The sequence below is a fragment of the uncultured Tenacibaculum sp. genome (genome assembly GCF_947502995.1).
In the GTDB taxonomy this organism is placed as follows: Bacteria; Bacteroidota; Bacteroidia; order Flavobacteriales; family Flavobacteriaceae; genus Polaribacter.
In genome coordinates this window covers 1-115,343 of the sequence record NZ_CANNBW010000008.1, presented here as the reverse complement: position 1 = coordinate 115,343, position 115,343 = coordinate 1, and the positions used below count along the sequence as shown (strand labels likewise).

98 protein-coding genes, 3 tRNA genes, 1 other RNA gene and 1 pseudogene (1 of these 103 running past the window's edge) are annotated in these 115,343 nt (G+C 29.1%); 54 read left to right on the top strand and 49 right to left on the bottom strand.

From position 1 onward, the window contains the following. The 3 genes from Q1A46_RS08245 to Q1A46_RS08235 all read left to right on the top strand — a co-directional run. Positions 1 to 1,485, top strand: partial view of an efflux RND transporter periplasmic adaptor subunit gene (locus Q1A46_RS08245; protein WP_132723728.1) — the 3' portion only. The gene continues 222 nt to the left of window position 1, outside the view; 1,485 of the gene's 1,707 nt are visible here — the last part of the coding sequence; the start codon falls outside the window, past its left edge; the stop codon is at positions 1,483 to 1,485. A gap of 11 nt (positions 1,486 to 1,496) precedes the next feature. Then, positions 1,497 to 1,898 carry a heavy-metal-associated domain-containing protein gene (locus tag Q1A46_RS08240; protein WP_132723727.1) on the top strand — a complete coding sequence of 134 codons (402 nt, stop codon included), beginning with the start codon at positions 1,497 to 1,499 and terminating at the stop codon, positions 1,896 to 1,898. A gap of 217 nt (positions 1,899 to 2,115) precedes the next feature. Next, positions 2,116 to 2,739, top strand: coding sequence for a JAB domain-containing protein (locus Q1A46_RS08235; RefSeq protein WP_132723726.1), 624 nt, complete (start codon positions 2,116 to 2,118; stop codon positions 2,737 to 2,739). Between the two features lie 2 nt (positions 2,740 to 2,741). Here the strand turns inward: Q1A46_RS08235 and mobB are convergent, their stop codons facing one another. Beyond that, entirely contained in the window at positions 2,742 to 3,995 is a 1,254-nt protein-coding gene (gene mobB / locus Q1A46_RS08230; protein WP_132723725.1) for a conjugal transfer protein MobB, read from the bottom strand. 1,139 nt (positions 3,996 to 5,134) lie between these two features. Here mobB and Q1A46_RS08225 point away from each other — a divergent pair. Continuing rightward, positions 5,135 to 5,332 carry a hypothetical protein gene (locus Q1A46_RS08225; RefSeq protein WP_132723724.1) on the top strand — a complete coding sequence of 66 codons (198 nt, stop codon included), beginning with the start codon at positions 5,135 to 5,137 and terminating at the stop codon, positions 5,330 to 5,332. A gap of 66 nt (positions 5,333 to 5,398) precedes the next feature. Next, positions 5,399 to 7,027 (top strand): recombinase family protein, encoded by a 1,629-nt coding sequence (locus tag Q1A46_RS08220; RefSeq protein WP_299676535.1) that lies wholly within the window; start codon positions 5,399 to 5,401, stop codon positions 7,025 to 7,027. Positions 7,028 to 7,058: 31 nt separating this feature from the next. Here Q1A46_RS08220 and Q1A46_RS08215 read toward each other — a convergent pair whose 3' ends face one another. The 19 genes from Q1A46_RS08215 to Q1A46_RS08125 all read right to left on the bottom strand — a co-directional run bounded on the left by Q1A46_RS08215 (position 7,059) and on the right by Q1A46_RS08125 (position 24,451). After that, a complete protein-coding gene (locus Q1A46_RS08215; RefSeq protein ID WP_299676532.1) occupies positions 7,059 to 8,036 on the bottom strand; it encodes a hypothetical protein in 978 nt (325 codons plus the stop codon). Between the two features lie 2 nt (positions 8,037 to 8,038). Beyond that, complete coding sequence (locus Q1A46_RS08210; RefSeq protein ID WP_299676529.1) at positions 8,039 to 9,904, bottom strand: hypothetical protein; 1,866 nt, start codon at positions 9,902 to 9,904, stop codon at positions 8,039 to 8,041. Between the two features lie 3 nt (positions 9,905 to 9,907). Beyond that, complete coding sequence (locus tag Q1A46_RS08205) at positions 9,908 to 11,041, bottom strand: metallophosphoesterase (protein ID WP_299676526.1); 1,134 nt, start codon at positions 11,039 to 11,041, stop codon at positions 9,908 to 9,910. An 8-nt stretch (positions 11,042 to 11,049) separates the two neighbouring features. After that, positions 11,050 to 11,871, bottom strand: coding sequence for a Dam family site-specific DNA-(adenine-N6)-methyltransferase (locus Q1A46_RS08200; protein ID WP_299676523.1), 822 nt, complete (start codon positions 11,869 to 11,871; stop codon positions 11,050 to 11,052). Between the two features lie 238 nt (positions 11,872 to 12,109). Next, a complete protein-coding gene (locus tag Q1A46_RS08195; RefSeq protein ID WP_299676520.1) occupies positions 12,110 to 12,754 on the bottom strand; it encodes an NUMOD1 domain-containing DNA-binding protein in 645 nt (214 codons plus the stop codon). A gap of 112 nt (positions 12,755 to 12,866) precedes the next feature. Next, on the bottom strand, positions 12,867 to 13,979 hold the full coding sequence (locus Q1A46_RS08190; protein ID WP_299676516.1) for a VapE domain-containing protein: 1,113 nt from the start codon (positions 13,977 to 13,979) through the stop codon (positions 12,867 to 12,869). A 494-nt stretch (positions 13,980 to 14,473) separates the two neighbouring features. Then, positions 14,474 to 14,725 carry a hypothetical protein gene (locus Q1A46_RS08185; RefSeq protein ID WP_299676513.1) on the bottom strand — a complete coding sequence of 84 codons (252 nt, stop codon included), beginning with the start codon at positions 14,723 to 14,725 and terminating at the stop codon, positions 14,474 to 14,476. 20 nt (positions 14,726 to 14,745) lie between these two features. Further along, positions 14,746 to 15,732 (bottom strand): DUF3871 family protein, encoded by a 987-nt coding sequence (locus Q1A46_RS08180; protein WP_299676510.1) that lies wholly within the window; start codon positions 15,730 to 15,732, stop codon positions 14,746 to 14,748. Beyond that, positions 15,716 to 16,597, bottom strand: coding sequence for an AAA family ATPase (locus tag Q1A46_RS08175; RefSeq protein ID WP_299676507.1), 882 nt, complete (start codon positions 16,595 to 16,597; stop codon positions 15,716 to 15,718). Before Q1A46_RS08175 ends, Q1A46_RS08180 begins: the two co-directional genes overlap by 17 nt. 112 nt (positions 16,598 to 16,709) lie before the next feature. Then, positions 16,710 to 17,027, bottom strand: a complete 318-nt coding sequence (locus Q1A46_RS08170; RefSeq protein ID WP_299676504.1) for a hypothetical protein — start codon at positions 17,025 to 17,027, stop codon at positions 16,710 to 16,712. A gap of 194 nt (positions 17,028 to 17,221) precedes the next feature. Beyond that, on the bottom strand, positions 17,222 to 17,479 hold the full coding sequence (locus tag Q1A46_RS08165; RefSeq protein ID WP_299676502.1) for a hypothetical protein: 258 nt from the start codon (positions 17,477 to 17,479) through the stop codon (positions 17,222 to 17,224). A gap of 5 nt (positions 17,480 to 17,484) precedes the next feature. Continuing rightward, positions 17,485 to 18,303 carry a hypothetical protein gene (locus Q1A46_RS08160; protein ID WP_299676499.1) on the bottom strand — a complete coding sequence of 273 codons (819 nt, stop codon included), beginning with the start codon at positions 18,301 to 18,303 and terminating at the stop codon, positions 17,485 to 17,487. Positions 18,304 to 18,975: 672 nt separating this feature from the next. Further along, positions 18,976 to 20,115 carry a hypothetical protein gene (locus Q1A46_RS08155; protein WP_299676496.1) on the bottom strand — a complete coding sequence of 380 codons (1,140 nt, stop codon included), beginning with the start codon at positions 20,113 to 20,115 and terminating at the stop codon, positions 18,976 to 18,978. A gap of 3 nt (positions 20,116 to 20,118) precedes the next feature. After that, positions 20,119 to 20,520 carry a hypothetical protein gene (locus tag Q1A46_RS08150; protein ID WP_299676493.1) on the bottom strand — a complete coding sequence of 134 codons (402 nt, stop codon included), beginning with the start codon at positions 20,518 to 20,520 and terminating at the stop codon, positions 20,119 to 20,121. Positions 20,521 to 20,660: 140 nt separating this feature from the next. After that, positions 20,661 to 21,851, bottom strand: coding sequence for a site-specific integrase (locus Q1A46_RS08145; RefSeq protein WP_299676490.1), 1,191 nt, complete (start codon positions 21,849 to 21,851; stop codon positions 20,661 to 20,663). A 189-nt stretch (positions 21,852 to 22,040) separates the two neighbouring features. Further along, a tRNA-Arg gene (locus Q1A46_RS08140) sits at positions 22,041 to 22,114 on the bottom strand. Between the two features lie 14 nt (positions 22,115 to 22,128). Then, positions 22,129 to 22,203: transfer RNA gene (locus Q1A46_RS08135), tRNA-Pro, on the bottom strand. A 21-nt stretch (positions 22,204 to 22,224) separates the two neighbouring features. Further along, positions 22,225 to 22,306: transfer RNA gene (locus tag Q1A46_RS08130), tRNA-Ser, on the bottom strand. Between the two features lie 84 nt (positions 22,307 to 22,390). Next, entirely contained in the window at positions 22,391 to 24,451 is a 2,061-nt protein-coding gene (locus Q1A46_RS08125; protein ID WP_299676487.1) for an HD family phosphohydrolase, read from the bottom strand. Positions 24,452 to 24,549: 98 nt separating this feature from the next. Here Q1A46_RS08125 and Q1A46_RS08120 point away from each other — a divergent pair, with 98 nt between their 5' ends. Both Q1A46_RS08120 and Q1A46_RS08115 read left to right on the top strand, forming a co-directional pair. Continuing rightward, positions 24,550 to 25,725 carry an acetyl-CoA C-acyltransferase gene (locus tag Q1A46_RS08120; protein WP_299676484.1) on the top strand — a complete coding sequence of 392 codons (1,176 nt, stop codon included), beginning with the start codon at positions 24,550 to 24,552 and terminating at the stop codon, positions 25,723 to 25,725. Positions 25,726 to 25,743: 18 nt separating this feature from the next. Further along, a complete protein-coding gene (locus Q1A46_RS08115; protein ID WP_299676481.1) occupies positions 25,744 to 26,511 on the top strand; it encodes a C40 family peptidase in 768 nt (255 codons plus the stop codon). Between the two features lie 57 nt (positions 26,512 to 26,568). Here the strand turns inward: Q1A46_RS08115 and Q1A46_RS08110 are convergent, their stop codons facing one another. Next, complete coding sequence (locus Q1A46_RS08110; protein WP_299676479.1) at positions 26,569 to 27,813, bottom strand: tetratricopeptide repeat protein; 1,245 nt, start codon at positions 27,811 to 27,813, stop codon at positions 26,569 to 26,571. A gap of 32 nt (positions 27,814 to 27,845) precedes the next feature. Next, positions 27,846 to 30,335 (bottom strand): DNA gyrase subunit A, encoded by a 2,490-nt coding sequence (gene gyrA, locus Q1A46_RS08105; protein WP_299676476.1) that lies wholly within the window; start codon positions 30,333 to 30,335, stop codon positions 27,846 to 27,848. 299 nt (positions 30,336 to 30,634) lie between these two features. On the opposite strand from gyrA, the gene Q1A46_RS08100 reads away from it, so the two are divergent. The 4 genes from Q1A46_RS08100 to Q1A46_RS08085 all read left to right on the top strand — a co-directional run bounded on the left by Q1A46_RS08100 (position 30,635) and on the right by Q1A46_RS08085 (position 36,408). Further along, positions 30,635 to 33,190, top strand: a complete 2,556-nt coding sequence (locus tag Q1A46_RS08100) for an ATP-dependent Clp protease ATP-binding subunit (protein ID WP_299676473.1) — start codon at positions 30,635 to 30,637, stop codon at positions 33,188 to 33,190. A 55-nt stretch (positions 33,191 to 33,245) separates the two neighbouring features. Continuing rightward, on the top strand, positions 33,246 to 34,172 hold the full coding sequence (locus tag Q1A46_RS08095; RefSeq protein WP_299676470.1) for a septum formation inhibitor Maf: 927 nt from the start codon (positions 33,246 to 33,248) through the stop codon (positions 34,170 to 34,172). A 63-nt stretch (positions 34,173 to 34,235) separates the two neighbouring features. After that, positions 34,236 to 35,366, top strand: a complete 1,131-nt coding sequence (locus tag Q1A46_RS08090; RefSeq protein WP_299676467.1) for a hypothetical protein — start codon at positions 34,236 to 34,238, stop codon at positions 35,364 to 35,366. After that, positions 35,356 to 36,408, top strand: a complete 1,053-nt coding sequence (locus Q1A46_RS08085; RefSeq protein WP_299676464.1) for a nucleotidyltransferase family protein — start codon at positions 35,356 to 35,358, stop codon at positions 36,406 to 36,408. The genes Q1A46_RS08090 and Q1A46_RS08085 overlap by 11 nt, the downstream gene beginning before the upstream one ends. Here the strand turns inward: Q1A46_RS08085 and murC are convergent. Further along, the gene (murC, locus tag Q1A46_RS08080; protein ID WP_299676461.1) at positions 36,392 to 37,744 is read right to left on the bottom strand and encodes a UDP-N-acetylmuramate--L-alanine ligase; all 1,353 of its coding nucleotides are present in this window, start codon (positions 37,742 to 37,744) and stop codon (positions 36,392 to 36,394) included. The genes Q1A46_RS08085 and murC overlap by 17 nt on opposite strands. A gap of 114 nt (positions 37,745 to 37,858) precedes the next feature. Here murC and Q1A46_RS08075 point away from each other — a divergent pair, with 114 nt between their 5' ends. The 7 genes from Q1A46_RS08075 (at position 37,859) to Q1A46_RS08045 (ending at position 52,744) form a co-directional block, all read left to right on the top strand. Continuing rightward, complete coding sequence (locus Q1A46_RS08075) at positions 37,859 to 40,762, top strand: gliding motility-associated C-terminal domain-containing protein (RefSeq protein ID WP_299676458.1); 2,904 nt, start codon at positions 37,859 to 37,861, stop codon at positions 40,760 to 40,762. Positions 40,763 to 40,771: 9 nt separating this feature from the next. Next, complete coding sequence (locus tag Q1A46_RS08070; protein ID WP_299676455.1) at positions 40,772 to 41,722, top strand: type IX secretion system membrane protein PorP/SprF; 951 nt, start codon at positions 40,772 to 40,774, stop codon at positions 41,720 to 41,722. Between the two features lie 10 nt (positions 41,723 to 41,732). After that, positions 41,733 to 43,793 carry an OmpA family protein gene (locus Q1A46_RS08065; protein WP_299676452.1) on the top strand — a complete coding sequence of 687 codons (2,061 nt, stop codon included), beginning with the start codon at positions 41,733 to 41,735 and terminating at the stop codon, positions 43,791 to 43,793. 159 nt (positions 43,794 to 43,952) lie between these two features. After that, a complete protein-coding gene (locus Q1A46_RS08060) occupies positions 43,953 to 50,360 on the top strand; it encodes an alpha-2-macroglobulin (protein ID WP_299676449.1) in 6,408 nt (2,135 codons plus the stop codon). A gap of 5 nt (positions 50,361 to 50,365) precedes the next feature. After that, the gene (locus Q1A46_RS08055) at positions 50,366 to 50,824 is read left to right on the top strand and encodes a DUF4174 domain-containing protein (protein WP_299676447.1); all 459 of its coding nucleotides are present in this window, start codon (positions 50,366 to 50,368) and stop codon (positions 50,822 to 50,824) included. Positions 50,825 to 50,863: 39 nt separating this feature from the next. Beyond that, complete coding sequence (locus Q1A46_RS08050; RefSeq protein ID WP_299676444.1) at positions 50,864 to 51,736, top strand: helix-turn-helix domain-containing protein; 873 nt, start codon at positions 50,864 to 50,866, stop codon at positions 51,734 to 51,736. 99 nt (positions 51,737 to 51,835) lie between these two features. Beyond that, the gene (locus tag Q1A46_RS08045) at positions 51,836 to 52,744 is read left to right on the top strand and encodes a nuclear transport factor 2 family protein (protein WP_299676441.1); all 909 of its coding nucleotides are present in this window, start codon (positions 51,836 to 51,838) and stop codon (positions 52,742 to 52,744) included. Positions 52,745 to 52,938: 194 nt separating this feature from the next. On the opposite strand, the gene Q1A46_RS08040 is transcribed toward Q1A46_RS08045, so the two are convergent. Both Q1A46_RS08040 and Q1A46_RS08035 read right to left on the bottom strand, forming a co-directional pair. Next, positions 52,939 to 53,097, bottom strand: coding sequence for a hypothetical protein (locus Q1A46_RS08040; RefSeq protein ID WP_299676438.1), 159 nt, complete (start codon positions 53,095 to 53,097; stop codon positions 52,939 to 52,941). 143 nt (positions 53,098 to 53,240) lie between these two features. Then, the gene (locus Q1A46_RS08035; RefSeq protein WP_299676435.1) at positions 53,241 to 54,110 is read right to left on the bottom strand and encodes a hypothetical protein; all 870 of its coding nucleotides are present in this window, start codon (positions 54,108 to 54,110) and stop codon (positions 53,241 to 53,243) included. A gap of 169 nt (positions 54,111 to 54,279) precedes the next feature. On the opposite strand from Q1A46_RS08035, the gene Q1A46_RS08030 reads away from it, so the two are divergent. From Q1A46_RS08030 to Q1A46_RS08015, 4 genes are all read left to right on the top strand, one after another. After that, the gene (locus Q1A46_RS08030; protein WP_299676432.1) at positions 54,280 to 56,550 is read left to right on the top strand and encodes a fibronectin type III domain-containing protein; all 2,271 of its coding nucleotides are present in this window, start codon (positions 54,280 to 54,282) and stop codon (positions 56,548 to 56,550) included. 125 nt (positions 56,551 to 56,675) lie between these two features. Next, complete coding sequence (locus Q1A46_RS08025; RefSeq protein ID WP_299676429.1) at positions 56,676 to 57,221, top strand: TetR/AcrR family transcriptional regulator; 546 nt, start codon at positions 56,676 to 56,678, stop codon at positions 57,219 to 57,221. A gap of 52 nt (positions 57,222 to 57,273) precedes the next feature. Further along, positions 57,274 to 58,137, top strand: a complete 864-nt coding sequence (locus Q1A46_RS08020; protein WP_299676426.1) for an SDR family oxidoreductase — start codon at positions 57,274 to 57,276, stop codon at positions 58,135 to 58,137. Positions 58,138 to 58,139: 2 nt separating this feature from the next. After that, positions 58,140 to 58,487, top strand: a complete 348-nt coding sequence (locus Q1A46_RS08015) for a DoxX family protein (RefSeq protein ID WP_299676424.1) — start codon at positions 58,140 to 58,142, stop codon at positions 58,485 to 58,487. Positions 58,488 to 58,574: 87 nt separating this feature from the next. On the opposite strand, the gene Q1A46_RS08010 is transcribed toward Q1A46_RS08015, so the two are convergent. After that, positions 58,575 to 59,411 carry a hypothetical protein gene (locus Q1A46_RS08010; RefSeq protein WP_299676421.1) on the bottom strand — a complete coding sequence of 279 codons (837 nt, stop codon included), beginning with the start codon at positions 59,409 to 59,411 and terminating at the stop codon, positions 58,575 to 58,577. Between the two features lie 399 nt (positions 59,412 to 59,810). Here Q1A46_RS08010 and Q1A46_RS08005 point away from each other — a divergent pair, with 399 nt between their 5' ends. The 13 genes from Q1A46_RS08005 (at position 59,811) to Q1A46_RS07945 (ending at position 71,029) form a co-directional block, all read left to right on the top strand. After that, positions 59,811 to 61,211: an arginine decarboxylase gene (locus tag Q1A46_RS08005; RefSeq protein ID WP_299676418.1), complete on the top strand. Its 1,401-nt coding sequence runs from the start codon at positions 59,811 to 59,813 to the stop codon at positions 61,209 to 61,211. Continuing rightward, positions 61,198 to 62,145, top strand: coding sequence for an agmatinase (speB, locus tag Q1A46_RS08000; protein ID WP_299676415.1), 948 nt, complete (start codon positions 61,198 to 61,200; stop codon positions 62,143 to 62,145). The genes Q1A46_RS08005 and speB overlap by 14 nt, the downstream gene beginning before the upstream one ends. Then, on the top strand, positions 62,132 to 63,112 hold the full coding sequence (locus tag Q1A46_RS07995; protein ID WP_373456507.1) for a deoxyhypusine synthase family protein: 981 nt from the start codon (positions 62,132 to 62,134) through the stop codon (positions 63,110 to 63,112). Before speB ends, Q1A46_RS07995 begins: the two co-directional genes overlap by 14 nt. Before the next feature lie 5 nt (positions 63,113 to 63,117). Then, positions 63,118 to 63,390 (top strand): hypothetical protein, encoded by a 273-nt coding sequence (locus Q1A46_RS07990; protein ID WP_299676412.1) that lies wholly within the window; start codon positions 63,118 to 63,120, stop codon positions 63,388 to 63,390. A 15-nt stretch (positions 63,391 to 63,405) separates the two neighbouring features. Next, positions 63,406 to 63,666: a hypothetical protein gene (locus Q1A46_RS07985; RefSeq protein ID WP_299676409.1), complete on the top strand. Its 261-nt coding sequence runs from the start codon at positions 63,406 to 63,408 to the stop codon at positions 63,664 to 63,666. Between the two features lie 2 nt (positions 63,667 to 63,668). Continuing rightward, entirely contained in the window at positions 63,669 to 64,082 is a 414-nt protein-coding gene (locus Q1A46_RS07980) for a VOC family protein (RefSeq protein ID WP_299676406.1), read from the top strand. Positions 64,083 to 64,210: 128 nt separating this feature from the next. Next, a complete protein-coding gene (locus Q1A46_RS07975) occupies positions 64,211 to 65,635 on the top strand; it encodes a hypothetical protein (protein ID WP_299676403.1) in 1,425 nt (474 codons plus the stop codon). Beyond that, positions 65,635 to 66,603 (top strand): succinylglutamate desuccinylase/aspartoacylase family protein, encoded by a 969-nt coding sequence (locus Q1A46_RS07970; RefSeq protein ID WP_299676400.1) that lies wholly within the window; start codon positions 65,635 to 65,637, stop codon positions 66,601 to 66,603. The genes Q1A46_RS07975 and Q1A46_RS07970 overlap by 1 nt, the downstream gene beginning before the upstream one ends. A 220-nt stretch (positions 66,604 to 66,823) precedes the next feature. After that, positions 66,824 to 68,068 (top strand): tyrosine-type recombinase/integrase, encoded by a 1,245-nt coding sequence (locus Q1A46_RS07965; protein ID WP_299676397.1) that lies wholly within the window; start codon positions 66,824 to 66,826, stop codon positions 68,066 to 68,068. A gap of 5 nt (positions 68,069 to 68,073) precedes the next feature. Next, positions 68,074 to 68,970, top strand: coding sequence for a hypothetical protein (locus Q1A46_RS07960; protein WP_299676394.1), 897 nt, complete (start codon positions 68,074 to 68,076; stop codon positions 68,968 to 68,970). A gap of 229 nt (positions 68,971 to 69,199) precedes the next feature. After that, positions 69,200 to 69,493, top strand: coding sequence for a helix-turn-helix domain-containing protein (locus tag Q1A46_RS07955; protein WP_299676391.1), 294 nt, complete (start codon positions 69,200 to 69,202; stop codon positions 69,491 to 69,493). Position 69,494: 1 nt separating this feature from the next. Next, positions 69,495 to 69,815, top strand: a complete 321-nt coding sequence (locus Q1A46_RS07950; protein ID WP_299676389.1) for a hypothetical protein — start codon at positions 69,495 to 69,497, stop codon at positions 69,813 to 69,815. Between the two features lie 5 nt (positions 69,816 to 69,820). Continuing rightward, positions 69,821 to 71,029, top strand: a complete 1,209-nt coding sequence (locus tag Q1A46_RS07945) for a primase-helicase family protein (protein ID WP_299676387.1) — start codon at positions 69,821 to 69,823, stop codon at positions 71,027 to 71,029. A gap of 288 nt (positions 71,030 to 71,317) precedes the next feature. Here the strand turns inward: Q1A46_RS07945 and Q1A46_RS07940 are convergent, their stop codons facing one another. Further along, entirely contained in the window at positions 71,318 to 72,178 is an 861-nt protein-coding gene (locus tag Q1A46_RS07940) for a viperin family antiviral radical SAM protein (RefSeq protein WP_299676384.1), read from the bottom strand. Between the two features lie 69 nt (positions 72,179 to 72,247). Further along, complete coding sequence (locus Q1A46_RS07935) at positions 72,248 to 74,152, bottom strand: hypothetical protein (protein ID WP_299676382.1); 1,905 nt, start codon at positions 74,150 to 74,152, stop codon at positions 72,248 to 72,250. A 548-nt stretch (positions 74,153 to 74,700) separates the two neighbouring features. Between Q1A46_RS07935 and Q1A46_RS07930 the strand changes: the two genes are divergently transcribed. After that, a complete protein-coding gene (locus Q1A46_RS07930; protein WP_299676380.1) occupies positions 74,701 to 77,877 on the top strand; it encodes a DEAD/DEAH box helicase in 3,177 nt (1,058 codons plus the stop codon). Between the two features lie 100 nt (positions 77,878 to 77,977). Beyond that, the gene (gene cas2, locus Q1A46_RS20950; protein WP_373456506.1) at positions 77,978 to 78,094 is read left to right on the top strand and encodes a CRISPR-associated endonuclease Cas2; all 117 of its coding nucleotides are present in this window, start codon (positions 77,978 to 77,980) and stop codon (positions 78,092 to 78,094) included. Between the two features lie 136 nt (positions 78,095 to 78,230). Here cas2 and Q1A46_RS07925 read toward each other — a convergent pair whose 3' ends face one another. The 3 genes from Q1A46_RS07925 to Q1A46_RS07915 all read right to left on the bottom strand — a co-directional run bounded on the left by Q1A46_RS07925 (position 78,231) and on the right by Q1A46_RS07915 (position 82,983). After that, entirely contained in the window at positions 78,231 to 78,998 is a 768-nt protein-coding gene (locus Q1A46_RS07925; protein WP_299676378.1) for a hypothetical protein, read from the bottom strand. A gap of 563 nt (positions 78,999 to 79,561) precedes the next feature. Continuing rightward, a complete protein-coding gene (locus tag Q1A46_RS07920) occupies positions 79,562 to 81,553 on the bottom strand; it encodes a hypothetical protein (RefSeq protein ID WP_299676376.1) in 1,992 nt (663 codons plus the stop codon). Positions 81,554 to 81,561: 8 nt separating this feature from the next. Next, positions 81,562 to 82,983: a T9SS type A sorting domain-containing protein gene (locus tag Q1A46_RS07915; RefSeq protein ID WP_299676374.1), complete on the bottom strand. Its 1,422-nt coding sequence runs from the start codon at positions 82,981 to 82,983 to the stop codon at positions 81,562 to 81,564. A gap of 664 nt (positions 82,984 to 83,647) precedes the next feature. Between Q1A46_RS07915 and Q1A46_RS07910 the strand changes: the two genes are divergently transcribed. Further along, positions 83,648 to 84,055, top strand: a complete 408-nt coding sequence (locus Q1A46_RS07910) for a hypothetical protein (protein WP_299676372.1) — start codon at positions 83,648 to 83,650, stop codon at positions 84,053 to 84,055. On the opposite strand, the gene Q1A46_RS07905 is transcribed toward Q1A46_RS07910, so the two are convergent. The 4 genes from Q1A46_RS07905 to ssrA all read right to left on the bottom strand — a co-directional run bounded on the left by Q1A46_RS07905 (position 84,048) and on the right by ssrA (position 85,712). After that, positions 84,048 to 84,329: a hypothetical protein gene (locus tag Q1A46_RS07905; protein WP_299676370.1), complete on the bottom strand. Its 282-nt coding sequence runs from the start codon at positions 84,327 to 84,329 to the stop codon at positions 84,048 to 84,050. The two genes, Q1A46_RS07910 and Q1A46_RS07905, sit on opposite strands and share 8 nt — an antisense overlap. Continuing rightward, positions 84,330 to 84,824: a hypothetical protein gene (locus Q1A46_RS07900; protein ID WP_299676368.1), complete on the bottom strand. Its 495-nt coding sequence runs from the start codon at positions 84,822 to 84,824 to the stop codon at positions 84,330 to 84,332. A gap of 16 nt (positions 84,825 to 84,840) precedes the next feature. Next, positions 84,841 to 85,029: a hypothetical protein gene (locus Q1A46_RS07895; protein WP_299676365.1), complete on the bottom strand. Its 189-nt coding sequence runs from the start codon at positions 85,027 to 85,029 to the stop codon at positions 84,841 to 84,843. 285 nt (positions 85,030 to 85,314) lie between these two features. Beyond that, positions 85,315 to 85,712, bottom strand: a transfer-messenger RNA (tmRNA) gene (gene ssrA, locus Q1A46_RS07890). Between the two features lie 401 nt (positions 85,713 to 86,113). On the opposite strand from ssrA, the gene Q1A46_RS07885 reads away from it, so the two are divergent. Beyond that, positions 86,114 to 87,646, top strand: coding sequence for an AraC family transcriptional regulator (locus Q1A46_RS07885; protein ID WP_299676362.1), 1,533 nt, complete (start codon positions 86,114 to 86,116; stop codon positions 87,644 to 87,646). A gap of 22 nt (positions 87,647 to 87,668) precedes the next feature. Here the strand turns inward: Q1A46_RS07885 and Q1A46_RS07880 are convergent, their stop codons facing one another. Next, the gene (locus Q1A46_RS07880) at positions 87,669 to 87,830 is read right to left on the bottom strand and encodes a hypothetical protein (protein WP_299676359.1); all 162 of its coding nucleotides are present in this window, start codon (positions 87,828 to 87,830) and stop codon (positions 87,669 to 87,671) included. Between the two features lie 283 nt (positions 87,831 to 88,113). Between Q1A46_RS07880 and Q1A46_RS07875 the strand changes: the two genes are divergently transcribed. The 5 genes from Q1A46_RS07875 to Q1A46_RS07855 all read left to right on the top strand — a co-directional run bounded on the left by Q1A46_RS07875 (position 88,114) and on the right by Q1A46_RS07855 (position 90,767). Then, complete coding sequence (locus Q1A46_RS07875; RefSeq protein ID WP_299676356.1) at positions 88,114 to 88,326, top strand: hypothetical protein; 213 nt, start codon at positions 88,114 to 88,116, stop codon at positions 88,324 to 88,326. Between the two features lie 23 nt (positions 88,327 to 88,349). After that, positions 88,350 to 88,517 (top strand): hypothetical protein, encoded by a 168-nt coding sequence (locus Q1A46_RS07870; RefSeq protein WP_299676353.1) that lies wholly within the window; start codon positions 88,350 to 88,352, stop codon positions 88,515 to 88,517. 181 nt (positions 88,518 to 88,698) lie between these two features. Further along, positions 88,699 to 89,907 carry an NAD(P)-dependent oxidoreductase gene (locus tag Q1A46_RS07865; protein WP_299676350.1) on the top strand — a complete coding sequence of 403 codons (1,209 nt, stop codon included), beginning with the start codon at positions 88,699 to 88,701 and terminating at the stop codon, positions 89,905 to 89,907. A gap of 45 nt (positions 89,908 to 89,952) precedes the next feature. After that, complete coding sequence (locus tag Q1A46_RS07860) at positions 89,953 to 90,552, top strand: DUF2459 domain-containing protein (RefSeq protein WP_299676347.1); 600 nt, start codon at positions 89,953 to 89,955, stop codon at positions 90,550 to 90,552. Then, positions 90,552 to 90,767 (top strand): DUF3820 family protein, encoded by a 216-nt coding sequence (locus tag Q1A46_RS07855; RefSeq protein ID WP_095073421.1) that lies wholly within the window; start codon positions 90,552 to 90,554, stop codon positions 90,765 to 90,767. The genes Q1A46_RS07860 and Q1A46_RS07855 overlap by 1 nt, the downstream gene beginning before the upstream one ends. A 45-nt stretch (positions 90,768 to 90,812) precedes the next feature. Here Q1A46_RS07855 and Q1A46_RS07850 read toward each other — a convergent pair whose 3' ends face one another. From Q1A46_RS07850 to Q1A46_RS07820, 7 genes are all read right to left on the bottom strand, one after another. Beyond that, positions 90,813 to 91,715 (bottom strand): transporter, encoded by a 903-nt coding sequence (locus Q1A46_RS07850; protein WP_299676342.1) that lies wholly within the window; start codon positions 91,713 to 91,715, stop codon positions 90,813 to 90,815. 140 nt (positions 91,716 to 91,855) lie between these two features. Next, positions 91,856 to 92,506 carry a DUF1361 domain-containing protein gene (locus Q1A46_RS07845; protein WP_299676339.1) on the bottom strand — a complete coding sequence of 217 codons (651 nt, stop codon included), beginning with the start codon at positions 92,504 to 92,506 and terminating at the stop codon, positions 91,856 to 91,858. A gap of 11 nt (positions 92,507 to 92,517) precedes the next feature. Further along, complete coding sequence (locus tag Q1A46_RS07840) at positions 92,518 to 93,069, bottom strand: hypothetical protein (RefSeq protein ID WP_299676336.1); 552 nt, start codon at positions 93,067 to 93,069, stop codon at positions 92,518 to 92,520. Further along, positions 93,069 to 93,476, bottom strand: coding sequence for a DUF2809 domain-containing protein (locus Q1A46_RS07835; protein WP_299676333.1), 408 nt, complete (start codon positions 93,474 to 93,476; stop codon positions 93,069 to 93,071). The genes Q1A46_RS07840 and Q1A46_RS07835 overlap by 1 nt, the downstream gene beginning before the upstream one ends. Then, positions 93,469 to 94,878 carry a cell envelope integrity protein CreD gene (gene creD / locus Q1A46_RS07830; RefSeq protein ID WP_299676330.1) on the bottom strand — a complete coding sequence of 470 codons (1,410 nt, stop codon included), beginning with the start codon at positions 94,876 to 94,878 and terminating at the stop codon, positions 93,469 to 93,471. Before creD ends, Q1A46_RS07835 begins: the two co-directional genes overlap by 8 nt. A gap of 146 nt (positions 94,879 to 95,024) precedes the next feature. Continuing rightward, positions 95,025 to 95,321: a transcriptional regulator gene (locus Q1A46_RS07825; protein ID WP_095073434.1), complete on the bottom strand. Its 297-nt coding sequence runs from the start codon at positions 95,319 to 95,321 to the stop codon at positions 95,025 to 95,027. A 14-nt stretch (positions 95,322 to 95,335) separates the two neighbouring features. Further along, on the bottom strand, positions 95,336 to 95,950 hold the full coding sequence (locus tag Q1A46_RS07820; RefSeq protein WP_299676318.1) for a hypothetical protein: 615 nt from the start codon (positions 95,948 to 95,950) through the stop codon (positions 95,336 to 95,338). A 70-nt stretch (positions 95,951 to 96,020) separates the two neighbouring features. On the opposite strand from Q1A46_RS07820, the gene Q1A46_RS07815 reads away from it, so the two are divergent. Then, the gene (locus Q1A46_RS07815) at positions 96,021 to 96,392 is read left to right on the top strand and encodes a DUF1801 domain-containing protein (RefSeq protein WP_299676315.1); all 372 of its coding nucleotides are present in this window, start codon (positions 96,021 to 96,023) and stop codon (positions 96,390 to 96,392) included. On the opposite strand, the gene Q1A46_RS07810 is transcribed toward Q1A46_RS07815, so the two are convergent. Next, positions 96,389 to 97,348, bottom strand: a complete 960-nt coding sequence (locus Q1A46_RS07810) for a transglutaminase domain-containing protein (RefSeq protein WP_299676312.1) — start codon at positions 97,346 to 97,348, stop codon at positions 96,389 to 96,391. The genes Q1A46_RS07815 and Q1A46_RS07810 overlap by 4 nt on opposite strands. Before the next feature lie 197 nt (positions 97,349 to 97,545). Here Q1A46_RS07810 and Q1A46_RS07805 point away from each other — a divergent pair, with 197 nt between their 5' ends. Together Q1A46_RS07805 and Q1A46_RS07800 are read left to right on the top strand one after the other, a co-directional pair. Then, positions 97,546 to 98,283: an outer membrane lipoprotein-sorting protein gene (locus Q1A46_RS07805; RefSeq protein ID WP_299676309.1), complete on the top strand. Its 738-nt coding sequence runs from the start codon at positions 97,546 to 97,548 to the stop codon at positions 98,281 to 98,283. A 67-nt stretch (positions 98,284 to 98,350) separates the two neighbouring features. Next, positions 98,351 to 101,425, top strand: coding sequence for a hypothetical protein (locus Q1A46_RS07800; protein ID WP_299676307.1), 3,075 nt, complete (start codon positions 98,351 to 98,353; stop codon positions 101,423 to 101,425). Between the two features lie 37 nt (positions 101,426 to 101,462). On the opposite strand, the gene Q1A46_RS07795 is transcribed toward Q1A46_RS07800, so the two are convergent. Genes Q1A46_RS07795 through Q1A46_RS07785 form a run of 3 tightly spaced genes read right to left on the bottom strand, consistent with a single transcriptional unit; the run spans position 101,463 to position 105,131 of the window. Continuing rightward, positions 101,463 to 102,407 carry a transglutaminase domain-containing protein gene (locus tag Q1A46_RS07795; protein WP_299676304.1) on the bottom strand — a complete coding sequence of 315 codons (945 nt, stop codon included), beginning with the start codon at positions 102,405 to 102,407 and terminating at the stop codon, positions 101,463 to 101,465. Between the two features lie 44 nt (positions 102,408 to 102,451). Further along, complete coding sequence (locus Q1A46_RS07790; RefSeq protein ID WP_299676301.1) at positions 102,452 to 103,729, bottom strand: PAS domain-containing sensor histidine kinase; 1,278 nt, start codon at positions 103,727 to 103,729, stop codon at positions 102,452 to 102,454. A gap of 55 nt (positions 103,730 to 103,784) precedes the next feature. Next, positions 103,785 to 105,131 (bottom strand): sigma-54 dependent transcriptional regulator, encoded by a 1,347-nt coding sequence (locus tag Q1A46_RS07785; RefSeq protein WP_299676298.1) that lies wholly within the window; start codon positions 105,129 to 105,131, stop codon positions 103,785 to 103,787. 206 nt (positions 105,132 to 105,337) lie between these two features. Between Q1A46_RS07785 and Q1A46_RS07780 the strand changes: the two genes are divergently transcribed. From Q1A46_RS07780 to Q1A46_RS07770, 3 genes are read left to right on the top strand one after another with little or no spacing between them, the layout of a single operon-like run. Beyond that, a complete protein-coding gene (locus Q1A46_RS07780) occupies positions 105,338 to 106,588 on the top strand; it encodes an efflux RND transporter periplasmic adaptor subunit (RefSeq protein ID WP_299676296.1) in 1,251 nt (416 codons plus the stop codon). A 23-nt stretch (positions 106,589 to 106,611) separates the two neighbouring features. Beyond that, the gene (locus Q1A46_RS07775) at positions 106,612 to 107,289 is read left to right on the top strand and encodes an ABC transporter ATP-binding protein (RefSeq protein ID WP_299676293.1); all 678 of its coding nucleotides are present in this window, start codon (positions 106,612 to 106,614) and stop codon (positions 107,287 to 107,289) included. A gap of 31 nt (positions 107,290 to 107,320) precedes the next feature. Then, positions 107,321 to 109,768, top strand: coding sequence for an ABC transporter permease (locus tag Q1A46_RS07770; protein ID WP_299676290.1), 2,448 nt, complete (start codon positions 107,321 to 107,323; stop codon positions 109,766 to 109,768). Between the two features lie 75 nt (positions 109,769 to 109,843). Here Q1A46_RS07770 and Q1A46_RS07765 read toward each other — a convergent pair whose 3' ends face one another. Continuing rightward, a complete protein-coding gene (locus Q1A46_RS07765) occupies positions 109,844 to 110,419 on the bottom strand; it encodes a hypothetical protein (RefSeq protein ID WP_299676287.1) in 576 nt (191 codons plus the stop codon). 67 nt (positions 110,420 to 110,486) lie between these two features. On the opposite strand from Q1A46_RS07765, the gene Q1A46_RS07760 reads away from it, so the two are divergent. After that, positions 110,487 to 111,362, top strand: coding sequence for a DUF4846 domain-containing protein (locus tag Q1A46_RS07760; RefSeq protein ID WP_299676284.1), 876 nt, complete (start codon positions 110,487 to 110,489; stop codon positions 111,360 to 111,362). Between the two features lie 2 nt (positions 111,363 to 111,364). On the opposite strand, the gene kdsA is transcribed toward Q1A46_RS07760, so the two are convergent. Next, positions 111,365 to 112,183 (bottom strand): 3-deoxy-8-phosphooctulonate synthase, encoded by an 819-nt coding sequence (gene kdsA, locus Q1A46_RS07755; RefSeq protein WP_299676281.1) that lies wholly within the window; start codon positions 112,181 to 112,183, stop codon positions 111,365 to 111,367. A gap of 64 nt (positions 112,184 to 112,247) precedes the next feature. Here kdsA and Q1A46_RS07750 point away from each other — a divergent pair, with 64 nt between their 5' ends. From Q1A46_RS07750 to Q1A46_RS07740, 3 genes and pseudogenes are all read left to right on the top strand, one after another. Continuing rightward, the gene (locus tag Q1A46_RS07750) at positions 112,248 to 113,330 is read left to right on the top strand and encodes a M28 family peptidase (RefSeq protein ID WP_299676278.1); all 1,083 of its coding nucleotides are present in this window, start codon (positions 112,248 to 112,250) and stop codon (positions 113,328 to 113,330) included. A gap of 247 nt (positions 113,331 to 113,577) precedes the next feature. After that, positions 113,578 to 115,074, top strand: a complete 1,497-nt coding sequence (locus tag Q1A46_RS07745; RefSeq protein ID WP_299676275.1) for a S8/S53 family peptidase — start codon at positions 113,578 to 113,580, stop codon at positions 115,072 to 115,074. A gap of 117 nt (positions 115,075 to 115,191) precedes the next feature. Next, positions 115,192 to 115,343 (top strand): annotated as a pseudogene (locus Q1A46_RS07740) (IS3 family transposase); the annotation flags it as partial.

Genomic DNA, 115,343 nt, shown 5'->3' with positions numbered 1-115,343 from the left:
GACGGTTTATCACCTAATCAATTTAAACTTACAAAAAATGCAATGGCATTGTCAAATGTGCAAACCACCATTATTGGTAACGCTACTGCAAATGCGGATAATGGAATAACCTTATCAGGAAAAATTGCCGAAAACGAACAAGCCAACGCAGTACAAGTAAGTTATTTTGCAGGACGAATAGAACGTTTAAATATTAGTTTTACAAGCGAAAGTGTTAGAAAAGGACAACTTTTAGCCACTATTTATTCGCCCGAATTGGTTAAGGCACAACAAGAACTATTAACTGCATCTACCTTAAAAGAAACACAGCCTGCATTGTATAAAGCGGTGCGTAATAAGTTAAAATTATGGAAGCTGTCAGATAACCAAATCAATCAAATTGAAAGTTCAAAAAAAGTAAAAGAAAACTTTCCTGTGTACGCTACTGTATCTGGAACAGTTTCAGAAAAATTAGTAGAACAAGGCGATTATATAAAACAAGGGCAACCCTTATTAAAAATTACCAATTTGAATACGGTTTGGGCAAATTTTGATGTGTACGAAAATCAAATCAGTAATTTTAAAGTTGGACAAGCTATTGCCATTACTACCAATGCCTATCCTAACGAAGTTTTTAATGCGAAAATTTCGTTTATCAATCCAGTTTTAAATCCGCAAACTCGTACTGTAACTATTCGAGCGGTTTTAAACAATCGCAAAGAGCTATTTAAACCCGAAATGTTTGTAACAGGAAAAGTAGATGCCAAAGTAAAAGATGCCAAAGCGCAATTATTGATACCTGCATCGGCTGTACTATGGACAGGAAAACGCTCAATAGTATATGTAAAACCAGATGCCGACAATCCTATTTTTGAAATGAAAGAAATAGTATTAGGTAGCAAATTAGGCGACAATTACGAAGTAAAAAGCGGTTTGCAACAAGGCGATGAAGTGGTAACCAATGGAGTATTTACTATTGATGCATCGGCACAATTACAAGGCAAAAAGTCGATGATGAACCATAAAAAAGAAATGAGCGAACAGTTTGAAGTGAGTAAAAAATTCAAGTCGCAATTACAGACAGCCTACGATGAATACATCAAATTAAAAGACAATTTGATAAAATCAGATGCGGAATTATCAAAAAATAGTGCTTTAAATTTATACAAAGCACTACAAAAAATTGATATGAAACTATTAGCTAATAATGAGGCTCACATACAATGGATGATGCTAAATAAAACTTTAATATCGAGTAGTAATGCTATTGCTAATTCCGAAAATATTAAAATACAACGTAAACAATTTAAGATATTATCAGAGCATTTTATTTTGGCTGTACAATCCTTTGGTATCAATGAAATTAGTTACAAACAATATTGCCCAATGGCAGATAGCGACAAAGGAGCATATTGGTTAAGTAAAGAAAAACAAGTATTAAATCCGTATTTCGGCGAGATGATGTTGAAATGTGGTGAAGTAAAACAAGTAATAAATAACAATTAAAATTTTAAATAATGAAAAAAGTGATGTTAAGCGTAGCCATCATAGCTACAATTGGTTTAGTAAGCTGTAAAAATGAAACTAAAAAAGAAACCACTAAAACAGAGCAAACCACAGCAAACAAATTAGCTTCTACTGAAACAACATTTGGGGTGCGTGGTAATTGTGGTATGTGTAAAAGCACCATTGAAAAAGCAGCAAATAGTATTCAAGGCGTATCTAAAGCAATTTGGGATGTTGACAAAAAGAAAATAGACGTTTCTTTCGATGCATCTAAAACAAATGTAGAAGCTATTCACAATGCAATTTCAGCTTCAGGCTATGATACAGATAAAGTAATGGGCAATGAATCTGCTTATGAGAATTTACCTGCGTGTTGTAAGTATGACCACCAGATGAAAATGGGTTTAAATTAGAACAAAAAGAAAAAAGCTGCTAAATACTATATATAGTCTATAAAAAAGAGTCTTTATTTTAGACTCTTTTTTACTTTTATGAGTAGTTAGGTTTACAGAAATATAGAAGCACATTTTGCATATATATATTTAGATACTTATATCATGGTAAATTTTCTGATTAACCAATCAAAAAAGGAATTTATACTTCTAAACATAAAACCTTATTTTTGTTTTTATGGATATTAAATTAACCGAAGCCGAAAAAATAAAAATTCTAAACTCAGATGACATTTACGGAATCATGCAAAAAATCTTGCTCCGTGAAGATAAAATAGACCAAAACAGAGAACACTTTTGGGTTATTGGTTTAGAGAATAATAACCGTATTCTTTTTATTGAATTAATAAGCTTAGGAACAATAAACAAAACACTTGCCGAACCAATGGAAGTATTTAGTTTGGCATTGCAAAAACGCGCGGTTAAAATCATTTTATGCCATAATCATCCTAGCGGAGAACTGAAACCATCCGAAGGAGATAAAAATATTACAGACCGATTAATACAAGTAGGTATTATTGTTGACACACCTGTATCTGACCATCTAATTATTACTCCTAAAAGTTATTTAAGTTTTAAAAATATAGGTTTATTAGAAGAACTTGAAAAAAGCACAAAATATGTTCCTCAATATGTACTAGAAGAAAGAATAAAAAAAGATGCTGCTAAAATAGCTGAACAAAAAAAAGCAATTGAAGTAGCCAAGCAACTTAAAAGAAAAGGAGTTGATAATGAAACGATTGCTTTTTCTACTGGGTTACCTGTCCAAGAAATTGAGAAACTGAGAGTTAAAAAACTTTAACATCATCTTCGTTTTATACCTCTTTTCTTTCTACGTTTTTTCTTTACGGTATTATCGTCTATTTCTTTAGGAATATCCATTAATACCAAGTTTCCCAAAGCCTCCATAATATTTGCATTAGAAAAGCTTTGCTCTTTTTCTATTGGTTCATTTTCTATACCTTCTATAAAATGTTCCTCTGAGTTTTCTTTGACGAAAGTTGAGATTGGTGGTTCTGCTTCGTTCCACAGGCGGTGAAATACATTTGCAGATACATCTTTACCTAAACGAGAACCATTAAATACCGTTTTAGAAATGTGGTCTATAAAACTGATTCCATAAATTCTGCCTTGCTTGTTTTCTCGAACAAAAGTTGATATTTTATTATCCTGTAAATACTTTTTAAAACCTTCTTGACTCTGATATTTTTGCATTGCATCACGCACCAATTCACGAACTCGCTTTTGGGGTTTATAGGTGTTAATAAAAGCTTTTGATTTTTTAAACTTTCGGTGTAAATCTATTAAACCAACAGGTTGTGAAAAACGAGAAGATTTAAACGGGTTACTTACTTTTTCTCCTGCATCATTCGTAGCGAAATATACCAACCCTCGTTTTTCTTTTCCATGAATAATTCCACGAACTTCTTGTGATGTTATATTGAAAAAAGATAAAAAAGCATTGTATTCCCCAAATGTTTGGTAATGATAATTTTCATTTACAAATGTGAGTACTGAGGTAATCTGTTGCTTTAAATTATTCTTAGTCGCATCTACTTTTTGTATTGGAATATCCTTTTTTTCAATCTTGTCAATTGCCGAAGTAAGCTGAAACTGTTTTTCCAATTTTCGGCAAACCTTCATAGAACGTACTTTTTCAAAACTATCAGCAATACGTTTGCCATATTCATCAACACAAGTTGAAACAATATGAATATGAGCTCTTTCGGTATCAGTGTGTTTAAACACCACATAAGGCTGTTCTCCATATCCCATTTCCTGCATATAATTTTCGGCTAATGTGCTAAAAAGTTCATCTGAAACTGCATCTTTCGGGTTTGGATTTAACGAAATATGAAGTATAGGTTTTTCGGTACGGTTATTTGCAATCAGATAAGGTTCAAAAGAACGTTCCAATAACGGAATGGTAAATTCTCCTGTCAATGGAAGCATCATTCTATTACAATGAATAATGCTTCCTTGTTCCTTTTCAATCTTCTCATAATTGTATAATAACACTCCTTTTAAGTGATTTCCGCGTCCTATTTTTGCTATCATTATTTTCAAATTTTGGAATTAAAACAGATGCTTTTTCATCATTTTAATTCGTTAGTAATACAACTTCCTATTCATTTATTTTCAAAATCCTCGACTTCGGAGGGATTTTAAACTCCGTAGGACAAGTTTGTATTGAGAGGCACAAAAGTATTTTTGAGGCACTCATTACACAACTTGCTCTGTTCCGTTGAACAGTTTTTAGTGTAGTAATGGAATATTACTACTTCTAGAACTGATTATTACAAATTAAAAATGGATAAATAGTAATAACACTATGGTAGTTACGGACAAAACAAGACACCAAAAGCCATTAGACTCCAAAGGGTGAAATTTTAAAACAAAAACAAAGTAAAAGTGCTGTTTCTTTGGTGTATCGCCGTATCGCTGTATGACCGTATCGCTGTTTCGTCGGCTGACTTTACCATTGTAGAGCTAGCTAGTCATCCATCCAAACATTTGTATGACTGGTTGTGTAGAAATATCTATAGTTGATTGTACCATTAGCTAATTAACTAGATAGCTATTTATTCAGCTAATTAATTGTAAATGCAGAAGTAAGTACGATTAGCTAGTACCACAGCCAGCTAGTTAGTTAGTCGGAAATATCATCAATAAAAAAGAAACCATTTATTTTTCAATGAATTTTAAGGGGTATAGGTTTGATGTTCCATTAATAGCAAAATAGATGAAGTGGAATTTGTCAAGACTTTTAGGAAATAATTAGGTGTGTTTGCGACGTAGTAAAATGCTTGCATTTTCAAGGAAGTAGATACCTTAATATTTTCTAAAACTTGTACAGTCTTTACAAATTTCATAAGGATATATAGCAGTTCTTTTGAAAGTGGTTGTGTTTGAGCGTACAGGCAGTTAAGCGAAAAAAGCAACCGCTTTCAAATTAGAACTCCTTATATCCTACTCGTTTTTCGTTGTCCCGAAAAATGGTAAAAGCTTCATCTATTACAAACCCCTTAAAATTTAAAAAAACTAATGGTAAAAATCGAATCCAATAGTAAACGATCATACTTAAATCAGACAAGTAAAGACAAATAGAGCCGATTCTAATTACTTATAGATTACAAGACCTTCAAAGCCATAAGTTTATAAAAAGAAGTAAAAAACATGCTTCTGTTTATCAATCTATGCAACACATCAATGAGGAAAATATAGCACAAGCAACAGAGAGGGTAAAACAACGATTACCTATTGAAAAAATACGCCAAATCCCTAAGTATAAAAACATATCTGTTGAAGCATATCATCAGCTTATTAAAAATGCGGAAACCTTTTCTTTACTCGTATTGCAAACCTTTACTGTACAAGATCAAAATATTTTTTAACAGATATTCTTACACAAAACTTATATAGACCTATATCTTTGTTATTGATCTTCAATACCTAAAATCATGGATAACTTAGCTCTTTTCAAACAATTCGCTCCAGAAGCTCCAAAAAAATTTCAAGATGGTAACAATGCGGTGATTTATACCCGTGTTTCCTCTAGCGACCAAGAAGACAATACTAGTTTAGCTTCTCAAAAAAAACATTGTGATTTATATGCTCAAAGACGAAATTTAAATGTGGTGGGGTATTTTGGAGGCACATATGAATCTGCCAAAACAGATGATAGAAAAGAGTTTAATCGAATGCTCACCTTTGTAAAACGTTCAAAAAACATAAGCTATATTATTGTATATTCCTATGAACGTTTTTCTCGCTCAGGCATCAATGGAGCATCTATTGCAGAGGAATTACTCAAAAAATATGGTGTCATTACATTAGCTATTACACAAGAACTTGACCCAACTACTCCTTCAGGTTCTTTTCAGCAAAAAATCTTTTTCCTTTTTGGGCAAATGGATAATGAACTTAGGAGAGATAAAACCGTTACAGGGATGAAAGAACTCCTTTTAAAAGGGTATTGGGTTTGGGCTGCTCCTAGAGGATACAAAGACTTAAATAAAGGAAAAGCTACAGAACGTAAGTTAGTGATCAATGAAGAAGGAAAACTACTGAAAAAAGCGTTTGAATGGAAAGCTTACAATCAATTACCAAACGTAGAAATTGTAAGACGTTTAAAGAAAATGGGAGTTAACTTATCTGAAAGACGTTTGAATGATTTGTTTTCCAATCCTTTTTATTGTGGGCTGATTACAAGTAAAATGATTCCAGACCAAGTAGTTGAAGGGAATCATGAAGCCATGATTTCAAAAGAACTTTTTTTACAAGTGCATAATATTAGAAAAGAAAAACGTGTACATGGCTTTGTGCATAATAAAGACAATGACAACTTGCCGTTAAAAGTCTTTACAAAGTGTTCTAAATGTGAAAAAGCAATGACGGGCTATTTAGTGAAGAAGAAAAACTTGTATTACTATAAATGCCGTACAAAAGGCTGTAAGGTAAATCGTAGTGCCAAAGCAATGCATGAGTTATTCAGTAACGTACTTACTAATTTTAAAATTGAAAAAGAAGAATTAGACATTATCAAAGTACAATTGGAGGAACAAATGAGTGGATTCTTTAGATCGAAAATAGAGAACGAAACAGCTTTAAAAGCCAACTTAAATGTTTTAAAAAAGAAACTAGAAAATATCGAAGAACGATTTGTTATTGGTGAAATAGATCGACCTCTTTATGATAAATACAGCTCCAAATACAAAAATGAATATTTTGAAATTGAACAAGAAATTGAAAAAACAAGCGGATACAGTTCGAACCTCAAAAAAGTAATCCATTTTGTTACCAAAACAGCCACCAATGTACTGCCGTTGTGGGAATCCTCTACACTAGAGAATAAAAAGCTTTTTCAGAAAATGCTATTTCCTGAAGGAATCTACTATAATCGAGAATTAGACCAAGTTCGAACCACTAGAATAAATTCGTTTTTCTCGCTAATCCCAGAGATGACAAGTAATACGGGAAATAAAAAAAGCGGAAATTCTATCATATCTGATAAAAAATCCGCTTTAGTGATCGCGACAGGATTCGAACCTGTTAGTATATTATTAGTGTTTATAGTATTTTCAGTTTAACTTCAACTTTTTACTACCTTAAATCATACCTTCAACTTATCTCTTGTTCCGCATCTTTAATAAAATCTAATTCTAAAATAGTTACCAAACCTGTTGGTTTTCTATTTATCTTTTCCAAATTATCTCCAGGCGTTATCTGCCAAACCTCTATTATGTCTGAATATTTTAATGATAAAATTAATGATAAAACGGTAAAAGGTTTTGGACCACATGGGGCAATAATAACCCTATGATTTTTAATCAAACTTGAACATAAATTTTCCATCAAATAATATGTATATATCAAATCATTAATTGGATAGGTAAAAATATTTTTAGAAGGTATTCTTGATAAATATGATTCTAATAGATCAGTAGCATCTTTATAATATTCCGAATTATAGGTTTCATCTGAATGAAAAACAAATGGAACCGTATCAAAATACTCTTTTAATCCAATAACTCTATTTGCTTCATTACCCAATCCAATAACAACCGATGTAGGTATATTCGGGACGCTTAAATTACAATATCCAAAAAGAGGTGTAACAATCCTATTATAATTATCTATTAATTTAGAACGTACATGTTCAGCATGTGAATAGCCCAATATTATTTTTAAATTTTCTTTTCTTTCATTATTGAAAATCCCTAACAATATATGTGAATACCAACTTTTGGTCATCGATGAATAATCAATATAAACATTAACAACATCATTACTATTATTTAGTATTTCATTTATCTTTTCATCTATTTTTAATAATGATTCTCTTTCTTTGTTTGGGGTGTCAGTATACAAGAGATTAAAATTATTTTTTTTGAAAAACTCCTCATTGATTTTTCTAAAATGTTCATCTTCATGATTTCCAAATACAATTATTATGTTATCTTTAATATTATCAAAAATTTCCTTAGCTTGATAGATTGCTCTCTCTTCATAACCTAAACAACCTATGAATAAATCTATACTATCAGCAAAATCAATTTCGCTCAGTTTTTCTGTATTTATCTGCTTTAATTTAAACATAACTAAAACAATTTTCTTTGAGTAGGTTCATCTTTTTTATATTTCAAAATAGTACTTAATCTTACTTTTGAATTACTTCTATTAGGGATCTTATATTTTGGAGTTAAAAAACCTGACAATCTAAACCTTTTATTCAAAACCCCCCTATTAGTTAAACTCTCTAATGGTTCTATATATACTATTGCACCAAGATATAGTGCAGTTTCTAATAAACTTATAATATTCGAATTTATATCCTCATCTACTGTAAATGTTGTTGGCGCAGAAAGGTTAAAATCTTCATCCACCAATTTTTCTCTAAAAAAAACTCCTATTTTTTCTATTAAATCAGTTGCTAAATTAAAATCTGAATTTAAGATTTCGATAGTAGAATCAGGATGATTTTTAAGCAACATAAAATATTTTTCAGAAGCCTGAAAAACAACTCTAGACTGAATGTTTTTTGAAATTTTCTGAAGTTCGTCTGTACTCATATTAGTTGCCTGTAATATTTCATCTATAAGTCCAATAACTAATCTAGGGTTTCCATCACAAATATCAAAAATATGGGGTACGCCGTAATGAATAGCAGGTGTAATTCTTTTCCTTTTAGAATATATTAACCTGTAAACTGCATCTACTTTATACTTTAAAAACACACTTTTTTTTAGAACTTCATCATTTGTATAAGGCTCATTAGGATCTATTTTTCTTTTTCTTAAAAATTCACTAAATGATTTGTTATCCTTAGCTAATTTTTTGAACATAAAATACATAGAGCTTCCCTTTTCAAGGCCTGCATAAAACTTTCCAGAAAAACCTATATCTTCTCTCTCTTGTCTGCTTAATTTGCTTAATTCGTCTTTTATAATTCCATCTAACTCTCTATTCCCAAAAATCTGACTTAAATCAGCTAGCTCAAAATCATATTTTGCATTAAATTTCTTTTTTAGCAATTTATCACAAAAGTCCCGCCATTTTTTTAAAGTAACTTCATCATGAACCCATAACTTAATTGGACTGAAATCATTGCCTTGTGTAACATCTATTTCTTCATCTTCTAAATTAAATAATGGAGTAGTTGTTAACTTGAATAAAAATTTTTGATCAACACTCCTTAAATATTTTACTAGTTTAATTTGAATGAATTTTGGAACTATTTCTAATTCATCAAAACACAAAGCCCATTTATGGTCGTTATTTACCTCTAGTACAGTTTCATAAACTTTGATTCCTAGTTTTATAATATCAAAAAAATCATCAAAAATATAATCTGGTAAACTCTCCCTAAATTTTCCATAATCTGTTCGATTAAAAGTTAATCTTTTTAGTGAATTATTCAAATTCCTTATTCTTTCTAGAATTGATAATTCAATACCATCAAATGAAGGAACTGGTTTTCTATCTCCTGAGTTTAGCTTCCAATTTTCAATTAAAGGCAAGCATATTTCATACTCTATATTTAATTTTTCTCTTATATCAATATCTTTAAAATCTATTAAGGATTTAAAAGTTTTACAAATTGCAATTTGTACATTACATAAAAATAAAAAACCTACTATTAGCTCAACTAAATCTGTTTGATCAATATGTTGTTTTAGATAATCAAATTGGTTTTTCCATTGAATATCAGAAGGTATATATATAGCATCAAAATTAATTTTTGACTTTAACTCTTTTGCTTCTTTACCTTTCCAATAATATAAACCTGCAGGAGTTAACATTTTTAATAAAGTTGTTTTACCACATCCTCTAGACCCCATTAGTAAAACACTATTATTTTTAGTTAGATTAATATACTCATCATTAGGCACAAATGATTCAGCAATTTCCTGATATGAAAAATATCTTGCATTAAAAGTGTCATATAATAACAGTTTGTCTAACATAAATTATCTTTTTAATGTTATTAATTGTGGGGTTAAAGGGAATTCTGGTTGAGGAAATAAATTATATTTTGAATTCAAAATTGATCCTAATCTTATTAATCTTTCAGGTATCATGTAATCGAGGTTTGGTATTTGAGCTAAAACATCAGCATATAATAAAGGCCTTTCATTATTTTTTTTAAAAAGCTCATTTATTTTTTCAGCTAATTCATTTGGATTACTGGCTTCTCCAAAACCTATTTCAGGAGGAAAAGTATTATTCAAATTTTGCTTCCATCCGTTATTTATATTAAACTCCCAAGAGGATATTCTTCCTTTTCCCTTTTTCTCTATATCAATTAAATGAAACATCGTTTTAAAAGTCGTGAATTCAATATTTTCTATTGAAGAAAAACTACCTGATGCTAATATTGTTAGTCCATTTATATCTACTACTCTAGGTTGATGTTTATGACCATGTATCATTACATCAAAATTATAACCATTTAATATACTTATTAATTGATCTCCTCTTTCCATAGAATCTGAATCCTTCCAGTTTTCTATATTAGAATGCTTTATTGGATGATGATGTAAAACACATATTTTAATTCTATCCTTTGATTTTTTTTTCAGATAGCTATCAATGTTTTCTAACGTTTCAGTTTCTAAAATAGAATATTTAGCACTTTCTTCGTCAACATGGTCCTTAACAGAATTTATCATTAATATTTCATAACTATCACTTTCTAATAGACAAAACCCTTCATCCCAAAATAAAGAATTCAATGTTTGGTCATTTGTAGGAAAATCATTAGAAAAGTTTTTGATAAAATTAAAAGGATCTATTCCATGTATTTTCCTAGAGTCAATATCGTGATTGCCAGGAATACCAATTCTTAAAGATGTTCCTAACTCTTTATGAATTTTCTCTATTGAATCCCAAGCAATTATTATACCATCATTATAAGCTCTATTACATAAATCTCCTAAACAAATCAACACCTCACTTTCGATCTTTTCTTCTTCACTTATTAAGCTCAAAATTGAACTTAATGGGTTTTGGTTAATAGGTTTCTCAGGCAAACCTGCATAAAACAAGGTTTTATCATCTCTAGACTTACCAAAATGTATATCACTAATAATAGTTAATTTCATTCTTAGGCTTAGTAATTTTTTATAATTAATTCAGAAATTTTTCTTCTTTCTTTTTTACAACTAATACTTCTAAATATATCTAACTTTTCAATATTCCAATTTTTTTCATATTTATCTTTTACAAATTCAATATTTGGATAAGAAATCATGACATAACACCCTGCTTTATCTAATTGAGTAGCGAAATCGAATAAATCCTCATGATCTTCTCTACTAAATTTATTTAATGTATATTGATTCTGTTGATTAGACCAATCATATGGAGGATATGGAGGGTCTAAATAAATAAAATCATTAGGTTTTACCATTGACATTATACTATCATATCCTGAACATTCAATTTCTATATTCTTTAATTTTTGACTTACAATTTCTAAATGTTTTATTCCAGGAATACTAGGATTTAATTTACCTATTGGAACATTATAATGTCCTTTTTTATTTAATCTATACATTCCATTATAATTCGTATGTATAAGAAATATAAATCTAGAAGCCTGAATTATAGTTTTTTTACCTATTTGAGTATTAAAATCTTTTCTAACTTGATAATAAAACTGTTTATCTTCTCTAAATTTCTTAGAAAAAAAAACTAGATTCTTATAAACAGATTTATGATTAATTTTTATTTGATAATAGGAATTAATTAGTTCAGGATTAATATCTGAAATAAAACCTCTATTAAAACCATTTGAAAAAAATAAAGAACCTGCTCCTAAAAAAGGTTCAAAGTAATTATTTATAATATCATGATCAGGTGCATTTTCTAGAAGATTCGAAACAATTTTTTGTTTACCCCCTGCCCACCTCAAAAAAGGTTTTACTTTCATTTAATTTAAATTTGACAATTTAATACTTTTAACCAAAAAAAAAGTAGTTTAATAGTCCTTTTTTAATAAGATTATTTTTTGACCATACCTTAAGTTACCATACTTATTATCCCTCAAAACATTACCAGAAACACAAAAACTCCTTAATTCAATAATTAAAGTTGGTAAAATCAAAATACACTGAGAACAACTGTATAAAAAAAAGAGGAGTCTTAAATTAACTCCCCTTTAATCAATTTTACTTATACATCCATTTGAATCCTCCACATTTATTACGTTCTCCTCTACATACCTTCGCAATACTTGTTTTATTAAATCCAGTTTGTTTAGAAGCTTCCTCTACAGAAATATATTTTGCTATAAATTCACCTTCCATAGAATACTGATATACTGACTTTTTTCTACCATCTTTAATGGGTTTATAAAGCTCTGAATAATTGTAACTCCAATAGTAATTATTATAAGTTCTATTGTTACTTAAACAAGCTCTACTAAGCTTTTGCTTTGACACCATATTTAAATCAGATGCTTCTTTTAAAGAGTTATAAACTTTGACTAAGTTTCCTTTTAAATCATACTGAAATACTTTTTTTTCAATACCTCCACCTCTATCAGAATTATACCCGTTCTCTTTTGAATTATATACTAAAATATAGTAACTTTCCTTCTCAGCTAATTCATTAAAATTGTTGGCAGTGTCAATTTGCTCCCAAGTAAAATTTTCAATCCCAAAAGTTGAAATAGCGTTATAAAATTTAACGTCTACTCCTAAATTTGATTTTTGAATTTGATCTTTCCTTCTCTCTTCAATTGTTTTTGTAGTTGCTCCAATATAAACCTCCTTATTTAAACAATTTGTAACCTTATATATTTTCCCTTTCATCATAAAATCTATAAAAGAGGCAAGGTGGGTAAGTAAAAATCTCAAACTTTAAAAAAATATTTCTCAATTAGAAAAATAAAGTTTAAAAAACTACTTACCCTACCTACCCTTCTTACCTTTTAATTAAAATAAACTTCTTTAGCCCCTTTTTCTTAATAGACTGGAAACCTTTAGCTTTTAAAAGCTTCCCAATTCTAACTGGATTGAAACTTATATTTAAGTTTGTGTTTCTTTGTAGATATTCAATAACTTCAGTAGCATTCATAAATACAGTATTCTCGTCTGTTGTAGACAAGGGAACAGAGAAAAACTTTTCAATATATTCCTCCTCCAGAGAAGTCTGCTTATATTTTTCGTTATTTAATTCTATTCTCTTAATATCATCTAAGTCAAAATAATGCTTAAACCCACTTCTATACAAGCTTACAGCCTGACTGTAAACCTTATCAAGATCTACTTGTATCTTATAGTCTATATCTACTGTTTCAAAAACTAAAAATCTTCTATTCCCTGTAACATCCATTAATATTTCATTATGATTAGAACTTCCAACAAATGAAGCTCTTCTAATAAAATTTTCAGAAAAATATCCATAAGCTCTTCTTTCTGTTATTTTATCCTTCGTAATAAGCTCTTTATAAGCCTCTACTTGGGCTTTGTTATAGGACGCTAACTCATCTATGTTTATAAGGATTTTTTCAGATAATAATAAATTAGAATCTTTATTCCCTGGTTTAATATTTCCTGAATATCCATATGTCTTCAATTTTTTAGGCAATAAATTCATTAACCAAGTTGTTTTACCAGAGCCTTGCTTACCTGTTAAAATAAGTACAGAATGATTGGTAGTTTCTTCATCTATTGCACATCCCACAAAAGAAACTAACCATTTTTTAAAAGCCCATCTAAACAATTCATCATCGGTAGTTTTTATTGTATAGGAAAGCTCTCCTATGTAGTCAAAATCATCCCATTCTGGTAAATTATTAAAGTAATCCTTTATAGGGTTGAATTTTTTCACAAAATCAGATTCTAATAAACTTTTTAATCCTTGGACTGATTCTTTCAAATCATGATTTTTCAATTCCCTAACTATTGAATTAAATTTATAATTTTCCAGTAGTTTTAACTCTTCATTTTTCTCCTTTTCTTTATAAAAAGTTCTACTTAAAATTTCATTATACTTGAATATATATTTTTGATTTAAATACGATTCTATATTCATTTTATTTGTTTTTTTATTTTAAACTCTCTTTTTCTCCAACATTTTTCCTTTTCTAGCCGAGAGTTATTGGCTTACTCCTCTCCTTAAAAGAGTATTGAGCTCTAACATTTTCAACTTCGTTACTGATGTTAGATTTTAGGATTCAAAGCTATTTTTATGTCATCTTTATCAAAAATCTATTGACCTCTACAAACAATAGTTTAAAATGAAGGTTAGGAAGAGTTATATCAATAAAAAAACCATACTCCTTTGAGTATGGTTATATAAATTAATAGAATCGTATTTTTAATTTATTTTTATCTAGTATATTGTTTTTTGTTATTTTTTTGCAGCTATTAATTAATGACATCTAACCATTAATTCTTTCTCAACAATATAACATAATTGACTCCAAAAGTCAAGTAATTTTCTTGAAAGTTTATACTATACAAATATTATAATTCATAATATATACAGTAAAATAGAAGATGTTATAAGAGATTTAATAAAACTTCTTAATCTAACCAGATGTTAAAATGAGAATAATAAAATGCTTGATTATGAATTAGAAAAACTGTTATTAAATCAGGAGTTACCTTTACTTTGTCTACCAGAACCAATTCTCCCTTTCTGATATGCCCTATTTTATCAATTGCCATTACTTTAAAAGGGCACTTTAAAACAATTAACTCATTGTACCACGTTACTACCAACAACTCATTTGAATTAGTGTATTGTAGTTGTTCTATTAATTCATTTTCTCTCATTGCAAATAATCACAAAAGAGCTATAAAATATGTTGCAAGTACCAATTAGCAGACTCGTTTTGGAGTGAACTCCCTATGTTTTGAACAAACTCGTACGTATTGACATTCCGCTCTAAGTTACTGTCTATGTAGGACGATTTATTAGCTTCTGTGAATAGATTGTATAAATTCCATAAATTCAAATCATTATTCTCTGAACACCTAAAGTTAGGATCGTTGTAATATCCTTTGATTACTGAGGTAATTTGTGAATCTGTGAGTCTGATAGGAAACTTCCCTTTTTTATTACTTTTACTCAAAAAGTGGTACAGTTTCATTTTCCCTACAAGATGTGCAAACTCAAATTCATTTAATGAGAACTTATGCATTCTTTCCATATTTCCTAAATGAGCTTCTTGATTATAATTCGTTACAAGCTCATAAATTGCTTGTTGTAACTCTGAAATGCTACTGACTCTAATCTCTGATTTCAAACCATCTGTACTTATACAAAGATTGGTACATACAGTATTTTTAAACCCTATAAAAACCTTGAACTTCTCAATGGTCTTTTTGGAGTATAAATTCTCTTGATTGTAGGCTCTAACACCACCTATTGTTAGATTCAGAACTTGATTATTCACAACAATTTGCTTGTTAGGAATCTCAAACATGAATGCCATCCTCTCATAATATATTGTTTTTTCATGTTCTAGGAGCTCTCTTGCAGGCTTATTTATCGCACTTGGAACTCTACCTTTAATTTGATGAGAAACTCTTATATTGGGCATATTAATAGCTGTAGAGAAAAGAGAATTTGCAACTTCGTGGGTAGCATTTATAAAATCATAGTGAGAAATGGTCGTTTCATTGTCTTTTGCAAAAACAGGAATAATACAATCTCTCTTTATGTGATCTAAGCTAACCGCTGTGGTATTGGCTTCTATAAATTTACTAGGTGTTCCCTGAACTATTTGTGATACATCTTGTATCATTTCTATAGGGTTCGTATTAGTTATTAATTCCACTGTCTAAGGTTTTAACGATTTGATTTTCTGCAATAAGTTGGTTATCTAAATTTTCAATAACTTCTTTACGTTTTACAATTGCTTCGTGCAACTCTTTTTGTAACACATGATACTTTTTATAAAGGTGTTTGAGCCCATCTACAGTTGTACATTTTGCAATCTCTAATAATGCCTCTTCTATAGATATTCCTAGATTGCACCATGTCATCAATTTCTCTCCTGTCGCTGAAGTGATCATAAATTCTGGATGGTCCATAAAAAGTCCTGTCCTATCTTTACTAGCTTTGGCTAAATGCTGATCGTTTATCAGTTCAAAATTTACTGTTAATTCATACTCAAAACCTTCTCTTGTAATTTCTTTAGTACCATGTTTCACCACCTTAGTTCTACCACTTTTCCCTATATCTAACGAGTAATCTATCTTCCTCCTTGCTGTTGTAATTATATGGCATTTTGAGTCGAGGATAGCGTCTATAAAAGCATTATGACGAGGAGTAATTTTTGCCCAATCTTGGAATCTTCCTCCCAATTGTTCGTGTAATTGTAAACATCCTCCTTTTCCGTTCCACTCGTGAGTAATACTGTCGATGATGATAACTTCTATCTCTGAGTTTTCACAGAGTTGAATAGCTTCAATATATCGTTCAGGACTATAAGGTTGTTGCAAATTGATAACGTTATAATCTCCCAAATGAGAGTATAGACTAGCGCTTTTGTTTTCAGTGTCTATCACTGCTATTTTAGTCCAATCTTGTGTCATTCCATAGGCTAATGATAGTGCGGACTTCGTCTTTCCAAATCCGCTTGCTCCAGATATACCTAACTTTAACTTTACTTGATAGCGTTCTGCTTTTTGTATATGCATAATTTTAGTTGTTTAGTTCTTATAATTTTCAGAGAGTATAACGTCTAATCAAAGCATAAAAAAAGAGCTTCAACTTTGAAACTCTTCTTTTGTACTTTTATAAAATAATTAGTTATATCACTTGTTCGTAAACCACGTTTTCCTTTAAAACATGTTCCTGTTCTGTGAGATATTCATACCTGTGAGTTAGATTTAGAACATCTCCTGTTTTTTCATCTATATACTCATAAGGTTCTACTTCAACCTTACTTATAGCACCTTCTAGATCTGTTCCTACTAGACTCTTACATGTTGTTGCGTCAAATGTAGAAGGAACTCTAGCTTGTCTTGCTGTGAGATAAATTTTACCCGTTTCCTTACTTTTTACTGCTTCAACGCCTCCTTGTACAATTAATACGCAAAATTCTGTCTCATCTTCACGCTTATACACCTTAAAATCTACAATTTTAACCATAGTTATTTAAATTTTTAATTTTTACTAGGGGGTATATCCCCAGAATTTAAAAAGGGTGGGGGTGAATTTTAGGTTACTTCGCATTTTCATTTTCAGAAAAAATAAAAAATTTTGGGAAAATTATTTTTTTTTAAATCTCAATGACTGATAAGTTTAAAGCCTTTTTGTATTTACCCATTTAAAGCATCTTGAATTTCACCATGAATCTCACTCAACACCTTTTCCACCTCATATTCATCTCCAAAAACGGCTAAAGCATGTTCACTTTTACTCAAACGCTCCTTAAACTTTTCAATCACATCTCCAAGTATTTTTATTATATAAATCCCCTCAAAAGGAGTATTCTCCATTGGGTTATCAATCACTGAAACAGTTTGAAGTACCTGATCTTTTATACTCTTCTTAAACGCTATTTTAAACTCACTCATTCCAATTAGTTTAAATATTCAAATATTTCTGTTCTAGGCTCTGGGAAAACAGCAATCAAATAATTACTTGAAATAGGATAACCTTCACTATCATAAGTGTATATAGAGCTAAAAATATTTTCATTATTATTACTTGTTCTAATCGATTGAGTAACATTATTTGGTGAAATATAAAACGCTCTCTTATCATCCAAAGAATTCCCCATTTCTATATTGAAAAAACCAAACTTCTTGAACAGCACATACACAGGATTGGCTTTATCATCGTAACTCACTGCATAATTGTAACTATTCTTCTGAGGATTACCATTAGTATCAAAATCACTAAAAGTCACCAAGCCGTTGTCTATTAAACTAATATCTCCTTGTATTTTAGTTGCTCTATCCTCTGAATCGTAATCAATTGTAATCTCTCTACCATCTTCAAAAACTTGTCTTATAAGCTTATTTGAAGCATCATAATAACAGGTTCTATTCTTATAATTTTCTGTAGCAATGGAATTTCCTATCTCATTATAGGGAGTATTATATCTAGAATACACAACTTGTATTTTATCGTTTGATCCATACTCAAATTCATACATTGTTCCTGAAACGCCGTAAAACCATGCTTTTACAAGTCTCCCATTTTGATAAACTAAAGTATCTGGTTTATACGAAGAATGTAAATCCTGATAATAATGATTAGTAATTTTGGAAATCAGCTTTTCTTTACTTGAAATTGGTGGTTCATTGTCACTTTCTGGCTGTTCTTCATTGTTACTACAAGACACTACAAATAAGGTTAAAACCATGAATGATAAGAATACATTTTTCTGTATCATAATTAAATAAATTTGGATTCTGTGGAGATGCTAACAGAATTGTTAGTAAAAAGAAAGGTGTGCTCTCCTACTTATTTAGCTGCACAGAGGCTCCGCCAAGAACCTTAACTATACTAAACAGCACAGAGATAACACACCCAAAATTGAGTGCGTATCTACTTATTGTACTGCTCCTATAGTTACTATTGAAATTTGGCGGATTCCTGTACAAGGAGCTTGTGATAAGTAAACACCTATATTGTATGTTTCAATGGTAAAAATAGTAAACTATTTTACTTACACAGTAAAGCTACTAACCTTTAACATTGTAGTTTTATGAGATTCCGTAAATACTCAAGTTTTAAGCTGTTTTAAATATCATAATATCTTTAGATTAACTTCTTCTCTATACAGTTGTTCTACACAATTAGAAATTACTCTGTACCATAAAAACAAAAAACCACAACACCCTTTAAAATGTTGTGACCTATATTAATTAATATCATAATAAACTCATTTTAGCCATTAATGAGCTTTTTATAGTTTAACTAAGATGAGAACTTAACAAGCTTAATATAATCTTCAATTTATTAATGTGGTTTTATTCATAACTTCAAATATTATTTACAGTAAGTTAATTTATTTCACTAGTTTCTATATATCATTGAACCTTTATAAGTAAAAAAGAAGGAGTTATTTAGCACTTACGGATGATCCAAAATCTAACCCCCACTGGATACCAAGAATAGTAGTTAATGATGAATCACTTTTGAAATTTTTTCCGAATCCCCCATTTAAAGTTAGTGAATTTGAAATTCTATACCTTATAGTTCCAAAAGACCTGGATTCATCTGTGCTATTATCTCTTTTTATATATTCATATCCTAATGAAAGAGCATTAAGTTCAATTTCAAATTTAGCACCATAGTCATAATCACTCTTGGTAAATAAATTATTGTCATCATCTCTATTCAGTCCATCTTCGAGATACCTAAAAACACCATAAATATGAAAATAATGGGATTTATTTATTGAATTCAAATTTAAAGCAAGATCACCTAAAACCCATAATCCAAACCTACCAAAATTATCACTCAAGTTTTGAGATTTATCACCAACAAAATGACTATATGCCATTGCTACATCAATAGCAAAAATTGGCTTTCTTTGAATAGTTTTATTTAGATTTTCAATTACACCATTTTCTATATTTCTAATCTTTTCTTCTCCTTCATCATTAGTTATGTCTCCATCTGCAACTTGTTGCTTGATGTTAATATATTCAATTGATGTAGCAAAATCACGATAAGCTTTATAACTACTTTTAATTCTTTCAATTTGTTTTTGATCTATATAGGAAAACAATCTAGTACGTCCCCCTATCGAAAGATAAGATTGAGGTGAATCAAATATATCAAATGTACCGTTCATGAAAGCTACGGAAAATGATGCTTTTTTCCATATATCTCCAAACGGATTATAACCATTATAGTCGTCAACTTCTTTGTCTTCTTTATCTTTTTCAGAAGTTAAATTATTATACTTAAAAAAATTCATCCCAATACGTTTACCATACCAATATGGTTGAAATTCAATAGCATAATTATTTGGTGAAACTCCATTATTACTATTTCCTGTAAATGAATTTAAAGTTTGAATTGAGAAAGCTTGTATATTTTCAGGTATAGTTATATTTGTAGGTGTAATGTCCATAAGAACAAAAGCTGGAGAATTTGGAGGTGTTAAATTTTTAAGTTGAAGATTAACAGATTCTTGAGATGAAGAAAAATAAGTAAAAAATAAGGAAATAATAAATAGTACTTTCTTTGACATAACTTAATCAAATTTTACTTTTGTTACTAACCAACATATTCTTTTATCATAATTAGAATCAATTGAAAAACTCACTTCAAAATTGGATGTATCTCCGCCCATAAAAATAACTTTATAAGAATTTTTTATCCTTTGAACAGCTAAATTAAATGTCTCTTCATTAGCAATATAATTAACAAATCTACAATCAGTATGAATACTCATGAGTATATTTTTTATAGCTCCACCTTTGTTTATTGTCTTCCATCCTTTTTTTTCAGATGGATTAAAAGGTGTTATATCGCTTTTAAACCCAGAGTCTGTATTAGTTTTACGAATATAGCTATAAGTGAAAGGTATAGATTCAGTATCTATTTCAATTTTTAATTTTATTGGTTTATTATCACCAACTGTATAAGTATCCATTTTTAATAAATTTATTTGAAGAAATTTAGATTTATTCAAGGGATTTTAACTAGGTGTATTTCCTGTTTTTTAAGGAGGATAAACACTTTTTTTTTAAAAAAAACACCTATTAGTTTTAACCAAAATTTGATTTATTCTTTTTAAAGCCTCTTTTTTAGATTTTTAACTTCATTACTTACTCTTCTTTTTATCACTCTCGCATAATGTTCTTGTGTAACTTGTAATCTTGAATGACCTAATAATTCTGACACAACCTCCATAGAAACTCCATTATATAATAATACTGTAGTTGCAAATGTTTTTCTAGCGACGTGGTGAGTTAATTTTTTATCAATTCCAATAATATCAGCTATCTCTTTTAAGTAGGAATTGAATTTTTGATTTGAAATTTTTGGTAAATTATTATTATAATATTCTAAAATCGCTAATGCTTTTGGAAGTAATGGAACTGAAATTGTTGTATTTGTTTTTTGTCTATGCATCTCAATCCAATAATCACCATCAAATCCCTTAATGATATTATCAATTTTAAAAGACGACATCTCTTGATAAGCTAACCCTGTGTAACAACAAAACACAAATAAATCTCTAATCTGTCGTAATCTTAATTGATTAAAACTAAAATCCTCTATCTTCTTCAGCTCATCAATTGTAAGGTAAACTAACTGAGTCTTATGTTTAGTTGTTCTATACATTGAAAAAGGATTATTCTCTAAATAGTTTTCATCAATTCCGTATTGCATAATTTTCTTAACTCTCTGTAAACTTCTATTTATAGTAGCCTGACTTAACTTTAGCTCTACTTTAAAATAGTACTCTAAATCTTTTATGAATTTAAGATCGAGTTTATTAAGTTTTATATCATTCCTTTTATATTTTAATTTTATAAACTTTTCAACCTTTCTCCTATTCTCAACATATCTAGACCAAGAAACTTCTTTAAAGTCAATACCTATTAATTTTTTAGCTTGTTCATTATGCATATCATATAAATCTAACAAAGTCTTCTCCTCCCTGGTATTTTCTCCTTTATATTGACTATATATATCTTCAACATTAAAATCATTTTGTTGAAGTTGTAACAATAAAAAAGCCTCATTAATCTTCTGACTAATAAGGCTTAATTGTGTATTTATAATTTTTGAATTTTCAGCTCTTTTTAAAAGCTTTTGTTTTTTACTATCCCAAATATCAGGGTCAATAAATAATCCTATAGCAAATTGTTTTCGTTTCTTTTTGTATGTGATCCTGCAATACAAAGATGTTTTTCCGTCTTTTCTTACTCTAGTAGAAGCAAGAACAAATAATATTTTTATAATCTGTTTATTCATAATATTTTATAGCATTTTTAATATGCAACCTTTTATTTTATGGAGTGCAACCTTTTTTGCAACCTTTTAAATTCAATTTTTAAGTTATTTTGAAAAATATAATGTGAAGTATAAATAATTAAATTAAGCTACAGACACCATAAACTCTAGAAAACAAAAAAGCCTTACTAAAACTAGTAAGGCTTATTGTGATCGCGACAGGATTCGAACCTGTGACCGTCTGCTTAGAAGGCAGATGCTCTATCCAGCTGAGCTACGCGACCAGTAACTCTTTTTGTCGGGGTGGCAGGATTCGAACCTGCGACCTCCTGCTCCCAAAGCAGGCGCGATGACCGGGCTACGCTACACCCCGAGGTGTTTTTACAATTTTTTGCGGAGAGACCGGGATTCGAACCCGGGCATCCCGAAGGATGACAGCTTAGCAGGCTGCTGCATTACCACTCTGCCACCTCTCCTTAAGTTTTGAAAACTTAAAAATTGCGAGTGCAAATTTAAGATTAGAAAAAGAATCTCACAAGTTTTTTTAAGAAAAAAAATCACTATTCTGGATACTCAACTCGTAAGTGATAGATATTCATTAACTTACTCTTAATAATTTTTTTTATTTTTTCTATTTCTCGAAACGTAATATCTGAATTTATGAACTGATTCATGTTTTTTTGACCTTCCACTACTCTATCGATAAGTTCATCTATCGATTGTGCTGATGGTTTTTTCAAACTCTTAGAAGCTGCCTCTGCAGCATCACAAATCATTAAAATTGCTGTTTCTTTAGAAAATGGTATGGGACCTTGATATCTAAACTTCTTTTCATCAACTTCTACATCTGGATTATTTTCTTGTTCTTTCTTATAAAAATAATACACTAGGCTTGTTCCATGATGCGTTCTAATAAAATCTATAATTCTATCTGGTAAGTTGTTCTTTTTAGCTATTTCAATCCCTTTTATAACGTGATTTAAGATAATTTGAGCACTATCTTTAGGTGATAAATCATTATGTGGATTTACACCCGTAATTTGATTCTCTGTAAAGTATTTCGGATTTACCATCTTACCAATATCATGATACAAGGCTCCCGTTCTCACTAACATTGAATTTGCTCCTATCTCATTTGCTGCTGCTTCAGCTAAATTGGCCACTTGTATTGAATGTTGAAAAGTTCCTGGTGCTTTTTCATTCAATTCTCTCAATAATGGTGAATTTGTATTGGAGAGTTCTAATAATGTTACATCAGAAACTAACCCGAACACTTTTTCATAGAAATAAATAAAGAAAACTGCTAAAAATGATAATAAGCCATTCATAGCAAATAATCCAAAATAAATCCCTTTAATACTACTTACGTTTCCTTCTTTTATAATTGAAAATGCAAAGTAGGTTAGCATATATATTAATGTGATTTGAGCTACTGAAATAAATAAACTAGCTCTTTTATATAACTCTGAAGTTGAAAGTACAGCTACAATTCCTGCGATAATGTGTAAGTAAATAAACTCAAAACTATTCGGCACTATAAAACCTAATAACAACACTGTTAAAATATGCGTAAACAACCCTAAACGCGCATCAAAAAAAGCTTTTAAAACTATTGGTAAAATTGTTAATGGAATTACATATAAATAATCTGGATTGTATTTTACTAATAAAGTTTGAACGAAAATCATCAATAAAATATTCGAGAATATAAATGTGATTTTACTATTATTATCAAAGATTTCTTTTCGGTAACGATGCAAGAATAAAAGAAGCATTAACAATGCTAAAGATACGAGAATTGTATACCCAAAAACCAACCAATTGTAGTTAGATTTTGTCCAAATTTGAGATTTTGAAGCTTCTTTTAAAGAATTTAACTTATTAAAGTTTTCTCCTTCTACTATATCACCTTTTTGAATAATTAATTCATCTTTATTAATCTTTCCTTTTGTGTATGATATTTCTTTTAAAGCTTGATCTAATTCTTTCTGAGAAAACTCTTCATCGAAAGTAACATTAGGCTCTAAAATCTCTGAAAGTTTCTTAATTACAAAATCTCTTCCATAATCTTCTTTTAAAACAGATAATTCATTTACAATAATAGAAAGTATATCTTTAGATTGAATTAACTTAGAAAAAGGAATATTAGATATCTCATTAGATTTTCTTAAAACTATTGTAGGACTCTGATTTACTTTCCCTTTAGAGACTTCATCAACAAAACCAAACTCATAAATTTTATTGATTACAGCTACACCTTTATTTCTTAATTTTTTCACATCTGATTCCGACAAACTGTCTGAAACCTGCAAGGTATTAATTGCTGTTATAAAATCATTTTTCGCAAACTCAGGAACTTCAACATCATATGAAAAGTATTGCTGAACCGAAGATTTGATCTGATTAATTTCTTCAGAAATCTCATCTTTAGTTTTTTGTGTTGCAAAATCAAACGGAGCATATAAATTGTTATAAGACCAAGGTTTACCAGGAGAATAATCGTAACGAAACTTTCCGCCCTTTGGTAATAAATACACAATAAAAAAAGCGGTTATAATGAATAGAAAAACCCTATAAATTGCTGCATTATTCTTGTATAGACTATTAATTATTTTATTCATTATTCTTAATTAAGTATGTAAATATAACCTTTTGATATTATTTGAGAACTTCTCATAAAATAGTTATTTTCGCATAACAAAAAGCAAACAAATTTAACATGAAAGAAGTAGTTATAGCCTCTGTTGCCAGAACTCCAATTGGAAGTTTCTTAGGAACTTTATCAACAACTCCTGCTCCAAAATTAGGTTCGGTAGCGATTAAAGGCGCTTTAGATAAAATTAATTTAAAACCAGAATTGGTTGATGAGGTATTTATGGGGAATGTTGTTTCTGCTGGTTTAGGACAAGCTCCTGCTCGTCAGGCAGCTATTTTAGCTGGAATTCCAGATACAGTTCCTTGTACTACAGTAAATAAAGTTTGTTCTTCTGGAATGAAATCAATTATGCTAGGAGCTCAAGCTATCGCTTTAGGTGATGCTGATATAGTTGTTGCTGGTGGTATGGAAAATATGAGTATGATTCCTCATTATCAACATGCAAGATCTGCAACTAAGTTTGGACCAGTAAAAATGGAAGATGGAATGCAGAAAGATGGATTAGTAGATGCTTACGAACAAGTTGCAATGGGAGTTTGTGCTGATGAATGTGCTGTAGAATATGATTTCTCAAGAGAAGATCAAGATAACTTTGCTATCGAGTCTTACAATAGATCTGCTAAAGCTTGGAACGAAGGAAAATTTGCAGACGAAGTTGTTCCTGTTGAAATTCCTCAAAGAAGAGGTGAACCAGTTATTTTTAGTGAAGACGAAGAATATAAGAATGTAAAAATGGAGAAAATTCCAGCTTTACGTCCTGCTTTCACTAAAGAAGGAACTGTTACTGCTGCTAATGCTTCTACAATTAATGATGGAGGTGCAGCGTTAGTATTAATGTCTGCTGAAAAAGCTCAAGAATTAGGAATTACTCCTTTAGCTAGAATTAAAGGATATGCTGATGCCGCTCATGAACCTAAATGGTTTACTACTGCACCAGCAAAAGCATTACCTAAAGCTTTAGCAAAAGCTGGTGTTGCGATTGAAGATGTAGATTATTTTGAATTAAATGAAGCTTTTTCTGTTGTAGGTTTAGCCAATACAAAAATTTTAGGTTTATCTGCAGATAAAGTAAATGTTAATGGTGGAGCTGTTTCTTTAGGACATCCATTAGGTGTTTCTGGAGCTAGAATTGTTATTGCTTTAACATCTATATTAAAACAAAACGACGCTAAAATTGGTGCTGCTGGTATTTGTAACGGTGGTGGTGGTGCTAGCGCAATGGTTATTGAAAGAATCTAAAATATAAAGATTTTCTATTTGTACGGAATTTGTAATTTAAGTATTGTACCGCTTCGACTGGAACCTACTGATGTATCTGAAATGGTAAATCAATTGGTTTTCGGTGAACATTTTACTGTTCTTGAGAAGTATAAAAAATGGAGCAAAATAAAGCTTTCTTACGATGGTTATGAGGGATATATTGATAATAAACAATATGAAAATATATCCGAAGAACTGTACCATCAGTTAAATAGTCAAGAACAATATTATTCAGGAGAATTAATTGATTTTATCTTTGATAAAGACAATAATTTAACCACTGTTCCTTTGGGCGCTAGACTTCCATTTTATAAGGATAATAGCTTTTCTTTAAACGATAAGAAATTTTCTTATGAAGGAAAAGTTAACCATGGCGTACTAAATAAAAATTCCATCGTTGAAACTGCGTATCACTTTTTAAATGTTCCATATTTATGGGGAGGAAAAACTCCTTTTGGTATCGATTGCTCTGGTTTTACTCAAACCGTATATAAATTATGTGGCTTTAAACTTTTAAGAGATGCAAGTGAACAAGCTACTCAAGGAGATGTTTTAAGCTTTATTGAAGAAAGTGAGCCTGGTGACTTAGCATTTTTCGATAATGAAGAAGGAACTATTACTCACGTAGGTATTGTAATGAATGATTACAACATTATTCACGCACATGGTAAAGTAAGAATTGACAAACTAGATCATAGTGGTATTTATAATATCGATACACAGCAACATACTCATAAATTACGAGTCATAAAGAAAATAGTATAAAAATAAAAAAGGATAGTTTTTCAACTATCCTTTTTTATTTTATTGTCAAACAATGAATTACTTCATTGACTTGTATATAGTTCTAAATTCTTTCGCTTTCGCTCCCATTTCTAAAACTTCGTAAATACTCATTAAAGATTTAACAGTATCTACACTGCGATTTAAGCTATCAGCTTTTTCTAAATATGGCAAAGCTTCTTTATAAACTTCTTTTTGTCTTAAAGCTAACTGATCATACTTTTTAAAGTTTGATAAGTTTTTATTCATGTCTTCAACTATAGTCTTTTCCTCTTCTAAGATCACAGCAGATAAATTCATATAAGCATCAGCATAATCAGGCTTTAACTCGATTGCCTTCTTGTAATACTTAATAGCATCATCTCTTCTTCCTTGATTCGTATTTACAACTCCTAAGTTATAATATAAAGTAGGATTGTTTGGATCTAAACTAACAGCTTCATTCATTAACTCTCCAAACTTATCCATTTGGTTTAAGTCAATATACAATTGAGCTTGATTTAAAAGTAAACTTAAATCCTCAGGTAATGCTTTTCTTGCAGCAGACATTGCAGCAATAGCTTCTTCTGTCTTACCTTGCTCTTTTAAAATTAGCGCAATATTTTTCTTAATAATTGCAAACTTTCCTTCAGAAGTTTTATCTACAGGCTTAATAAAACCACCTGTTTTAACCATAAGATCTCTATTATCTTTAGTCCCTAAGTTTTTTTCTTCACCTGTAGCTTTATCAGTAGCTAAATACATCACTTCTTTACCAGTATATCCAACTTTTTCTAACTCTTTGTAGTATTTTAAAGCTGTGTCATAATCTTTAGCTTGCGTAGCACTAACTGCAGCATTATATGCAAAAGAAGTATCAGTAGGACTCAATTTATATGTTAAATAGAAATACTTAGCAGCTTCTCCAAAGTTTTTATCGTTATTGTAAAAACCAATTGCTTTATCAGAAACCGACTGAATAATCTTATTTAACATTGGTCTAGCTTCAGAAGTATAACGCTCTTTACCTATTTTTTTCTCGTAATCAAATAATTGATTAAAAGAACTAGATGCTTCTTCGTACTTCTTAACTCCTAATAATGCTTGACCAGTTAAAAAGTAATATTTAGTTTTATACTTATCGTCAGCGCTTTCTATCGTACTCTTAAGAGAATTACCTATGGTAAGTGCTCCATTAAAATCATTTTTATTTAGGGCTTTCTCCATAGATTTTAGCTCTTTTTTCTGTCCGAAAGAGGCTATTGTCATTAAACCTAAAGAAAGTGCTAAAACTTGTTTTCTCATTTTTATTGTTTTAGTTATTGTTATACAGTTCTTTAATTCTCATTAATTTGGTTTTCAATTTCCGTGCCATTTTCATCTTCTTCCTCTTCATGCATAACTTTGGCTACTGCTGCAATACTATCATTATTCTTAATATTAATCAGTTTTACACCTTGTGTAGCTCTTCCCATAACTCTTAAATCTTCCACAGCCATTCTAATCGTAATTCCCGACCTATTGATTATCATTAAATCATTAGAATCGTCTACATTTTTAATGGCCACCAAATTACCTGTTTTTTCGGAAATATTCAATGTTTTCACACCTTTTCCTCCCCTATTAGTAATTCTATAATCTTCTAACTTAGAACGCTTACCATAACCTTTTTCAGAAACAACCAGAATATTACTTTCCATGTCATTTACAGACACCATTCCAACAACCTCATCCTCTTCACTTTGTAAAGTTATACCTCGAACACCAGAAGCTGTTCTTCCCATCGGTCTAGTTTTCTCTTCTTCAAATCGAATTGCTTTTCCAGATCGTAATGCCAACATAACTTGACTATCTCCTGTTGTTAATTTAGCTTCTAATAACTCATCGCCTTCTTTAATAGTAATAGCATTAATACCATTAGCTCTAGGCCTTGAATATTGTTCTAAAGGAGTCTTTTTAACTTTACCTTTCTTTGTTGCCATAATTACATAATGACTATTGATGTAATCTTCATCTTTTAAATCATCAGTAACTAAAAATGCTTTTACTTTATCATCTTGTTCAATGTTGATAAGGTTTTGGATAGCTCTTCCTTTAGTATTCTTACCTCCTTCTGGAATTTCATAAACACGCATCCAGAATACTTTACCTTTCTGAGTAAAGAAAAGCATATGTTGATGGTTTGTTCCAACGAAAAGGTGCTCTAAGAAATCTTCATTTCTAGTAGTAACTCCTTTTTGTCCTCTACCACCTCTATTTTGTACTTTATACTCGTCTAGGTTTGTTCTCTTAACATATCCTGCATGAGAAATAGTTACTACAACTTTAGAATTAGGAATCATGTCCTCAATTCTCATATCTCCTCCTGCATATTCAATAGTAGATTTTCTTTCATCACCATATTTATCTCTTATTAAAGTCAATTCATCTTTAATAATCTGATATCTTCTTGGTTCATTTGCAAGAATATCTTTTAAATCAGTAATCGTTTTAATGATTTCGTCATACTCAGCTCTTAACTTATCTTGTTCTAGTCCTGTTAACTGACGTAATCGCATTTCAACGATAGCTTTTGCCTGAATTTCAGTTAATTCAAAACGTTTTATTAAGCTTTCTCTAGCTTCATCAGCATTTGCAGAACCTCTTATAATAGCAATTACTTCGTCTATATTATCAGAAGCTATTATTAAACCTTCTAAAATATGAGCCCTAGCTTCAGCCTTCTTTAATTCGTACTGTGTTCTACGAACAATTACTTCATGTCTATGTTCAACGAAATAATGGATTAACTGCTTTAAGTTTAATTGCTCAGGTCTTCCTTTTACAAGTGCAATGTTATTTACACTAAAAGAAGTTTGTAATTGCGTATACTTAAACAACTTATTAAGAACGATATTAGGGATAGCATCACGTTTTAAAACGTAAACAATTCTCATTCCTTTACGATCCGACTCATCACGAATACTTGCAATTCCTTCTAACTTTTTATCATTTACCAAGTCAGCAGTTTTCTTAATCATGTCTGCTTTGTTAACCTGGTAAGGAATTTCAGTAACTATAATACATTCTCTTCCTTTTACTTCCTCTATAGTAGCTTTCGCACGCATAACAATACGTCCTCTACCTGTATGGAAAGCATCTCTTACACCATCGTAACCATATATAATACCTCCAGTAGGAAAATCAGGAGCTTTTATATGCTGCATTAATTCATCAATCTCTATATCTCTGTTATCTATATATGCTATAGTTCCATTGATTACTTCAGTAAGATTGTGAGGAGCCATGTTAGTTGCCATACCTACAGCAATTCCTGAAGCTCCATTAACTAGTAAATTTGGTATTCTCGTTGGTAATACAGTTGGCTCTTGTAAAGTATCATCAAAGTTTAACTTATGATCTACAGTTTCTTTTTCGATATCTGAAAGCATTTCCTCAGAAATCTTCTGCATTCTTACCTCGGTATAACGCATTGCCGCTGGGCTATCACCATCAACTGAACCAAAGTTCCCTTGTCCATCAACCATCATATAGCGCATACTCCAGTTTTGAGCCATACGTACCATCGAATCATATACTGAAGTATCTCCATGTGGGTGATATTTCCCTAATACTTCTCCTACTACTCTTGCGGACTTTTTATATGCTCCTGTAGATCTAATACCTAATTCATGCATTCCAAACAACACTCTCCTATGTACAGGCTTTAGCCCATCTCTTACGTCAGGTAGAGCCCTAGAAACAATTACCGACATTGAATAATCAATGTAGGCCGACTTCATTTGCTCTTCAATATTGATTGGAATCAACTTTTCACCATCTGCCATATTAATCTTTTTTTAAAAAATTAGTATTTGTTTTATAAAAAAGTGAATTTTACACTCATAAAATTCACTTTTCGTTATAACTTAATCGCCTCGATAAGCAACGCAAGATATTATTTTAACTAAAACTTGCCAAGTTTTCTTATTTTATTTTCATTATATTTATTAACAATTAAAAAGAATTTTTTTAAGACTATTTTATTTACAACAACCTGCCTTTTTGTCTTTTTTTTTTACTGGCACTGTTTTTGTAATTTTTCTACAAAAATTCTTACTAACTTTACAACAAAAGAAATTAATTTATGGACGAAAATTTTTCACCAGGAGTTAGAGATGTTATCACTTTTAGTAAAGAAGAAGCTTTACGATTAGGCCATGATTTCATAGGCACAGAACATCTTTTACTTGGACTTATTAGAAAAGGAGATGGAAAAGCTATAGATATATTATCAACTTTTGATATTGATTTAGATTTAGTTCGCAATAAACTGGAAAGATTAAATCCTGTTTCAGCTAATGAACTTAATCAAAAAAATAACTTACACCTCACTAGACAAGCTGAAAAAGCAATTAAAACTACTTTTTTAGAAGCTAAATTGTACCAAAGTAACGCTATTGATACAGCTCATTTACTATTATGCATTTTACGTAATGAAAATGACCCTACAACTAAGTTACTTCAGAAGTACGATGTAGATTATGATCAAGCAAAAGCCTTATACAAAGGCTTACATGATGACGGAGAGTTACCAATTAATCCAATTGCTGAAACTCCAGGAGATGAATTTGCTGATGACAAATCTGAACCTTATGGACAACAACAAAACCCAAGAAGTAAAGCCAATAAAAAATCTAAAACCCCTGTTTTAGACAATTTTGGTAGAGATCTTACAGCTTTGGCTGAAAACGGAAAATTAGACCCTGTTGTTGGACGATTAAAAGAAATTGAACGCGTATCTCAAATATTAAGTAGACGTAAGAAAAACAACCCTATGTTAATTGGAGAGCCAGGAGTTGGTAAATCTGCAATTGCTGAAGGCTTAGCTTTACGAATTGTAAACAGAAAAGTGTCTCGAATTTTATTTGACAAGAGAATCGTTTCTCTAGATTTAGCTAGTCTTGTAGCAGGAACAAAATACAGAGGGCAATTTGAAGAACGAATGAAAGCCTTAATGAATGAATTAGAAAAGAATGATGACATTATTCTTTTTATTGATGAAATTCATACGATTGTTGGAGCTGGTGGAGCAACAGGTTCTTTAGATGCATCTAATATGCTTAAACCTGCATTAGCACGTGGAGAAATTCAATGTATTGGTGCAACTACACTAGATGAATACCGAACAAACATTGAAAAAGATGGTGCATTAGAACGTCGTTTTCAAAAAGTAATGGTTGACCCTACTACAGTAGAAGAAACTGTTCAAATCCTACACAATATTAAAGGAAAATATGAAGTACACCACAATGTTGAATTTACCGATGAAGCTATTGAAGCCTGCGTAAAATTAACGAATAGGTACATGACAGATCGCTTCTTACCTGACAAAGCTATTGATGCTTTAGATGAAGCTGGATCTCGTATTCACATTACAAACATTGTTGTTCCTCAACAAATCTTAGAATTAGAAGCTAAACTTGAAGAGATCAGACAACGTAAGACTAAAGCTGTTAGCGGACAAAAATATGAGGAAGCTGCAAAATTAAGAGATGATGAAAAGAATATTGAAGCTGCTTTAGATTCTGCTCAGCAACAATGGGAAGAGGATTCTAAATTACATAGAGAAACTGTAACCGAAGATAATGTAGCTGAAGTTGTTTCTATGATGACAGGAATACCTGTAAATAGAGTTGCAGAAGCAGAAAGTAATCGTTTAGCCGAATTACCTTCTTTAATTCAAGGAAAAGTAATTGGTCAAGACGAAGCCGTTACAAAAGTAGTTAAAGCAATTCAACGTAATAGAGTTGGTTTAAAAGACCCTAACAAACCTATTGGTTCATTTATATTCTTAGGTTCTACTGGAGTTGGTAAAACTCAATTAGCAAAAGTTTTAGCTAAAGAACTTTTCGATTCTGAAGAATCATTAATCAGAATTGATATGAGTGAATATATGGAGAAATTTGCTATTTCAAGGTTAATTGGAGCACCTCCAGGTTATGTTGGATACGAAGAAGGTGGACAGTTAACTGAAAAAGTTCGTCGTAAACCTTACTCTGTTGTTCTTTTAGATGAGATTGAAAAAGCACATCCTGATGTATTTAATATGCTTTTACAAATCTTAGATGATGGACATATCACTGATAGTTTAGGAAGAAAAATCGACTTCAGAAACACAATTATTATCATGACTTCTAACATTGGAGTTAGAAAATTAAAAGATTTTGGTGGTGGAGTTGGTTTCGGAACTAAATCTAAGAAAGATCAAGAAGACGAACACGCTAAAAGTATAATTGAAGGAGCACTTAAGAAATCATTCGCTCCTGAATTCTTAAATCGTATTGATGATGTAATTATCTTTAACTCTCTAGAGCGTGAAGATATTCATAAGATCATTGATATCGAATTAAAGAAACTTTTATCTCGTATTTCAGAGTTAGGTTATCATTTAAATCTTTCTGAAAAAGCTAAAGACTACATAGCTAATAAAGGATTTGATAAGCAATACGGAGCAAGACCCTTAAAGAGAGCTATTCAAAAATACATTGAGGATGCTTTAGCTGAAGAAATTGTAAATTCTAAACTAGATGAAGGTGACTCTATTTTTATGGATCTAAGCGAAGAAACTAAACGCTTAACTATAAAAATCGAAAAAGGTGAAAAACCCAAAGAAACTCGAACTGAAATAGACGAAGAATAAAAACACCTAAAACCCAAGTTAATCAACTTGGGTTTTTTATTTATATATTTTAAAAATGAAAAGATTAGCAACTATTATAACTTCAATATTTATAGCTTTTACGATATATTCATGCATAAATTCAAACGCAAGTGAAATTAAACACTCAGCAATAACTATAGAAAAAACAAGAGCTGTATCTCCTGAAACAAAAAAATATTGGTATGATGGTAATGCTGAAATCTCAAGCTACAAGCTTTCACAAGCAAGATATGGAGAAATACATGAAGGAACTGCTACTTTGATTTTTGTCACCGAACCATTTTCTCAAACATCTAACACTAAGGCAGACTATCCTAACTCCAATAATATTCCTATTCTAAAATTAAACATGAACAAGAAGTTTAATACTGGAATTTATCCTTATTCAATGATGAATAGTACATTTTTCCCTTTCGAAAAAGATAATTATTCATTTAAGATAGCTTCATCAATACAAGAATGGTGCGGTATGACTTATGTTGAAATGAAAAACAATAAAGACCATCTTCTTTTAAACTTTAATTCATATTTTGAAGGAGCATCTTTTCTAAATAAAAAAATCAAAAAAGTGCTTTTAGAAGATGATTTATGGTCTTTAATCCGACTAAACCCTGAATTACTTCCTGCTGGAGATTTAGAAATTATACCTTCTTTCTTTTTTTTAAATTCTAAACACAAAGAATTTAAAAGCTATATCGCAAATACTGAATTTAATAAATCAGAAGATATATCAACTTATAAAATTTCATACCCAAAACTCGACAGAACTTTACAAATCAGTTTTGAATCTTCTTTTCCTCATAAAATATTGAGCTGGAAAGAATCACATAATAGTGGTTATGGAAAAAACAAGAAAATATTGACTACCGAAGCTTCCTTAATGAAAACTATTAAAGTTGACTATTGGAATAAAAATCAAAATAAAGATTCTATCTGGAGAAATAAATTAAACTTGAAATAGCTAAATAAATAAAAAACCTCAAGAGTATTCTTGAGGTTTTTAGTTATTTTTACCCCGATGGGAATGAAAACTACATTACTTAGAGAAAACATTGAAAACAAATCAGTTGTTTGGTTTTCTGATACTAATCAATACATCGTATTAGAAAATAAAGTAGCTGAAATAATTTTTAATCTAAATGAAGGAATCTCGATTGAAGAGATAAGTAAAGAGCTTGAACAAGAACTTGAAGTTTCTTTTGATGATGCCATAGATTTCACTGAAAAGATTTATTCAAATGTTTATTTACCCAACATTAAGAATAATGAAGATTTAAGTAAAATAAACAGAGAATACAAAATTCCAACTTTTCTAATTTCCAAATTCTACAAAATAAACAACTTAGTTTTTAAAGTAGATTTTCTTTCTGAATTTGAAGAATATTTAGTCCATCCTAAATTTTCCCATTTAGAAATTGAACACCAAACAGACAATGATTATCATTTTCAAGTTTTTACGGAAGATAATATCACTCATCTGTTAATAGATGATAATCATATTGGTTCTTGGCATAGAAAAGATATTCATTATTTTCAAGGAAAGTTCTCAATGTATATTGTTCAATATATACACAACAAACCAGAAGATGAATGGATGGGAATTTTTCATGCTTCAGGATTAGGTAATAAAAATAAATCTTTACTTCTATTAGGTGATTCCGGTAACGGAAAAAGCACATCTCTAGCAATTTTACAAGCAAACGGTTTAACTTGTTTAGCCGATGACTTTGTTCCTATAGATATTAACAAACAAAATGTTTATACATTTCCTTCTGCGATTTCTATAAAGAAAAATAGTTTGGAAACTTTACTACCTATGTATCCTGAATTAGAAACTTCTGCTGAGTTTCATTTCAAAAGATTAAATAAAATTGTTCGTTTTTTACCTCCAAAAACAAACACCTCTGATTACAACTTGCCTTGCAACGATCTTGTTTTTATTAAATATGAGAAAAATAGTGATTTAGACTTTAATTCTATTTCTAAATTAGAAGCTTTCGAACAGCTAGTCCCAGATTCTTGGATTTCAAGTAAACCTGAAAATGTAAAAGTATTTTTGAAATGGTTCTCGAATACCAAATGTTATCGTTTAACTTACTCTGATAATGAAAAAATGGTAAAAACCATTAAAAATTTACTTAACGATGACATATAAAGAAACATTATTTTTTGTTGGAAAGTGTTTAACTATAAATCATGAAGCTCATAATAAACGTATTGTAGAAGATCATTTAAAAAACAATACTGTTGATTGGAACAATGTTGTTAAGCTTAGTACAGAACATTATGTTTTTCCTGCTTTATATTGTAATTTAAGAAAAGCTGACTTTTTAAAATATTTACCTGAAGATTTGGTCGGATATATGAAACATATTACTGATTTAAATCGAGAACGTAATACACAAATAATTCAGCAAGCCAAAGAGATTAATGAATTGTTACTTTCTCATAATATCACTCCTATTTTTTTAAAAGGAACAGGTAATTTACTTGAAGGTCTGTATAACGATATTGCTGAGAGAATGGTTGGAGATATTGACATTCTCTTTTCTACTAAAGAAGTGTTTGAAGCATACGAAATAATTATTAAAGCTTCATATAAAAAAACGCACAATGATTATTCTGAAATTCACAGACACCTCTCTCCTCTTGTCCATAAAAATAAGATTTCAAGAATTGAAGTTCATAAAGAGATGACTATTCCTAAGTTTGCTAAAGATTTTAATTATAAAACTATAAGCTCTAATTTATTTAAAAAGGATAATTTTCATTTTTTAAACTACATTGATCAAGTAAAACTTACTATAATAGCCAAACAAATAAATGATCATGGACAATACTATAATGACATTTCACTAAGAAATGTATATGATTTATACTTATTATCTCAAAAAGCAGATACACATACAAATACTTTAAGTTCTAATAAAAAACTTTTTCCTCATTTAAATAATTTCCTCGCAGCAACTAAAATAACTACCAACTCTGAGTTTATAACTTTCAAAAAAAACAAAAAAACGAATGACTATACCAAGTTATTCCTAAAATTAATTGACGATAATGAATTTAGAAAAAGATATCGAAGTAAAACAAAAAACAAAATACGCTTTCTATCTATTTCCAATAAATTCCTTAGAGCATTCTATAGAAAAGAATACTTTACTTATATGATAAAAAGAATTAAATCATATTTTTAATCTCTTTAAAATCTAAACCACCATAATTACCAGAACTCATTAACAATAAAACAGAATCTTTTAAATTCTTTTTAAACAAATATTCTTTAAACTGAATTGTATTAGTAAAAATCACTAAATCTTCTCTTTGAAAAGAATCTGCTATTTGTTTTTCTGTTACTTCTTCTAATTGTTTAATTTTAACTGCGTGCGGAGAATAAAACACAATAGCTTCATCTGCTTTATCAAGAGTATTTTTATATTCTGATAAAAAATCTGCATTCAAGCTACTATAGGTGTGTAATTCTAAACAAGCAATAAGTTTCTTATTTCCATATTGATCTTTAACAGCTGAAGTCGTAGCTTTTACCTTAGAAGGTGAATGTGCAAAATCTTTAAAAATAGTAGTAGAATCATTCTCTGCTATTTTTTCTAATCTTTTACTCGCTCCTTTAAAAGACATAATAGCTTCGTAAAAATCTTCTTCATCTACTCCCATATGCTGACAGATCCATTTAGCTCCAGCTATATTTTGCAAATTATGATCCCCAAATACATCTAAAGGCAAATCTCCTTCTAACGTATTTAAATAAGTAATCCCACTATCTATAAAATGTTCAGGCAAACTATATGGATATTTTTTTATAGAATTTGTAGAGTTTTCAACTACTTTTTTCACATTTTCATCTTCTTCATTGTAAACCATAATACCTCCATTTACTAATGAATCTGTAAAAACCTGAAACTGCTCTGTGTAATTTTCAAAAGTTGGAAACACATTGATATGATCCCAAGCAATTCCACTTAACAATGCAATATTTGGCTTGTACAAATGGAACTTTGGTCTTCGATCTATTGGTGAACTTAAATATTCATCTCCTTCTAAAACAATAAAATCATTTTCCTCTGTTAAGTGCACCATTGTTTCAAACCCGTCTAACTGTGCACCAACCATGTAATCAACTTCTCTATCATGGTAGTTTAAAACATGTAAAATCATTGAAGTAATTGTAGTTTTCCCATGAGAACCTCCAATAACTACACGAGTTTTATGCTTCGATTGTTCATATAAAAACTCTGGATAAGAATAAATTTTTAAACCTAATTCTTGGGCTTTTATTAATTCTGGGTTATCAATTTTGGCATGCATTCCCAAGATTATAGCATCAAGATCTTTATTAATCTTATCGGGAAACCAACCAAAATTTTCAGGCAATAAACCTTTGGCTTCTAATCTAGATTTAGAAGGATCGTGAATAGTATCATCGCTTCCAGTTACTTGATATCCTTTTTGATGTAATGCGATAGCTAAATTATGCATTGCACTACCTCCTATTGCTATAAAATGTACTCTCATCAGATCTCTTATAATGATTGGCTAAAATAGTCAAACTTAATCGTAATATTTAAATAATTGTACTCTATAAAATTTATAGTAGTTTTGTGACACACAGCCATTGCTTTTGTAAAAATGAAAATCAAACCAAATATTCTACCTTATCTACTTATAGTAGTTTTTTTAAACGTGTTTTTCTCTTATTCCCAATGTGCAGGAAGTGACGCTTCTGTAACTGTCTGCAATAAAGAAACAGACACTAATTACCAACGTTTTAACCTTTTTAATCAATTAAACGGTTCACCTACTACAGGAGGAACATGGACTAGTGAAAATCCTGTAAATAGATTTGCTTTAAATTCTAGTACGGGAATATTAAACCTATGGAGTATCAATCGTTTTGGTGAGCATAAATTCATTTATACGAATGATGATTGTAGTGAAAGTGCTACTGTAACGGTTTTCTTAGGAGGATATCCTGGTGAAGACAATATAGATGGAGGAGCAAATGCTTGTGAAGATGATACTGCTGTAGATTTATTCTCTTTTTTAGATAACGATTTACTTAGTTTAAGTTCCGATATTAATGGAACCTGGAATGTTGGTACAGGAACTCCGCCCATTGCTTTAAATGGTAATTTCTTTAATGCAACAGTTGCTGGTCGTGGAACACATACACTAACTTACACTGTAGACGCAGTAGATTCGTGTCCCTCTAGAACAGCTACAATCGTATTAGAAGTTCACAGAGCTTCTGATTCAGGAATTGCTTCTGATCTTAATATTTGCGACACTGACGATTTAAGTATCTATAGCAATTTAAATTTATTTGATTATTTAGCGGGTAATGATAGTGATGGTATTTGGTCAGACAATGATACCACTGGACAAATTACTTCTTTAACTGATCACATTATCAATGTTGAGCAAATTTACAACGATTTTGGACCTGGATTTTATTCTTTTACTTATACTGTTTTTCCAATCCATGGAGTTTGTTCTAAAGTTTCAAGTACTGTCAATATTTTTATTCCTGAAGTTTCTGGAAAATTCTCTGTTGAAAAGTTATGTGATATAGAAAACACAACTATTAAAATTATACATGAAGGCTCTGAAGAAGCTCAAATGGTTTATAATATAGACTATGAAATAATAGATAAAAATACTGGAGTAGTAGTATATTCAGGTACACAAAATGATGTTACCTTTTCTGTTTTTGATGATGATCTAGGTACAAGAACGTTATTTGAATACGAATTTGAGCTTAACTCATCTGTTTTATCTTCTGGAAGCTACACCATAAGAACCGTGGCTATAAAAGATATCAGAAATATTATTTGCGACACATATACCGTTGAAGAGTTTGACTTTACAATTTATAACGCAAAAGTTAATGTAGAGGACATTTGTTTCGATACTAATATAATAGATATCGAAATTTCTGAATTAACCAACAATGATGGAACAATCACCAACAGTGAACACACACTTAGCTATATAGTTTCTAATAATGTTAATTCTGATTTAATTGTAGTCAACGATTTAAATGTCTTATTTACTGATGGAAAAGCTACTTTATCTTTAGATTTTTCACCTTTCCCACAACAAATAGCAGAATACACAATCGATATAACTTCTCCAACAGCTATTGGTTTAAACTGTGTTGAAGAAACTTTTACCATCAAAAGAGTTCCTGAAGACATTACTCTCGATCTACAAGTAGATAACGCTTGTAATGCTACAGACATGAAAATCTTAATTGATGCTCCTAATTTAAGTAGTGGTGAATATACTATCACTTATGAGGTTACAGAATTAAATAGTTCTACTAAACTTATAGAAAATACAATTGTTTTCTCAGGAGGAAATGCAAATTTCAATGTAGATATTTCTGGATTAGCTCAAGGAAATTACAATGTACTATTAAAAAGTGTACAAAATGATACTGATCCTTGTAGAACACAATTTGAATTCGAACTCACAGAATCTTTCTCTATAAATGGAATTCCTGATGCTCCCGTTTTAGAAGAGAACCAAACTTTATGTTTGTCAGATTTTTTTCCTAATCAACCAACTCTAAATAATATTACTGTAGATGAAGGAGAAAATCTAACTTGGTATGAAAATTCCAGTACTACAACTCCTTTAGATGTAAATACAGCTTTAGAGGAAGGAAAAACATATTTTGTAACAGCTAGTGATCTTAACAATAGTTGTGAAAGTTCAGATCGTTCTGTAGTAACCATCAAAATTATAACAACGGAAATGGTTAGTTCTACTGATACTAATCCTACTTTTTGTGGTTTAGATAATCCTACTCTAACTGACTTTAATGCATCCGTTTCTACTGGTACTATTATTTGGTATGATGCTAATACTGCAGGATCTATATTAGATTCTTCAACAATTATAGAGAATAATAAAAGTTATTTTGCTGTCTCAAAAATAGATGACTGTGAACATCATGAACGATTAGAATTTATTGCATCTGTTATTACTCCTCCTACTCCCGAATTTACTGGTGATACACAACGTTGTGGATTAAACAATCCTACTTTAACTGATATTGCTTCAGAAATCACAATTGTTAGTGGGTATGATTTATTATGGTATGATGCCAATGAAGGCGGAAATGAATTAAGTGAAAACGATCCTATTGAACAAGATACTACTTACTTTGCTGTTTATGTAGATCCGACAACTGGTTGTGAAGGAGAAAGAACTGCAATAACTATCGATTTATCAGATTGTAACCCGGAAGACTATGACTTCTTTATTCCTGATGGATTTTCTCCAAATAACGACGGAACTAACGATGATTTTTATATTCCTTTTATTGAATTTTTCTATCCGAATTACGAATTAGAAATTTTTAACAGATACGGGCAATCTTTATTTAAAGGAAACATTGATAATCCAAAATGGAATGGACAAAACGCTTCTGGATCGGAAGTTACTAGTGGTGTTTACTTTTATATACTTAACTACAATAAAGACAACTTAAAACCTAAACAAGGAAGAATTTACTTAAGTAAATAAAAATAGCTAATGAAAAAATTAATATATCTTATTTGTATTTGTTCCTTTTTTGAGCTCTTTTCTCAACAAGATCCTCAATACACACAATACATGTATAACCAAAATATTGTAAATCCTGCGTACGTTACAAATGATTTAGGAGTTATAAATTTTGGTGTAATGCATAGAAGACAATGGACTTCTGCAGTTGGAACACCTAAAACCTATAACTTTTTTGTACATGCACCTTTAAATAATAATATAGAAGCTGGTATATCTGTAGTTACAGACGACATTGGTGATGGAGTTTTAAAAGAAAATAATTTTTATGCAGACTTTGCCTATATAATAAACATTGCTGAAGGGCATAAATTATCATTTGGTTTAAAAGCTGGTTTTACTAGTTTCAACACCAACTTCAATAATTTCAGGTTTCCTGATGAAAATATAAGTTCTGGTTTCATCCCTACTGATTTAGCTTTTGAAAACCAAAATAAAACTTTTGTAAACTTTGGAGCAGGTTTATTTTACTTTACTGATACATATTATATCGGAGCTGCTATTCCTAACTTAGTCAAAGGAGAACATTTTGAAGAAAATAATGGATTAAACAGTATTGGTGGCGAAGAAATTCATTTGTTTGTAAATGGTGGTTATGTTTTTCAAGTTTCTGATCTTTTTAAATTAAAGCCATCATTTATGGCCAAAGCTGTAAAAGGATCTCCAATTGTATTAGATACAGCTGTAAATGTTCTGTATAATGACAAATTTGAAGCAGGCTTAGCTTATAGAGTTAATGACGCTGTGAGTCTAATGTTTAACTTTCGTGTATTCGACTCTTTAAGAATGGGATATGCTTTCGATTACACCACAAATAACTTAGGAAGCTTTAATTCTGGAACTCATGAATTCATGCTATTGTTTGATTTTGACACATTGGGATTAAAAAAAGGATACGACAAATCACCAAGATTCTTTTAAAAAGGTTACTATGAAGAAAATAAGTTTTTTACTACTATTCAGTTCTGTTTTTATTTGCTTTTCTCAAAGTCAATCTCTTAAAAGAGCGCATAAATATTTTGAAAGAACATTTTATACCGAAGCTATTCCTTTGTATGAAAAAGCTTTAAAAGAAAGAGAAAGTTTTGAAGCAATAAAAAATCTAGCAGATGCTTACTACTATACATATAACATGGAAAAAGCAACTGTAAATTATCGCTACTTACTTAAAAATTACCATAAAGTTGTTCCTGAAATTTATTATCATCGATTTTCAAATTCATTAAAAGCATTAGGTGAATATAAGAAAGCAAATAATGTTTTACTGAACTACTATAAAACTAAAGATGAAACCAAATACACTCAACTTCAAAAAGAAATTGAATATCTAGAAAATATTGAAGCTTTAGGCAATCGCTTTTCTATAGAAAATTTAGGTATTAATACTCCTGATTCTGAATTTGGTGCAATTCAAACTGGTAATTCTATCATATTTGCTGCTCCAAGAAAAGAAATTTACGGAAAACGTTTTGGATGGAATGGACAACACTATTTAGATATTTATCAAGTTAATACTAATCAAATTTATTTAGGAGACAGTATAGCACAACCTTTTTCAGAGAAAATTAACTCTAAACTACATGAGTCTAATATCATCTTTACCAAAGACGGAAAAACAGCTTACTTCACTAGAAATAATTTAGTAAAAGGAAAAAGAAATACAGACGATAAAAAAGTTACTCACGTTCAACTATACAAAGCAGAATTTATTGATAATGAATGGAAAAACATCACTTCACTATCTTTTAATTCTAACACCTACTCTACCGAACATCCTGCTTTAAGCTCAGATGAAAAAACTTTATATTTTGCTTCTGACATGCCTGGTGGATTTGGTGGATTTGATTTATATGCTGTAACGATTGATTATGACGGAAGTTTTGGAAAACCAAGGAACTTAGGAGAAAAAATAAACACTCCAAACAAAGAGCAATTTCCTTACATAAGCGAAGACAATAAACTCTATTTTTCTTCTAACGGTCACCCTGGTTTTGGATCTTTAGATGTATTTGTTTGCTCAATTTCTGATGGAAAAATATCAAAACCTGATAACATCGGATTTCCTGTAAATTCTGGTTATGATGATTTTTCATTTAATATTAACTCTAAAACTAAAGAAGGTTTCTTTGCTTCTAATAGAAAAGGCGGAAAAGGAAGTGATGACATTTATAAAATAATAGAACAAAAGCCGTTAAAAATTGAACCTTGTTCTCAATTAATTTCTGGATTAATTACTGATGAAGATTCAGGTGTAATTCTTAATGATGTACAATTGATTTTAGTAGATAAAAATCAAAAAGAAATCACGAAGATAAACACTTCTAACAGTGAAAAATTCAAGTTCAAAGTTAATTGCCAAACTACTTATACTGTTAAAGCTTCTAAAGTTGGATACAAAGCCAATCAAAAAACAATACTTCTAAAGAAAGTTAGAAATAAAGACAACGATGCTTCAATGACTTTAAAATCTTTAGCAATTATAGAGAAAGAAAAAAGAGAAGTGCTTGCTTTAAAACTAAAGAAAGAACAAGAATTAAAACTAAAAAATGCTGAGAAGCTAAAATTTGTAAAGGATAAAAAACGAAAAGAAATCGTTGAAAAAGAAAAAGATATAGAAAAGCAAAAAGATAGAATAGTTATTAAGACAGACGAAATCAGTTTCGATTATAATTTATGGTATTTAAGACGAGATAGTAAAAAAGCTATTGATCGAGTTATTAATTTAATGAAAAAATACCCTGATATGATTGTTGAGGTAGGAACACATTCAGATATAAGAGGTAATAATCGTTATAACTTAGAATTATCTCAAAAAAGAGCAACAGCAGTTCGTATGTATTTCATGGAAAGCGGTATTGAACCTGATAGAATTTCTGCAATTGGTTATGGTGAAACACAACCTCTTGTAAAGTGTAAAACCGAAGAATCTTGTACAGAAGAACAACATGAAATAAATAGAAGATGTGAATTTATTGTAAAGAAAATTTTATAATTCTTCTTGTTTTATCAAAAATTGGTATAGCAATTGATTTAATTCATACACTAAATAAAAAGATAGTTTAACTTAAATATCTAACTAGTTTACTTATTTAAACTTTAGTATATTGAACCTATCTGAGTACTTTGTAAAAAAAGTATTAAAAATCAAACCATGAAAAATAAATCGATTGCAATACTAATGCTTACGTTTTTCTCTACCGTATTATCTGCACAAAATAACTATGAAAAGTTATGGAAAGAAGTGCATCATTTTGAATTATTTAATCAGCCTAAGTCTGCATTAAAAGTTGTTGAAAAAATATACAAGCAAGCAAAAAAGAAAAAGAATGCTCCTCAAATTGTAAAAACACTTTTATATAAGAGCAAGTTTTCGTTGACTTTAAATGAGGATGCACAATTAAAAATTATTTCTCAGTTTAAAGAACACATAAACCAAAGCAACACTCCTACAAAAAACGTATTACAAAATATTCTTGCCAATATGTATTGGCAATATTTTCAAAGTAATAGATGGAAGTTTTATCAAAGAACGAAAACAGCTTCTAAAGTTGATGAGTCTGATTTTAGAACTTGGGATTTAGAAACACTTTTTGCCGAAATTCATTTAGAATTTCAAAATTCATTAGCACAGAAAAACGAACTTCAGAATATTGATATTAAAACTTTTCATTCTTTACTTATTAAAGAAAAAAACTCGGAAAAATATCGCCCAACATTATATGATTTTTTAGCACATAATGCTTTAAGTTTTTATGAAACTGATGAAACAAGAATTACTAAACCTACCTATCAATTTAAAGTAGCAGACGAAAAACTAATTTCTGAAGCCGAACAATATGCTTCGTTAAAATTAGACAGTAAAGATAAATTGTCTTTACAATTCAATGCCTTAAAAATTTATCAAGATTTAATTGCTTTCCATTTACTAAAACAAAATACCAATGCTTTAGTAGATGTCGATTTAAAACGTTTAAACTTTGTAAAATCTAAAGCTACTTTTTCAGAAAAAAATGAATTATACTTAAAAACTTTATTAGACTCTGAAAAGAAATTTAATTCACACGAAGCCTCTGGTTTATATACTTTTGAAATTGCGTACAAGCATCATAATGATGCTAATAAATATAGAAACTCAAAGAGCAAAAACAAATCTTTACGTTTTAAAAACCAAGAAGCTTTAAAGCTTTGTAATGCTATTATTCAAAAGTTTCCAAAAAGCTTTGCTGCGGATAAAAGTGAGCTATTAAAATTAAAAATAAAGAAGAAAAACATTTCAATTACTGCTGAAGAATATATTCCTTCTCAAACATTTTCTAGAGTTTTAGTAAACTATAAAAATATCGATCAACTTCATTTTTCTATATATAAAGTTAGCCAAAAAGAATTAGAAGAAATCAAGAGATCATTTCCTAATAAAATACAGATTAGTCGTATTAACGAACTAAAAAAAATAAATACTTGGTCTCAAAAACTTCCTAACGAATTCGATTATCAAAGTCATACCAATGAAGTTATTATTCCTAAACAAGAAAAAGGTACATATATACTTGTTGCCTCAATTAGCGAAGAATTAAATCATAAAAACATTTATGGTTTTGCTTCTTTTCAAGTTTCAGATTTAACTTTAGTAACAAGAATTCAAACTGGAACAACGGTTTATCAAGTTGTTGATAGAAATACTGGTAAACCTATAGAAAAAGCTCTAGTAAACTTCAGCAATAAAAAAAGAAGACATGGAAAAAGTATTAATGTTTCATATTTCACCGATGCAAATGGAGAAATAAAATATAATCCAAAAGATTATTATGGAAATGTTACTGCTAAAATCACATACAAGAATGATGTCGTATTAATAGATAATCTATATTTAAGAAGATTGTATAACGATTTTCATGAATCTACAAGACAAACCGAAACTTTTTTATTTACAGATAGAAGCATTTATAGACCGGGACAAACTGTATTTTTTAAAAGTATTTCTTTAGAAAAGTTTAAAAATAAATCAACAGTAATTGCGAATCAGAATATTGAAGTAGCAATTAAAGATGTTAACAATGTTACGTTGCATACATTAAGATTAAAAACGAATGAATTTGGTTCTGCATCAGGAGAATTTATACTTCCAAATTCCGGATTAACTGGAAGTTTTCAAATCGTTACAACCATAAACGGAAGAAGAAGTTATGAATATATCTCGGTTGAAGAATACAAACGACCTAAATTCGAAACTAATTTTAAACCAATTACTACTTCTTTCAAAATGTATGATAGTATTAAAGTTGTTGGTTTTGCAAAATCTTATGCAGGAACTAATATTACTGATGCAAAAGTCACTTACCGTGTTCATAGAAAAGTGCAATTTCCTCGTTGGTATTACTGGTATCGTCCTTCTTTTAACAGTTCTGAATCGCAAGAAATAAGAAATGGTGAAGTGACTACTAACGATAAAGGAGAGTTTGAAATTACTTTTAAAGCTTTACCAGATGAAAGTGTAGCTAAAGATCAGTTACCTATTTTTAATTATGAAATCACAGCAGATGTTACCGATCTTAACGGAGAAACTAGAAGTAAAACTACTATAGTAAAAGTAGGTTATCATAGTTTAGTTGCGACTATTAGTATTGATGACAAACTAAATAAGAATGATAAAAAACATTCTTTTGAAATTGATAGTAAAAATTTAAATGGTGAATTTGTTCCTGCTGTTGGTGAAATAAAAATCTATAAATTAAAAGCACCTAAACATCCTTTAAGACAAAGACCTTGGATGAGTCCTGATTACCAAACCATTTCTCAACAAGAATTTGAAGAAAAATTTCCTCACGATCCGTATAAAGATGAAAATAATCGCAGGTATTGGGAAAAAGGAGATTTAATTTTTAATGAAAAATTTAATACTGAAAAAGCTAAAGAAATTTCACTTAAAAAAATTAAAAATTGGATTTCAGGAAGTTATGTTATAGAGTTATCTTCAAAAGATAAATTCGGACAAGCTGTGAGTGATAAAAGTTATTTCACTGTATTTTCAGATCGAGACAAAGTCCCTGTAGATAATCAACTATTTACTTTTAGAACAGATAAAAAATCATACAAGATTGGAGAAACTGCTAAAATAACTGTAAGCACAAACTCTAATGATCTTACTGTGATGTTGTTTGTAGAAAAAAAACATGAAGTAATTGCTTCTCACTATATACATTTAGACAAAAACAGTAAAACCATTGAAATACCTGTTACAAAAGAAGACTTAGGAGGGTTTGGCGTTCATTACCATCTGGTAAATTACAATGATTTTAAACAAGGAAGACAAATTATTGATGTTCCTTATCCAAATACAGATTTAGAAATTATAACTAAAACCTTTAGAGATAAATTACAACCTGGACAAAAAGAAACTTGGTCTTTCACAATAAAAGGAGCTAAAAAAGAAAAAGTAACAGCCGAATTATTAGCCGGAATGTATGATGCTTCTCTAGATCAATTTAAAGATCACCTATGGGATTTTTACCCTATTGACGAACCTAAATATTATAGTTCTAGCTCAAGTAGTTCAAGAGGTTTTGGAACTACACGTTTTGCTTTTCAAAATTTAAATCATAACAATTACACTAATTATCCTTCTTTAAAATACGATAGTTTTAATTGGTTTGGTTTTAGTTTTAACAATAGTAGTTGGGTAAATAGACAATATTTAAGTCGATTAGATCGCCCAACACAAATTAAGAAATCAGGAAGTTTTACTGGTACTGTTTCAGGTATAATTCGTGATGAAAGCGGACCTCTACCAGGTGTTTCTGTCTTAGTTAAAGGAACAACTAATGGAGATGAAAGTAATATTGATGGTAAATTCTCGATTAAAGTTAACAATGGTGATGTTCTATTATTCAGTTTTGTTGGAATGAAAACTGTAGAAGTTCCAGTAAAAAGCTTTTCAAAACTCGATATTTTCATGGAAAGTGATAACATACTAGAAGAAGTTGTTGTTACAGGATATGGTGAAAGAACAGAAAGAACTGCAATTTCTGCATCAGCTGTAAAAAGATTAGATGTCAGAAATGCTGCTCCTTCTAAAAAAGTAAGAAGCAAACAAGCTAACGCAATTATAACTGAACAAAATGATGTCGAAGATGGTTTGGCTAGCGGACTTTCGAAAGATAGCTTGAGTTCTAAACAAATAGATTTAAAAACAATAAAAGCACGTAAAAACTTACAAGAAACAGCTTTTTTCTATCCTAAATTGTTAACTGATAAAAACGGAGATGTTTCTTTTACATTTACAATGCCAGAAGCCTTAACAAAATGGAAACTACAATTACTAGCACACACTAAAGCATTACATTCTTCTACTGAAGTTTTAGAAACAGTAACTCAAAAAGAATTAATGGTTGTACCAAATGCACCTCGTTTTTTACGTGAAAAAGATCAAATTACAATTAGTGCTAAAATTAGTAATCTAACCGATAAAACACTTCAAGGAGTAAGTCAATTAATTTTAACTGATGCTATCACAGGAAAAGCTATTGATACTGATTTACAAAACAAACAAGTACAAAAAAGTTTTTCTGTAGATGGTAACGGAAACACAAATGTATCTTGGAACCTAGTTATTCCAGAAACAATTCAAGCTGTTGAATATAAAATTGTAGCACAAGCAGACCAATTTAGTGACGGAGAACAAAATGTACTTCCTGTACTTTCTAATCGAATGTTGGTTACAGAAACTCTACCAATGTGGGTAAGAGGAAACCAGACTAAAACATTTACATTAGAAAAATTAAAGAATAATAGTTCTATAACATTAAAACATCATCAACTAAGTTTAGAGGTTACTTCTAATCCTGCTTGGGAAGCCGTTCAGGCACTTCCATATTTAATGGAATATCCACATGAATGTGCAGAACAAACTTTTTCTCGTTATTATGCTAATACATTAGCTAGTTTTATTGCAAATAGTAATCCTAAAATTCAGAATGTATTCAATCAATGGAAAAACAGTGAGACTTTAATCAGTAATCTAGAAAAAAATCAAGAATTAAAATCACTAATCATTCAAGAAACACCGTGGTTACGCGATGCACAATCTGAAAATGAACAAAAGAAACGTATTGCTTTACTTTTCGATTTAAACAAAATGCAAAATGAGCAAAGTAATACAATTAACAAATTGCAACTCATGCAAATGGAAAATGGTGGTTTTCCATGGTTTAAAGGATCAAACTATGCTAGTCCGTACATTACAAATCACATCGTAACAGGATTCGGTCATTTACAAAAACTTGGAGTGACAAATGAAGGTGCAATTTCAGAAGACATGATTGTAAACGCTATTCAATTTTTAGATGAACACATTGAATATCAATATAATTTACTTTTAGATAGTGCTAAACGTGTAAAAGCTTCTAAAAATAAAAAAGCATATGATAAATTTTTAGCTCAACAACATATCGGTTATTTCGAACTTCAGTATTTATACATGAAAAGTTTCTTTAAAGATTATAAAACTTCAAAGAAAACTAAAAAAGCTATTGATTATTACACTAAACAAGCTGCAAAATATTGGAATAATTTTAATTTATATGGAAAAGGTTTAAATGCTTTGATTCAATTTAGAAATGGCAATAAAAAATCTGCCAATTTGATTTTAAAATCTTTGGAAGAAAACAGTATTACTTCAGAAGAATTAGGAATGTATTGGAAAGAGAATAAAGCAGGTTGGTATTGGCATCAAGCGCCTGTAGAAACTCAAGCTTTATTAATTGAAGTTTTTGCTGAAATTAAAAATGACACTAAAATTATTGACAACTTAAAAGTTTGGTTACTTAAAAACAAACAAGTAAATCGTTGGAAAACTACAAAATCAACCTCAGAAGCAATTTATGCGTTACTTTTACAAGGCACAAATTGGCTTGCTTCAGACGAGTTAGTAACTGTTACTATTGGAAATAAAGTTATCGATCCAACTCAACTTGAAAACACTAAAATTGAAGCTGGAACAGGTTATTTTAAAACTTCTTGGAACGGAAAAGAAGTTACTCCAGATAAAGCAAAGGTTACTTTAACTAAAAACAATAAAGGTATTGCCTGGGGTGGATTATACTGGCAATATTTTGAAGATTTGGAAAAAATCACACACGCTAAAACGCCTTTACAAATCACTAAAAAATTATTTAAGAAGATAAATTCTGATACAGGTAAAGAATTAAAAAAACTATCTGAAACTGATTTAGAAATTGGTGATTTGGTTACTGTAAGAATTGAATTAAAAGTTGATAGAAATATGGAATTCATTCATATGAAAGATATGAGAGCTGCAGCTTTTGAACCTGTTAATGTATTATCAAAATACAAATGGCAAGATGGTTTAGGTTATTATGAAAGTACCAAAGATGCAGCAACACACTTTTTCTTTGATCGTTTGCCTAAAGGAGTTTATGTTTTTGAATATGACGTTCGTGTAAATAATAAAGGTGATTTTAGTAACGGTATAACTACTATACAGAGTATGTATGCACCAGAATTTACAAGTCATTCTAAAGGAGTTCGTGTTTCAATAAAATAATTTGTATGCAATTTAAGACAAGCTGTTTTTTAACTTTTTTTATACTGATAATTAGTATTAAATCTTACACCCAAAATATTGATTTAAAATCGTATCGTTGGAAAAATAGAATGATTGTTATTGTTTCTAAAGACTCAAAAGACAGCTTGTATATAAAACAGTTACAGGAATTTTCTCAACCTGCAAAAGCTTTTAAAGAGCGTAAACTAAAAGTATTAGATGTACAAAAAAATAGGGTTCGTGAAATTTCATTCAGAAATAATAAAACCGAAATAGGACCTTGGAAAAATGAAGCTAGTTTATACAATACATATGCTTCAAAGAAGCCTCCTTTTAAAGTCATGTTGATTGGTCTTGACGGAGGGAGAAAAAAAACTGTAAAAAATAAAGTATTTACCAAAGATTTACTTTTCACTTTAATTGATGGAATGCCTATGAGAAAAGCTGAGTTAAAAAGGAATTAGTATTTTTAAAGACTATTAAACTATGGATCTTTTTAACTAATGAAGCCCATTAAACAAGTTACATTCAAAAAGAAAAATAGAGATCATCTTTATTTTGATTTGGTTGATTTAAGTAATATTATACATTTAAAACCTACAGATCATAATCAATTTGAACATCATAAAGTTTCTTTTTATGTAATCGTTTTCATTACCAAAGGTGAAGGAACTCATAGTATTAACTATCAGGATTATTCTTATCAAAAAGGCACTGTTTTTACACTTAGAAAAAATAACATTCATAAATTCTACAAATCTGAAGCTAGCGGGAAAATTCTTGTTTTTACCGAAGATTTCATTATAAAATACTCAGACAAGTTCGAAACTTTAAAACTATTTCAACTTTTTAATGAAATGTTAAGTGCTCCTAAAATTCAATTAAACTCTAGTGAATTTGAAGAAATTCATAAAATTATATTTCAAATTAACATTGAATTTTCTAACAGTAACGATTCTTATTCTACTCCTATTATCAGAAGTTTAATTCAAGTATTGATTTTAAAATTATTACGAATAAAATCAAAAAACAATACTAACTTCAACAATAAAAACTACCATTTAAAATTCACTAAACTCCAAGAACTAATTGAAAAAGAATGCTTTGAAAGTAAAAAAGTTTCCTTTTATGCTGAAAAATTAGGTGTAAGTTCTAAAACACTGAATAATATTACGCAAAGTATTATTGGTAAATCTACAAAGGCATTCATTGATGAAATTTTGATTCTACAAATTAAAAGACTCATTATCAACTCTCAACTTTCATTAACTGAAATAGCATATCATGTTGGTTTCGATTCACCGACTAATTTTTTTAAATACTTCAGAAAACGAACTCAGCTTTCTCCAAAAGAGTTTAAAGAACTAAATAAATAAACAACTTTCCCATTTTTACCCTAAAAATATTTTTTTTCACCTAAGCTTCTTTTCTGACCAATATACTTTTGAGGTAAATTAATATTAAACCAATTTATCATGAAGCGATTCATTTCTTTATCGAGTATAGTATACTTAACTATGCTAATTACCGGATGTAATGCTCAGCAAAAAAACTCAAAAGAGATTATGAAAAATAAAGAAGCAATTTCTGCTTTTTATCAGAAAGCCTTAACCGTAAATAAAGATACAAGACCTACAGCTGTTTTAACTCCGTTAATGGCAGAAGGATATCAATCGTTTAATTCTACTGGTTCAAAAGGAGCAAAAGAATTAATGGGACAATTAGAATTCTTCTGGAAATTAATTCCTGATTTAAAGTGGGAAACACAACAAATCATAAATGATGGAGACAAATATGTAGTAAAAAGTATTGCTACAGGAACACCTAATGGTGACTTTATGGGATTGCCAACAAACGGATCTAAATCGTTTAAAATAATGACTATCGATATTCATACCATGAAAGACGGAAAGTTTGTAAGTACAAATCATATTGAAGATTGGGCTACTGCAATGCAACAATTAAAATCTAAAAATGATTCTTCGGAGGAAACTATGAAAGTTGCCATGGATTTTATGGGAGCCATGGGGAAAGGTGATATGAAAAAAATGGTCAGCTTAATGCATGATAATATGGTTTGGCACAATGAAGGTGATAAAAGTATGCCTTGGATTGGACCATGGAAAGGTAAAAAAACAATTTTAGAAAAGTTTTTACCTGAGTTTGGATCAAACTTTAAAACTATAAAATGGGAACCTAACGATGCTTTATCTAAAGGAGATACTGCTGCTTTCTTTGGAAATATGATTGGTGAATTAACAAAAACAGGAAAACAAACTGAAGAATTCACATATGCATTACGTGTAAAAGTTAAAGACGGAAAAGTGATTCTTTGGAATTGGTTTGAAGATAGTTATGCAGTCTCTAAAGCTTATCATAATTAGTAAGATACTAATTCATTTATCGCCTTATTTATTTTAAAAGAACTGAAATAATTTTACGGGTTAAATATGTATTTAACTTTGATTATAGTTAATACAAATAAATAACTCAATGCAGAGATGTATTGAGTTTTTACTTTTAGATATAGAGAATATAAACGAATTAAAAAGTAATAACTCAATAAACATGAAATACTTTAATTACTAATCTGTAACCTTAATAAAAATTCAAATTCTTTATTACTTAATACACTTTCTTTTTTAAAGTAATCGTCTGACTTTATTAACTCTAAAATCATTCTTCTATCTGCACTTTTTAAACGCAGCTTTTTTATTAGCATTGTATTGGTGATCATAACTTATAATTTTGGGGAAATGTTATTTATACACTTTAAAATTATAAATTACAGTAGAGAAAAATAGAGGTTTATAGACGAATGGTATTAAAGTAAAGACAACACCTATAATTGCAATGTTTAAAGCATTATCGACACGACTTCTAAGTGGTTATTTCTTTAATTTTTAAAGTTTTTTTCTGCTTTAAATAAACTACAATACCAGTTAAGACTATTAGTGGAGTAATTCCATGAGGTAACCTATAAATTACTTGATACATATTTTGATGAAGAGATTGTATAGGAAAATCCCAATAAAAATTAGCGACTATTCTTGCCAAAGCAGTTAATAAACCCCAAACTACAGCATAAATCAATGCATATTTATTAAGCTTCGGAATAAAAATTAAGATAGCTAAAACAAAATCTAAAATTCCTGCTATATATAAAAACGAGAGCGCAAAAGATTCAGAACAACCAAAAATATTTATTACCATATCGACAAATTTCCCTGGTACAGGATACGCTCCAAAAGCATACAAACCATGCGAGAAAAATGTTACTGCAATTAATATTTTCAAAATAAAATATAACCTTTCTTCACTATACTTTTCTTTTAAAGAATATAACAAAACAAAAGGCAAACCAAATTGAATACTATGTTCGAAAAATTGTGCAAAATGATAAAACTTCTCTTTGGTTAAAAGAACAGTTAAAATAACTAAGCTTAATCCTCCAATAAAAATTGGAATTTTTAATAATTTCTTATTAGATTTTGTAATTAATAAACTTGAAATTGCAGCTATTGTATATAAAACACCTTTTCCTATAATTAACGATTGTACAAAAAAATCAGTAGTACTACTTGTTGCATAAGTTGTCCAAGAAACACCAAACCAATTTTCAATTACAGGCTTTAAAAGAGATTCATCCCAAAAGAAAGTTCTATAAGGAGCATCCCAAAAGAGATGTTGCCAAGCTCTACCAAAAAAAATAAAAAAAATAGATAGTTTGAGGAGATTAATTTTATTCATACCCCAAATTAAGTGTAAACAATGTTAACTGATAAAAACGGAGATGTTAAATTTACTTGAATTTATAGTTAAGTGATTTAATTTTTAATTAACAATTGAAAATCAATACGATTCATTTTATAACTTTTTTACATTCGCAGCAATTTAACCAATTAATCTCTACTCCAAAATGAAAAAACTTTTATCAATAGCAATCCTTCTATTAATAGGGTTCAATCTTAATGCAAATAACGATAAATATCGTCTTACCTTAAGAGACGATCCAGCTACAACTATTGTTATTGGCTGGAATCAAATTTCTGGTAGTAACCCTAGAGTTTACTATGGAACTACAGATTATGGAACTGACTATAATCGCTATGATTTTAACATGGCTCCAACCAAAGCAGTTTCTTACAAAGGAATGAACAATCATTTCGCTAGATTAACAGGTTTACAACCAAATACTGCATATTACTTTGTTATTAGAGACAGTCAAGGAACAAGTCGCCGATTGTGGTTTAAAACTGCTCCTGCTGATAATAGCAGATTATCTTTCATTGCTGGTGGAGACTCGAGAAATAACAGAACTCCAAGAAGAAATGCGAATTTACTTGTATCTAAACTAAAACCTCATGCTGTTTTATTCGGAGGTGATATGACAGATAATGACACCAATAGTCAATGGCGAACTTGGTTTGATGACTGGCAATTAACTATTGCATCAGACGGAAGAATGTTTCCTATCATTGCTGCTAGAGGTAATCATGAGGATAGTAATAACAGTATTTACAATTTATTTGATGTACCTTCTACTAGTGTATACTATGCCATAACTTTTGGTAATAATTTAGTAAGAACCTATACATTAAACACAGAAATTTCAATTTCTGGAAATCAAACTACTTGGTTAGGTAACGATTTAAATTCTACAAATACAATTTGGAAAATTGCACAATACCACAAACCAATGCGTCCTCATGTTCGTTTTAAAAGCGAAGGAAATAGTCAGTATGGTAATTGGGCTCGTTTATTTTATGATAAAAATGTGAAGTTAGTTGTAGAATGTGATGCGCATACCGTAAAAACTACATGGCCAGTTCGTCCTTCTTCTTCTTCTGGAAATGATGAAGGATTTAAAAGAGATGACAACGGTACTACATATGTTGGAGAAGGATGTTGGGGAGCTCCATTACGTTCTAATGATGATAATAAAAACTGGACTCGTAATTCTGGAAGATTTAATCAATTTAAATGGATTTTTGTTGACGAAAATAAAATTGAAACAAGAACAATACGTGTAGATAATGCTTCAAACGTTGGTTCTGTTTCTAATAATAATTCTTTTCAAATTCCTTCTAATTTAGATGTTTGGAATCCTTCAAACGGTAGTGTTGTTACTATTAATAAAAATACTTCTGGAGGTGGTGGTGACTCTGGAAATGGAACACTAGAAGTAGCCATAGCAAACGGTAGTGATGATGTAGAAGAAAGAGAAAATGGTAGTATTTATGCTAATAGTAGTGATTTAGAACTAGTTTATGACAGTTATGAAAATAACGGATTTCAAAAAATAGGATTACGTTTTAGAGGTATCAATTTACCTAAGAATGCTTCAATAACTAGTGCTTATCTTCAGTTTAATGCTGATGAAAGTAATAGCGCTAGTACTGAACTAGAAATTAGTTTACACGACAGTAGTAACTCACCTGCTTTTTCTAATTCAAATAATGTATCTGACAGAGCTACTTTTTCATCAAAAATTACATGGAAACCGAGCTCTTGGTCATCTAACCAAAATGGAAGCGCACAACGAACTCCGAACTTAAAAAATATGGTGCAAAGCTTAGTAAATAAAAGCAGTTGGGTGTCTGGAAATAGTGTAAGTTTTCTTATTAAAGGTAAAGGTACTAGTTTAACAAGTACTTCGGCTAAACGTGTAGCAGATTCTTATGAAGGTGGTGCCAGCAAAGCAGCTCGATTAATTGTTAATTACACAACAGATGGAGACACTACTAATCCAGATATTTGTTCAGGTATTGCTGAATGGAGAAGCGGTGTAAGTTATTCAGCTGGAACAAAAGTAGTTTACCAAGGTAATTTATTTGAAAGAACATCTGACGGGTGGAATTTCTTAGGAGCTTGTGGTAGTACAGCTAATAGATTTTATAATGAAAGTACTCTAACTTATCCTCCAATTCTTTCAGCTAACGATTTTGAAATAAAGCCAAATCCATTTACGAACAACATAACTATTTCTATGAAAAAGGCGTACCTTCGCGCGCCAATAGAAATCATCTTATATGATGTAAATGGTAGAGTTGTATTCCAAGAGAAAAGTATAATTGATACTGATGGTGATAAAAAAATCACACCAAAATCAAAAGCCTCTGGAGTATATTTTTTACATGTTAGAGAAGGCGATGAAATAATAATGAAGAAAAAACTTATCAAGAAATAGATAATTAATCAAGAAAAACCGGGAGAATTTTTTTTGATCTTTATTCCGCTAATTCATTTTCAGAATTAGCGGTTTTTTTTGAATATTTTTTGGAATGAATATTCCATTTATTATATCTTTGCATCATGACAAAAAAAGATAGTATCATACAAGCTGCTTTAAAACTGCTTACTTCAAATGGAATACACGCTACTCCAATGTCTGCTATTGCTAAAGAAGCTGGTACAGGAATGGGTACTATCTACAACTACTTTCCTAACAAAGAAATTTTAATTAATCATATTTATCAGTTTATTAAACTTCAAGAACAAGAAATCTTTGAACCTTTTCAACCTGATAAAGAAATTAAAACGCAATTCTTTAATTATTACAGTTTAGCTGTTAATTTTTTCATTGAAAACATTCAGTTTTTTCAATTTATGGAACAACTACAAGCATCTCCTATAATTACAGAAGAAAGCAGAAAACTAGGAGAAAAAGCAACTGTAGAAGTTTTAAATCTTGTTAAAACTGGAAAAGAAAAAAATGTAATTAAACCTATAGAAACTCAAGAATTACTTCAGTTTATAGGAGGTTCTTTATTATCTACAATTCGTTGGAATACTCAAAATACAAGTAAAACATACATTAGCAATCAAATAAAATTGGTTTGGGATGCTATTAAAGTGTAAAAAATTTATTTAAAATTGGAATGAACATTCAATCCAAAAAAAACAACAACTTATGAATAAAAATATTTTAATCACAGGAACATCAACAGGAGTTGGTTTTGAAGCAGCTTTACTTTTTGCTGAAAATAATTTTAAAGTTTATGCTACTATGCGAAACTTAACTAAAAGTGAAGCTTTAAAAAAAGAAATTAAGGATAGAAATTTAGCAATTGAAATTCTTGAATTAGACGTTACTAAAAACGATTCTATTCAGAACGCTATAAATACAATTATAGAAAAAGATGGAAAACTTGATATTCTATTAAACAATGCAGGAGCTGGATTTGCCAAAACCTTAGAATTTGCTTCTCAGGAAGAAATAGACTGGGTTACTGATGTAAATTATACTGGTGTAATTAGAACAACAAAAGCTGTGATTCCTCAAATGAGAAAACAAAAAAGTGGACATATAATTAATATCACTTCTATTGGTGGTTTAGTGGGACAACCTTTTAATGAATTGTATTGTGGTGCTAAGTTTGCAGTTGAAGGTTTTACAGAAGCTTTGGCTAGTTACTTAACTCCTGCATTTGGTATACAATTTTCTTTAGTTGAACCTGGAGGAATTGCTACAGAATTTATGACGAATGCTGTACAAAAAACTCAAAATGAAAACGGTGAACTAGCAACTGGTGTATATGCTCCTATATTTCAAAAATATATAAGCGGAGCTCAAAATAGAGCTGGTAATAATGATGTTTCTCCATATCAAACAGGAAAAGAAGTTGCTCAAGTTGTTTTAAACGTTGCTACTTCTGAAAATCCTCCTATTCGAATTCGTACTTCAGAATGGGCAGAGAATTTAGGTCATTTAAAAACAATGGGAGATCCTGATGGGACAAAATTAGTTCAACAAGTACAATCATTTTTCTTGTAAACATGGCATTTATATATTGGTCTTCTACTCTACTCTTTTCTGTTTTTCTTTTAATTAGTTCGTACTCATATATATTTAATTCAGCAACAATTGAGGGTATAAAAGCATTAGGTTTTCCGGATTTTTTTAGAATTCAACTAGCAGTTTTAAAAACTATTGCTGCATTAGTTCTAGTGATTCCTTCTATTCCCGATTTCATAAAGGAATGGAGTTATGTTGGTAGTGCTTTGTTTCTAATCACTGCTTTAGTTGCTCATATAGCCAACAAAGACTCAATATTTATAAGTGTATTACTAGTAGTTTTGTGTATTATTTTATCATTTTCATATTTTTCTTTCCATAAATTATAATAAGAAAAGCCTCAGTAAAAACTGAGGCTAATTGTTAAAACACATAAGACGTGTATTCTAACAAAGTAAATAATCAAACTTTCAATTTTATTCTAATACTCTATGTTTGTTCCAAATTCCTATAAGTTCTTTTTTATAAAAATCAACATCACTTTCATCTAACTTAACTACAAGCTCTTTTATACTCTCTATCATTTCAGTTATAAATTCATCTTTTGGAGCTTCTAAACAGTTATGATAATAATTACAATTGTATAAACTATAGTTTGTTTCTGCTACCAAAGCTGTTAAAAATAATTCTTTGTTATCTGCTAAATATATTTCTAAACCATTATCTAGTAAATCAGTAAATTGTTCATCTCCATGTTGACCTGCACAGCTCATTAATCTAGCTACTATAAGCTTCACTGTTTCTTCAGTAAAACCATATTTACTTATAACACTATCTATATCTCCCCATTGACAAACCTCATGATCTAAATCACAGGTTCTAAGAAAATCTATATAATTCTTAATGTATTTTTTATCGGTTTCAACCAAAGACATCATCGCACCGTTTCCTAATGGTGTTTCACAATCTTCCCAAATTCTTATTCCATATTTTCCATTTTCAGCAGTATTTACATAATCAATAATAAAATCTAATAATTGTTCGTATTGTACCACCGATTTAAAAAATGCCATTTCACCATCTATAAGTTCCATGACCATTTCTTCTTTGTACATCACTTTTATGGTATAATTAAACTCATAAATCTCATCTTTTTCTTTAAGAGAAACTAATGTAGAGGTTAACGACTTTAAAATATTTTTGCAATCATTTAACTCAAGTTCTTTATTGAGATTTGTTTTAGGAATTATTATTTCTTCTGAAAACGAATTTTCTCCTTCTGCTTTACAGTTAATTTTTATGATATAACTCATGGAAATATTTATACAAACTTTAGACTTACGAAGTTAACACCGAAGAGTTTCATACAATACCCGGTTTTCAGGGATTTTATTAAGCCCAAAAAAATATTTAGTCAATTTGTATTAAAAAAAAGTTTACATTTGATTTACCTATGGTAAAATAAAATGTTAGGTTTTACTTATTTCGTGAACTTTTTTTTAAGGAAGATAAAAAAATGTTTTGTGTTTGGGAAACGCAACGAAAAAATTAAGGTTTCTTCCGATCTTATTTTAAACACACTTCAAAATCTTCGTTTACGAGGTGTGTATTTAGAGCTTTTAGTTTAGTTCTATAATTTCAATTTTGGTTATATCAAGTCAAGCTATTAGATAGTTAAAGGATTTGTTATCTATAATTTTAATTGAAATTAAATGAATACTAAATATAAAGACTTAATTGAACAAACTTTTGATTTTCCCCAAGAGGAATTTCATACAAAACATGAAGAATTATTTTTTCATGATATTAATCTAATGGAGTTAATTAAACAATATGGAACTCCATTAAAATTCACATATCTACCTAAAATCTCAGAGAATATTATTAAAGCCCAAAAATGGTTTAATAATGCTATTGAAAAATTTAATTATAAAGGTAATTATAATTATTCGTATTGTACCAAAAGTTCACATTTTCGATATGTTTTAGAAGAAGCTTTGTCAAATGATATTCATATTGAAACTTCATCTGCTTTTGATATCGACATTGTTAAATCATTAAAAAAACAAGGAAAACTAAAAGATAGCGCCTTTGTTTTGTGTAATGGCTTTAAAAGAGATCAATACATTGCTAATATTATTAGCCTCATAGAAGGAGGCCATAAAAACTGTATTCCTATTATTGATAATTATGAAGAATTGAATCTACTTTTAGATGAAACAAAAAGTAAATTAAATATAGGAATTAGAATTGCTTCTGAAGAAGAACCAAAATTCGAGTTTTATACAAGTCGTTTGGGTATTGGTTATAAAAACATTGTTTCCTTTTATGAAAAGGAAATAGCTAACAATCCTCAAGTAGAGTTAAAAATGCTACATTTTTTTATCAATACAGGTATAAGAGACAACTCATATTACTGGAATGAATTATTAAAATGTTTAAAAGTATATACTCAATTAAAAAAAGTATGCCCTTCATTAAACAGTTTAAATATTGGAGGAGGTTTTCCTATTAAAAACTCATTAGCTTTTGAATATGATTACGAATATATGATTGAAGAAATTGTCAATCAAATTAAAACTGCTTGTGATGAAGAAGGTGTTGATACTCCTAACATTTTCACAGAATTTGGAAGCTTTACTGTTGGAGAAAGTGGTGGAGCATTATATGAAGTTTTATATCAAAAAAAACAAAATGATAGAGAAAAATGGAATATGATAAACTCCTCTTTTATTACAACTTTACCAGATAGTTGGGCTATTAATAAACGTTTTATTATGCTTCCAGTAAATAAATGGAATCATAAATACGAACGAGTATTATTAGGTGGCCTTACATGTGACAGTGATGATTATTATAATTCTGAACAACATGTAAATGCTATTTATTTACCTGAATACGAAAAAAACAACCCTTTATATATTGGTTTTTTCAATACTGGTGCATATCAAGAATCAATTGGTGGGTTTGGTGGTTTACAACACTGTTTAATTCCACACCCTAAACATATTTTGATTAGAAAAAATCAAAACGGAGAAATTATATCTCAATTATTCAAAGAACAACAAAAAAGTAAAGAATTACTATCAATTTTAGGATATGAAAACGAATAGAACTTACGCTGGTATTCCTGAAAAACATGGAAAATTAGAAACTGCTAAAATAGTTTTAATACCGGTTCCTTATGATGGAACTAGCACATGGCAAAAAGGAGCTGATAAAGGTCCTGAAGCTTTTTTACAAGCTTCTAAAAACATGGAATTATACGACATCGAAACCAATAGTGAAGTATATAAAGAAGGAATTTACTTAACTGACCCTATATTAGAAAATTCTTCTCCTGAAACTATGGTGGAAGAAGTACACCAAATCACAAAAAAGTATATTAATAAAAACAAATTTGTTACTCTTTTCGGAGGAGAACATTCAATTTCAATTGGTTCTATAAGAGCCTTTAATGAATGTTTTAATAATTTAACTGTATTGCATATAGATGCACATGCAGATTTACGTAAAGAATATGAAGGCAGTTCTTGTAATCATGCCTGTGCTGTTTATGAAGCCAATCAAAATACAAATTTAGTTCAAGTTGGAATCCGCAGTATGGATATTTCTGAAACACGAGTAATCAATAGAGATAAAGTCTTTTTTGCTCATGAAATGGCTACCAATGAATACTGGATGGATGATGTTTTAGAACAACTTACTGGAAATATTTTTATCACTTTTGATTTAGATGCTATAGATCCTTCAATCATGCCAAGCACTGGAACTCCTGAACCTGGAGGTTTATTTTGGTATGAAACTTTAGAATTTCTTCGTAAAGTATTCGAAGAAAAAAATGTGGTAGGGTTTGATATTGTAGAACTCTGCCCTAATGAGAAAGAAAAATCTTCTGATTTTTTAGCTGCTAAATTATACTACAAAATGCTGAGTTATAAATTCAAATCTACTGAAGAAGTAGAAGAAGAGAATTTTAACGAAAAAAATGACAACCAATCACCTTTTAACAAACTAACTAAATTTAAAGATAATGATGAATACTAATACACATCCAGTATCTGAATTCATAGAAAAATACTTTCTTCATTTCAATGCTGCTGCTCTAGTTGATGCAGCGAAAGCTTATGAAAAACAACTAGAAGACGGTTCTAAAATGTTAGTCTCGTTGGCTGGTGCAATGAGTACAGCTGAATTAGGTAAAATCTTTGCTGAAATTATTCGCCAAGATAAAGTTCAAATTATTTCTTGTACTGGGGCTAATTTAGAAGAAGATATTATGAATTTGGTAGCTCATTCGCATTATAAACGTGTTCCTAATTATAGAGATTTAACGCCACAAGATGAATGGGATTTATTGTTAAAAGGTTTAAATCGTGTAACTGATACTTGTATTCCTGAAGAAGAAGCCTTTAGAAGATTACAAAAACATATTTTCAGAATATGGAAAGAAGCAGAAGAAGAAGGTGAGCGATATTTTCCTCACGAATTCATGTACAAACTTTTACTATCAGGGGTTTTAGAAGAACATTATGAAATAGATATAAAGGATTCATGGATGTATGCAGCTGCTCAAAAAAATTTACCAATGGTAGTTCCTGGTTGGGAAGATTCAACTATGGGAAACATTTTTGCTTCGTATGTGGTTAAAGGTGAACTTAAAGCTTCCACAATGAAATCTGGTATTGAATACATGACATTTTTAGCCGATTGGTATACAGAAAATTCAAAAAATGGAATAGGATTTTTTCAAATAGGTGGTGGAATTGCTGGTGATTTCCCTATTTGTGTAGTACCAATGCTTTATCAAGATTTAGAACGAGAAGACACACCTTTCTGGAGTTATTTCTGTCAAATTTCAGATTCAACAACAAGTTATGGTTCTTATTCTGGAGCTGTTCCTAATGAAAAAATTACTTGGGGAAAACTAGATATCGATACTCCTAAATTTATTATTGAAAGTGACGCTACAATTGTGGCACCATTAATATTTGCTTATTTATTAAAAATGTAATTCTTATGAAACGAATAATAGTTGATTACGAAAAATTAACAGCGAATATATTAGACTTGTTAATAGAAAAATATCCTGACGGATATAATTACGATGATATTATTTCTTTTCAAAATTCGAAAGGAGAAACCATTAGTGCTGTAGAAGTAAGAACTGATGATACTATTTATTTAGTAAAAATTAGTAGAAAGCTTGAAAAAACTATGGATAATTACATGGAAGATGAAAATTCTTTTGATGAAAATAATCTCGACGATTATACAGACAACAATTTCTAATTTAAAACTTTAATTATGAATTATTACAGAGCAGAAAGAAGCATGATTGTTACTGGTGTATACGCTGGTTATAAAAACGGTTACTACACTTTTGTACTAGAAGATAATGACATTATTGATTTTGATGAAATTAACAAAATGATACTTGTAAAATTTGATTTAAAATCGGATGAATGTAAAGGACGAAAATTTGAAATAATTTATCAAGAAATTATAGACGATCTTGATGATGAAGATTTCGTTGAACTAAAACTTGAAGACTTAGAATTAATTTAATTATGAATACATCTTTCCACATGTCTCTTCCTTGTAAAAACATTGAAGAAACCATCAGTTATTATCGTGATCAATTAAATTTAAAAATAGGTAGAAAAACTAACAATTGGGTAGATATTAATCTATTTGGACATCAAGTTACATTTGTACTCACAGAAAAATTTGATTTTCAATTTCCTTTCTACTCTTTAGATAGTGAACAGTTACCTTCTTTTCATTTTGGAGTGGTTTTAGATAACGAAACTTGGGAAAATACTTATGATACAATAAATAGACAATGGTCTTATGACACTATCATTAAGAAAACTTTTTTCGAAGATCAAAACGGAGAGCAAAATACATTCATAGTTAAAGATCCTAATGATTATTACATTGAATTTAAAACCTTTAAAAGGTCTGATGAAATTTTTATGTAACTGTTAGTAAACTTATTTCAAATTAAAATCAGTTCATCTTTCTTACAGTTGAATTGATTTTAATTTTCTTCTAACATGAAAACATATAATTACTGAAATTTAAAATAAAAAAACATTTTTTTCAATCCGTGATTAAACACACAGAAATTATAGCACCTCATACTTTTGAACCTGAAAATCATTGGTATGAAAAATCTCTTAATGCAACTATTCATCCTATGGTAAGTTATTTTTTAAACTTAACCAATGATAGAATAGTAAAACGTTATTGCCATTTAAATCCTAAAGTAAATAGTGATGATCTAAAAGAGATTTTAAACTACAAACCTAAATATTACCATTTATCTGGAGCAGATTTACTTCATGTAACTACTGAAAAAGGAAAAAGACAAATGGTAATTATAGAAAATAACTCTTGTCCTTCCGGACAAAAATCTATGCCACTTTTAAATGAATTTAAAGAACAAGGTGGTTATAGAAAGTTCATGGAACATACTATAAAACCTTTATTAAAAAAGAAAATAAATAATGCTGTTGCTGTTATTTATGACAAGAACTATATGGAAGCTTCTGGTTACGCCCACGCAATGGCTGACATGTTAAATAAGAAGGTTTACCTTGTTCCTTATTATAATGATTTAGACAAGAATCATATCGATATTTCTAATGATTATATACATTTAAAAGTTGGTGAGGAATGGATACAATTAGATTTAGTTTTTAGATACTTAACTCAAAAACCTTGGAACAGATTACCAATTTCTTCAAAAACTAAAATTATTAATCCTACTATTGTTTGCTTAGCTGGTGGAAGAAATAAATTAATTGCCTCAAAAGCGTATTCATTTTACAATTCAGAATTGCAACATAAAAACCTTAAAATTATTACTCCACATACGATTTGGGATGTTAATAAAAATGAAATACCATTATGGGTTGAAAATTTGGGCGGAAAAGCTGTTGTAAAAATACCGTATAGTAATGCAGGACAAGGTGTTTTCACTATAGTTAATGAACAAGAATTGGAAGATTTTATGAAAATGGATTTCGATTATAATAAATTCATTGTTCAAAGTTTAGTAGGTAATTACAATTGGAGTTCTACCACTTCTGAAGGAAAATATTATCATGTAGGAACAGTTCCTAATCAAAAAGGGCAATCTTATGTTTTAGATTTTAGAATGATGATTCACGCTACTAAAGAAGGTTATAAACCAATTTCTATTTACTCTAGACGAGCAAAAGCTCCTCTTAAAGACACATTACAAGACGGTAAAGCATCATGGGATATTTTAGGTACAAACTTATCTTTCAAAAAAGAAAATGGTGATTGGGGCTCGGATACAAACAGACTCTTATTAATGGAAAGAAAAGAGTTTAATAACTTAGGTATTGGCTTAGATGACTTAATAGAAGCTTATATCCAAACTGTATTAACTTCAATAGCTATTGATAAAATGGCTATTCAACTATTAAATAAAAAAGGAACTTTTAAACGTAAACTATTCAAATCGTTAAACGATGACGATTCATTAATTAAAGAAATTATATAATGGCAAAATTCCAGAAGGTTCCAATTATCAAAAGGATTAAATTAGATCAATACGAAAATAACTCATTATCTCATCGTTGGATACATTTAGTTTCTAATGGTATTGCACAACCAATTTATATACCAGCAATTATTGGTAAAGGAGTAAAAGATGGGCCTGTTTTAGGTATTACAGCTGTGGTTCATGGTAATGAATTAAATGGAATGTCTGTAATTCAACGATTATTTAACTCTATTGATTTAGAAAAACTTTCTGGAACAATAATAGGTGTTCCTGTAGTAAATGTACCTTCTATTTTAACCAATGAAAGAAGATTTGTTGATGGAGTTGATTTAAATAGAATAATGCCTGGTGATAAAGACGGTAACAGAAGTAAAGTTTATGCAAATAGAATAATTAATCGAATAGTTAAAAATTTCGATTACTTATTAGACCTTCACACAGCTAGTTTTGGTAGAGTTAATTCTTATTACATAAGAGCTGATTTATCTTCTAAAATTGCGAAACAATTAGCTATAATGCAAAACCCACAAATAATTCTTAACGCTCCTCCAAAAGATGGAACTCTTAGAGGAGCCGCTGCCGATTTAGGTATTGATGCAATTACTGTTGAAGTCGGTGATCCTGATAAGTTTCAAAAAGGAATGATACGTTCTAGCTTAACTGGTGTATATAACACACTTTCTTTTTTAAACATGTATGATGAGCCTATAGATAAAGCAGATCAAAAAGCGGTTATCTGTAAAAAATCATACTGGATTTACAGTCAAGTTGGTGGAATAATTCAAGTTCATTGTGATTTAACACAACATTTAAAGAAAGGAGATTTAATAGCAACAATAAGAGATGTTTTTGGAACAATTTTAAAAGAATATTTTGCACCAGAATCTGGAATTGTTATAGGTAAAAGCACTAATCCAATCGGACAAACCGGTAGTAGAATTATTCATTTAGGTATAGTTAAATAATTTTACAGTATTTTAAAAACAAAAACACCTTTTCAATATTATTTGAAAAGGTGTTTTTTTGTGGAGACGCCGAGAATCGACCTTATTTTGTCTTATTATACCTTAACCCACGCTACAACTACTATCAATACTGATTTTGTAAAATTTTTATAATTCTTTTTATGCTGAAATAGATGTTAAATACTACCTTTATTGACACCTAAATTGACACCTGATAGCTATGACATATACATTCAATCTAAAAGAAAAAAGTAAAGATGGATTAACACTTATTTATTTGAAAGCCTATTTTAAAAATGAGGGTAAAAGATTTGTATACTCTACAGGAGAATCAATTCACCCTGAAGAATGGGATATAAAAAACAGACAGCCAAATAACCTTACAGGAAGAACTTCAAAAGCAGACTCTCATCGAACAATAAAAAGGCAACTTGATCGATATTCTAACTTTTTTATACAAGTAACTGAAACTTTTAAAAACACAAATCAAGAATTAACTGTTGAAAAAGTAAGAAAAGAATTTGACAAGGAATTCAAAAGAGTAGCTAAAGGAAAAAATAAGTTTTATGAAGCTTATGATGAGTTTATGTTATTCAAGCAAAAAAATCAAGAATGGTCTAAAGCTACTATTAAAAGATATTATAATATTAAATCACTACTTGAAGATTTTGAAAAAACAAAAAATTATAAGATTACTTTTAACACCATAAATCAAAAGTTTTATACGGAGTTTACAGATTTTTGCATGGTTCATAGAGGACATATCAATAATACTTTTACTAGAAATGTTGGCTTAGTTAAAACATTTCTTTATTGGGCTTTAAAAAATGGACACACCTACAAAGCTGATTTTATAAAATTCAAAAAGAAACCTAAAGTAATAACGAATCAAATTGCATTAAGAAAAGAAGATTTAGAGCTTCTATTAAAAATGGAAATGCCGTCTAAAAAGTTAGAAAAAGTAAAAGATGTTTTCATTTTCTCTTGTGTTACTGGAATGCGATTTGGTGAATTAAAATATGTATCAAAAAATATTATTAGCGGAAAAACACTATTACTTAAAGAAGAAAAAGGTTCTGGAAAAAAAAGCAGAGAAATACCTCTTAGTAATATAGCTCTACATATTTTAGATAAATATGATTATACTTTACCTTTAATAGCGAATCAAAAGTTTAATGATTATGTAAAAGAAGTTTTTGAAAAAGCTGGATATACACATAATGTTGTAAAAACATCTACAAGAGGAAAAGAAGTGATACGAGAAGAAATGCCTTTTTATAAAAGAATAAGTTCTCATACAGCTAGAAGAACATTTATTACAATGATGAAAAGAAACGGAAAAAGTGATAAACTTATCGCTGAAATATCTGGACATAATGATATGAAAACACTGAATCAATATTATCAAATATCAAACGAAGATGTTAAAGATGCAGTAAACGATACTTTTAATATAACGTTATAAAAACTATGAATTACGGGAAAGAATATATAAAATTATGTAATAAAGAATTATCTGCCTTTAAAAGGGAAATCATAGAACGAATTGAAAAAGATTATGGTTCTCCTGAAACGGCAAATGATCTATATACTAAATATAGTAGTGAAATTCAGCAAAGAATTAATGATGTAAGAGAAAACGATAAAAAAGGCAACAAAGAATCATCTATATCAGGTATATCTCAGGGCTATATATCAAGTAAGCAATATAAATTTGATAGAGTAGAAAACATTATAAATAGAGATATATATCAGTATTTTTTAAAACATTCAGAATACTCTAAGTATAAAGATTTTGAACATTTTATCGAATGCTTTTCAAAACTCTCAAACCTATTACATTTCAGTTCTTTTTTAAGTAAACACAGAAAACTTTTTTGTTTTTTAATAGATCAAGAAAAAGTAAACGATTTTTTTAATATCAAATACATTAAAGATGACCTAAATCAATTGACTTTAAGTAAAGAAAACATTGTTATTGAACAAAATTTCTCTGATCAAAAGATTATAGAAAAAACGGAGATAAAAAATGTTGAAACAAAAAATCAGAATAATAATAACCCATTTACGGAAGATGAAAAGTTTATCTTAATTCATTATTTATTTAAACATGAAAGATCACAAAATAAAAAACTGTCTACTTATGAATTAACCTTGATTTTAAAAATTTCTTGTAGTGCATTTACTAATAAAAAACTTGAAAAAATTAAAGACACTACTTATGAAAAATACCATAAAGGTTATGATTATTACAAAATACCGAAAAAAGAAAAAAAGGAAAAATTAAATACTCTAATTGAAAAATGTGAAAAATTTGAACTCAAGTTTTTTTCACAATATCTGTATAATCAACTTTCTAAAATATAATTCCTCTTCTCCATTAAACACTTATCACAAAAAAGAAAAACAAAATAAACCATTAAAAAACAACCCTTTACCTTTCTCCAAGTTCACTCCATGATTACTCCAAAGGTTTAAATTTTATTACTAAACATATAATCTTTGTGATAACAAAACATAAATATTCAATCCATGGAAACTAGTAATTACTGAATATTATATGTTATCAATTTTAATTTTAAAACAAAAATATAAAATGAAAGGGATTATAGTTACCACTCAAGAAGAACTTGTTGAAATAATAGATACAGCCGTTTCTGCAAGAATAAATTCATTAGAAAATTTAATTCAAAATAAATTAAATCCTAAAAAAGAAAATGTTACTGTTAAAGAAGCTGCTAAAAGACTTAATGTTTCTGAACTAACGGTAAGAAATTATATTAAAAAAGGTATAATTGAAGCATCAAAAATTGGACGAAGAATAGTTATAAACTTAGAAAGTCTTGAAAACACCTTACAAGAAGTTAAATCTTTAAAATATAGACGATAATATGGAAGATTTTAATTTACAAAACGAGATGTCTACAAATAATTTGATTGTTATTGCAGATAATATGCAGTCAGAAATTAGTAAACTAAAAATTAACAGATTATCAGATTCTTTACTAAACAAGCATTTGGATTTCTATGCACAAGAAATAGAGAAAATAATAGATTTAGCAACATGTAATCCTAGATTTAAATGGCAACTTATTGAACAAGAAATAGATTCTTGTTTTAAATCAGACAAATCGGTTACAGGTGTAAATATTGTTTTTGATTGGAAAGAAACTCCTATTCCTAATAGACCTTTAATTAAATTAAAACTGTAAAAGTTATGGAATATGTAAGAATAGGAACAGATTATTTTAAGATTTGTAACGTACCCTTATTGAGTGGAGACACAAATAAAACATTAATCAAGTGGACAAAAGGAGAATTAATTACAGATAAAGGAAAAGATTATCTAAATACAATAAAAAAGTATGATGGTTTTATCACAATTCCAGATCATCAAAATTATCAACAAGAAATAAGTTCTTTCTATAATCAATATGAAAAAATCGAACACAAACTCTCAAAAGGTTCATTTAAAATAACCGAAAATTTTTTAAGACATATTTTTCAAGATCAATATGAGTTAGGTTTAGATTACCTCACTATTTTATGGCAATTACCAACACAAATATTACCCATTCTATGCTTAGTAAGTAATTCTCGAAACACAGGTAAAACTTCATTTTTAAAATGGTTAAAATTGATATTTCAAGGTAATATGACTATAAATAAAAATGAAGATTTTAGAAGTAGATTTAACAGTGATTGGGCATCTAAACTAATTATTTCTGTTGATGAAGTTCTTTTAGATAAAAGAGAAGATAGTGAACGAATTAAAAATCTCTCCACCGCTGGTTCTTACAAAGTAGAATCTAAAGGAAAAGATAAATTTGAAACTAATTTTTTCGGGAAGTTTATTTTGTGTTCCAATAATGAAGAAAATTTTATACAAATAGATGAAAACGAAATTCGCTATTGGGTTATTAAGGTAAACTCTTTTCAAGTTGAAGATGTTGATATGCTTGAAAAGTTAAAAGAAGAAATTCCTCATTTTCTATATTATTTGAACAATCGAAGAATAGTATCGGAAAGAAAAACTAGAATGTGGTTTACTAAACAACAAATTTATACACCTGCTTTAGACAAAGTTGTAAAAGGAAACAAAACCTATTTAAGTCAAGAAATTAAAGAAATTATAATTGACGATTTTGTAGCTTTTGAAGTTGATGTTTTACGTTATACTGCAACAGATTTATTTGAAAAATTAAATAAAGGATTAAGAACAAATCGTTCAAGGATTTCTAAATGTTTAAAAGATGATTATAAACTAGAACCATACAATGGTAGTTATAAGAAATATTTTTTAACGCTAAATACTTCACAAAAAACTATTGTTGATTTTGAAACAAAAAAAGGTAGATACTTTGAATTTCTGAAAAACGACTTCTTAGAAAATCCGTTGATTGTTGACAAAGTTTCTTATTCGTAAATAAAACAGGAACATTTATTAGATAAACAAAGAATCAACAATTGATCAACAACAAATCAACAACAGTTGTTGACGAGTTGTTGATTTGTTGTTGTATTAAAAAACTTAGTGATTTAGGAGATTGCTAAACAATCTTCAACATTTTAACAAAGAAAACAATATTCAGACTTTCAATGTACCGTAGAAATATTTACGTTTTTTTCTTGCGTAAATGTAGTGTCATAACTGTATGAAAGAAACAAAGTACTCAAGGTCTTCTATGCGTTAGATGTTTAATCACAAAAATAATTACCAATTATAAATCCCATTCCTATCTAAAAACTTCTCTTTATTATAATTCATCTTCTTTAATAAGGTATCTATAGGTTTATTTATTATAGATTCAGAATAATTATATTTCCCTTCAGAATTATCAAAAAATCGACCTGCTGGATCTATCATAGCATAACTACCTTTCATTGCATTATTGCATTCTGGTATCATATTTTTTTGAGTTTTATGATTTTCTAAAAAAACTCTAAATTGTTTTTCTGTAATCATCATTGAACTTATTTCATTATCATTCTCACCTGTAATAGGTAATACCTGTAATACTTTCCATCTACTAGGCTCAACAAAGCTAATAAACTGATTGAAATCCTCGAGATAATTTAAAGCAGTTATAACAGTATTAATCTTTAATCCAAAACCATTCTTTTTTATCAGATCTATTAGATCTATATACCTTCTTTTTGTGATTATTTTTTTACCCGTTATGGCTCTGCCTATTCTTAAATTAGTTTTATCAGTTAGACTATCAACACTTAATGTAACCCAATCTAAATACAGTCTATTCTCATTTAAGAATTTTTCAGTTAAAACACTTCCATTTGCAACTATCATTGTTGTTAGTCCAAGCTCTTTAGCCTTTTTTATTAATTTTGGTAACCAAGGACAAAGTAGAGGTTCTCCTCCTGCAAAGGTTATTTTTTTATATCCATATTTAGCTAACTTAACGACAACATTAATAGCATCTTTTTCTGGAAGATGTCCTTTTGGCAATATTTTTTGTTTCACCTCTTTAAATGTTGCAAAACAAAATTTACAACGCATATTACAAGGTTCCCATAAATGAAAATTAACGCTTGGTATAAAATCTTTATTAGTCATTTTGAAATAGTTTAAAATTAAGCCTACAGGCTTCTATCTCATTATGAGTATATAAATGAATTTAGGTGATTAATAATTATTACGATTATCTTTATAGAACTGATCTGTTTCTACAATTTCGATGAAATCTCCTAATGACTTTAGCTTATTACGATATAAATTTAGCCTACAAATATGAAGTAAATCTTGATAACCTACCTTAAAAACATTATTAATTTTAATTCCTAAACCTTCTAGAGCTGTTGATACATACCATAAATGAATTTCTTTTTTACCTTCATAAGCTGCTCCTGCTAATTGAAGCTGAGAAATTGCTTTTTCATCTTGTTTTTTTTGTTTAGCTAACTCAAAAGTATTCGTTTTCTGACTAGTACGTTTCAATTGTAAATAAACAATATGTAGATCATCTTCCATTATAATATCTATATCTCCCTTTTCTTTATTACTAGCCGATTTAACTTTAGTGTCCCATGGCATATTTTTATAATATTCACACAATATATTTTCAATAGAAGTTCCATCATTTGGTTTAAAATTTTTAAATAAAGCTTCTGTTAATGTATATAATCCTGTAAAACTTGTTAAAATAGACATTGGAGATATAATATTTCCCCCAAGTTTTATGAATGGCTTTTGCCATAAATTTATAGTTAATTCAAAAGGGTCAAATTTTATCATCTTCCAATTAAAAGAAAAATTAGATATGATTTTTTCTATATCTTCTATGGAACACTTTATCCCTGAATTATTTGTCATTTGATGAAAATTTTCAATATCAGAAATAAGTATAAATTCTTTATTTTGTAACAATAATGTCCCTTCTATGTATGTACTTTTCTTATTTGAAGCAGTACTATGTAGAGGCTTTACAATTGTATGATATTTTCTTGTCGCTAACCCCTGTAAAAAAGTAATTGCTGTAAGTAAAGGAATTTTATTTTTCATTTCTTTTTCTTTCAGACCTAAATCATTAATAGCAAGTTTGATTCCATTACACAAAGCATTCCCCATAATATTCTCTTCAGATTTATTATTGTTATGAAAAATAATTTGTCCTTTTTCCAAATGTTCTGCGTAAGATTCTACTCCTAGTTTATAATACATATTTTCATTCAAAGAATATCTATCAGCATCATAATTCCATTTAATGTTAAATACTTCATCTTCTAAAACTACTATTTCACCTATATCATTTATTTTAACTTTTAATCCAGGTTCATAGGCGTATCTATATATAATATCTTTATTAGTTACATATTCGTTCACTAAAGTGAATATAGATTTAAACTCTTTTTTCAATACTTCTTCTAGGTAAACTTGATAGATGTTTTCATATGTAAGTTCTTTTGTTTCTTCTTGTATCTCAGACTGTGCATAAGCAATTAATATACTCAAAGCATAACCTCCATATTGAAACTTAATAGGATCTTCATGATTATTATAGACAAATGCTTCAAAAGCAGCACATGAAGCGACAATAAATTCATGTTTAGATTTGTTTAGACCTTTAATTTTATATAAAACTTTGTTCCATGTAGTGTTTAGCAGATCTGAAAGTTTTTCCCAAATTAAGATTTCCTCTTTAACAACTGGTGGTAACTCGCCATTTTTTAAAGTTTTTAATCGAGAACTATCTAAGAAAAGTAACATTTCTTTATAACCTTCAATAAAAAGTTCTGGATTGTTATAGGCTACATAGTATTCAAACTCTATGGAATTGTAATTTTTAAGATAATCTTTCCATAATTCAATAGCCTTAGCTTCCCTAACCCAAACAGCAGATTGTTTAGTTAAAAATGAATTGTAAAAAAAATCATCTTTAAAGAAAGCTTTTTTTGTTTTGTTCTTTAAATACCAATCTACTATTTTATTCAATGGCATTTCATTCCAAGCAAGTAAATACGCATCGTATTTTGCCCCTTGTTTATATAAAAGGTGAGCCTCTTTTTTGGTATTAAAAAAAATATCATTCATGATTATACAAGTTTAAAATTAACTATGCGAAATAGTTCTTGTCAATCACATAACAATAATAGGAAAAAATATTATGATATTTACTTTCCTTAAATCTTTTCTCTATAATTTCAATAAAACAATGGTTTCATTAACTTTTTCAATTTTTGCGTTTTTTATTGCGCTAAATAGGAAATAAATAATTACGGAATTCCCTTTGTTTATAAAGTATTAGTATTGTAATATCCTTTTTTATAAACGATAAACTAACATTTTCGTTTTTTACGCAAAACGCAAAAATAAACAGATATGTAAAAAACATTTACTTAAATGGATTCTGTAGTTTTTCATTTAATAAACACCTTTATTTTACATATATTTGGTTAGGAAATTACACATTTAACTAAATATCAGAAGAATAAAAAGCAATTATAGGAAAAGTAAATACTTTAATGGGAGGATTTGATAGTCTTGAGCAAGAAGGGCAACAAAACTAGGAGCATAGTAAAATCTTATTCCAGAGTTCTTTGGGGAGGTTTTTAAGTTATAGTACACAAATTAAGATAGGTATGAAGAAAAGGAAATCAATTTTAGAACCAATAGAAATTGAATCACATTTGAGAGATTATCAAATGGAAGGAGTTGATTTGATGAATAAGTATATTTCAGATTATGATAAAGATAAAACTATTTTATCGGGACTTGTAGCTCTACCAACAGGTAGTGGAAAAACAATCATTATAGCCTCTTTGGCTTGTTGTTTACCTCGTAAAGGATGTGTTTTGGTGTTGTCTCCTAGAAGACCTGTTGTAGATCAATTGTTTAAAGAGCTTTCGGGTAATTTGTTCCTTAATAAATTTAAAAAATTAAAAGTACAACCAACGAAATCTGTTTATGATGAAAAAGCTACTGAAGCTAATATTAAGTCGGATTCTGTTATTTGTTGGACTATCCAAAAATTACATAAAGTTAGAGATACTAACGCTAAATTATATAAAATTCTTAAACAAAATGTAAAGCTAATTTTATTTGACGAAGGACATTATGAGCCAGCACCTAAATGGAGTGAAACTATAAGAGCATTTAGAGCTCCTAAAATTATTTTTACAGCAACACCTTTTCGTAATGATTTTAAAAAATTTGATATTGATTGGGAGAATTATGTGTATAAGAAAAGTTATGAGGAATTACAAGAATTAAAATATTTAAGGAAAGTAAAAATTGAAGATTTAGGAAAAAAAGATAATATAGTTAGTGCTGTAAAAGATGCTATTACACGATTTGACAAGATAAAGAAAACTCATAAGGCAGCTAGACTTATTATTAAATGTGATAGTTCAGAATCAATTATTTCTATATCAAAAGAATTGATCAGATTGAATAGAAATTTCTTATCAATCCATGAAACATTCAAGAAAGATTTTAAAGAAAAAAATGAAAAGCTAAAACCTTATTTGTTAAATGTAGTACCTAAAGATCAAGAGGATAAAGATGAAGATGTTTGGGTTCATCAGTTCAAACTAGTGGAAGGTATAGATAGTAGTAAGTTTAGATGTTTAGCTATCATTGATGAAATGACTAATACAAGATCGTTAGTTCAGCAGATTGGTAGAATTATTCGAAATCCCAAAAAGAATGATGACATTGCTTATGTTTACAATTACACTGAAGCAGATTATATTAATGCTTGGAATGGCTTTGTTTCACTAGATAAGAGTGGTAAAATAACAAAAACTTTAGCAGAACAAATTTTAGATGATGTAAATAAAAATGTTGGAGATCATCAATATATTGATAAAAAAGTAAGGCTTAAATTAACTAAGGAGCAATTTGTTAATTGGACTGAAGAAGAATTGAAAGCTCAAGTTCAAATTCCATTAAAAGCTAATTTTATTGAAAAGAAAGAATCATTTAATTCTATTGATTTTATAAAGAAGTATTTAGATCATAATTTAAAGGATAAAGACCATGTATTTTATAAAAACATTTATGGTTCAAATTCAGGTCTTTATTTATATTTCACGGTAAAAAATTCGCCTTACCTAACAAATACGTTTTTTCCAGAAATCACACATCAAATATGTTTTTTTAAAGAAGAAAAAGATTTTTTAGTTTTTTATGACTCAGGGAAATTACTTCCACTAGGTAAAGATAAACTAGGTGTTGGTTATGGCTTAAATTCCTCCAGACTACGCTCCATTTTTAAACAGTCGGATGATACTGTTTTAAGTCGTGTAGCTTTAAAGAGTTCAAACATTGGTTCGTTAGAGCCTCATAGTCATTCTTATATGGCATCATCTATTCAAGACACTGCGCCAAATTTAAATGATTTTTCTCATTTTTTGAGTTCAACTTTTGGTCATTATGTAGATAAGAAAGTTTATAAAGATTACAAGGACGCTAGTTTAAAAGAAAAAGAATTTCAAATTAGAACATACATTGGTTTTAGTACTGGAAGAATAAGTCAAAGTGAAGGTAAAAATGTTAAGTTTAAAGAGTATTTAGATTGGATTGATTATTTATGTTATTCTTTGAAAAAAAACTCAAGTACTCTTGGTATTTTTAACAGGTATTCTACTGAAATTTCAAATGTAAAAGACACCTCACCTGAATGTATATTATTAGATTTATTTGAATTGGAAATTGATTTAGAAGTTGTAAATAATATTGATGATTCGGAGGATAATATTAATACAGAGAGCTTATCTATTCCTGATAAGTTCTCTATAATTATTGAAGACCCTCAAGGGAAATTTAATTTTAAACTAGTTGTAAATGATGTTTTGTTCACTATTGAAATTAAGTTTGATGATAAGAGAGGGAAATATATTTTAGTATGTGATGATCTTTCAGGTTCAATGGAAACTATTGATGGTCAAATTGAGTTTAGCGTTGTAAATCTTATTAAAAAACTAAATCAAAAACAATGTTTTAGGGTATTAACAAAAAAAGGGCTGTCATATTCAGGCGGACGATTTTATGAACCTCATTTTAAGTTTGGTAAAAAATTTGATAAAACATTATCTCCTTTATCAAACATGTTGATTTCTATTGATGCTTTATCAAAAAGGTATTCTGAAAAAGGAACTGAAAATAGTAAAAAAGAAGAAGATTCTTGGCAAGATGATTCTATTTTCTCTTTATTAGCAAATAGGGGTAGAGGCTCGCAATTAAAAAGTTATATGTTAGAAAATGATGAGAAAGAAGAACTTTTAATATGTACAGATTTAAATACAGAACCAGCTGATTTTATTTTGGTAACAAATAAAAAAATAGCTTTTATACATGTAAAGGGGAAAGGTAATTCTAAGCCTAAAAGTCATGGACAGTATGGAGCATCTGCAATTAGCGAAATTTGTAATCAAGCTGTAAAAAACGCACATTTATTATCAATATTTGATGATTCTCCTCCAGGTAATTTAAAAACATGGACAAATCCCTGGAATCCAGATAAAGAAAAATCATATAAAATTAAAGAAAGGATAAGGACTGCAGATTTACCTTCAGAAATTGATCCAACATGTTATGAGTCAATTTGGAATTATATTGTAAAAAAGAAAATGGATGTAAATATTTCAAAAGAAGTTTGGTTGGTAATGGGCTATACCTTAAAAAAGGATGTTTTTCTTGAAAAAATCGGAGGAGAAAAACCTCGTGCTGAAGCTAAACAAGCCGCACTAACCCTAGAAAGCACATTAGCGAGTATTCATTCTTTAGGATTAAAACTGAAAGTTTTTTGTAGTTAAAAAAAACTTATTACAAAAAAAACATCTATGATAGAATAAATTATATAATACCCTTATCTAACAGTTGATCAACTAGCAGATGAGAAGCTGATGAGAAAGATTGAGTAAACTTTTAGAAAAAAAATTAAAAGCTGGTGGATTTATTATGTTTCAGTTTTCTGTTTACATGAGGTATTGTCGTAATAGTCAAAATTCTAGTATAGATATAAAAGAGTAAAAGATATGTTTCAAAAGCATGTTGCGGTATGCATATTTGAAGTTACCGATAAATAATTTGATGTTATAGAGATATTCTATGGAAACAAAGAAACTTCACTTCAAAAAGCAGTTCAGCAACTAAAACTAATTAAATTCTACAAAACAAAAACATTTAACTGTTCACAGTCATGTTCATTTGCAAAAACAAAAACTTCATCGTGCATAGGAATTTTTGTTTGTCTTATTTTACCTTTAATTTTATTTAAACTTAAATGTATTCCTAAAAAGCTATTTAAAAAGAATAATTTCTTTACTTCTTCTAAATAATCTCCCTGAACTAATGCGTCATTAATTACATCTAATTTATCTTCATCTATTGCTTCTTCTAATTCTAAAAATGGTTTTAAGAGCATGGTGTAATCAAAACTCCCTACTCCATTAAATAACTCTTTTTCATGATTAAATTCCAAATACTCTTGACCTGATAATAGTTTAAATTTATAATCTTGAGCTTCAAACCCACAAAAATACGCCTCTTCTTGATAATCATGTTCTAAAAAAAGCACATTTAACTTTAAATTATTTTCGGTGAAAATATTTGAAGCAATTAAAGAAAAGTTATTTATTAATTGATTTTCAATGTAATCTTGATAAAAAGAATCTTTAACATCTACAAGTTGTCTTATAGTATAATCCAACTGATCATGAAGATTTTTATCGTTTAATAAATCTATTAATTTAAGTTGTCGTTCTTTTTTGAATTTCTCTAATTCAATATTAGAACTTCCCTCCCATTCAATTGATTCTATACTTTTTAACTCTTTTTTAAGTAGGTTTGGAAATGAAAATTTTCCTTTAAATAATTGTATCGAATTATTTAAGTGATATTGTAAATTTTCTCTTATCAATTTGTTTTTATCCATTACAAAACGCAATTTTTTCGCAAAATAATATTGCGCTTCTTCAAATACAAGCTCTAAGATACTTTTATGATAAGCTTTTCTATTTATAATGCATCTAAAAATATACTTTATGTGTAATGTTAAATTATTTCAAAAACGCAATGAAAACGCAACAAAACGCAAAAGCTAATTAATAGCTAGAAATATTTAATAAAAATCTAGGATTTAAAAAGTATGATGTGTTTATAAAAAAAAAAAATTACTAAAGCATGAATTTAGAAGAGTTAGATTTAGATACATACTCAGGAAAACTAAACCTAACAGCTCTAAAACTAATAAGATTATTTACTATGTAAATCATATAAAAAAAGCCACAATATATTAAAGTATTGTGGCTTTATATTATTTTTACTAACTATCAGTTTCTTCTTTTAGCTTTTGTTTAAGGTATTTAATATTCAAGTTTAAATATTTATTTATCTTAAACAAAAAATAAGGAACAATAAAAATAAGCGCAATTGAAACAAATTGCCATATAAAAAGTCCTAAACTAAAATTATTTGAATTTTCCATTGAGATATAATTTATTCTATATGTATTTTTATATCAAAAGCTTCTCCTGTTCTTCTATCAAATTCAACACCAACTGTCAAATTTTCTGTATATGAAAAAGGAAAACCTTTAATATTAAGTCCTGTTATTAATTTATTTTTTATGATAACTGTTTCAACCCCTCCATTTCTTTCTGTAATATGTTCACCTTGTTTCAATTCTACAAAAGTAGTTAACCCTGTTAAGTATACATCTACATTTTCAAGTTTATATTCATCTTCTTGTGTTCTAAAGTTATCTAAAGTACATTTTACATCTACATTAAGTTTTACTGTAAATACATTAGCAAAATTTTGCTTAAAATTAATAATTCTTTCTCTATTTATGTTGTTTTTCTCTTTCTGATTTTGGAAGTTGGTAAGTTGATTGATAAAATCCTGAACTTCAGAAAAGGAATTAAAAGAGATAGTATTATTTATACTCAAAGAATTATCTATTTTAAACTTACCATTTATAAAGCCATTAATAATTGAATTTATAGTAAACTGTGTATTATCATTAATCTCATTAGCTAATATTCTTAATTTATTTGCTTCATTAGGATTGTTATACAACCATTGTTTTTCAACTCCAATGATATTTAGCTCTTTAATCATCTCCTGTACAAGACCTCCATTTATAATAGCTTCTGTAACAAAATCAGTAGGATCCCCTAAATTAACAAAATCTGTATCATTACCATTGGATAAATTTAAATCTCCCACTAATGTATTTCCAAATTCACCACCAATACTATTATTTTTATAATCTTTAATTAGTTTTTCGTAATTAATAGCTTTCTGAGGATTCGCGTTCAACCATTCATATTGATTTTTATCAGTTATGGATAGTTTATTAACTAAATAATCTACACTTAAATTTGTTCCTAATGGAGTATTTGCAATTGCTTTTGTTCTTTCATTATTCATTAATCTTTGATGTTCACCATAAGCTTGTGCTTGACTAAAAGGATCCCCATTAAAATTCTTAAATAAAATCACTTTCCAATAATCAGGATGAAAAATTGATAATTTATCTCCAGAATATCTCTTTCTAGCAAAATCTTCAATTAATTGTGCCGAAGCTATTTCTAATTTATTATAAAACCTACTAAAAACATTTTGTTGACTTGGGCTAAAAGGTACAGTACTTACACCATTCCTTTTAATTAATTCAGTTTGAATTAAGAGCTGCATGTAATTTAGTCTATCCCAAAAGTTATAACTATCATGAATTTGATTTTTACGCCTAAGAGTTTCAGCTTCTAGATCTGAACGAAATGAGTTTCTAGAACCAAGTAAATCAAATAAAAATTTATATTGATGTTCTTCGTACATTTTCCTGTTAAAACCATCAGATAAAATTTTATTCCTCTCTCTGTTTAATGTACTTAAATCTGTAATATTTCTTAAAGGTATGTCATTAACTAATATATCCGAATACAAACTATTAGAAGTATTTCCACTTCTTATTTCACGCTCTCTTTGCTGTAATGCTCTTAAACCATATAAGCTTCTTCTTTTAGCTATGGCTGCTGAATTACGAAGTTGGTCAAACTTACGTTCAACTATTGGTTGCGTGTATGAAATATTTCTTTGCTCAGATTTCTTAAATAATTCTGTCTTTGCTTCATTATAGTTCGAAAAATTTCGACCTAAAAAATTATTTAAAAAATTATGCATAATAACAGTTTGTTTTTTATACCATTCTTCAGCTTCTTCTCTTGCTGCAGCTTCAATTCTCAAATCATTAGCTATTGCATTATTTAATGAAGAACTATTTGAAAAAACAAGATCTTCTAAATTTTCACACCCATCACATCTATTATTTATTGGAAGTTTTATTATAACATCTCCACCAGTTCCACCATTACTACCACCGCCTAAAAATTCGTCTGTTCCTTCTGGTGTTAAAAATTGTGCTTGTAGTGCTGTAGAGCCTAAAATGAATATTAATAAGGCTAATTGTTTATATATATGTTTCATAGCTTTTTTTACTTTTTAACGATTAATCTAGTTTTTCTTTCTCCGTTTACAATTACACTAACGATGTATGCTCCTTCTTTTAAATGAGAGGCATTAAAGAAATAGCGGTGTTTACCTTTGTTCTGTAATTTTTCAGGTTCTAATATTGAAGTATAATTACCTGTTAAATCTGTAATTTGCACTTGAACATTTGCCTGTTCTTTTAAGCTATAAGAAACTATTAAATCGTTTACAAAAGGATTAGGATATAATTTAATGAAGCTTTCTTCTTGTTCAGATAATGCTTTTAATGCATCATCTGTTAGTTCTTCATTACTATTTTCAAAACCAATTATTTTTTTAAGTACTATTCTTGTTGGAACTCCTGTTTCATTCCATTCCTGTATATAACTATCTATATTCGCTGTTAGATAGTCATTCCCTTCAAAAGACTTTAATTGCAGGTCTGCTGATAAAAGATTATGAGCTAACTGAGAAGGAATAAAACCGTTGTAAGATCTGTGAGGTAAAACTAATTTAGTACCATCAAAATAAAGTGTATTATCTAAAAGTAGTACATCATCATTAATTGTTTGATTATTTGTTACTACAGATGAAATTAATGTACCTGTGTTTTCATCCTTTTTTAATGAGATTTCAAAATCAATCTTATTTACAATATCTTTTTTAGACCAATCTAATTGTATTAATTTTCCTTTCCATTTCCCAACTATATCCTCTTCTTTAAAAGATAAATGAGAAGTATTAATCTCAGTATTGTTTAAGCTTTCTAATTTATTACTAACGTCATTTGAATTTGAAATACTTTTATCTATTGAAGTCGTATTGTTAAAATTAGCACCTAATAGTTCGTTAGCTTTTGAAGTATTTTTATCTACACCATAACCATTTAAATAGCAAACACCTAACCAATATTTAGCCATTGGGTATTCACTTTTTTCAAAATATTGAATAGCTTTCTTATAATTTTGCTCTATACTACCAAAGCCTTTTAAATATAGATAACCAAGGCTATAAGTTGCTTTATGATTTCCTTGATCTGAAGATTTTTTAAACCATTGTCTTGCTTTATTATAGTTAAGCTTACAACCTTTACCATATTTATACAAAACAGCTAGGTTTGCCATTGCTATAGAATTCCCTTCTTTAGAAGCTTCTTTGTATAATTTAAATGCCTTTTGATGATCTAATTCGTCTTTCGATTTTTCATAAATTTTAGCTAAAAGAACTTTGGCATAAATATGACCATTTTCAGCACATGGTTTTAGTAACTTAATAGCTGGTTCTTGATTGTCTTCTGAGCTTTTATCTTCTTTGAGATAAGTTAAAGCTTCATTAAATTTAGAATCACAGTCTGATTCTTTTTCTTGTGCATAGCTGATTCCTGCGCATAGCAATAACAGCATACATGTGAATGTTAGTTTTCTCATGATGATATTTAATTTTAATAATTACGAGGTTGGTTATAAACAATGTAAAAAGCTAAATATGATGATTAGCTTACAAAACAGTTTATAATATTTAGAAAGATAAAATGAAACTAAAAATAAGAATATAGTATCATAGCTTTCTTTTCCTTTTTCAGGTACAAACGTACATAAAAATCTTTAACTATACAAAGTAATATTATTTATCATATTTTATATATTTGGTTAATTAAAAAAATCAACCCAAGCCATATTTCATACTCAGGTTGATGTCGTTCTAAGGATCAGTTAGAACCACTTGGCTAGGGATTATAAAAGAGGTTTCCTCCTTTTTAAACCTTTTTGAAATCCCTTGGCTCCCCTCCATAAAAACTGTCTGAAAAAGAAAAGTTTTGCTGTTAATATTTTAAGAGAATTATGTTTATATCAATTTATAGTATTGTATTAATTTTAAATAGATAAAATAGTCTTTTCCAATAATTATTATCTCTTATTTTTTAATCTCATTTTTTTATTTTTTTCTTCTTTGACAATATTATTTCCTACATGAATAACCTATTTATTCAAGTTCTTCTTAATATTTGTCTATATTTGGTTAATACATGATAAATATATGACACTTTTTTGACACTAAAAAATAATTGACACTTTTTTTAGAATTACTTCTATGGTTGGAAACAAATTTCGTGACATTTTAAATGAATTACAATTAACTGCTGATGATTTCGGAAGGGAAATTGGTGTTGGCAAAAGCTCTATTTATAAACTTTTAAGAGGAGATATTAAAAAAATAACAAAGGGATTTGCTAAGAAAATTAATGCTAGTTTCCCTCAATATTCAGTGGATTACTTATTAAGCTTAAATTACGAAGAGAATAAATTCATTTCGGCTATTGATGAAGAAAAACTAACAGAAGAAGAAATTAAAATAGTTTCTAGGGTTATTTTATTAAAAGAAAAACAAATAATCAAAATTCCTTTTTTTGAAAAATGGTTAAAAGAGAAAAAACTAGAAGCTAAATTAGAAGTTTACGAAGAAGTTGAAAAATTAAAAAATAAATCAAAAACTATTTAGCTTGTCCAAATAATTTGAGTTTGTAGAACTCAATATTACTTTCTAACTCTTCAATATTAGCATCTATTTCCTTTAATTTGATAATTTGTAAAGACAGTCTCTTAAATTCTTTTTTCAATTCATCTAATAAGCTAATATCATTTTGTGATACAAATTCAAACTTACTTATTAAGTCTTCAAAAGTTAATAAAGCATCACTAATATTAATTGTGTCATTTTTTAATTTTTCAATTAAAATAAAAAAATCTTTTTCTAAACTATTTAGATCATTCATTTAGCTAGTTAATTTTTTTGAAGCTTCATTAATAAATTCAATACTATAATCAATTATTTTCTTTGTTTTTTCTTCTCTATCGTACTTGACATTATTTACATAGTTTAGAAAGTTGAAAACTTTGAAAATAATATATGAACTTAAAAAAGAAACAAAAATAAAAGCAATTTCATAATAATAATCTGGATAAGGAGAATTGGACGTGTCTATGAAAACATATAATAAATAATAAATAGAAACTGAACAATATAAACCTATACCGAGAAATCCTATTAATTTAATTTTTTTTACTTTTTTATTTATATTAGGTATTAAATGTAATATCCAAAAGAAAAATATAGAAGCACCAAATAATATAAAGTGAGTACCAAAAGAATATAAAAAGCTTCGCAAACTAGAGAATCCAAAAATCCCATCTTTCATTCCTTTAGAGAACTTGATATGCCAAAAAGGTGAAGATGCAGAAACTAAGAGTAATGAAACTAAAAAAATCATTACTCCTATACCTATTTTATTTTTTTCCTTTCTCTTTATCTCTAGGGTTTTCGATTTCGTCTTTATCAATAAATTGAGCATTATTTATGATTTCACTTTCAAATTTTTCAGCGTTTAAATCTTCTAATTCTTTAGATGAATCTGTACATCCAATCAAAAAAGACAAGCCAAATAAAACTGTTAAAACTAAAGTTACTTTTTTCATTTTTAATCTATTTAAAATTAATACTAGAGTAAAGTAACTTTTTACTTTCAAAAGTAAAAGTTATAATTATGAAACTATATTTAAAATTACCCTGAATATTGTCTAAGGGTTTACCCTGAGTGTCTAAGGGTAAACCCTTAGACAAGGTTAACATATAAGAATTTAAATTAATGCTTACTTAGGTAATTAATATAAAAAGTATAAGGATTATTAATTAGTATTTTGACACCTAAATTGACACCCAAAAACAACAAACCCTGTAAACACAATGCTTACAGGGTTTATTTGTGGAGACGCCGAGAATCGAACTCGGGTCCAAACAAGTAGCTCAAGAGCTTTCTACATACTTAGTTTTTATTTAATTTTCGACTAAAAGCTGACTAAAAACGATCCACTTTTAGCTTATCTTCTTAAGTTTCGAAAACTTATCGAAGTACTAAGTTTTCTATGTTTACTTTTATGATGCCCAGAAATGAAACGCCGTAAACCAAGGCTTTCCGTGGACATTTAGCTTGCGCACCTTGTGCGCCGAGGCTTGAATCTTACTATAATTCAGATTATTAAGCAGCTAAAGCGTAATTATTTTCGCCATTTAAATTGTTGAAATAAGTTTAACGAGCATCATTTCAGTCCTCGGTATGCTTACAATTTTACTAATCTTGCTGTCAAAACCAGTCGTCCCCAATATGTCAAAGAATTTTAAATAATATCAACAAAATATATACCAATACTTAGATACAGACTTTTTGACATTTTAAAATCGCACTTTTAAAAAGATTGTCTCAAAAAAATGCGGATGGCAAAGATAAAAAAAACAAGCTTTTATAAAACTAGTTCTTCATTTTTAATTCTATATCGAAAATTAACAATCTTCTTATTCTAAACATTTTTAATACATTTGATAGTCTTCTGTAAATATTTATAGTAAAATACTATGCGAAAATATTACCTAACTACAACTTTTTTATTCACTTGTTTTTTCATTTTTTCTCAAAATGTAAAAACTCAAATAAAAAGTTTAAACACTTATAAACAAAAGTTTAACGAACGAAATAGGATTGGTGTTGATAGTGTATTAATCTATATGAATAAATTAATTATTTCAAACAATATACCTTATAAAACATATGGATATGCAGCTACAGAGTATTTAAAAACCAAAGAGAAAAAAAAGGTAAATCAGCAACTTTTTCAAGATAGTATTAATAAATATTTACCTCAAATTAAAGTATCTCCAGAAAATTACACCATCTTATTCGATACTTATATTCTTCTTGGTAACACTAACAAAAGGAGAGAAAAACCAGAACAAGCATTACGCTATTATTTAAAAGCAGAAACTATTGCTAATAAAGCGAAAGACATTGTACGTATTGTAAAAATACAATCAAATATAGGTTTAATTTATCAAGATATTGGAGCTTTAAACAAATCTGTTTCTCAATTAAAAAAGACACTTGATTTTTTAGAGAATCACAAAAATAAATTGTCAGAAAAATATTATCAAAGGCGTTTTAAAACTTTATCTAATTTAGGTAATGTATATAATACATTTTATCAAGAAAAAGGTGGTAATGAAGTCTATTTAGATTCTTCTTTACATTGTTTTCATAGTATTTTAGAAGATAAGAAGTTTGAACTTTCGCCTTATAAGAAAGCTACTATAGATTTATGTTTAGGTTCTACATACAGCTTACAAAAAAAATATACAAAAGCAATCGGTTTCTTTGAGAAAGCTTTAGTATACTTCAAAAAAGAAAAAACACAAGCTGATCTTTACAAAATCTATTATAATTTAGGTGTTAGCTATTTTAATTCTGAAAATTACGATAAAGCCAAAGAAAATCTTTTTCAAATATTTAAAATTAATAAAAGTGGAGCTCCAGATACTAATCTTGCTAATGCTTATTACTACATATGTGAGATGCATATGGAAGAAGGTCATATAGATTCTGCCCATTATTATTTAAAAAAGTATAAAAAAAGTTATTCCATTGTTTCTAAAAACGAAGAACTGCAACAAAAAACAACTACCAATTTAATTCAGCTAAACGATTTAGAAAAAAGAGTCACAAAACTTTATAATAAAAATCAATACTACAGTGCTATTATCTCTTTTTTAATACTACTTCTAGCTTTAAGTGTGTTTCTTATTTTCAGATATAATAAAGAAAAGAAAAAAACAAGACAACGTTTGGAAGAGCTACTTTTAAGTGCTACTGATAAAAATAAAATTGAAGAAAATAATACTAATATTAATGATGAACAACATCAAGAAATTATAAAAGGACTTCATAAAATTGAGACTAATTTATATTTCTTGAAAGAAGAGTTTAACTTATACAATGCTGCCAAAAAAATTGGCACTAACACTACATATCTTTCTAAAGTGATTAAAACTTACAAAAAAATGAATTTCAGTGAGTATACGAATCATCTTAGAATAAATCATATTGTAAAAATATTGAGTACAGATAAAAAAGTAAGAGCTTATACTACACAAGCAATTGGAGAAATTGGAGGTTATAAAAACGCTAAATCATTTACTAGAATTTTTAAAAAACATACAGGCATTACTCCGTATCAATTTATAGAAAAAATTGACACGGAAGTTTAACCTTAAACGAATGAACAATTAATTACATACACTCTTCGTTTTTCTTTTTTCGAGGTTTATCTACTGTTGGATAACAATCTTCATCTCCAGATGTATCTAACTTACCTTCCTTAGCCATAATACTAATTAAAGCTTTTCTACTTAATTCGTACTTTTTTAGATCTTCAATTGATAATAGTTTCATATTCATTATGTTTTTGATATTCTAAAATTAGTCTATTTATCTTCTTCTTTTAAACTTTCACACTCCATTAGTTTCAAAAAACAATAAACCTTTAAAAAACAAGGAGTTTAAACAAAAAAACAGTTGGTACAATTTTTAAATTATGCCTCCATTTTTTATAAACGACATCTCTTTTCGTTTCATTTTCTTCTAAAAACAATCCACCTTTGAATTGAGTTAACTTAAAAATGCGAAACCTGAAAAGCATTAAAATAGAGTAAGGAAAATTATAAAACCAAAGATTATGATAAAGTCAATTTCAAATATTGGAACGTTATTAACTAAGAAGGCACAACAATCAATTAAAGGTGGAGGCCCAGGTGATCCTAATTGGTGTAGAAATAGAGATAATTGGGGACCAAAAAATAGACATTATGCTTGTCATCAAAACCAAGAAGCTGTTTATGATCCTAATGTAGGACATTGCGTTTGTAAAGACATTGCTTACGACTTATAATCAACTATAAAAATTAAATAATTATGTTAAAATCTATTATCAATTTAGGTACAGTATTAAATAAAGCTGATCAATTAAAAGTTAACGGAGGAAATAAAAGAATTCCAGATTGTCCAGACGGTCAACAACTTTCTTGTCATCCTTTAATAGGTTGCCATTGTGAAGCAATAGATACTGATTTAAGAGAATAATTTATCTTTTCTTTTTCGGATTAAAACCTTTATCTCCTTTCGAGGTAAAGGTTTTATGCATTATAAAAGTTTAAACATTATATAACTTTTACAATCCTTAAAATCTTTTTGTCAAACTTATAAAAACTCTTAATTTCGTTGGGCTTTCAAAAACAAACAAATCAACTATAAAAGAGACCAAATGAAATTCGGAATTATAAAAGAACGTAAAAATCCACCAGATAAAAGAGTTGTATTTTCTCCAAGTAAATTAAAAGAATTTAAACAACAGTTTCCTCAAGCTGAAATCGTTGTTGAAAGTTCTGATATTCGAGTGTTTTCTGATCAGGAATATATAAATGCTGGATTCGAAATTGTTACAGACCTTTCGGATTGTGATGTATTATTAGGTGTGAAAGAAGTTCCTTTAGAAAATTTAATCCCGAACAAAAAATACTTTTTCTTTAGTCATACAATAAAAAAGCAACCTTATAATAGAAAACTATTAAAAGCGATGCTTGAAAAGAACATAGAAATGTTCGATCATGAAACTATTATTAAAGAAAATGGAGCTCGTTTAATTGGTTTTGGTAGATATGCCGGATTAGTTGGTGCTTATAATGGTTTTAGAGCTATCGGACTAAAGGAAAACGCTTTTGAATTACCAAAAGTAGAATCTTTAGAAGATTTAGATGCTGTAAAAGCAGAATTGGATAAAATTACACTTCCTAATATTAAAATTTTACTTTCGGGTACTGGAAAAGTGGCTTATGGAGCTAAAGAAATTTTAGATCACTTAAAAATTAAAGAAGTTAGTGATGCTTTATATTTAACTTCTAAATTCACTGAACCTGTATATTGTATGGTTGATGTTATGGAATATGCAAAAAGATCTGATGGAAAAGTTGGTGATAAATTTGAATTTTACAAAGATCCAACAGGTTATGAAAGTAACTTTATGCCATACGCAAAAGAAACAGATTTCTTTATTGCTGGGCATTTTTATGGTGACGGTGCTCCGTATTTATACACAAGAGAAGATGTAAAATCTAAAGATTTTAATATTAAATATGTAGCTGATATTTCTTGTGATGTAGATGGACCAGTTGCAACCACATTAAGGGCATCTACAATTGCTGATCCTATTTACGGTTACGATGCTACTTCTGAAACAGAAATCGATTATAAAAATGAAAATGCTATCACGGTAATGGCTGTAGATAATTTGCCATGTGAACTTCCAAAAGATGCAAGTGAAGGTTTTGGAGAAATGTTCTTAAATCATGTGATTCCTGCATTTTACAACAATGATGAAAACGGAATTTTGGCTCGTGCAAAAATGACGACAAATTCAGGTGAATTAACTGAACGTTATAGTTATTTACAAGATTACGTTGATAGTAAAGAATAGATGAAATATGTTAAGAAAATATTGAAATATACTGCATACTCATTAATGAGTATTCTTTTATATATCGGTATTTCTATTCTTATTAGTTTCATTACAGTAAATGATGAACCTTTGGTAAATCAAACAAAGTTTGTGTATTTAAGTTCTAATGGAATTCATTTGAGTATCATTATTCCTAAACAAAACCTTTCTCTTGATTTAAATAATGAGTTACAGCTAAAACCAACTGATAATTTTATTCGTTTTGGTTGGGGTGATGAAAATTTCTATATGAATACGCCTACTTGGGCTGACTTTAAATTTAAATATGCTTTTGGAGCTTTATTTTTAGATAATCAAACATTAATAGAAGTTTCTTCTCATCGATTTCAACAAAAAAAATGGGTTAAAGTTCCTGTAAATGAAACACAACTTTTTAAACTCAACGTATTCATTTCTGAAACTTTTCAAGTAAATAAAAAAGAAGAAAAAATCATTCTTACACAAACTATGTATCCAAATTCTAAACTGTATAAAGCTAAAGGTTCTTATTCTCCTTTAAAGACTTGTAATACTTGGGTAAATGATGGTTTTAAAAGTAGTGGAATGAAAGCTTCATACTGGACTTTATTTGATTTTGGACTGCTTAACAAGTATAAAAAATAATGGAAACCGATAAACAGTTTTTGGTTGACACAGCCAATATGCGAATGCCTTTTGGAAAATATAAAGGAACATATTTAATTGACATTCCTGAATATTACATGGTTTGGTATAAAAACAAAGGCTTTCCTAAAGGAAAACTAGGACAAATGATGGGACTCGTTTATGAATTAAAACTAAACGGGTTAGAAGATATTTTAAGAAAAATAAGAAAATAAAAAAAGGCGTTTTAAAACGCCTTTTTTTATTTTAATGGTAATAATTTAAATCGATAAATTATATGTTAATCCAGCAGTATAAATTTGAGAATCACCTAAGTTTCTTCCATCAATTACTCTACCGTAACCGACACTTACACCTAACGAAGGAATAATATTTTTATAAACAGTAATTCCTACTCTACTATAATCTACATTAGTTTCTGGGAAATTCCCTCTAAATGCTGGAGAAGCAATATCTACTCCTTCTTCAGAATTTAAATAATCTGCCCAAGCTTCAACATAAATAAAACTACTAGAATATCCGATTTTACCTGTAGTTACAAATGCATTTGGAACACCAAATTCTCCTCCTGGAGTTAAATCATTATCTGCATCTCCTCTGAAATTATATCCAGCTAAAATAGTAGAGAAAAAACCTACATCTGTGTTTAAATGTAAACCAGCTGTAACATCAATTCCGAATGCTCCACTACCAAGACTTAAAATTCCGTTAGGTTCATAACCTGTAGGGATTACAGCAGTAACACCTGTAATAATATTTAAATCTGCTTTATTAAAATTAAACTTGTGTGCATTTAACTTTAAAGCAATAGAAATATCCTGTAAACCTGAAATAGAGTTTTCTCCATTTATAGGATCTCCTAAACCACTTGTATTATCTGCAGAAATAAAAGGTAAGTTAACCGCTACAGATAAACGATCTGTGATTCCATATTTTGCATACAAAGAGAAAATGTTTTGGTTAATTTCTTCATGTACTGGAACTGCATCGACTTTTTCTTTTCCTAAATAGAATTCATCAAACTGGCTTCTAGAGTAAGAAGCTGTAACAGAAAGTGATCCTTTTTTTGGTGTGAAACCATCTAACATTCCTTGTGCACTTGCCATTGTTGATAAGCCTACCATCCCTAAAACTGATAGTGCTAATCGAAGGTTTTTTGTCATTATTTGAGTTTTTTAATATCGATCTTTGGTCGATAAAAAAACGTAGCATTACAATTAAATCTCTTTTTTAACATCTATTTATCATTGTTATAACATTGAGTAAATCATTATTCTCTTTGTAAACTCTAACATACAATGATTTAACTTTCTCTTTTAGTTTTAAAAAAACTTAAAAATGTATAAAAAAATATCCATAAAAACATACCAAAACCTATAGTCACATACCAAGCTCTAGGTAATTTAAAACTGTACACTGTTTTTTCTACTAAAGAAATTGGTGCTGTAACTATATCCCAAGAATTGAAACGTAAAAAACGTCCTAAATAAATTCCGAAACCAGAAAGAAAACAAACAATTGGTATAAAAACATCTGCTATTTTCAAGCTCCATTTTTTCACAATAATTTGATATACATCCTTTAATGTTAACATGGTAATCATAAGACCTGTTATTGCCGAACAAAACAGAAACAATAAATCAAACCATCCTAGTGGATTATTTCTACTTGTGTCTAAATGAATAAAATCAGTGATAATATATGGTGCATTAGGTAAGAAAAATAACCAAATTACAAATAGTACTATTTGTTTCACTTTTGATTTATTTTCAATATCTCTTTTAACCGCATATTCTGTGATAAAAAACGGGATTAATGCCAAAAAGATATTCCAAAGCATAAATGTAAAAAGCAAACTTTGTGTGATTTGCACTCTCAGTAAAACTAAAAAAGTACACATTATCACTAGCATTAAAACGCCATTTTGCTGTCTTGTTAAATATTTTGTAATCATATTTTGCTTTTTTATGGTAGAAGGAAAAATCGAATTCCTCCCCAGCGATTCATATAATTTTTGTGGTAGTTTAATAATTCACTAGAATCAGGAAAGTCTTTACTATTTACATATAAATTATAAGCTTTTTCACTTTCAAACTCTAGTAATTCTTCTGAATCTAAATCTAATATGAAAAATTCATGACTATTTGTAGCAAATGAATTATCGTATTTTCCAAAAAGTTTTCCTTCTTTCACAAGAAATTTTTCCATTTCTAACTGACCATTTTTAGTATCTACATAACCTGAATCTTGCCAATTTACATTCTCTACTACTTTCCAATGACCTATAGGAATTCTGGGGCCATCTCCTAAGCCGTGATTTCCCCAATATGTGAAAGAATATACGAACAATAAAACATATGCAATCAGGTAATATCCTACTATTTTAAGCGTACCTATCTTTATTTTAGGTTTATTTTTATTGAACCTTTTTTGAAGTTGCACAAAAACAAATACGTAAAAAACTGATAGTAATCCAATTTTAAACAATTGGAAAACAAAATGAATTAGTACTTCCATTAATTTTTCCTTTTTAACTTCTTTTCCTTAAAATATTTTTCTCTTTTCACTTCAATAAAGTAAACTGTAATTATTCCTAACGTATACGCTATTAAATCTCCAAAAGAAAAAGTACTTCCTATTACTATTCGCATTAGTTTGTTATTCTGAACACCTAAAATTTCAACTATTTTGAAATACTGTAATATTTCAACTAAAAATGAAAAACATAAAACTCCAATAGCTATTTTTTTAGGTTCAGTGTTTATAAATGATTTTACAAAATAGTAGAGTAAAATCACGACTAGGAAATCTCCAAACGTGTGTCTTATAAACCCTGATGTTTTTGCTATCGCTAATTCTACTAAAAAGAGAATTATACAGGTTATAAAACTTTTACTATCGAAACGAAATTTATTCTTATCCATTTTGCCAATCTATTTTTCTTGAAGTGTACATTACAGAAGCTAAAATTACAAATAACCCTACACTACCTACTAATAAAGCATAGTTTTCTAATTGAATAATTACAAAGATAAAAGTGTAAAGTATTGTTAACGACGATCCTATAAAAAGAGGAAAATTTAGCACTTTTAAAATTGATTTTGAATATAAAGAAATTAATAAAATTACTGCTGTAGATGCTATTAAATACGCACTTAAAAAATTACTATGTTCTGATATTGAAATTAATAAAGTATAAAACATAACTAAGGCAATACCAATCATTAAATATTGAAACGGATGAATTAAAATTTTACTCATTGTTTGTATTAAAAAGAATACTAAAAAAGTAAGTCCGATTACTAAAAATCCATATTTAGTTGTGCGTTCACTTTTCTGATATTGATCAACAGGAATCATAAAATTTACGCCAAAAGCATACTCTTTTAAATTTAAAATTCCACTAAATGATTGTTGAGGAAATGGTCTATTAATATCTAAAACTTTCCATTTAGCATCAAAACCATCATCTTTAATTTTATCAGGATTATAAGGTAAATACTCTCCAAGGAAATTGGCTGTTTTCCAATTCGACTTGATATTTACACTAGTTTCTTTTCCTATAGGAATAAAACGAATTTGTTTGCTTCCGTTTACATTCATTTTTAAACTAAAACTCACATCTGAGCTCACTGGTAAATCTGCTTTTTTGATAGATTTACTTTCTAATTTATGTAAACCAACATAACTGTAATCGTTTGCTGAATGTTCATAAACTTTTCCTCTAGATACACTTCTTTTACCATCATATTTAGATTCGAAAGCATAGGTATTTTTATGAAGATTAATTTCAACCAAACTACTTACTCCTTTAAAGTTTGATGTCTCAATAATCAAACGAGATTTTTCCCATAAAATATCCTCTTCTTTAATATCAACTTCACTGAAATCAGGTTTTGTAAAACTTCCTTTTAAATTGATTTCACTTTCATAAACTGCAGTTTCATAAATTCCTCTCTTCTTTTGCTGAGGATTTACTGTCGTTTGAATATCTAGTTTTTTAGGAAAAAAGTATCCGTAGTTGATATGCGTAATTGTTTCCTCTTGATGTGATTTAGTCTCTGGATTATAAATCTTCTTTACACTATATGTTTTATATGGAATTTTTAATATTGGTCCGTATAACAACACTTCTCCACCCCACTTTTGATTGATCTCTCCTATAACTTCTTTCTGTCTGTACTTACGTTCTCTAATTAAATCTTTCACGTATGATAATGGGATTAAAAGAACCAATATTAATACACCGATCATTAACATTCTTGCTGAAATTGATTCTTTTACCCACTTTCCTACTCGACTTGCTTGATTTTCTACTTTTTCCATTTTATCTCTATTTTAATTTTAATACTGTGTTTTCTCTTTTAAAAACTACCCTTCTATTTTTCATAGTTGGGTAGTTTATTAGCAATTTCCCCGTCGGCGATTTATTTAAAGTACTTTGAAATTCAAAGTTTAAATTCAAAAAAATTTTACTCTCCTTTGAGTAATCTTTCTAAAGCTTCTACATGCTTCTTAAATTCTTCCTTTCCTAATTTGGTTGCATAATATTTTGTATTAGGTTTTCTACCTATAAATTGTTTTTCAACTCTTATAAATCCTACTTTTTCTAATGCTTTAGAGTGGCTTGCTAAGTTTCCATCTGTAGCACCTAAAAGTTCTTTAAGCGTTTTAAAATCTGCATACTCATTTACCACCAAAATCGACATAATTCCTAGTCGTATTCGGTGATCGAAAGCTTTATTGATATTATTTAATAAATTCTTCAAAAAATGCAGTTTTACTATTCTTGTTTTCTTTCGTATTTAAAATACATTAAAAAGCCATATACAATATGCATTACTCCGAAACCTAAAACCCAAAACCAAAATCCGTATCCTGGATAAATAGCACATAAAAGCCCTAAAATAGTTTGTGTATATCCCAAGTATTTTACATATCCTAAAGTATATTTAGAAGCATTAATTAAAGCTAAGCCGTAAAATAACAACATTAAAGCTCCCGTTTGCCCATAGCGTTGTTGGGTTAAAATGATGAGCGTATAAATTCCTCCTGCTGTTAACGGAATAAGAAAATTTGATAATAATCTTTTTGTGGTCGCATCCCAAATACGTTCTCCATTCTTTTTAGCTTTCAGTGTTGTTAAGTAAATAGCCGTTGCAATACTAAAAAACAATACTAAAAACATATCTAACAAGACTAACTTAAAAACTTTACCGTCTAAAATTAAATATCCTCTATAACTTGTGGTTACTAACCAATACGCGTAAGCTGCCCCAATTAGTGCATAAGTTCCTGCTAAAATTCCAGATAAGCCACTTAACGAAATAAATCGTGAAGATTTATTCATCAATTTCTTGATTTCTGTTATGTCTTTTAAATATTCTTCTGAATTCATATTAAAGTACTTTGAAACACAAAGTAAAAATAAAAAAAACACTTACACAAAAAAAAGTTACTTTTAATTTATGAAACCTGCTGAAGCCTACATACTAAATCAAGAAGAACCGTATAGAGCTATCTTACTTCATTTACAGTTAATTATTGAACAAAATTTCCCTGAGGTTAACTTAGAATTTAAATGGAAAATTCCTTTTTATTACTTAGAAGGAAATCCTTTCTGTTATTTAAATCCATCTAAAAAAAAGAAATATGTTGATGTTGGTTTTTATGCTACACATGAATTCGATAAGTACAATGAATTACTAATTTCTGAAGGTAGAAAAAAAGTAAAATCGCTACGTTTCTCTTCTGTTGATGAAATTAACAGTGAAATTTTAGTTTCAGTTTTAGTTGAAGCAAACGAAAAAAAGGAAAAAGGTTTTTGGAAGAAAAATTAATCGACTTTTACCAAATACTCCATTACTAATTCATTATCTAAAAAAATTAACAATCGACTGTCTTCTTTAGGTTTTTGTAAATGAAACTCAGAGAAATTTGTACGCTCATACGTAGCAGGCGATTTAGCAAACCTATCTCCACCAAAAGCATATAATAGAGAATTGGTATTCTTAATACCTTTAATTTTAAGTTTTATTGGACCGTTTTTATCTAACTTAATAATCCCTCCTTTTGGTTCAACTACAGCAATATCATGTTTGAAAAAAGCATTTTTAATAATCGGATCATAACAAAAATCTGCTAAATTTTTCTGGTTTAAAAAACGACGCCACTTATAATCTGATGGAAAATGTGTTCTTCTTAACATTTCTCTTTTCGCATTAAAAAAATCTTCATTAAAATCTCTCATCCAAACGTTATTGAAAACCTGTCCTGTTCCGTAAGTAGCATCAATCATCATCCATTTTCCATTCACATTAACAGCATTCCAAACATGATTTTTAGCTTTAGGTATTGCTCCTACTTTATAACCAGAAGGTTTTGTAAATCCATAAACCAATTCATTTTTAATTCCCATTAGATCACATGCTCTTTTAAAAATTAAAGCAAAACCTTCACAAATTGCTAATCTTTCTTCAAATGATTTAAGCATTTTCCTTTCCTTCTTATATTTTATAATTTCATTTAAATGATCTTCAGTATAATACACTAAAAACTCTGGAGATTCTAATAAAGTCGATGGATTATACTTATACGTCATGTTGTAAGTCAACCAAATAAAAATAGCTCTAACTTTCTCTTCATCTGTTTTAAAATCATAATCTATCCTTTCTGCCAAAGACATTACAGATTTCACATTTTTATAAGCAGATCGTGTAACATTATCTACAATTGTAAAATCTTGAGCAAAAATTAAAGAAGGGAATAACAATAATAGTAGTATATACTTTTTCATTTTAAATAGCTTTAGAACGGTAAATTAATCATTTAACTAATAATTTGCAACTTTTATCAAAAACATCGCAAAAAATAGAAACTCATCTAATTTTTAAAACATTCAATACAAATACTTAAAAAAATTAAGAAAAAGATATAACATTTTCTATTTTTATTCTTCCTATTAAAATAGTACAACCTTAAATATCAAATACAATGAAAAAACTAAAAACTTTATCTATTGCGTTAGCGCTTTTGTTCTCTGCAGGTAGTTACGCACAAACAGCTGACGAAATTATTAATAATTATCTTGAGAATATTGGTGGAAAAGAAAAACTTTCCCAGTTAAAAGGAATTAAAGCTATTGGAAACATGAAGATACAAGGTATGGAAATTCCATTTGAACAACTTATGACTAAAGATGGAAAACAATTAGTTTCTATTGAGTTACAAGGAAATAAAATGGTGTGGTCAGCTTTTGATGGTAAAATATCTTGGGAAAGAAATCAAATGACAATGGAAGCTGAAAAAAGTGATAATGAAACTACTCAAAACTTAAAAAATGAATTAGAAGAATTTCCAGATCCATTTTTAAACTATAAAGAAAAAGGCTATAAAGTAGAATTAATTGGAAAGGAAACAATTGACGGAACAGAAACTTTTAAAATTAAATTAACTAAAAAACCTCTACTAGTAAACGGAGAATCGCAACCAAATATTAAACATTATTACTTTGATATAGAAAATTTTGTTCCAATTGTTACAGAATCTACAATAAATCAAGGACCTATGAAAGGACAAACAATAAAATCTACACTTAGTGATTATCAAGAAGTTGACGGAATTTATTTTCCTTTTAGTAGTGGTAGTCAATTTCAAACTATGGAACTTAAAGAGATTAAGTTAAATCCAGAAGTTGATGCTGCGTCTTTTGCGTTACCAGCTAAAAAATAATTTCTCTTACTAACCAACTTTAAATATAAATCCAGTATTGTTTTCAGTACTGGATACTCTACATATTATGAACAAGATATTTAAATTCATAGTTTGTGGTTCTCTTGTTGTATCTACAAGTATTACTGCACAAGATATAGTTCTAAAAGGGAAAGAACTTTTCGGAAATTTAAAAGCAAGACATATTGGACCGGCTTTAATGAGTGGTCGAATTATCGACTTAGAAAATCACCCTACAAATCCTAAAATTATCTATACCGGAACCGCTGGTGGTGGTGTTTGGAAATCTGAAAATGCTGGAGCAACTTTTACTCCTATTTTCGATGAATATGCACAATCTATTGGTGCAGTTACTTTAGATCCAAGCGATCCTGACAATACTGTTTGGGTAGGAACTGGAGAAATTTGGACTAGAAATAGTGTTTCTTTAGGTGACGGACTTTATAAATCTAAAGACGGTGGTGCTAACTGGAAAAAAATTGGATTTGAAAAATCTGAAAGAATCAGTAGCATTAAAATCAATCCAAATAATTCTAATGAAGTATATGTTGCTGTACTTGGAGCATTATGGAGTGATAGTGATGAACGAGGAATCTACAAAACATTAGACGGAGGTAAAACATGGGAAAAAATTCTTTATGTTGATGAAAAAACTGGTGCTAGTGATTTAATTATGGATCCTAAAAATCCTAATATTTTGTATGCTTCTATGTGGGAATTTAGAAGGACAGGCTGGGGATTCAATTCTGGAGGTCCAGGTAGTGCTTTATACAAATCTACTGATGCTGGAAAAACTTGGAATAAAATTCATAATGGTTTTCCTGAAGGAGATTTAGGGCGTTTCGCAATTGCAATTGCGCCTTCACAACCAAATACTGTGTTTGCTGTAGTAGAAAGCAAAAAGGATAAAGGTTTGTATCGTTCTGATGATGCTGGAAAAAACTGGAAACTTTTAAATAGTGATTTCGGTTTAGTTGTTCGTCCTTTTTACTTTTCACGTTTAGTTGTACACCCTACAAATCCAGATATTTTAGTAAAAGGTGGATTAAATGGTTCTATTTCTAGAGATGGAGGTAAAACATTTAAAAATCTAGGTCAAATGCATTCTGATATTCATGATATTGTGTTTGATATCAAAAATCCTGATGCAATGTTCGTAGGAACAGATGGTGGTGTATACAGAAGCTGGGATGGTGGAGCTACTTTAGATATGGTAGATAATCTTCCGCTTTCTCAATTTTATCAAATTAGTGTCGATAATGAAGAGCCGTATAACATTTATGGAGGATTACAAGATAATGGTTCTTGGTACGGACCTTCTTCTTCTCCTGGTGGTGTTGAAGCTAGAGATTGGAAACGTGTTGGTGTTGGAGACGGATTTAGAGTATTAAAACATCCTACTAAGAATATTATTTATTCTGAAATGCAAGGTGCGCAACAAGTTTGGAGATATGATGTTGATAAAAACTATAACAGAAATATTCAACCATTACCAATTAAAGGTGAAGCTGATTTACGTTTTAACTGGAATGCTCCAATGGCAGTAAGTGCTCATCAACCAGATCGTTTTTACATGGGAAGTCAATTTTTACATGTTAGTGAAGATATGGGAGATAATTGGACTAAAATTTCTCCAGATTTAACTACAAACGATCCTAAGAAACAAGATAAAGAATCAGGTGGTATTTCTGTTGATAAATCTGGTGCAGAAACACATACAACTATTTTTACCATTGCTGAATCTCCTTTAGATGAAAAAGTAATTTGGGTAGGTACCGATGATGGAAATGTTCAAATTACAAAAGACGGTGGTAAAACTTGGGAAAACACAGTAGCAAATATTTCTGGATTACCTAAAAACACTTGGGTGTATCATATAGAAGCGAGTTCTCATGATAAAGGAACTGCCTATGCTGTCTTTGACGGACATACTTCTGGTGACATGAATACGTATGTATACAAAACAACTGATTTTGGTAAATCTTGGAAATCTATCGCTACTAAAGATATTGTTGGATTCGCAAGAAACATTCAAGAAGATTATGTAAACAAAGATTTGTTATTCTTAGGTACTGAATTCGGTCTGTTCATTACTATTGATGGTGGTAAAAACTGGTCTCGTTTTACAAACAATATGCCTGCTACTGCTGTACATTTTATTGATCTTCAAAAGCAAACAAACGATTTAGTTTTAGGAACACATGGTCGTGGAGTTATTATTATTGATGATATTTCTCCTTTACGTGAAGTAAATCAGCAAATGTTAGCTAAAAATGTACATTTCTTCAATTCAAAACCTGCTGTTATTAAAGAACAAGGTGGTTTTGGCGGTGGAAGTACAGAATTGCAATTTGTTGGTAATAACCCGAGTACTACTGCTAAAATCATTTACTACTTGAAAAAACGTCATACATTCGGAAAAATGACGTTAACTATCAAAGATCAGAATGATAAAGAGTTAATTACTCTCGTACCTGGTAAATCAAAAGGTATAAATGTTGTAAACTGGGGATTCAGACAGAAAAACCCAAAAGTTGCTGCTGGTAAAAACTTTACTTTCGGTGGTTTTACAGCACCTCGTGTACCTGCAGGAAGGTATAAAGTTGTACTTAAAAAAGGTAGAAAAGAGTATGTAAATACTATTGAAGTAAAGAACGATCCTAAATCTTTAATTTCTAATGAGGATAGAATCGCACAACGTAAAACTACGCTAGAATTATATGACGACATGGAAGATTTAGCGTATTTAGTATATCAGATTGATACACATATTAAAGATGCTAATGCAGCAATTAAAGCTGATCCTAAATTAAAGAAAACTGCAACTAAAGTGATTAATTTACTACAACCATTAAAGGAAAGTTTAGTAGTTACAACTGGAGATAGTTATGTTGGTGAAGCTGAACCAGAATTAAGAGAAAAACTTTCAGACTTATATGCTGAAGTTGCTAATCAGTTTGAAAAACCTTCATTATCTCAACTTGAGAATAAAGAGGTATTAGAAACTCGATTACAAAAGGCCAAAAAAGATTTTGAAAAAATCAAGAATAAAGAGATTTCAAAATTCGAAAAGCGTAAACTGAAAGTTGATAAAAAGCAAATTAAACTACTTAGCAAAGAAGATTTTATTGCAAAGAAATAATAATAAAAATCCCCTTGATTTCGTCAAGGGGATTTTTTTATTGTATTAAAAATTCTGCTGCAACATCTTTTCCGAGTAAGAAAAATATTTTATCTGCATTCACAGAAGGTTTTGTTCTTAAAATATAATATCCTTCCTTTTTTATTGGTGTAGGAATGAAAGGAGAACCTTCCCCCATCCATAAAAAATATCGTTGATTAATCGTATTCAATTTAATTTGTACTCTACCTTTTTTATCTCTTTTTAAAATACCTTCAGGTTCAACTAAATCCATTCCTGAATTTAAAAACTTATTACTCAAAATAGGTTGATTATAAAAATCTTCTTTTGTCATCCTTCCTACTCGCAATCTCCAAATACTTTCTTCTGGCAAATGTGTTTTGAAATACTTTTCTTTAGGAATATTGTAATAATACGGATTGAATTTTCTAATCCATCTTCCATTAAACTCTGCTCCTGCTCCCCAAGTTGCATCTATGTAAACCCAATTCTTATTAATTTTAACTGCATTCCAAGCATGGTTTGCACTTCTTTGAGGCTTTCCTATATCGTGAAATGAATTTCTCACATACCCTGGCACAACCTCATTTTCGATATTTAAAAGTGTACAAACTTGAGCAAATGTTCTAGCAAAACCTTCACAAACAGCTTTACGAGAAGTCAATGTTTTTTTCACTATTCTTTCATTAATAGCTTTAATTTTCTGCAGTTTTTCTTCTTCTGTTCGATATCTAAATGAAGTTCTAGTTTGCCTGTTCGGATTATAAAACTCTTGCAAATCGTAACGAATATTTTTTGTTAACCAAGCATACAAAGCTTTCGTTTTATATTCATCTGTTTTAAAATCCCTCTTAATATTTTTTGCTAATTTTTCAGCTGTCATTAAACCCGAATATGTATCGGTTATTTTTTTTATTTCTGAAAAATCTTGGGCTTTAGCAACTAAAATTGAAAAAAAAATAATTGTAAATAATCTCATCATAAACTTCACTTATCAATAACTATACCTTTAAAAAGAAAACTTCATTAAAAGTACAAAGAAAAAACAGTACCTTCTCCTAAATTACTTTTCACTTGTATTCGTCCTTTATGTAATAACATAATTTGTTTACATAAACTTAAGCCAATTCCACTACCTGTTTCCTTACTAGTAAAAAATGGTACAAAGATGTTTTCTTGTATATCTTCAGAAATTCCAATTCCGTTGTCGTAAACTTTAATAATTATACTTCTATTTACAGTTTCAACAGCTTCTACTCGAATATGTGCATCTTTTTTTTCTTTACAAGCATCGACAGCATTCAATAATAAATTGATTAATACTTGTTCGATTAAATGAACATCGATCTGTAATGATAAACGTTCATTTGTATTGATAAAATCAACCTGTATTCCTTTAGCTTCGATAGAAGGTTGCATTAGTAATTGGATATTCGTAAACAACTCTGTAACTCTTATTTTTTGCTTATTTAGATTGGTTACTTTATTAAGACTACGATAAGTTTTTGCGAACTTTAATAAGCCTTCGCTCCTATTTTTTATGGTTTTAATTCCAGCGTTTAAATCTATCAATTCTATAGCTTCTTCTTTTTCTTTCAGAATTAAATCTTCAAGATTTCTCTCTAGAGTATTTGCTAAAGATGCTATCGGTGTAATAGAATTCATGATTTCATGTGTCATTACACTCAGTAATTTTTTCCAAGATTCCGACTCATTTTTATTTAATGTATCATCTATATTTTGAATTACTAAAAGTTTAAATGTGTCTTCTTCAACTTCAAAAATTGTATCAGAAACTAATGTCTTTATTTTTTCATTTTTAGAAGTTATAAGTACTGAATCTCCTTCTCTGTGAAAAGTCTCAAAAATTGTAGTGAATAACTCTGGTTTTCTTCGTTCTATAAAACTGATATTTTTAAATGAAGGAACATCTAAAATCTTAAGAAAAGAATCGTTACTCCACAATACATTACCGGTTTCTAAATCATAAGCAATAATACCAATATCTACCATTTCTAATATCTTTTGAAGATATACATATTGTGCATGGTTTTGTGCATTAATTTCCTTAATCGTTTGATGAACTTGATTAAAACCTTTATATAAAAAACGAATATCTTTAGCAGTAACATCTTCAGAAAAACCTCTAGAAAAGTCACGATATTTAACCGCATTAAAAAAGTCTTCAATAACTAAAAAACGACGTTTTATAAAAGTATACGTGTTATATATAATAACGAATAATCCTATAACTAAAACAATCGCGTAAGTAAACTCATTTCTATATGAGAAATATACTAGCATTAGAATTAAACTTACCATAAGTATAACTCTAATGAATATTTTTATAATGAAACTTTTATAATTCATATTTAGCCAATCGTCTGTACAAAGCTGCTCTAGTAATTCCTAATTCTTTTGCTGATTTTGAAATATTACCTTGGTGTTTTTCTAAAACTTTAAGAATTGCTTTCTTTTCTACTTCTTCTAAATTCAAGCTTTCATTTTCACTAGTTTTTGTCGCTACAGATCGCTCTATAGAAGAAAATACCAAATCATCAGGTTTTAAAACAGATCCATCTGCCATAATTACTGCACGTTCTAAAACATACTGTAATTCTCTTACATTACCAGGAAAGTCGTGACTCTTGAGCTTGCTAATAAAAGCTGGATCGAAAGTAAAAGTACTTTTGTTATACTTTTCTGAATAATGTGCTACAAAATGCCTAGATAACATTGTTATATCTGTACCTCTTCTTCTTAATGGAGGAACTATAATATCAACTGTATTAATTCTATAAATTAAATCTTTTCTAAACTTACTTTCATCTGCTAGCTGAACAGGTGTTACATTAGTTGCACAAATCAATCGAATATCTATTGGAATTTCCTTATTAGAACCTAAAGGAGTAATACACCTATTTTGTAAAACAGTTAATAATCGTACTTGTTGACCTAAAGAAATATTTCCAATTTCATCTAAAAATAAGGTTCCTCCATTTGCTGCTTCGAACCGTCCAATTCTATCTTCATTTGCTCCTGTAAAGGCTCCTTTTTTATATCCGAATAATTCACTTTCAAAAAGCGTTGTAGTTAATGCTCCAACATCAACTTTCACAAATGGCTTATCTTTTCTATTAGAATTATCATGAAGTGCTCTTGCAATTAAATCCTTTCCTGTTCCATTCTCTCCAAGAATTAAAACATTTGCATCTGTCGGTGCTACTTTTTTTAATTTAGTAAAAACATCTTGCATGACTTCGCTTTCACCAATAATAGCATTAGTATTTGTTTGTAAAGGAAGAACTTTTTTCACCTTTTTCTTATCTACAATTGTAGCAATTGCATCAAGTAATTTTTCATTCTTCCAAGGTTTCATTAAAAAATCAGATGCTCCTTCCTTTAAACCTCGTATAGCTAAATCAATATCAGCATAAGCTGTCATTAAAATAACTGCTGTTTCTGGTTGATATTCTTTTATTTTTCGTAACCAAAAAATTCCTTCATTTCCAGTATTTACCAAACCATTAAAATTCATATCTAGAATTACAATGTCATAACTAGTTTTTTCTATTTGTGAAATTATATTACTCGGATTTTTTTCAGTCACTATTGTTTTCACCAAAGGTTTAAGTAGCAAACGTATTGCAGTAAGTACATCTGCATCATCATCTATAACTAAAACTGTAGCTTTTTTTAATACCATTACCACAATATTACAATTTTATACTAAGGTTTTAAAAATTAGAAAAACAAAAAAACTTGATTTATAAAAGTGTACACTTTTGAACATTTAGTGTATCAAAAACGAACACTTAAAAGAAAATAAAAAAACTTAAACCACTGATATACAGGTGGTTTTATTTTTGGCATCATATTGACTATGAAACAAATAACGAAAAAGTTATTACAATGGACATTCAACTTCAAAAGAAAAAATTCTCAAATCAACATATCGCTATTGTAGCTAGTGTGATTATGTTTCTTGCATTACTATTATACATTTTTAAACAGTCATCTGGAACTACTAAATTAAATGTAAAAAAGGAACGTATAGCTGTGAGTACTGTAATTAATGATGTTTTCCAAGAAAATATTCCTGTTAACGGAATTGTATTACCTATCACAACTATTTATTTAGATGCTTTAGAAGGTGGTAATGTTGTTGAAAAATTTGTTGAAGATGGAGTTAAACTAAAAAAAGGACAACCTATTTTGAAACTTTCTAATACTGATTTAGAATTAAACCTGATTAATCAAGAAACTTCTGTATACAATTTATTAACGCAAATGCAAATTTCTCAAAATGCTGCTCGTCAAAATACCATCAATAGAAAAAATAGATATACTGATGTAGAAAGTAGTCATATTGAAGCTACTCGAGAATATAATTTGAATAAGAAACTATATGAAAAAGGAGTAATTTCTCGTCAAGACTTTGAATCTTCTGAAAATAATTACAACTATCAAAAAGAACGATTAAAATTAGCAAAACAAGTTTTATCTGAGGATTCTATTGCTTCAAGTTTAGAAATCAATAAAGCCAAAAGTTCCTACAGAAGAACTCAAAATGCTTTAAAACTGATGCGTAAAAAAGTAGGTGATTTAATTGTTCGTGCTCCTATTGATGGACAACTTACTTCTTTTGATACAGAAATCGGACAATCAATTAATAAAGGAACTCGTTTGGGCCAAGTTGATGTTACTTCAGATTATAAAGTTAGAATTGCTATGGATGAGCATTATATTTCTAGAATCTATCCTGGACAAAAAGGAAGTGTTATGCTTCATAATAAAACGTATACCTTAGTAATTAAAAAGGTTTTTACTCAAGTTAATAATGGGAAATTTCAAGTAGATATGAAATTTGAAAAGGAAGTTCCTAAAGGAATTCGAAGAGGACAAAACCTACAAATAAAAGTAGCTTTAAGTGCAGAAAAACAAGCTTTACTTGTTCCTAAAGGAAGTTTTTATCAGCAAACTAATGGAAACTGGATTTTTAAAGTTAGCGAAGATGGAAAAAGGGCTTACAAAATAGCCACACAATTAGGTAGTCAAAACACCAGGTTTTACGAAATCTTAAACGGTTTAACTTCAGGTGATAAAGTAATCACCTCTAGTTATGAAGCTTATAAAGACATAGAAGAATTGATTTTACAATAAAAAAATATTAAATAGAAAGTATTATGATACAGATTACTGACTTACAAAAATTTTACAAAACCGAAGAAGTACAAACTATTGCTTTAAACAAATTATCTTTTGAAGTTAAAGAGGGTGAGTTTGTAGCTATAATGGGACCTTCAGGGTGTGGAAAATCTACTTTACTTAACATTCTTGGTTTATTAGATGATTCAGATAGTGGAAGCTTTAAGTTTAATGGAATAGAAGTTTCTGATTACAACGAACGTAAACGTGCTAACCTAAGAAAACATAATATTGGTTTTGTTTTTCAGAGTTTTAATTTAATTGATGAACTTACTGTTTTTGAAAATGTAGAATTGCCTTTAATCTACACTGGAGTAAAAGCTAAAGAGCGTAAAAAAAGAGTTGAAGAAGTTTTAGAAAAAATGCAAATCATGCATCGTAGAAATCATCTTCCTCAGCAATTATCTGGTGGACAACAACAGCGTGTAGCAGTGGCTAGAGCCGTTGTAAATAATCCGAAATTAATTTTAGCAGATGAACCTACTGGTAACTTAGATAGTAGTAATGGTAATGAAGTTATGGATTTACTTATTGATTTAAATGAATCTGGAACTACAGTAGTTATGGTAACGCATAGCGAACATGATGCTAAATATAGTCATCGAATTATTCGAATGTTAGACGGACAAAAAGTTACTGAAAACATTTTAGCTTAATTATTAACCTTTAAAAACAAAGCCTTACGTTATGCTTAAAAATTATTTCAAAATAGCATGGAGAAATATTATGAAAAACAAAGTGTTTTCATTTATAAATGTTATTGGACTTACCATAGGTTTAAGCGCCTCTTTTATTATAGGCTTAATGATTTATTATGATTTTACTTTTGACAATTTTCATAAAGACAGTGATCGAATTTATAGAGTCGTTTCTAACTTTAGCGGTCCAAACGGAAAGTTTTTTAATTCTGGAGTTACTCTAGCTTTAGAAGATGCAATTAAAGAGAATTCTAACTTTGAAGTTATTAACGGATTTACAATTGAACGCCCTTCTATTGTAGAAAACAAGGAAGAAAATATTATTAAAAAATGGCCAAATCATGTCATTTTCACCACACCTGAATACTTCGATATTTTTAACTATAATTTTATAGCAGGGAATAAAAATGATGCTTTGGACAATCCTAATCAGGTAATTTTAACCAATACAAGAGCCAAAGAATATTTTCCAAAGCTAAATCCATCTCAAATAATTGGAAAAACTTTAGTTTACAATGATTCTTTACAAATAAAAGTTAGTGGAATTGTAGAAAACTTAAAAGGTAGAACCGACTTTATCTTCCAAGAATTTATATCAAGACCAACAGTTTTAAATACTCGTTTAAGAGATGATTTTATAAACAAAAACTGGAATTCAACAAACTCTAGTTCTCAATTATATTTAAAAGTTCATTCTGGCACAAACCTAGAACAGATACGAAAAGAATTAAATGATTTAGCAGAAAAACATTTAGATGAATTTTCTCGTAAATACAATCAATCTAAAGAGTTTGTATTACAACCATTAAACGATATCCATTTTAACGATAGCTATGGAATTTATGACTGGGAAAGAAGTCAACCAAGCAAACCTTTATTAAGAAACTTAGGATTAGTTGCTATTTTCTTACTATTGTTAGGCTGTATTAATTTCATTAACCTCAACACTGCTCAAGCTACACAACGTTCAAAGGAAATTGGTATTCGAAAAGCTTTAGGAAGTTCAAGAAAACAGTTAATCATACAATTTATGGGAGAAACATTCTTACTGGTCTTTTTATCAGGCACACTCTCTTTATTGTTATCGAAATGGTTAATTCATGTCTTTTCAGACTTTGTTCAAGATGGATTAACATTCTCTTTATTTGGAACTCCTATAATTATCATTTCAATTATTCTACTTTTACTAATTGTTACTTTTTTGTCTGGATTTTATCCTGCTTTAGTGATGTCTAAATTTAATGTAATTGCTGTATTGAAAAACAACTTAGGATCGGGAGAAAAAAAGGCTTTATTGAGAAAATTCTTAACAATATTTCAATTTACAATTGCTCAAATTTTTATTATAGCTACATTATTAGTTGGAAAACAAATCAATTTTCTATTGAGTAAAGACGTAGGATTTAAAACTAAAGCTGTTGCTTCTATTTATAATCCAAGAGGAGAACAAGAATTAGCGAAAAAAGAACTGTACTTACAAAAGCTAAAAGCCATTCCGCAGATTAAAAAATTAAGCATTGGTGGTGTACCTCCAGCATCTAATAGTTATAACACTTCTACTGCAACATATACTGATGGAAATGAAAAAGTACAGTCTGACATTCAATTTATTTTTGGCGACACAAATTATGGTGAATTATTTGAACTGAAATTATTGGCAGGTAAAATGTTTAGAAATGACACTGTAAGAGAATTAGTTATTAATGAAACAGCTAGAAAAACATTCGGATTTAAAACACCGGAAGATGCTATTGGAAAATCCTTAGATTTTGGAGGCTCAAAAACTCCTATTGTTGGTGTTATGTCTGATTTCAATCAGCAATCACTTCGATTCAATATTTCACCCTTAGCTTTTACTGGAGATTGGTACAGACCTAAGTATAGTAGATTTATGGCTGTACATGTTGCTTTTCATGATTTATCTGATGATGATTTCAAAAAAACTTTAAATAAAATTAAAAATATTTACGGTGAAGTGTATAGTGAAACGGAAGATTACCGTATCGAATTCATGGATGAAACAATTGCTAAGTTTTACAATAAAGAAAATAAGATTTCTAAACTATTAAGTTGGGCTACTGGACTTTCTATTTTAATTAGTTGTTTAGGTTTATGGGGACTTGTAATTTATACTACCAATAGACGTGTTAAAGAAATTGGAATGCGAAAAGTTTTAGGAGCATCTGTACTACAAATCAACACGCTTTTGTGTAAAGAATTCTTAATACTGGTTAGTATAGCATTTGTATTGGCCTCTCCTATAGCTTGGTACGGGATTCATAAATGGCTTCAAGATTTTTCTTACAGAACAGATATTGGATTTGTAACTTTTCTAGTGAGTGGATTTACTATGATTGTATTCGCTCTAATTGTAATTAGTATAAAAACTATTCAAGCAGCAAGTTCTAATCCTGTAAACTCATTACGATCTGAATAAATCTCATATAATTTTATAAATCAACAATCACCTGTTTTTTCAATTACAGGTGATTGTTTGTCTATCGACAATTTACTATCTCAAATTCTCCTTTAAATTCTTTTGATGTAAAACAGATAATTTACTTTCTTTTACACTTGGTACTACAGAAGCTAATACAAGTAAATTTTTTTTATCTTTTTTTGTTGTTATTAGCATCAACAAATCCACTTCTTTCCCATTAGTGAAACTATCAAAAAAAGTAATATTAGCTTTATAATTGTTAAGATCAATCTTTGTTACAATTGCTTTTATTTTTTCATAATTAATAGCAAATTTACCGTTACTATTTACCGCTTTACACAATCCTTTATAATACTTCATTAGCATATCTTGAATTTCTTCTTTAGTAATAGTAATTTTATCTTCTATTTTCATTCCGAAGTAATATGTAAAGTACTGTTCACTTTCAGCTTTAAACATTCCTGGAGAAAATCGTAATTCTTCATAGCCTTTCCATGTAATATCTTTAGCAAAATCTAAAGGAAAAGAAATTCTTTCAAATTTCCATTCACTCGGATAACGCATAATTTCAGCATTTTCTTTTTGAGCATAAACACCAAGGAAAAGGAAATTTAAAACGATGAGTATTACAATATTTTTTATTTTCATTCTGTTTTAAATTATGGATGCAAAAATATTCTTTAATTTAGAAAGCAAAAATGAATCTTAATAAGCTATGAAAAAAAATCTTCTTTTAATTGTCGCATCTGTACTGATAATATTTCTTTTAATGCGAATGAATCCGAAGGGAAAACAATACACTAATCAAATTGAAGCCTTAATTTCATTACCTAAAGAAAATTTAATTAATAAAGATGGAAAAACAATTAAATCTCGTATAAAACCACCTAAAGGTTATGAGCGAAATACTATAAAAAACAACTCTTTTCAATATTACTTAAGAAACTATAAATTAAAGAAACACGGTACTGAAATCATTAATTACGATGGTTCTAAATATTTTGCTCAAGATTGGCACGATGCTATTTTGCAAGTTCCAGTTCCCAAAAATGGTTTGCAACAATGTGCTGATGCTTTAATGAGAATTAGGTCTGAGTATTTATGGGATCAAAATAGGAAAGATGAAATAGGTTTTAAATTTACTTCTGGTCATTATTGTTCTTGGAAACAATACGCTACTGGTTATAGACCAAAAATCAAAGGTAACAAGGTTAGTTTTCATAAAACAGCGAAGCCAGATTATTCTAAAACCAACTTTTACAAATATTTAAATTTAATTTATACCTATGCAGGAACTGCTTCTTTGCATAATGAACTTAAAAAAGTAAAAATTAAAGACATTAGAATTGGAGATATGTTGGTAAAACCTGGATTTCCTGGACATATCGAAATTATTGTAGATGAAGTAAGTAACGAAAAAGGCGAAAAGCTTTTTTTATTAGCCCAAGGAAACACACCTGCGCAGAGTGTTTGTTTACTTAAAAACTTTGAAGACACAGATATCTCTCCTTGGTATAATTTTTCTTCAAACGCACCAGTTTATACTCCAAGTTATTATTTTGAAAAACCGGTTTTTGTTCGATTTAAATAAAATTAAAAAGTATTTACAAGCTTTTTAATTGCTACTAAATTAGAAAGTAATTGTTCTAAATAATCTAAATGTAACATATTAGCTCCATCAGATTTTGCATTAGCAGGATCAAAATGTGTTTCAATAAATAAACCATCAACATTATTTACAACTCCTGCTCTAGCAATAGTTTCAATCATATCTGGTCTACCTCCTGTAACTCCAGAACTTTGATTTGGTTGTTGTAATGAGTGAGTTACATCTAATACAGTTGGAGCAAATTTTTTCATCGTAGGAATTCCTCTAAAATCTACTAATAAATCTTGGTATCCAAACATTGTTCCTCTTTCTGTAATCCAAGCTTTTTCACTTCCAGAATCTTTTACTTTTTTTACAGCGTGTTCCATAGCTTCAGGACTCATAAATTGTCCTTTCTTTAAGTTTACTACTTTACCTGTTTTTGCTGCAGCGACCACTAAATCTGTTTGACGAACTAAAAATGCAGGAATTTGTAATACATCTACATATTCTGCTGCTTTTTCAGCATCAGAAATTTCATGAATATCTGTAACTGTTGGCACATCAAAAGTTTCAGAAACTTTTCTTAAAATTTTTAAAGCTTTATCATCACCTATACCAGTAAAACTATCAATTCTACTTCTATTCGCTTTTTTAAAACTTCCCTTAAAGACGTAAGGAATTTCTAATCGATCTGTTATAGCAACAATTTTCTCTGCTATTTTTAAAGCCATATCTTCTCCTTCTATTGCACAAGGACCTGCCAGTAAAAAGAAATTATTAGAATTAGTATGCTTTATTTTAGGTATAAGATTTAAATCCATCATCAAAATTTTGACAAATTTAAGGAATAATATTAGCTATCTTTAGCTTTTAATTTATTTACTTATGAAATCTATTCTTTTAAAATTACCTCTTATATTTTCTTTATCTATTTTGGTTAGTTGTGCCATTAATTTAAAAAGTGCTAATGGTGCAGATGGAACTAAAAGAGAGGATGCTACTAATGGTAAAACTGGAAAAAATGGAATCGATGGTAACGATGTGGCTTTAAAGAATTTTTCTAAGACTAAAACAGAAAATAAGCAACAGGTTGCAACTCCAAATATTGATACTACTTTAGTAAGAAATCATTTATACACTTTAGCTTCTGATGAAATGGAAGGAAGAGCTACTGGAACTCCAGGGATTGAGAAAGCTGCTCAGTATATAGAAAATGAATACAAAAAAATTGGTCTAAAAACATTTCAAAATTTAAAAACATACCGACAAAACTTCGAAGATAAAGGCATTAAAATGTTTAACGTAATTGGTCTCTTAGAAGGAAAAAGCAAAAAAGACGAGATTGTAATTGTTTCTGCCCACTACGATCATTTAGGTACCAAAAAAAGTGGTGATGGTGATCGCATATATAATGGTGCTAATGACGATGCTTCTGGTGTAGTTGGTGTTTTAACTTTAGCTAAGTATTTTGCAGAACAAAATAACAATGAGAGAAGTATTTTATTTGTATGTTTTACTGCTGAAGAAATGGGATTAATTGGTTCTACATATTTTGGAAAACAAATTGACCCTAGTAAATTCGTTGCAGGTATTAATCTTGAACTCATAGGAAAAGAACCAAAAACCGGACCTAAAACAGCTTGGTTAACAGGATTTGAAAGATCTAACTTCGGTAAAATTATTCAGAAAAACTTAGAAGGTACTGGTTACAAACTTTATCCAGATCCTTATAAAAAGTATCGTCTATTCTTCAGATCAGATAATGCTTCTTTAGCTCGTTTAGGTGTTCCTTCTCATACCTTTTGTACAACTCCTATCGATTTAGATAGAGATTACCATAAAGTTTCTGATGAAGCCAAAACATTAAATGTATCAATTTTAACAGAGACGATTAAAGCTGTTTTTGTAGGAACCACATCTATAATTAATGGAAAAGATACTCCTACTAGAATAAAACTCGAAGAATAAAATACCATATTCTTAAATAAAACTCAAAAAAAAGCACATCTAACAACATTGATGTGTTTTTTTTATTGAATATTCTTTTTTTATGTAAAAATCCGTAAACCTCAACAACAACAATAGCTAAAAGCATTCTTTTTAAATACAATTTTATCAAATACAACAAAAAAACCTCCTTAAAATAAATATTTGATAAAATTTTTGTGATTTTTTTAATATATTCGTGTCAACAAATTAAAAAACCCTTCAAAGAATGAAAAAACTATTACTTACCCTAGCGGTAGCTGGGGCTATAGTTTCGTGCTCTAAAAATGACGAAACTATAGATCAGCCAATCCCAGAGCAACAAACAGAACTTCTTTCTAAAAGTAAAATCAACACCATTATTCAAGAATCTTTAGAAACAAAAGGAGATTTTGATTGGATGGACACTAATGCACAAACGATCTGGAGTGCAGTTAAGCATGGTAACAACTTATTAACCATTGGATATGGTAGTGATCCTGGACAATTTCAGAGAAACGCTGCTTCTACAAATATTAAAGATAAACTTATCAATTTAGTAAGATCTATTGAAAGCAAAGACAACTCTACTGCTTCTAGAGCTACTGATGATTTATATGTTGATGATAATATTAATGTAATAGATATTAAAGTTGAAAATATTGCAACGATAGAAGCTTTATTAGCAGATCAAACTGTTCGCTATTTAGAACCTGCTTCTTACACTTTACAAGAAGATAACGGATTAGGCGCTAGATCTGGAGAAGGTTTTGGATGTGGTTTTAGATCACAAAACATTGCTTCTTCTGATTTTAGAACTGTATCTCCTGCAGCAAGAGTACCTTGGAATTTTGATATTCACAACATTCCTGCAGCTTGGAATTATAGTACTGGTAGAGGTATAACAGTTGCTGTTATTGATTCTGGTTTATCGCCTGAACAAAGATTCATGAATCAAAACTTTAACACAGGACAATCTTCTGGTAGAAGTGTTCAAAAATTTGGAACATATGTAGATTCAATTTGGCCTTGGTCTAATAACTATGATGGTGTTAATGATAAATGTGGACACGGAACTAGTATGGCTTCTGTAGCTACAGCTCCTAGAAATGGTAACAATTTACCTGTTGGTGTTGCATACAACGCGAACTTAGTTAGTTATAGAGCTGTACAAAATGTATTGATAGATGATTATCATGAAAAAAGAGGTGTTGCTGAAGCATTAACTGCCTTAGGTAATAGAAGCGATGTGAAAATTATTTCTATGTCAATTGGTTCTCCTTTCAGTATTTCAAGAGTAAAAGATGCTGTTAAATATGCTTATAACAGAGGAAAAATGATTATTGCTGCTGGTGGAACTTCTACTTCTTTTACAACATGGTTTGGTGTAATTTTCCCAGCAAGTATGAATGAAACAGTAGCTGTTACTGGTTTAAAAGAAGGAAGATACACAAGATGTGGTAATTGTCATTCTGGTTCTAAAATTGATTTCACTATAGAAATGGAAAGAAACTCTGGAAATTTTGTTCCAGTATTAAGTTCTTACAATAATGCTGCTAATTATGTTGGTGGTTCATCTGTAGCAACTGCAACTACCGCTGGTATTGCTGCTTTAGTATGGGCTAAAAATCCAACATGGACAAGAGCTCAAGTTCTTGATAAAATGAGAAGAGCTGGAGAATTTTATCCTAACAGAAACTCTAGTTTCGGATATGGAAATATTGATGCTTTAAAAGCTGTACAATAGAAAACGAATTTTTATACTTTCTTTATTAATAATTATAAAGGCCTTGCTGATTCAGCAGGGCTTTTATTTTTTACATGTCCCGTCCTGAAATAAGTTTACACAATTTAGACTTATTTTATGAATAACAATGAATCCAAGAAAAAGCGAACTCAACGAGATTACAACTTAGGCTTTAAATTAGCTGTAGTTTCTCAAGTAGAAAAAGGCGAATTAACTTACAAACAAGCTCAGAAGAAGTATGGTATCCAAGGTAGGAGTACTGTTTTGGT

Excerpts from the sequence above, each read along its gene's own strand:
- Q1A46_RS08085 (WP_299676464.1), top strand. The coding sequence starts at position 35,356 with ATGACATATAAAGAAACATTATTTTTTGTTGGAAAGTGTTTAACTATA.
- Q1A46_RS07985 (WP_299676409.1), top strand. The coding sequence starts at position 63,406 with ATGAATTATTACAGAGCAGAAAGAAGCATGATTGTTACTGGTGTATAC.
- Q1A46_RS08165 (WP_299676502.1), bottom strand. The coding sequence starts at position 17,479 with ATGAGTGAGTTTAAAATAGCGTTTAAGAAGAGTATAAAAGATCAGGTA.
- Q1A46_RS07980 (WP_299676406.1), top strand. The coding sequence starts at position 63,669 with ATGAATACATCTTTCCACATGTCTCTTCCTTGTAAAAACATTGAAGAA.
- Q1A46_RS07870 (WP_299676353.1), top strand. The coding sequence starts at position 88,350 with ATGTTAAAATCTATTATCAATTTAGGTACAGTATTAAATAAAGCTGAT.
- gyrA (WP_299676476.1), bottom strand. The coding sequence starts at position 30,335 with ATGGCAGATGGTGAAAAGTTGATTCCAATCAATATTGAAGAGCAAATG.
- creD (WP_299676330.1), bottom strand. The coding sequence starts at position 94,878 with ATGGAAAAAGTAGAAAATCAAGCAAGTCGAGTAGGAAAGTGGGTAAAA.
- Q1A46_RS07795 (WP_299676304.1), bottom strand. The coding sequence starts at position 102,407 with ATGATGAGATTATTTACAATTATTTTTTTTTCAATTTTAGTTGCTAAA.
- Q1A46_RS07745 (WP_299676275.1), top strand. The coding sequence starts at position 113,578 with ATGAAAAAACTATTACTTACCCTAGCGGTAGCTGGGGCTATAGTTTCG.
- Q1A46_RS07955 (WP_299676391.1), top strand. The coding sequence starts at position 69,200 with ATGAAAGGGATTATAGTTACCACTCAAGAAGAACTTGTTGAAATAATA.
- Q1A46_RS07820 (WP_299676318.1), bottom strand. The coding sequence starts at position 95,950 with ATGAATTCAGAAGAATATTTAAAAGACATAACAGAAATCAAGAAATTG.
- Q1A46_RS07880 (WP_299676359.1), bottom strand. The coding sequence starts at position 87,830 with ATGAAACTATTATCAATTGAAGATCTAAAAAAGTACGAATTAAGTAGA.
- Q1A46_RS07950 (WP_299676389.1), top strand. The coding sequence starts at position 69,495 with ATGGAAGATTTTAATTTACAAAACGAGATGTCTACAAATAATTTGATT.
- Q1A46_RS07775 (WP_299676293.1), top strand. The coding sequence starts at position 106,612 with ATGATACAGATTACTGACTTACAAAAATTTTACAAAACCGAAGAAGTA.
- Q1A46_RS08205 (WP_299676526.1), bottom strand. The coding sequence starts at position 11,041 with ATGAAATTAACTATTATTAGTGATATACATTTTGGTAAGTCTAGAGAT.
- Q1A46_RS08005 (WP_299676418.1), top strand. The coding sequence starts at position 59,811 with ATGAATACTAAATATAAAGACTTAATTGAACAAACTTTTGATTTTCCC.
- Q1A46_RS07810 (WP_299676312.1), bottom strand. The coding sequence starts at position 97,348 with ATGAAAAAGTATATACTACTATTATTGTTATTCCCTTCTTTAATTTTT.
- Q1A46_RS08050 (WP_299676444.1), top strand. The coding sequence starts at position 50,864 with ATGAAGCCCATTAAACAAGTTACATTCAAAAAGAAAAATAGAGATCAT.
- Q1A46_RS07920 (WP_299676376.1), bottom strand. The coding sequence starts at position 81,553 with ATGAAACATATATATAAACAATTAGCCTTATTAATATTCATTTTAGGC.
- Q1A46_RS08035 (WP_299676435.1), bottom strand. The coding sequence starts at position 54,110 with ATGAATAAAATTAATCTCCTCAAACTATCTATTTTTTTTATTTTTTTT.
- Q1A46_RS07785 (WP_299676298.1), bottom strand. The coding sequence starts at position 105,131 with ATGGTATTAAAAAAAGCTACAGTTTTAGTTATAGATGATGATGCAGAT.
- Q1A46_RS08240 (WP_132723727.1), top strand. The coding sequence starts at position 1,497 with ATGAAAAAAGTGATGTTAAGCGTAGCCATCATAGCTACAATTGGTTTA.
- Q1A46_RS08060 (WP_299676449.1), top strand. The coding sequence starts at position 43,953 with ATGAAAAATAAATCGATTGCAATACTAATGCTTACGTTTTTCTCTACC.
- Q1A46_RS08110 (WP_299676479.1), bottom strand. The coding sequence starts at position 27,813 with ATGAGAAAACAAGTTTTAGCACTTTCTTTAGGTTTAATGACAATAGCC.
- Q1A46_RS08220 (WP_299676535.1), top strand. The coding sequence starts at position 5,399 with ATGGATAACTTAGCTCTTTTCAAACAATTCGCTCCAGAAGCTCCAAAA.
- Q1A46_RS08175 (WP_299676507.1), bottom strand. The coding sequence starts at position 16,597 with ATGCATATACAAAAAGCAGAACGCTATCAAGTAAAGTTAAAGTTAGGT.
- Q1A46_RS07865 (WP_299676350.1), top strand. The coding sequence starts at position 88,699 with ATGAAATTCGGAATTATAAAAGAACGTAAAAATCCACCAGATAAAAGA.
- Q1A46_RS08160 (WP_299676499.1), bottom strand. The coding sequence starts at position 18,303 with ATGATACAGAAAAATGTATTCTTATCATTCATGGTTTTAACCTTATTT.
- mobB (WP_132723725.1), bottom strand. The coding sequence starts at position 3,995 with ATGATAGCAAAAATAGGACGCGGAAATCACTTAAAAGGAGTGTTATTA.
- Q1A46_RS07895 (WP_299676365.1), bottom strand. The coding sequence starts at position 85,029 with ATGAAAAAAGTAACTTTAGTTTTAACAGTTTTATTTGGCTTGTCTTTT.
- Q1A46_RS08065 (WP_299676452.1), top strand. The coding sequence starts at position 41,733 with ATGAAGAAAATAAGTTTTTTACTACTATTCAGTTCTGTTTTTATTTGC.
- Q1A46_RS08215 (WP_299676532.1), bottom strand. The coding sequence starts at position 8,036 with ATGTTTAAATTAAAGCAGATAAATACAGAAAAACTGAGCGAAATTGAT.
- Q1A46_RS07800 (WP_299676307.1), top strand. The coding sequence starts at position 98,351 with ATGAACAAGATATTTAAATTCATAGTTTGTGGTTCTCTTGTTGTATCT.
- Q1A46_RS07770 (WP_299676290.1), top strand. The coding sequence starts at position 107,321 with ATGCTTAAAAATTATTTCAAAATAGCATGGAGAAATATTATGAAAAAC.
- Q1A46_RS07995 (WP_373456507.1), top strand. The coding sequence starts at position 62,132 with ATGATGAATACTAATACACATCCAGTATCTGAATTCATAGAAAAATAC.
- Q1A46_RS07970 (WP_299676400.1), top strand. The coding sequence starts at position 65,635 with ATGGCAAAATTCCAGAAGGTTCCAATTATCAAAAGGATTAAATTAGAT.
- Q1A46_RS07860 (WP_299676347.1), top strand. The coding sequence starts at position 89,953 with ATGAGTATTCTTTTATATATCGGTATTTCTATTCTTATTAGTTTCATT.
- Q1A46_RS07910 (WP_299676372.1), top strand. The coding sequence starts at position 83,648 with ATGGTTGGAAACAAATTTCGTGACATTTTAAATGAATTACAATTAACT.
- Q1A46_RS07850 (WP_299676342.1), bottom strand. The coding sequence starts at position 91,715 with ATGACAAAAAACCTTCGATTAGCACTATCAGTTTTAGGGATGGTAGGC.
- Q1A46_RS07990 (WP_299676412.1), top strand. The coding sequence starts at position 63,118 with ATGAAACGAATAATAGTTGATTACGAAAAATTAACAGCGAATATATTA.
- Q1A46_RS07790 (WP_299676301.1), bottom strand. The coding sequence starts at position 103,729 with ATGCTAGTATATTTCTCATATAGAAATGAGTTTACTTACGCGATTGTT.
- speB (WP_299676415.1), top strand. The coding sequence starts at position 61,198 with ATGAAAACGAATAGAACTTACGCTGGTATTCCTGAAAAACATGGAAAA.
- Q1A46_RS08010 (WP_299676421.1), bottom strand. The coding sequence starts at position 59,411 with ATGAGTTATATCATAAAAATTAACTGTAAAGCAGAAGGAGAAAATTCG.
- Q1A46_RS08045 (WP_299676441.1), top strand. The coding sequence starts at position 51,836 with ATGAAGCGATTCATTTCTTTATCGAGTATAGTATACTTAACTATGCTA.
- Q1A46_RS08075 (WP_299676458.1), top strand. The coding sequence starts at position 37,859 with ATGAAAATCAAACCAAATATTCTACCTTATCTACTTATAGTAGTTTTT.
- Q1A46_RS08025 (WP_299676429.1), top strand. The coding sequence starts at position 56,676 with ATGACAAAAAAAGATAGTATCATACAAGCTGCTTTAAAACTGCTTACT.
- Q1A46_RS08195 (WP_299676520.1), bottom strand. The coding sequence starts at position 12,754 with ATGAAAGGGAAAATATATAAGGTTACAAATTGTTTAAATAAGGAGGTT.
- Q1A46_RS07845 (WP_299676339.1), bottom strand. The coding sequence starts at position 92,506 with ATGATTACAAAATATTTAACAAGACAGCAAAATGGCGTTTTAATGCTA.
- Q1A46_RS08095 (WP_299676470.1), top strand. The coding sequence starts at position 33,246 with ATGAAAAGATTAGCAACTATTATAACTTCAATATTTATAGCTTTTACG.
- Q1A46_RS07900 (WP_299676368.1), bottom strand. The coding sequence starts at position 84,824 with ATGATTTTTTTAGTTTCATTACTCTTAGTTTCTGCATCTTCACCTTTT.
- Q1A46_RS07780 (WP_299676296.1), top strand. The coding sequence starts at position 105,338 with ATGGACATTCAACTTCAAAAGAAAAAATTCTCAAATCAACATATCGCT.
- Q1A46_RS07945 (WP_299676387.1), top strand. The coding sequence starts at position 69,821 with ATGGAATATGTAAGAATAGGAACAGATTATTTTAAGATTTGTAACGTA.
- Q1A46_RS08015 (WP_299676424.1), top strand. The coding sequence starts at position 58,140 with ATGGCATTTATATATTGGTCTTCTACTCTACTCTTTTCTGTTTTTCTT.
- Q1A46_RS08125 (WP_299676487.1), bottom strand. The coding sequence starts at position 24,451 with ATGAATAAAATAATTAATAGTCTATACAAGAATAATGCAGCAATTTAT.
- Q1A46_RS07875 (WP_299676356.1), top strand. The coding sequence starts at position 88,114 with ATGATAAAGTCAATTTCAAATATTGGAACGTTATTAACTAAGAAGGCA.
- Q1A46_RS07855 (WP_095073421.1), top strand. The coding sequence starts at position 90,552 with ATGGAAACCGATAAACAGTTTTTGGTTGACACAGCCAATATGCGAATG.
- Q1A46_RS07965 (WP_299676397.1), top strand. The coding sequence starts at position 66,824 with ATGACATATACATTCAATCTAAAAGAAAAAAGTAAAGATGGATTAACA.
- Q1A46_RS08055 (WP_299676447.1), top strand. The coding sequence starts at position 50,366 with ATGCAATTTAAGACAAGCTGTTTTTTAACTTTTTTTATACTGATAATT.
- Q1A46_RS07750 (WP_299676278.1), top strand. The coding sequence starts at position 112,248 with ATGAAATCTATTCTTTTAAAATTACCTCTTATATTTTCTTTATCTATT.
- Q1A46_RS07885 (WP_299676362.1), top strand. The coding sequence starts at position 86,114 with ATGAATAAATTAATTATTTCAAACAATATACCTTATAAAACATATGGA.
- Q1A46_RS08185 (WP_299676513.1), bottom strand. The coding sequence starts at position 14,725 with ATGAGAGAAAATGAATTAATAGAACAACTACAATACACTAATTCAAAT.
- Q1A46_RS08235 (WP_132723726.1), top strand. The coding sequence starts at position 2,116 with ATGGATATTAAATTAACCGAAGCCGAAAAAATAAAAATTCTAAACTCA.
- Q1A46_RS07840 (WP_299676336.1), bottom strand. The coding sequence starts at position 93,069 with ATGGAAGTACTAATTCATTTTGTTTTCCAATTGTTTAAAATTGGATTA.
- Q1A46_RS08070 (WP_299676455.1), top strand. The coding sequence starts at position 40,772 with ATGAAAAAATTAATATATCTTATTTGTATTTGTTCCTTTTTTGAGCTC.
- Q1A46_RS07765 (WP_299676287.1), bottom strand. The coding sequence starts at position 110,419 with ATGAAAATAAAAAATATTGTAATACTCATCGTTTTAAATTTCCTTTTC.
- Q1A46_RS07960 (WP_299676394.1), top strand. The coding sequence starts at position 68,074 with ATGAATTACGGGAAAGAATATATAAAATTATGTAATAAAGAATTATCT.
- Q1A46_RS08210 (WP_299676529.1), bottom strand. The coding sequence starts at position 9,904 with ATGTTAGACAAACTGTTATTATATGACACTTTTAATGCAAGATATTTT.
- Q1A46_RS07835 (WP_299676333.1), bottom strand. The coding sequence starts at position 93,476 with ATGGATAAGAATAAATTTCGTTTCGATAGTAAAAGTTTTATAACCTGT.
- Q1A46_RS07935 (WP_299676382.1), bottom strand. The coding sequence starts at position 74,152 with ATGAATGATATTTTTTTTAATACCAAAAAAGAGGCTCACCTTTTATAT.
- Q1A46_RS08155 (WP_299676496.1), bottom strand. The coding sequence starts at position 20,115 with ATGTCAAAGAAAGTACTATTTATTATTTCCTTATTTTTTACTTATTTT.
- Q1A46_RS07905 (WP_299676370.1), bottom strand. The coding sequence starts at position 84,329 with ATGAATGATCTAAATAGTTTAGAAAAAGATTTTTTTATTTTAATTGAA.
- Q1A46_RS08100 (WP_299676473.1), top strand. The coding sequence starts at position 30,635 with ATGGACGAAAATTTTTCACCAGGAGTTAGAGATGTTATCACTTTTAGT.
- Q1A46_RS08190 (WP_299676516.1), bottom strand. The coding sequence starts at position 13,979 with ATGAATATAGAATCGTATTTAAATCAAAAATATATATTCAAGTATAAT.
- Q1A46_RS08150 (WP_299676493.1), bottom strand. The coding sequence starts at position 20,520 with ATGGATACTTATACAGTTGGTGATAATAAACCAATAAAATTAAAAATT.
- Q1A46_RS07930 (WP_299676380.1), top strand. The coding sequence starts at position 74,701 with ATGAAGAAAAGGAAATCAATTTTAGAACCAATAGAAATTGAATCACAT.
- Q1A46_RS08225 (WP_132723724.1), top strand. The coding sequence starts at position 5,135 with ATGCAACACATCAATGAGGAAAATATAGCACAAGCAACAGAGAGGGTA.
- Q1A46_RS07760 (WP_299676284.1), top strand. The coding sequence starts at position 110,487 with ATGAAAAAAAATCTTCTTTTAATTGTCGCATCTGTACTGATAATATTT.
- Q1A46_RS08200 (WP_299676523.1), bottom strand. The coding sequence starts at position 11,871 with ATGAAAGTAAAACCTTTTTTGAGGTGGGCAGGGGGTAAACAAAAAATT.
- Q1A46_RS08090 (WP_299676467.1), top strand. The coding sequence starts at position 34,236 with ATGAAAACTACATTACTTAGAGAAAACATTGAAAACAAATCAGTTGTT.
- Q1A46_RS08030 (WP_299676432.1), top strand. The coding sequence starts at position 54,280 with ATGAAAAAACTTTTATCAATAGCAATCCTTCTATTAATAGGGTTCAAT.
- Q1A46_RS08040 (WP_299676438.1), bottom strand. The coding sequence starts at position 53,097 with ATGATCACCAATACAATGCTAATAAAAAAGCTGCGTTTAAAAAGTGCA.
- kdsA (WP_299676281.1), bottom strand. The coding sequence starts at position 112,183 with ATGGATTTAAATCTTATACCTAAAATAAAGCATACTAATTCTAATAAT.
- Q1A46_RS07925 (WP_299676378.1), bottom strand. The coding sequence starts at position 78,998 with ATGGATAAAAACAAATTGATAAGAGAAAATTTACAATATCACTTAAAT.
- Q1A46_RS07815 (WP_299676315.1), top strand. The coding sequence starts at position 96,021 with ATGAAACCTGCTGAAGCCTACATACTAAATCAAGAAGAACCGTATAGA.
- Q1A46_RS07915 (WP_299676374.1), bottom strand. The coding sequence starts at position 82,983 with ATGAGAAAACTAACATTCACATGTATGCTGTTATTGCTATGCGCAGGA.
- Q1A46_RS08120 (WP_299676484.1), top strand. The coding sequence starts at position 24,550 with ATGAAAGAAGTAGTTATAGCCTCTGTTGCCAGAACTCCAATTGGAAGT.
- Q1A46_RS07805 (WP_299676309.1), top strand. The coding sequence starts at position 97,546 with ATGAAAAAACTAAAAACTTTATCTATTGCGTTAGCGCTTTTGTTCTCT.
- Q1A46_RS07940 (WP_299676384.1), bottom strand. The coding sequence starts at position 72,178 with ATGACTAATAAAGATTTTATACCAAGCGTTAATTTTCATTTATGGGAA.
- Q1A46_RS08020 (WP_299676426.1), top strand. The coding sequence starts at position 57,274 with ATGAATAAAAATATTTTAATCACAGGAACATCAACAGGAGTTGGTTTT.
- murC (WP_299676461.1), bottom strand. The coding sequence starts at position 37,744 with ATGAGAGTACATTTTATAGCAATAGGAGGTAGTGCAATGCATAATTTA.
- Q1A46_RS08145 (WP_299676490.1), bottom strand. The coding sequence starts at position 21,851 with ATGAATAAACAGATTATAAAAATATTATTTGTTCTTGCTTCTACTAGA.